General features: G+C 56.4%; 117 protein-coding genes and 1 other RNA gene (2 of these 118 cut by a window edge). 43 read left to right on the forward strand and 75 right to left on the reverse strand.

Going from position 1 to position 113853, the window contains the following annotated elements:
- From argE to ACR0AL_RS03155, 7 genes are all read right to left on the reverse strand, one after another.
- A protein-coding gene (argE, locus tag ACR0AL_RS03125) for an acetylornithine deacetylase (protein ID WP_170348686.1) crosses the window boundary here: on the reverse strand, nt 1-884 show its 5' portion. The gene continues 265 nt to the left of window position 1, outside the view; 884 of the gene's 1149 nt are visible here — the first part of the coding sequence; the start codon lies at nt 882-884; its stop codon lies off the left edge, out of view.
- A gap of 141 nt (nt 885-1025) precedes the next feature.
- On the reverse strand, nt 1026-1964 hold the full coding sequence (locus ACR0AL_RS03130; RefSeq protein ID WP_170348685.1) for a LysR substrate-binding domain-containing protein: 939 nt from the start codon (nt 1962-1964) through the stop codon (nt 1026-1028).
- Nucleotides 1965-1989: 25 nt separating this feature from the next.
- Nucleotides 1990-3486: an aldehyde dehydrogenase gene (locus tag ACR0AL_RS03135; RefSeq protein ID WP_480661932.1), complete on the reverse strand. Its 1497-nt coding sequence runs from the start codon at nt 3484-3486 to the stop codon at nt 1990-1992.
- Between the two features lie 15 nt (nt 3487-3501).
- Nucleotides 3502-4176 (reverse strand): DUF1028 domain-containing protein, encoded by a 675-nt coding sequence (locus tag ACR0AL_RS03140; protein ID WP_480661934.1) that lies wholly within the window; start codon nt 4174-4176, stop codon nt 3502-3504.
- An 89-nt stretch (nt 4177-4265) separates the two neighbouring features.
- Entirely contained in the window at nt 4266-4682 is a 417-nt protein-coding gene (locus ACR0AL_RS03145; RefSeq protein WP_170330089.1) for a RidA family protein, read from the reverse strand.
- A gap of 17 nt (nt 4683-4699) precedes the next feature.
- Nucleotides 4700-5980 (reverse strand): flavin-containing monooxygenase, encoded by a 1281-nt coding sequence (locus tag ACR0AL_RS03150; protein ID WP_480661935.1) that lies wholly within the window; start codon nt 5978-5980, stop codon nt 4700-4702.
- 287 nt (nt 5981-6267) lie between these two features.
- Nucleotides 6268-7095: a helix-turn-helix transcriptional regulator gene (locus tag ACR0AL_RS03155; RefSeq protein WP_480661936.1), complete on the reverse strand. Its 828-nt coding sequence runs from the start codon at nt 7093-7095 to the stop codon at nt 6268-6270.
- A gap of 153 nt (nt 7096-7248) precedes the next feature.
- On the opposite strand from ACR0AL_RS03155, the gene ACR0AL_RS03160 reads away from it, so the two are divergent.
- Entirely contained in the window at nt 7249-8601 is a 1353-nt protein-coding gene (locus ACR0AL_RS03160) for an aminotransferase class III-fold pyridoxal phosphate-dependent enzyme (protein WP_480646633.1), read from the forward strand.
- 59 nt (nt 8602-8660) lie between these two features.
- Nucleotides 8661-10730, forward strand: a complete 2070-nt coding sequence (locus tag ACR0AL_RS03165) for an oxidoreductase (RefSeq protein ID WP_170348679.1) — start codon at nt 8661-8663, stop codon at nt 10728-10730.
- A gap of 31 nt (nt 10731-10761) precedes the next feature.
- Here ACR0AL_RS03165 and ACR0AL_RS03170 read toward each other — a convergent pair whose 3' ends face one another.
- From ACR0AL_RS03170 to ACR0AL_RS03185, 4 genes are all read right to left on the reverse strand, one after another.
- Nucleotides 10762-11019 (reverse strand): hypothetical protein, encoded by a 258-nt coding sequence (locus tag ACR0AL_RS03170; RefSeq protein ID WP_170348678.1) that lies wholly within the window; start codon nt 11017-11019, stop codon nt 10762-10764.
- Nucleotides 11020-11178: 159 nt separating this feature from the next.
- Nucleotides 11179-12258 (reverse strand): tricarballylate utilization 4Fe-4S protein TcuB, encoded by a 1080-nt coding sequence (gene tcuB, locus ACR0AL_RS03175; protein WP_480662539.1) that lies wholly within the window; start codon nt 12256-12258, stop codon nt 11179-11181.
- Nucleotides 12248-13642, reverse strand: a complete 1395-nt coding sequence (tcuA, locus tag ACR0AL_RS03180) for an FAD-dependent tricarballylate dehydrogenase TcuA (RefSeq protein ID WP_480661937.1) — start codon at nt 13640-13642, stop codon at nt 12248-12250. Before tcuA ends, tcuB begins: the two co-directional genes overlap by 11 nt.
- A gap of 11 nt (nt 13643-13653) precedes the next feature.
- On the reverse strand, nt 13654-14334 hold the full coding sequence (locus tag ACR0AL_RS03185) for a GntR family transcriptional regulator (protein ID WP_170394017.1): 681 nt from the start codon (nt 14332-14334) through the stop codon (nt 13654-13656).
- Nucleotides 14335-14502: 168 nt separating this feature from the next.
- Here ACR0AL_RS03185 and ACR0AL_RS03190 point away from each other — a divergent pair, with 168 nt between their 5' ends.
- Nucleotides 14503-15477 (forward strand): AbrB family transcriptional regulator, encoded by a 975-nt coding sequence (locus tag ACR0AL_RS03190; RefSeq protein WP_254428440.1) that lies wholly within the window; start codon nt 14503-14505, stop codon nt 15475-15477.
- Here the strand turns inward: ACR0AL_RS03190 and ACR0AL_RS03195 are convergent.
- The 5 genes from ACR0AL_RS03195 to ACR0AL_RS03215 form a co-directional block, all read right to left on the reverse strand.
- Nucleotides 15446-16426 (reverse strand): D-2-hydroxyacid dehydrogenase family protein, encoded by a 981-nt coding sequence (locus ACR0AL_RS03195; protein WP_480661938.1) that lies wholly within the window; start codon nt 16424-16426, stop codon nt 15446-15448. The genes ACR0AL_RS03190 and ACR0AL_RS03195 overlap by 32 nt on opposite strands.
- Complete coding sequence (locus ACR0AL_RS03200) at nt 16423-16659, reverse strand: hypothetical protein (RefSeq protein WP_480661939.1); 237 nt, start codon at nt 16657-16659, stop codon at nt 16423-16425. The genes ACR0AL_RS03195 and ACR0AL_RS03200 overlap by 4 nt, the downstream gene beginning before the upstream one ends.
- Before the next feature lie 51 nt (nt 16660-16710).
- Complete coding sequence (locus ACR0AL_RS03205; RefSeq protein ID WP_170375284.1) at nt 16711-17799, reverse strand: 4-oxalomesaconate tautomerase; 1089 nt, start codon at nt 17797-17799, stop codon at nt 16711-16713.
- Between the two features lie 91 nt (nt 17800-17890).
- Complete coding sequence (locus ACR0AL_RS03210; protein WP_480646618.1) at nt 17891-19921, reverse strand: tripartite tricarboxylate transporter permease; 2031 nt, start codon at nt 19919-19921, stop codon at nt 17891-17893.
- 80 nt (nt 19922-20001) lie between these two features.
- Complete coding sequence (locus ACR0AL_RS03215) at nt 20002-21090, reverse strand: type 2 periplasmic-binding domain-containing protein (protein WP_170409817.1); 1089 nt, start codon at nt 21088-21090, stop codon at nt 20002-20004.
- A 138-nt stretch (nt 21091-21228) separates the two neighbouring features.
- Between ACR0AL_RS03215 and ACR0AL_RS03220 the strand changes: the two genes are divergently transcribed.
- The 5 genes from ACR0AL_RS03220 (at nt 21229) to ACR0AL_RS03240 (ending at nt 26101) form a co-directional block, all read left to right on the forward strand.
- Nucleotides 21229-21897, forward strand: coding sequence for a response regulator transcription factor (locus tag ACR0AL_RS03220; protein WP_170409815.1), 669 nt, complete (start codon nt 21229-21231; stop codon nt 21895-21897).
- Complete coding sequence (locus ACR0AL_RS03225) at nt 21894-23261, forward strand: sensor histidine kinase (protein ID WP_368040130.1); 1368 nt, start codon at nt 21894-21896, stop codon at nt 23259-23261. The genes ACR0AL_RS03220 and ACR0AL_RS03225 overlap by 4 nt, the downstream gene beginning before the upstream one ends.
- Before the next feature lie 193 nt (nt 23262-23454).
- Nucleotides 23455-23946, forward strand: a complete 492-nt coding sequence (locus tag ACR0AL_RS03230) for a hypothetical protein (RefSeq protein WP_170348668.1) — start codon at nt 23455-23457, stop codon at nt 23944-23946.
- Nucleotides 23947-24118: 172 nt separating this feature from the next.
- Nucleotides 24119-25147, forward strand: coding sequence for an alcohol dehydrogenase catalytic domain-containing protein (locus ACR0AL_RS03235; protein WP_480661941.1), 1029 nt, complete (start codon nt 24119-24121; stop codon nt 25145-25147).
- 285 nt (nt 25148-25432) lie between these two features.
- Entirely contained in the window at nt 25433-26101 is a 669-nt protein-coding gene (locus ACR0AL_RS03240; RefSeq protein ID WP_302477180.1) for a YrbL family protein, read from the forward strand.
- 118 nt (nt 26102-26219) lie between these two features.
- On the opposite strand, the gene rpsI is transcribed toward ACR0AL_RS03240, so the two are convergent.
- Entirely contained in the window at nt 26220-26705 is a 486-nt protein-coding gene (rpsI, locus tag ACR0AL_RS03245) for a 30S ribosomal protein S9 (protein WP_039535473.1), read from the reverse strand.
- Nucleotides 26706-26711: 6 nt separating this feature from the next.
- Entirely contained in the window at nt 26712-27170 is a 459-nt protein-coding gene (rplM, locus tag ACR0AL_RS03250) for a 50S ribosomal protein L13 (protein WP_170348665.1), read from the reverse strand.
- 237 nt (nt 27171-27407) lie between these two features.
- Between rplM and ACR0AL_RS03255 the strand changes: the two genes are divergently transcribed.
- Nucleotides 27408-27770 (forward strand): nuclear transport factor 2 family protein, encoded by a 363-nt coding sequence (locus ACR0AL_RS03255; protein WP_480646609.1) that lies wholly within the window; start codon nt 27408-27410, stop codon nt 27768-27770.
- Nucleotides 27771-27774: 4 nt separating this feature from the next.
- On the opposite strand, the gene ACR0AL_RS03260 is transcribed toward ACR0AL_RS03255, so the two are convergent.
- Nucleotides 27775-29178, reverse strand: a complete 1404-nt coding sequence (locus ACR0AL_RS03260; protein ID WP_480661943.1) for an aminotransferase-like domain-containing protein — start codon at nt 29176-29178, stop codon at nt 27775-27777.
- Between the two features lie 98 nt (nt 29179-29276).
- Here ACR0AL_RS03260 and ACR0AL_RS03265 point away from each other — a divergent pair, with 98 nt between their 5' ends.
- Entirely contained in the window at nt 29277-29504 is a 228-nt protein-coding gene (locus ACR0AL_RS03265; protein ID WP_480661945.1) for a DUF1127 domain-containing protein, read from the forward strand.
- Between the two features lie 56 nt (nt 29505-29560).
- Here the strand turns inward: ACR0AL_RS03265 and ACR0AL_RS03270 are convergent, their stop codons facing one another.
- Nucleotides 29561-30004, reverse strand: coding sequence for a PaaI family thioesterase (locus ACR0AL_RS03270; protein ID WP_170358407.1), 444 nt, complete (start codon nt 30002-30004; stop codon nt 29561-29563).
- A gap of 58 nt (nt 30005-30062) precedes the next feature.
- Between ACR0AL_RS03270 and ACR0AL_RS03275 the strand changes: the two genes are divergently transcribed.
- From ACR0AL_RS03275 to gluQRS, 4 genes are all read left to right on the forward strand, one after another.
- Nucleotides 30063-30848 carry an enoyl-CoA hydratase gene (locus tag ACR0AL_RS03275; protein ID WP_480661947.1) on the forward strand — a complete coding sequence of 262 codons (786 nt, stop codon included), beginning with the start codon at nt 30063-30065 and terminating at the stop codon, nt 30846-30848.
- Between the two features lie 253 nt (nt 30849-31101).
- Nucleotides 31102-32442, forward strand: a complete 1341-nt coding sequence (trmFO, locus tag ACR0AL_RS03280; protein ID WP_170348659.1) for a methylenetetrahydrofolate--tRNA-(uracil(54)-C(5))-methyltransferase (FADH(2)-oxidizing) TrmFO — start codon at nt 31102-31104, stop codon at nt 32440-32442.
- 37 nt (nt 32443-32479) lie between these two features.
- Nucleotides 32480-33094 carry a class I SAM-dependent DNA methyltransferase gene (locus ACR0AL_RS03285; RefSeq protein ID WP_170348658.1) on the forward strand — a complete coding sequence of 205 codons (615 nt, stop codon included), beginning with the start codon at nt 32480-32482 and terminating at the stop codon, nt 33092-33094.
- Nucleotides 33091-33972 (forward strand): tRNA glutamyl-Q(34) synthetase GluQRS, encoded by an 882-nt coding sequence (gene gluQRS / locus ACR0AL_RS03290; RefSeq protein ID WP_170348657.1) that lies wholly within the window; start codon nt 33091-33093, stop codon nt 33970-33972. The genes ACR0AL_RS03285 and gluQRS overlap by 4 nt, the downstream gene beginning before the upstream one ends.
- A 5-nt stretch (nt 33973-33977) precedes the next feature.
- Here the strand turns inward: gluQRS and hisI are convergent, their stop codons facing one another.
- Nucleotides 33978-34367, reverse strand: a complete 390-nt coding sequence (gene hisI / locus ACR0AL_RS03295) for a phosphoribosyl-AMP cyclohydrolase (RefSeq protein ID WP_170348656.1) — start codon at nt 34365-34367, stop codon at nt 33978-33980.
- Nucleotides 34368-34415: 48 nt separating this feature from the next.
- On the opposite strand from hisI, the gene ACR0AL_RS03300 reads away from it, so the two are divergent.
- Nucleotides 34416-34868: an iron-sulfur cluster assembly scaffold protein gene (locus tag ACR0AL_RS03300; RefSeq protein ID WP_170393997.1), complete on the forward strand. Its 453-nt coding sequence runs from the start codon at nt 34416-34418 to the stop codon at nt 34866-34868.
- 59 nt (nt 34869-34927) lie between these two features.
- On the forward strand, nt 34928-35566 hold the full coding sequence (locus ACR0AL_RS03305) for a MarC family protein (RefSeq protein WP_170348654.1): 639 nt from the start codon (nt 34928-34930) through the stop codon (nt 35564-35566).
- A 185-nt stretch (nt 35567-35751) separates the two neighbouring features.
- Here the strand turns inward: ACR0AL_RS03305 and ACR0AL_RS03310 are convergent, their stop codons facing one another.
- From ACR0AL_RS03310 to sciP, 5 genes are all read right to left on the reverse strand, one after another.
- Nucleotides 35752-35874, reverse strand: coding sequence for a hypothetical protein (locus tag ACR0AL_RS03310; RefSeq protein ID WP_264187059.1), 123 nt, complete (start codon nt 35872-35874; stop codon nt 35752-35754).
- Between the two features lie 111 nt (nt 35875-35985).
- On the reverse strand, nt 35986-38076 hold the full coding sequence (recG, locus tag ACR0AL_RS03315) for an ATP-dependent DNA helicase RecG (protein ID WP_480661949.1): 2091 nt from the start codon (nt 38074-38076) through the stop codon (nt 35986-35988).
- Complete coding sequence (gene ligA / locus ACR0AL_RS03320) at nt 38073-40199, reverse strand: NAD-dependent DNA ligase LigA (protein WP_480661951.1); 2127 nt, start codon at nt 40197-40199, stop codon at nt 38073-38075. The genes recG and ligA overlap by 4 nt, the downstream gene beginning before the upstream one ends.
- 119 nt (nt 40200-40318) lie before the next feature.
- Nucleotides 40319-41035 (reverse strand): response regulator transcription factor CtrA, encoded by a 717-nt coding sequence (ctrA, locus tag ACR0AL_RS03325; protein WP_170348651.1) that lies wholly within the window; start codon nt 41033-41035, stop codon nt 40319-40321.
- An 82-nt stretch (nt 41036-41117) separates the two neighbouring features.
- On the reverse strand, nt 41118-41411 hold the full coding sequence (sciP, locus tag ACR0AL_RS03330; protein WP_170358393.1) for a CtrA inhibitor SciP: 294 nt from the start codon (nt 41409-41411) through the stop codon (nt 41118-41120).
- 129 nt (nt 41412-41540) lie between these two features.
- Here sciP and mnmA point away from each other — a divergent pair, with 129 nt between their 5' ends.
- Nucleotides 41541-42686, forward strand: a complete 1146-nt coding sequence (gene mnmA / locus ACR0AL_RS03335; protein WP_480661953.1) for a tRNA 2-thiouridine(34) synthase MnmA — start codon at nt 41541-41543, stop codon at nt 42684-42686.
- On the opposite strand, the gene ACR0AL_RS03340 is transcribed toward mnmA, so the two are convergent.
- From ACR0AL_RS03340 to ACR0AL_RS03425, 18 genes are all read right to left on the reverse strand, one after another.
- Entirely contained in the window at nt 42683-43264 is a 582-nt protein-coding gene (locus ACR0AL_RS03340; RefSeq protein WP_170358391.1) for a cadmium resistance transporter, read from the reverse strand. The genes mnmA and ACR0AL_RS03340 overlap by 4 nt on opposite strands.
- Complete coding sequence (gene lpxB / locus ACR0AL_RS03345; protein WP_480661955.1) at nt 43264-44421, reverse strand: lipid-A-disaccharide synthase; 1158 nt, start codon at nt 44419-44421, stop codon at nt 43264-43266. The genes ACR0AL_RS03340 and lpxB overlap by 1 nt, the downstream gene beginning before the upstream one ends.
- Nucleotides 44421-45215, reverse strand: coding sequence for an LpxI family protein (locus tag ACR0AL_RS03350; protein ID WP_170548775.1), 795 nt, complete (start codon nt 45213-45215; stop codon nt 44421-44423). The genes lpxB and ACR0AL_RS03350 overlap by 1 nt, the downstream gene beginning before the upstream one ends.
- A gap of 4 nt (nt 45216-45219) precedes the next feature.
- Nucleotides 45220-46005: an acyl-ACP--UDP-N-acetylglucosamine O-acyltransferase gene (gene lpxA, locus ACR0AL_RS03355; protein ID WP_480646590.1), complete on the reverse strand. Its 786-nt coding sequence runs from the start codon at nt 46003-46005 to the stop codon at nt 45220-45222.
- Nucleotides 46002-46475, reverse strand: coding sequence for a 3-hydroxyacyl-ACP dehydratase FabZ (gene fabZ, locus ACR0AL_RS03360; protein ID WP_170358383.1), 474 nt, complete (start codon nt 46473-46475; stop codon nt 46002-46004). Before fabZ ends, lpxA begins: the two co-directional genes overlap by 4 nt.
- A 72-nt stretch (nt 46476-46547) precedes the next feature.
- On the reverse strand, nt 46548-47114 hold the full coding sequence (locus tag ACR0AL_RS03365; protein ID WP_170349401.1) for an OmpH/Skp family outer membrane protein: 567 nt from the start codon (nt 47112-47114) through the stop codon (nt 46548-46550).
- Nucleotides 47115-47138: 24 nt separating this feature from the next.
- Nucleotides 47139-49499, reverse strand: a complete 2361-nt coding sequence (bamA, locus tag ACR0AL_RS03370; RefSeq protein ID WP_170348643.1) for an outer membrane protein assembly factor BamA — start codon at nt 49497-49499, stop codon at nt 47139-47141.
- Between the two features lie 127 nt (nt 49500-49626).
- The gene (locus tag ACR0AL_RS03375; protein ID WP_264187062.1) at nt 49627-49755 is read right to left on the reverse strand and encodes a hypothetical protein; all 129 of its coding nucleotides are present in this window, start codon (nt 49753-49755) and stop codon (nt 49627-49629) included.
- A 90-nt stretch (nt 49756-49845) separates the two neighbouring features.
- Nucleotides 49846-51198 carry an RIP metalloprotease RseP gene (gene rseP / locus ACR0AL_RS03380; protein ID WP_170358376.1) on the reverse strand — a complete coding sequence of 451 codons (1353 nt, stop codon included), beginning with the start codon at nt 51196-51198 and terminating at the stop codon, nt 49846-49848.
- 4 nt (nt 51199-51202) lie between these two features.
- Entirely contained in the window at nt 51203-52375 is a 1173-nt protein-coding gene (gene dxr / locus ACR0AL_RS03385; protein WP_170548772.1) for a 1-deoxy-D-xylulose-5-phosphate reductoisomerase, read from the reverse strand.
- The gene (locus ACR0AL_RS03390; protein ID WP_480661957.1) at nt 52375-53157 is read right to left on the reverse strand and encodes a phosphatidate cytidylyltransferase; all 783 of its coding nucleotides are present in this window, start codon (nt 53155-53157) and stop codon (nt 52375-52377) included. Before ACR0AL_RS03390 ends, dxr begins: the two co-directional genes overlap by 1 nt.
- On the reverse strand, nt 53154-53885 hold the full coding sequence (locus ACR0AL_RS03395; RefSeq protein WP_170348639.1) for an isoprenyl transferase: 732 nt from the start codon (nt 53883-53885) through the stop codon (nt 53154-53156). The genes ACR0AL_RS03390 and ACR0AL_RS03395 overlap by 4 nt, the downstream gene beginning before the upstream one ends.
- Before the next feature lie 8 nt (nt 53886-53893).
- Complete coding sequence (gene frr, locus ACR0AL_RS03400; protein WP_170348638.1) at nt 53894-54457, reverse strand: ribosome recycling factor; 564 nt, start codon at nt 54455-54457, stop codon at nt 53894-53896.
- 186 nt (nt 54458-54643) lie between these two features.
- Nucleotides 54644-55639: an acryloyl-CoA reductase gene (gene acuI, locus ACR0AL_RS03405; protein ID WP_170348637.1), complete on the reverse strand. Its 996-nt coding sequence runs from the start codon at nt 55637-55639 to the stop codon at nt 54644-54646.
- A gap of 99 nt (nt 55640-55738) precedes the next feature.
- Nucleotides 55739-56842, reverse strand: a complete 1104-nt coding sequence (locus ACR0AL_RS03410) for a dimethylsulfoniopropionate demethylase (protein ID WP_170348636.1) — start codon at nt 56840-56842, stop codon at nt 55739-55741.
- Entirely contained in the window at nt 56843-57349 is a 507-nt protein-coding gene (locus tag ACR0AL_RS03415; protein ID WP_480661959.1) for a DinB family protein, read from the reverse strand.
- Nucleotides 57349-58053 carry a DUF1326 domain-containing protein gene (locus tag ACR0AL_RS03420; RefSeq protein WP_170348634.1) on the reverse strand — a complete coding sequence of 235 codons (705 nt, stop codon included), beginning with the start codon at nt 58051-58053 and terminating at the stop codon, nt 57349-57351. Before ACR0AL_RS03420 ends, ACR0AL_RS03415 begins: the two co-directional genes overlap by 1 nt.
- A gap of 4 nt (nt 58054-58057) precedes the next feature.
- Nucleotides 58058-58849, reverse strand: a complete 792-nt coding sequence (locus ACR0AL_RS03425; RefSeq protein ID WP_480661961.1) for a DUF2182 domain-containing protein — start codon at nt 58847-58849, stop codon at nt 58058-58060.
- Nucleotides 58850-58935: 86 nt separating this feature from the next.
- Here ACR0AL_RS03425 and ACR0AL_RS03430 point away from each other — a divergent pair, with 86 nt between their 5' ends.
- The 7 genes from ACR0AL_RS03430 (at nt 58936) to ACR0AL_RS03460 (ending at nt 63685) form a co-directional block, all read left to right on the forward strand.
- Nucleotides 58936-59667, forward strand: coding sequence for a FadR/GntR family transcriptional regulator (locus ACR0AL_RS03430; protein ID WP_170348632.1), 732 nt, complete (start codon nt 58936-58938; stop codon nt 59665-59667).
- Between the two features lie 10 nt (nt 59668-59677).
- Entirely contained in the window at nt 59678-60040 is a 363-nt protein-coding gene (locus tag ACR0AL_RS03435) for a DUF4345 family protein (protein WP_480661963.1), read from the forward strand.
- Between the two features lie 36 nt (nt 60041-60076).
- Nucleotides 60077-60424, forward strand: a transfer-messenger RNA (tmRNA) gene (ssrA, locus tag ACR0AL_RS03440).
- Nucleotides 60425-60524: 100 nt separating this feature from the next.
- The gene (locus tag ACR0AL_RS03445) at nt 60525-60956 is read left to right on the forward strand and encodes an ester cyclase (RefSeq protein WP_170348630.1); all 432 of its coding nucleotides are present in this window, start codon (nt 60525-60527) and stop codon (nt 60954-60956) included.
- A gap of 128 nt (nt 60957-61084) precedes the next feature.
- Nucleotides 61085-61900, forward strand: a complete 816-nt coding sequence (locus tag ACR0AL_RS03450) for a chromate resistance protein ChrB domain-containing protein (RefSeq protein ID WP_480661965.1) — start codon at nt 61085-61087, stop codon at nt 61898-61900.
- Nucleotides 61897-63150: a chromate efflux transporter gene (gene chrA, locus ACR0AL_RS03455; RefSeq protein ID WP_480661967.1), complete on the forward strand. Its 1254-nt coding sequence runs from the start codon at nt 61897-61899 to the stop codon at nt 63148-63150. The genes ACR0AL_RS03450 and chrA overlap by 4 nt, the downstream gene beginning before the upstream one ends.
- A 76-nt stretch (nt 63151-63226) precedes the next feature.
- Nucleotides 63227-63685, forward strand: a complete 459-nt coding sequence (locus ACR0AL_RS03460) for an SspB family protein (RefSeq protein WP_170348627.1) — start codon at nt 63227-63229, stop codon at nt 63683-63685.
- A gap of 12 nt (nt 63686-63697) precedes the next feature.
- Here the strand turns inward: ACR0AL_RS03460 and ACR0AL_RS03465 are convergent, their stop codons facing one another.
- Nucleotides 63698-64225, reverse strand: a complete 528-nt coding sequence (locus ACR0AL_RS03465) for a PH domain-containing protein (RefSeq protein ID WP_226688805.1) — start codon at nt 64223-64225, stop codon at nt 63698-63700.
- 231 nt (nt 64226-64456) lie between these two features.
- Here ACR0AL_RS03465 and fumC point away from each other — a divergent pair, with 231 nt between their 5' ends.
- Genes fumC through ACR0AL_RS03485 form a run of 4 tightly spaced genes read left to right on the forward strand, consistent with a single transcriptional unit; the run spans nt 64457 to nt 66907 of the window.
- Nucleotides 64457-65851 carry a class II fumarate hydratase gene (gene fumC / locus ACR0AL_RS03470; protein WP_170348625.1) on the forward strand — a complete coding sequence of 465 codons (1395 nt, stop codon included), beginning with the start codon at nt 64457-64459 and terminating at the stop codon, nt 65849-65851.
- Nucleotides 65851-66027, forward strand: a complete 177-nt coding sequence (locus ACR0AL_RS03475; protein WP_170348624.1) for a DUF4169 family protein — start codon at nt 65851-65853, stop codon at nt 66025-66027. The genes fumC and ACR0AL_RS03475 overlap by 1 nt, the downstream gene beginning before the upstream one ends.
- Complete coding sequence (locus ACR0AL_RS03480) at nt 66024-66245, forward strand: ribbon-helix-helix domain-containing protein (protein WP_170348623.1); 222 nt, start codon at nt 66024-66026, stop codon at nt 66243-66245. Before ACR0AL_RS03475 ends, ACR0AL_RS03480 begins: the two co-directional genes overlap by 4 nt.
- Nucleotides 66246-66304: 59 nt before the next feature.
- Nucleotides 66305-66907 carry a DNA-3-methyladenine glycosylase I gene (locus tag ACR0AL_RS03485; protein WP_480661969.1) on the forward strand — a complete coding sequence of 201 codons (603 nt, stop codon included), beginning with the start codon at nt 66305-66307 and terminating at the stop codon, nt 66905-66907.
- A 6-nt stretch (nt 66908-66913) separates the two neighbouring features.
- Here the strand turns inward: ACR0AL_RS03485 and ACR0AL_RS03490 are convergent, their stop codons facing one another.
- The 4 genes from ACR0AL_RS03490 to ACR0AL_RS03505 all read right to left on the reverse strand — a co-directional run bounded on the left by ACR0AL_RS03490 (nt 66914) and on the right by ACR0AL_RS03505 (nt 71237).
- Nucleotides 66914-67795 carry a fructose bisphosphate aldolase gene (locus ACR0AL_RS03490; RefSeq protein WP_170348621.1) on the reverse strand — a complete coding sequence of 294 codons (882 nt, stop codon included), beginning with the start codon at nt 67793-67795 and terminating at the stop codon, nt 66914-66916.
- Between the two features lie 73 nt (nt 67796-67868).
- Nucleotides 67869-69218: a cytochrome P450 gene (locus ACR0AL_RS03495; RefSeq protein WP_480661971.1), complete on the reverse strand. Its 1350-nt coding sequence runs from the start codon at nt 69216-69218 to the stop codon at nt 67869-67871.
- Nucleotides 69215-70429, reverse strand: coding sequence for a hypothetical protein (locus ACR0AL_RS03500; RefSeq protein ID WP_480661973.1), 1215 nt, complete (start codon nt 70427-70429; stop codon nt 69215-69217). Before ACR0AL_RS03500 ends, ACR0AL_RS03495 begins: the two co-directional genes overlap by 4 nt.
- A gap of 55 nt (nt 70430-70484) precedes the next feature.
- On the reverse strand, nt 70485-71237 hold the full coding sequence (locus ACR0AL_RS03505) for a cytochrome c biogenesis CcdA family protein (protein WP_480661975.1): 753 nt from the start codon (nt 71235-71237) through the stop codon (nt 70485-70487).
- Nucleotides 71238-71342: 105 nt separating this feature from the next.
- On the opposite strand from ACR0AL_RS03505, the gene ACR0AL_RS03510 reads away from it, so the two are divergent.
- Nucleotides 71343-71576: a sulfurtransferase TusA family protein gene (locus ACR0AL_RS03510; protein WP_170348617.1), complete on the forward strand. Its 234-nt coding sequence runs from the start codon at nt 71343-71345 to the stop codon at nt 71574-71576.
- Between the two features lie 55 nt (nt 71577-71631).
- Here the strand turns inward: ACR0AL_RS03510 and ACR0AL_RS03515 are convergent, their stop codons facing one another.
- From ACR0AL_RS03515 to purC, 7 genes are all read right to left on the reverse strand, one after another.
- The gene (locus tag ACR0AL_RS03515) at nt 71632-74484 is read right to left on the reverse strand and encodes an Rne/Rng family ribonuclease (protein ID WP_480661977.1); all 2853 of its coding nucleotides are present in this window, start codon (nt 74482-74484) and stop codon (nt 71632-71634) included.
- A gap of 512 nt (nt 74485-74996) precedes the next feature.
- A complete protein-coding gene (locus ACR0AL_RS03520) occupies nt 74997-76331 on the reverse strand; it encodes a sigma-54-dependent transcriptional regulator (RefSeq protein ID WP_170358340.1) in 1335 nt (444 codons plus the stop codon).
- A 13-nt stretch (nt 76332-76344) separates the two neighbouring features.
- A complete protein-coding gene (locus tag ACR0AL_RS03525; protein ID WP_170348614.1) occupies nt 76345-78123 on the reverse strand; it encodes a sensor histidine kinase in 1779 nt (592 codons plus the stop codon).
- Between the two features lie 36 nt (nt 78124-78159).
- Nucleotides 78160-78828 carry a phosphoribosylformylglycinamidine synthase subunit PurQ gene (purQ, locus tag ACR0AL_RS03530; RefSeq protein WP_480646571.1) on the reverse strand — a complete coding sequence of 223 codons (669 nt, stop codon included), beginning with the start codon at nt 78826-78828 and terminating at the stop codon, nt 78160-78162.
- Nucleotides 78829-78851: 23 nt separating this feature from the next.
- Nucleotides 78852-79082: a phosphoribosylformylglycinamidine synthase subunit PurS gene (gene purS, locus ACR0AL_RS03535; protein ID WP_170348612.1), complete on the reverse strand. Its 231-nt coding sequence runs from the start codon at nt 79080-79082 to the stop codon at nt 78852-78854.
- Between the two features lie 116 nt (nt 79083-79198).
- Nucleotides 79199-79861: a MarC family protein gene (locus ACR0AL_RS03540; protein WP_170348611.1), complete on the reverse strand. Its 663-nt coding sequence runs from the start codon at nt 79859-79861 to the stop codon at nt 79199-79201.
- A 133-nt stretch (nt 79862-79994) separates the two neighbouring features.
- Nucleotides 79995-80750 (reverse strand): phosphoribosylaminoimidazolesuccinocarboxamide synthase, encoded by a 756-nt coding sequence (purC, locus tag ACR0AL_RS03545; protein WP_170358332.1) that lies wholly within the window; start codon nt 80748-80750, stop codon nt 79995-79997.
- Between the two features lie 187 nt (nt 80751-80937).
- Here purC and ACR0AL_RS03550 point away from each other — a divergent pair, with 187 nt between their 5' ends.
- Together ACR0AL_RS03550 and bmt are read left to right on the forward strand one after the other, a co-directional pair.
- Complete coding sequence (locus ACR0AL_RS03550) at nt 80938-81255, forward strand: DUF1476 domain-containing protein (protein WP_425080692.1); 318 nt, start codon at nt 80938-80940, stop codon at nt 81253-81255.
- Between the two features lie 122 nt (nt 81256-81377).
- On the forward strand, nt 81378-82394 hold the full coding sequence (gene bmt / locus ACR0AL_RS03555) for a betaine--homocysteine S-methyltransferase (protein ID WP_480661980.1): 1017 nt from the start codon (nt 81378-81380) through the stop codon (nt 82392-82394).
- Between the two features lie 5 nt (nt 82395-82399).
- Here bmt and ACR0AL_RS03560 read toward each other — a convergent pair whose 3' ends face one another.
- The 10 genes from ACR0AL_RS03560 to ACR0AL_RS03605 form a co-directional block, all read right to left on the reverse strand.
- A complete protein-coding gene (locus ACR0AL_RS03560; protein ID WP_480661982.1) occupies nt 82400-83176 on the reverse strand; it encodes an enoyl-CoA hydratase-related protein in 777 nt (258 codons plus the stop codon).
- 72 nt (nt 83177-83248) lie between these two features.
- Nucleotides 83249-83704 (reverse strand): cytochrome c-type biogenesis protein, encoded by a 456-nt coding sequence (locus tag ACR0AL_RS03565; RefSeq protein ID WP_170375196.1) that lies wholly within the window; start codon nt 83702-83704, stop codon nt 83249-83251.
- Nucleotides 83701-85665 (reverse strand): heme lyase CcmF/NrfE family subunit, encoded by a 1965-nt coding sequence (locus ACR0AL_RS03570; RefSeq protein WP_480661984.1) that lies wholly within the window; start codon nt 85663-85665, stop codon nt 83701-83703. The genes ACR0AL_RS03565 and ACR0AL_RS03570 overlap by 4 nt, the downstream gene beginning before the upstream one ends.
- A 74-nt stretch (nt 85666-85739) precedes the next feature.
- Nucleotides 85740-86318, reverse strand: coding sequence for a holin family protein (locus ACR0AL_RS03575; protein ID WP_480646566.1), 579 nt, complete (start codon nt 86316-86318; stop codon nt 85740-85742).
- Entirely contained in the window at nt 86309-86920 is a 612-nt protein-coding gene (locus ACR0AL_RS03580) for a holin-associated N-acetylmuramidase (RefSeq protein ID WP_480661986.1), read from the reverse strand. The genes ACR0AL_RS03575 and ACR0AL_RS03580 overlap by 10 nt, the downstream gene beginning before the upstream one ends.
- Before the next feature lie 115 nt (nt 86921-87035).
- Nucleotides 87036-87482 (reverse strand): cytochrome c maturation protein CcmE, encoded by a 447-nt coding sequence (gene ccmE / locus ACR0AL_RS03585; protein WP_170348602.1) that lies wholly within the window; start codon nt 87480-87482, stop codon nt 87036-87038.
- Nucleotides 87483-87489: 7 nt separating this feature from the next.
- Complete coding sequence (gene argC, locus ACR0AL_RS03590; protein WP_170348601.1) at nt 87490-88518, reverse strand: N-acetyl-gamma-glutamyl-phosphate reductase; 1029 nt, start codon at nt 88516-88518, stop codon at nt 87490-87492.
- Between the two features lie 94 nt (nt 88519-88612).
- A complete protein-coding gene (locus ACR0AL_RS03595) occupies nt 88613-89422 on the reverse strand; it encodes a glutamate racemase (RefSeq protein WP_480661988.1) in 810 nt (269 codons plus the stop codon).
- Nucleotides 89423-89430: 8 nt separating this feature from the next.
- The gene (locus ACR0AL_RS03600; RefSeq protein ID WP_170393928.1) at nt 89431-90309 is read right to left on the reverse strand and encodes a lysophospholipid acyltransferase family protein; all 879 of its coding nucleotides are present in this window, start codon (nt 90307-90309) and stop codon (nt 89431-89433) included.
- A gap of 81 nt (nt 90310-90390) precedes the next feature.
- Nucleotides 90391-93810, reverse strand: coding sequence for an indolepyruvate ferredoxin oxidoreductase family protein (locus ACR0AL_RS03605; protein ID WP_480661991.1), 3420 nt, complete (start codon nt 93808-93810; stop codon nt 90391-90393).
- 169 nt (nt 93811-93979) lie between these two features.
- On the opposite strand from ACR0AL_RS03605, the gene ACR0AL_RS03610 reads away from it, so the two are divergent.
- The 6 genes from ACR0AL_RS03610 (at nt 93980) to grxD (ending at nt 101033) form a co-directional block, all read left to right on the forward strand.
- Entirely contained in the window at nt 93980-94888 is a 909-nt protein-coding gene (locus ACR0AL_RS03610; protein WP_170348597.1) for a LysR family transcriptional regulator, read from the forward strand.
- A gap of 280 nt (nt 94889-95168) precedes the next feature.
- Nucleotides 95169-97451, forward strand: a complete 2283-nt coding sequence (locus tag ACR0AL_RS03615) for a mechanosensitive ion channel family protein (protein ID WP_170348596.1) — start codon at nt 95169-95171, stop codon at nt 97449-97451.
- Between the two features lie 160 nt (nt 97452-97611).
- Entirely contained in the window at nt 97612-99771 is a 2160-nt protein-coding gene (gene purL / locus ACR0AL_RS03620; RefSeq protein ID WP_170348595.1) for a phosphoribosylformylglycinamidine synthase subunit PurL, read from the forward strand.
- A gap of 135 nt (nt 99772-99906) precedes the next feature.
- Complete coding sequence (locus tag ACR0AL_RS03625; RefSeq protein WP_155147029.1) at nt 99907-100143, forward strand: BolA/IbaG family iron-sulfur metabolism protein; 237 nt, start codon at nt 99907-99909, stop codon at nt 100141-100143.
- Nucleotides 100144-100393: 250 nt separating this feature from the next.
- Entirely contained in the window at nt 100394-100684 is a 291-nt protein-coding gene (locus ACR0AL_RS03630) for a hypothetical protein (RefSeq protein ID WP_480661992.1), read from the forward strand.
- Complete coding sequence (grxD, locus tag ACR0AL_RS03635) at nt 100671-101033, forward strand: Grx4 family monothiol glutaredoxin (RefSeq protein WP_480661994.1); 363 nt, start codon at nt 100671-100673, stop codon at nt 101031-101033. Before ACR0AL_RS03630 ends, grxD begins: the two co-directional genes overlap by 14 nt.
- On the opposite strand, the gene ACR0AL_RS03640 is transcribed toward grxD, so the two are convergent.
- From ACR0AL_RS03640 to ACR0AL_RS03650, 3 genes are read right to left on the reverse strand one after another with little or no spacing between them, the layout of a single operon-like run.
- Nucleotides 101034-101387 carry an MliC family protein gene (locus ACR0AL_RS03640; protein ID WP_170358301.1) on the reverse strand — a complete coding sequence of 118 codons (354 nt, stop codon included), beginning with the start codon at nt 101385-101387 and terminating at the stop codon, nt 101034-101036.
- The gene (locus ACR0AL_RS03645; protein WP_170358299.1) at nt 101384-101779 is read right to left on the reverse strand and encodes a cell division protein ZapA; all 396 of its coding nucleotides are present in this window, start codon (nt 101777-101779) and stop codon (nt 101384-101386) included. Before ACR0AL_RS03645 ends, ACR0AL_RS03640 begins: the two co-directional genes overlap by 4 nt.
- A complete protein-coding gene (locus tag ACR0AL_RS03650; RefSeq protein ID WP_425080703.1) occupies nt 101779-102576 on the reverse strand; it encodes a hypothetical protein in 798 nt (265 codons plus the stop codon). The genes ACR0AL_RS03645 and ACR0AL_RS03650 overlap by 1 nt, the downstream gene beginning before the upstream one ends.
- A 234-nt stretch (nt 102577-102810) precedes the next feature.
- On the opposite strand from ACR0AL_RS03650, the gene tkt reads away from it, so the two are divergent.
- Nucleotides 102811-104835: a transketolase gene (gene tkt / locus ACR0AL_RS03655; RefSeq protein WP_480661996.1), complete on the forward strand. Its 2025-nt coding sequence runs from the start codon at nt 102811-102813 to the stop codon at nt 104833-104835.
- Nucleotides 104836-104892: 57 nt separating this feature from the next.
- Here the strand turns inward: tkt and ACR0AL_RS03660 are convergent, their stop codons facing one another.
- Nucleotides 104893-105855, reverse strand: coding sequence for a DUF808 domain-containing protein (locus ACR0AL_RS03660; protein WP_480646553.1), 963 nt, complete (start codon nt 105853-105855; stop codon nt 104893-104895).
- A gap of 181 nt (nt 105856-106036) precedes the next feature.
- On the opposite strand from ACR0AL_RS03660, the gene gap (ACR0AL_RS03665) reads away from it, so the two are divergent.
- The 3 genes from gap (ACR0AL_RS03665) (at nt 106037) to gap (ACR0AL_RS03675) (ending at nt 108340) form a co-directional block, all read left to right on the forward strand.
- Nucleotides 106037-107038, forward strand: coding sequence for a type I glyceraldehyde-3-phosphate dehydrogenase (gene gap, locus ACR0AL_RS03665; protein ID WP_480661998.1), 1002 nt, complete (start codon nt 106037-106039; stop codon nt 107036-107038).
- A gap of 71 nt (nt 107039-107109) precedes the next feature.
- Nucleotides 107110-107253 (forward strand): hypothetical protein, encoded by a 144-nt coding sequence (locus ACR0AL_RS03670; RefSeq protein WP_170348585.1) that lies wholly within the window; start codon nt 107110-107112, stop codon nt 107251-107253.
- Nucleotides 107254-107335: 82 nt separating this feature from the next.
- Nucleotides 107336-108340: a type I glyceraldehyde-3-phosphate dehydrogenase gene (gap, locus tag ACR0AL_RS03675; RefSeq protein WP_480662000.1), complete on the forward strand. Its 1005-nt coding sequence runs from the start codon at nt 107336-107338 to the stop codon at nt 108338-108340.
- Here the strand turns inward: gap (ACR0AL_RS03675) and coaD are convergent.
- The 3 genes from coaD to ACR0AL_RS03690 all read right to left on the reverse strand — a co-directional run bounded on the left by coaD (nt 108332) and on the right by ACR0AL_RS03690 (nt 110306).
- On the reverse strand, nt 108332-108823 hold the full coding sequence (gene coaD, locus ACR0AL_RS03680) for a pantetheine-phosphate adenylyltransferase (RefSeq protein WP_170348583.1): 492 nt from the start codon (nt 108821-108823) through the stop codon (nt 108332-108334). The two genes, gap (ACR0AL_RS03675) and coaD, sit on opposite strands and share 9 nt — an antisense overlap.
- 85 nt (nt 108824-108908) lie before the next feature.
- Complete coding sequence (locus ACR0AL_RS03685) at nt 108909-109346, reverse strand: CBS domain-containing protein (RefSeq protein ID WP_480662002.1); 438 nt, start codon at nt 109344-109346, stop codon at nt 108909-108911.
- A gap of 57 nt (nt 109347-109403) precedes the next feature.
- The gene (locus ACR0AL_RS03690) at nt 109404-110306 is read right to left on the reverse strand and encodes a LysR family transcriptional regulator (RefSeq protein ID WP_170348581.1); all 903 of its coding nucleotides are present in this window, start codon (nt 110304-110306) and stop codon (nt 109404-109406) included.
- 105 nt (nt 110307-110411) lie between these two features.
- On the opposite strand from ACR0AL_RS03690, the gene ACR0AL_RS03695 reads away from it, so the two are divergent.
- Together ACR0AL_RS03695 and ACR0AL_RS03700 are read left to right on the forward strand one after the other, a co-directional pair.
- Nucleotides 110412-111911: a CoA-acylating methylmalonate-semialdehyde dehydrogenase gene (locus ACR0AL_RS03695; RefSeq protein WP_226688500.1), complete on the forward strand. Its 1500-nt coding sequence runs from the start codon at nt 110412-110414 to the stop codon at nt 111909-111911.
- Nucleotides 111912-112123: 212 nt separating this feature from the next.
- Nucleotides 112124-112708 (forward strand): L,D-transpeptidase, encoded by a 585-nt coding sequence (locus tag ACR0AL_RS03700; RefSeq protein WP_170349399.1) that lies wholly within the window; start codon nt 112124-112126, stop codon nt 112706-112708.
- A gap of 50 nt (nt 112709-112758) precedes the next feature.
- Here the strand turns inward: ACR0AL_RS03700 and ACR0AL_RS03705 are convergent, their stop codons facing one another.
- Nucleotides 112759-113235 (reverse strand): fasciclin domain-containing protein, encoded by a 477-nt coding sequence (locus ACR0AL_RS03705; protein WP_170348579.1) that lies wholly within the window; start codon nt 113233-113235, stop codon nt 112759-112761.
- Nucleotides 113236-113295: 60 nt separating this feature from the next.
- Nucleotides 113296-113853: the 3' portion of a class I SAM-dependent methyltransferase gene (locus ACR0AL_RS03710; protein ID WP_170348578.1), read on the reverse strand. It continues 294 nt past the right edge of the window; 558 of the gene's 852 nt are visible here — the last part of the coding sequence; its start codon lies off the right edge, out of view — the gene reads right to left on this strand; it ends in the stop codon at nt 113296-113298.

A 113853-nucleotide genomic window follows, 5' to 3' on the forward strand; every position in this document is an offset into this window, starting at 1 on the left:
TGTTCGACCTCAATGCGCGCCTCCGAGCATAGGGCCTGATACCGGGCCCCTACCCTGACCGCTGCGTCTTGTATCTGTGACAGAATATCCTTGCCATGATCCAAAGCAAGATGACGGTATTCAAAGGTCAACTCAGCGCGGTCGGGCACAATATTCAGGGCTCTGCCGCCCGACAGTATACCCACGTGGAAGGTCGTATAGGGCACCGAGTAAGCCGGGTCGCTGTTACCACTTTTGGCGTAAACGTCTTGTAGCGCACGCAACTCGGCCACAAAATCGGTTGCAAGATGCAGTGCATTGACAAATTTAGGGGCCAGCGCGGAATGCCCGCTTTGACCGTGGCAAACAGCGCGCAGCGCAGCTTTGCCTTTGTGCCCGATAGCGACCTGCATTTCTGTCGGTTCGCCGACGAAACACGCGCGGGGCTGACCCAGCATTGGGGCGAGCCGATCCAGCATGTGTTGAATACCGACGCATCCCACCTCTTCGTCATATGACAACGCGATCTTAAGGGGTTCTCGCAGGTCAACCCCGGCAGTCCGGTCTGCCAAAGCCATAACCGACGCCACATAACCCTTCATATCTGTGGTGCCACGACCGTAGACACGGTTACCTTCTTGCGTCAGGCAAAACGGGTCTTTGGTCCAGCTTTGGCCTTCGACTGGGACAACATCCGTATGCGCAGACAGCAGAACTCCGTCACCGTCGGGGCCTTTTTCTGCATAGAGCCCAGTTTTGTCGCCGCCGGGATCGGTGATGCGATGAACCGCAAAGCCGCGCGCCTCTAGAAACTCTTCGACATAAGCGGCAAGTTCGAGGTTCGAGTTCTTGCTGACAGTATCGAAGCCAACCAGTTTATCGAGAATACCCAGTGTAGACGTCATGCGACTTGAACCTGCTTTTCGGATTGCCGACCGGTTTGATCCCCTCTGCGTTGGGGATTGTAGATTAGCCTATACGACAGGCAGAATACTTAAATCTGGGAATGACGAAGCAGAGGTTAGGAGATTTCTAAGGACCTGCGGTCACTCTTTCTCTGGAATGCACAAACCCGGGAGGGTTCCCGATTTTACGGCGTGCGCACAATGATCGACAAAGGTTTTCAAAGTGTTTGTTTCATTCTCGGCCCGGGCGCGCAGCAGACCAAGGCGCATGGGGCGCACCTCTCCAGCCAAAGGCACAAAAATCAGTTTCTTTCCGTCCGGTGACAAGCTGTTCAAGGGGCGAATATTCGCAATGGAAAAGCCGAATCCGTTGGCAACCAGTGAACGCATCACCGACATATCTGCGGTGCGTTCCGCGATATTGGGCTTAATATTGGCCTCGCGGAAAAACGACAAGAAGTACTCACCGCTGAATGGAAGGTCCAACAGAACCATCGGGCTGTCCTGCAGGTCTGGAATCGTTAATTCGACCTGCTTCGCCAAGGGATGGTCTTCTCCCAAAACCACATAGGGCGGGAGCGCGTGCAGAGGTTGGAATTCAAGATCAGTGGGAATGTCCAGATCGTATGTCAGTGCAATGTCCAGCTCGGCCCGGCGCAATTGGCTGAAGATGTCAGCCTGATTCAATTCACGTTGTTCAATTTGTACATTAGGGTAGCTGTCCTCGAATTCGCGCCGCAAGCCCGGCAAGACGATCTGAGCGAATGTCACAAGACACCCTACGGACAGAATGCCCTGAACCTTACCCGTGATTTCCCCAGCAAGCGTGGCCAGCAGTTCGGCTTCACGCAGAACGAATTCGGTTCGTTCCATGATCTTGTGTCCCGCCTTCGTCAGCGACAGACCGCGCGCATGTTCGCGCACAAACAACGTAACGCCGAATTCGACCTCAAGCTGAGTTATCGCCGCCGAAATCGACGGCGACGACACGTTCAGCTTGTCGCTGGCCGCAGCGATACTGCCCGCCTTCCCGACCGCAACAAAATACTCAAGCTGTCGCAGCGTGTATCTGAAAGGCAATGGTACATCTCCGCTTGGCCGTGGATTAAGCCTTGTACTTGATCCACGTGGTCTTCAAAGCAGTATACTTTTCAAGTGAGTGCAATGACAAATCGCGTCCAAAACCTGACTGTTTCATGCCTCCGAATGGTGTCATGGCTGACAATGCGTCCACCGTATTGACCGAGACGGTTCCCGCCATCAGCTTGTCAGACACTCGGCAAGCGCGAGGCAGGTTGTCAGTCCAGACTGACGCGGCCAACCCATAGATCGAGTCATTTGCCATCGTGACCGCCTGCTCTTCGGTGTCAAACGGGATCACCGACAAGACGGGGCCAAAAATCTCATCCCGAGCCAATGGGTTGTCATGGGTCACGTCGTCAAAGATGGTCGGTTGAACAAAACAACCTTTACCGTCCACGGTGACACGTTCACCCCCTGTCACCAGATTGGCCGTGTTCTTACCTTCGTCCACAAAGCGCATGATGCCTTGTGTTTGCTTCTCATCGACGATCGCTCCCATCTTCGATGCCGGGTCTAGCGGGTCGCCAGGCTGCATTGCTTGCGCGCGGGCAATCAGCTTTTCAACAAACGCATCCTTGATCGAGCGCTCCACATAAAGCCGAGAGTTGGCCGAACACACTTCGCCCTGATTGAAAAAGATGCCAAAGGCAGCCATGTCCGCGGCGGCGTCCAGATCCTCGCAGTCGGCGAAGACCAGATTGGGGCTTTTGCCGCCCGTTTCCGGCCAGACCTGTTTCAGGTTCGACTGGCCCGAATATTGCATGAACATTTTACCAATCGCGGTAGAACCAGTGAAGGCCAGGCAGTCGACATCCATATGCAGGCCAAGTGCCCTGCCCGCAGTCACCCCAAAACCGGGAACAACGTTGAAGACGCCATCCGGAACACCGGCTTCAGCCGCCAGCTCTGCCAGGCGAAGTGCTGACAGGGGCGATTGTTCCGCGGGTTTAAGCACAACCGAGTTTCCCGCAGCCAGCGCTGCCGCGGCTTTCCAAGTCGCCATGTCCAGCGGAAAGTTCCAAGGGGTCACGGCACCAACAACGCCCAGCGGCACGCGGCTGACCAACGCCAGATCGCCAGGGCCAGTTGGGGCCACTTCATCATAGACCTTGTCGATGGCCTCGGCGTACCACTGAAAGAAATGTGCCGAGCCCGGCGCGTCGATAGTCGCCGCATCGGTTACCAGCTTGCCCATATCAAGGCTGTCCAGCAGCGCCATCTCCTCCAGATTTTCCCGGATCAAGTCAGCCAGATTCAGCATCACCGCCTTACGGTCACCAGGAGCCATACGCGACCAGCGGCCATCCTCAAAGGCAACACGACCTGCGGAAACGGCACGATTGACGTCTTCTTCGTCACATTCGGCGACCGGTGTCAGAACCGCACCTGTGGCCGGGTTTATACTGTCAAAAGTCTTGCCTGAAACGGCATCGGTGAATTTACCGTCGATAAAGGCTTGATCCCGGAACGACAGACCGGCGGCGAGGCTTTTCCAATCCGCGTGGGTATTGTCCAACATTTTGTTTCTCCCTGATTATTCGTCGCCGGGGACGCCATAAGACGGTGCCTCGCGCGGGTCGAGCGCACGCTGGACATAGGCGTCAAGTTGCGGCTTATAGATGTCCCAGACGGTCGCGATGGCCTCAATGGGGCAATCCTCGGTCCAGTCACAGCGAAGATCGGCGACGGGCCAACTGACTTTGTCGACAATCTTCATGCCTGCGGAATGCACCGGGCCAGCCTCGCCCCCTGCGGCCAATCCGGCGCGCATGGCGGCGATCAGACGGTCGCCGATATGGCCCGAGGCCGACAGAAAGCCATCGACGATGGCCTGCGGGACCCCGTCATTGGCCAAAAGGTTGCCGCCCGAGGCGACATTTTCAGCCTGTGCTTGCGTCCAGATTCCAAGGCTGTTGGGACCGGAATGGATCGACGTGCGCCCGGCGGTATCCACCGCCAGAACCTGCCGGTATTCGATGAATTTTGCCTTTGCGGTCATGGCCTCGATTGCTTGAGGTGCTGTCTTGCCCTGCTCCATCAGGTCCAGCGTCAACGGACCGAGGCTTGGGTCTGTAACGTTCTGCGATGCAACCGCGCCAACACCTGCCCGCACAAAAGAACAGCGCGCAGCCACGGCGGGTGACGATGACGAAATCGCCAGGCCGAACATACCGGTTTCAGCGCAGCGGGCGACCAGTGAAAAAGTCATTCGGATCTCCTGAAAATAGAAAGTCCGGACCGCGCCTGTTTGGAGGAGCGCAAGTGGCGCGGTCCGGCTAAGGTGGTTGATCTGGTGGATCAATCGGGAATAACGGCGGTTCCGTCGATTTCAACCAACCAGTCGGGACGCGCCAGTGCCTGTACGACCAACCCTGTCGAAACAGGATGAACACCTTTGATGTACTCGCCCATAGTGCGGTAGACAGCCTCACGGTGGCGCACATCGGTGATGTAGACGACCACCTTGACCAGATGCTCCATCGAGCCGCCGGCTTCTTCGATCAACTGTTTGATGTTCTGCATCACTTTGTGGGTCTGTTCGACCGGATCATGACTGTCGATATTTACCGCATCATCCAAATTTTGCGGGCACTGACCGCGCAAGTAAACCGTTTTGCCGCCCTGTGTCACAACGGCCTGACACAGATCGTTGTCCAGGTTTTGCTCAGGATAGGTTTCTTTGGTGTTGAATTTGCGAATGCGTGTATGGGCCATTTCGAAGTCCTGACTACTTATTCCGCCGCGGCGGGGGCGATGATCGCAGCTTCGCCGTCGTATTCGGCATAAGCGCGTTGAATAGCGATCTGATCGGCGATGTATTTCGCGTCGTGCCAGACACCCCAAATGAAGGTTGAACCGCGTCGCGATTGCCATGGCAGGCCCAGAAAATAGATGTCGGGCTCGACAGAAACGCCTCGCTGATGGATCGGTGCGCCTTTGGCGTCAAAGGCGTCGGCCTTGATCCAACTGAAATCCTGACGGAAGCCTGTCGCCCAGATAATTGTCGTGATGCCTTCCTTAGCAAAATCGACTGAAGTCAGGGGATTGGTTAGGCTATCGGGATCAGCAAACCGCTCTCGTGCCTCTGGCTCTTCGGGCAAATCAATACCAGTACGAGCGATATAGGCGTCCGCCATGTCCAGCATTTCAAGGTAGTTGGCATCGCCCGCAGCGACGTTGCCTTGGAGATCATCGGCAAAGCTGAGAATACCGTTCTCGAAGCTTTTGGTCATCCCGGTAAGGGTCACCCCTTCATTTCCCAAGCGGCGGAAATCCATCGTGTGGCCGCCATGCGCACCGCTGACCGAGATCGTGACGTGTTCAGTACCTGGTTTCTGTGCGGCCATATCCCAGAGCCCCAGAACGCCCAGCCACCAAACATTATCGCGGCTACGATAGCGACGCGGGGGGCGGTCATGAGGACCAACAGACAGGAACACCTTGCGACCGGCGCGATTTAACTCATCCGCAATCTGAGCGCCGGACGAGCCGGCGCCCACAACCATCACCGCCCCTTCGGGCAGTTGCTCGGGGTTTTTGTAGTAAAAGGAATGAAGTTGCTCGACGCCAGCCGTTTCCGGCACAATGGGCGGAATAACCGGGTGCTGGAAAGCGCCTGTTGCGGCGACAATGCGCTTGGCATGGATTTCACCGGCGGTCGTCTTAATACGGAACCCACCTTCGCCGGGCAAACGTTCGGCGTTCAGCGCCTCAACACCCTCGCGGATTGGGGCGTTCACCATTTCTGCGTATTCTACCAAGTATTCGGCGACACGGTCCTTTGGCACAAACGCATCCGGGTCATCCCCGTTGAACTGGAGGCTGGGAAAACGGTCATGCCAGCATGGTCCATTCGCAACCAATGCATCCCAACGGCCGGTGCGCCACGCCTCGGCAGTTCGGTTCTTTTCCAGAATGATATGGGGCACATCATTGTTTCCAAGGTGCTCGCTTAGCGCGATACCCGCCTGCCCGCCGCCAACAACCAGCGTATCCGTTTTCTCAATGGACATGTGTCGGTTCCCTATTCCTGCATCTCGAATTGACCTGAAAAGGTCGTTGTGCGCGTGCATCTTGCGCTGCCTGGACGGACGAACGACCACAACCGGCCGAAGACCTTGCACATTCAAAACAGAAGACATCAGAGCGGAGCCATCGCATCGACCAACACCGAACAAGGGCCGCTTTGGCGTTCCGTTTCCTGTGCCACTCCAGCACGTTTTGCACGTTTCCAGGTAAAGGTTTCACAAGTTGGGAACAGACGAAATTACTGTCTAACTTACTCTTAATTAGGCTTTGACTAACCCGCCGGGAATTGCCCTTGTTTCCCAGCTGGTTGTCCGCTTTCCGACAGATACGGCGCGATCAGATAGTATAGTTCACCCTGCGAAGAGATATGACATTTCCGGTAGAGTTGCTTACGCAAAACCTTGACGGTCTGAGGGCTGATACCCAGTGTCAGGCCAATAGAAATCGATGAATGACCCTGCAGGATTAACAACGCCACCTGCGCCTGCCTCGGACTTAAACCGATATCTTGTTCAACAGACAAACGCTGACGCAGTTGCGCGACGATATCTTCCGGCTTTTTTTCATTCGAGGGCTTCAGATCAGGCCAATTCCTTCTCACCAGCGCATTGACGATCGGCGCGACATTTTTTGCGATGGCAAAATCCTTGCTGGAAAAACGCGATGCGGTGGTTGCGTCCCTGCCGAGACAAACGGTGATCGAACTCATGGGGTTGAGACCGGCGTAAAAGGCCAGCTCGTCCGTCAACGTCGTGTTTGTGTAATAGGATTTAAAGTACTCGTTCCGTTGAAACTGATCCGGGGCAACATCGGTCAATCTGTAAAGACCGTCCGCCGCGCGGCTTTGATGCAGGCCATAAAACGGATCCAACAGATAAGCGCCTTTGACATAGTGGCTGTCGATCCGTTCAAAAACGCGGCTGTCGCGGGCATGGGTCATTAGTACCATCGGGCTGCTGCGCCGAAAAAATGCGATGATAGCGAAGTTGTCGAAGGAACAGGTTGCATCCAGCCACCTGTAGAGCGCATCGCCGAACCCTTCTGATCCTATTGCCATTATAGCGGCTGATAGAGCGTCTGGTGCTTCAACAGTTGACATTTCGAATACCCCCCTGGGGGTATATACCCCTCAAATCAGCCTAAGTAACCTTTGATATGAATATAGGTGGTATGCTGTCGCCAACACGTTGGTGGTTCCTAACAAGCCTCACCGGATCAGCGGAATTGCATCGCGAAAACAAAGGGGTTGATCATGGCCAAAGATACACTCGAAATTCTTGCACAGGACGAACACCTGATTCAGTCCTTCGCTGATCTAAACGCACTTAAGCAACAAGGCGCGCGCACCGTGATCTCGCGCGCAAAGGGCGCATATGTTTACGACAGCGATGGCAATGAACTGATCGACGGCATCGGCGGGTTGTGGTGTGTCAATATCGGCCACGGCAATGATGAAATGATTGAGGCGATTTCCAATCAGCTGAAAACGCTGGACTATTATTCCACCTTTTACAACTTCACGCACCCGGCAGCAGCAGCACTGGCTGATAAGATTGCGCAACTTGCACCGGGTCATTTGAACGCCGTGTATTTTGGCAATTCCGGTTCCGTCGCCAATGACAGTGCCATTCGGATGCTGCATCACTACAATATCCGCAAAGGGAAGCCGGAAAAGAAACTGGTTCTGTCAAGACACGGGGCCTATCACGGCTCGACCCATCTGGCGATGGCGATGACCACGCCCGGTTATTCCGAAGGCTGGCACGCGGCCAGTGAATTGGTGCATCATCTGCGCTCGCCCCATTACTGGCGCGAAGGCGGTGATATGACCGAGGCCGAGTTCCTCGACGCCCTGATCGACGATCTGACGCAAAGCATTGAGCGTATTGGTGCCGAGAACATCTGTGCCTTCATCGCCGAACCGATCCAGGGCGCGGGTGGTGTCGTGACCGCGCCAGCTGGTTACCACAAGCGCGCGTGGCAGGTCTGTCAAGCTAACGACATCAAATACGTTGCTGATGAGGTCGTTACCGCCTTTGGTCGCCTTGGGCATTTCTTTGCATCAGAAGACGTGTTTGACATGGTGCCCGACGTCATCACCACGGCCAAAGGTCTGACCTCAGGCTATCAGCCGCTGTCTGCTACGATCGTTTCCGACGATATTCATGAGGTCATCTCAGGCCCCGACGGAATGTTCCTGCACGGCATGACCTATTCGGGCCATCCAGCAGCTGCGGCAGCGGGTCTGACCAATATCGCAATTATGGAGCGTGAAGAAATTCCTAAGCGTGTGCAGACAACCGGGAAGCAGTTTGAAAACAACCTGCGCGGCCTGACCGATATCGAAATGGTCGGCGAAGTGCGTGGCAGCCATTTCATGATGGGGGTCGAATTCGTCAAGGATCGCGACACAAAGGAAGGCCATCCGGCAGAGGTGCAAGTTGGTCTGAAAGTCGCACGCGCTTGTCAGAAACGCGGTCTGATTGCTCGTCAGCTCGGCAACGTTCTCATCTTGTCTCCGACGCTGATCATGGACGAGCCGATGATTGACCGTATCGAAGCCATCCTGCGAGACGCCATCACCGAAGTCGCCGCTGGTCTGTAATCCCGCTTTTGGGGCGACACGGCCCCTTCATCATCTTAGCCATCCATAAGGAGCCAGCTATGCGCGATCCACGCTATGACATCCTGTTTGAACCGACGAAAATCGGTCCTCTAACAGCCAAGAACCGGTTCTATCAGGTGCCTCACTGCAACGGTGGTGGATATCGCGACCCATCGGCGGCGGCTGCGATGCGAGGCATCAAGGCTGAGGGTGGCTGGGGCGTGATCTTCACCGAACAGTGCGAAATGCACCATACATCTGAAATCACCCCATTTATCGAGCTGCGCCTTTGGGAAGACAAAGACATCCCCCAATTGCGCAAGATGTCCGAGCGCATGAAAACCCATGGTGCCCTGGCTGGCATTCAGCTTGCCTATTCAGGCATCAACGGTCCCAACCTTTATACCAAAGAGGTGCCACTGGCCCCTTCTGCCATGCCGATCCGGACCTTTACCAATGATCCGGTGCAGGCACGCGCATTGGACAAGCAGGACATCAAGGATTTGCGCCGGTGGTTCGTGAATGCCGCAAAACGCTCGAAAGAAGCAGGTTTCGACGTGATCTGCCTGTATGGCGCGCATGGGTTTGGTATCTTCCAACACTTCCTCAGCAGGGCAACCAACCAGCGCAGCGACGAATATGGTGGCTCACTGGAAAACCGCGCCCGTTTCAGCCAGGAGGTTATCGCCGATATGCGCGACGCCGTGGGCGATACGATGGCGATCACGCTTCGGGTGTCGTTGGACGAGACCATTGGCGATCTGGGTTTCTCGAATGCCGAGGTGCGTGACTACATCGAAATGAACAAAGACCTGCCCGACCTCTGGGATCTTGCGCAGGGTACTTGGGAGGATTGCTCTGGCCCTTCGCGGTTCAAAGAAGAGGCTGCCCAGGAACAACTGGTGCGTGGCATTCATGAATTGACCGAAAAACCGATCGTTGGGGTCGGACGGTTCACTTCGCCCGATGTTATGGCCAAGATGATCAAGTCTGGCACACTGGATTTCATCGGCTGCGCCCGACCGTCGATCGCTGACCCGTTTCTGCCGAAAAAGATCGAAGAGGGCCGGATCGAGGACATCCGAGAGTGTATCGGGTGTAACATCTGCATCACTGGCGATATGACCATGTCAATCAGCCGCTGCACCCAAAACCCGACCTTCATGGAAGAATGGCGCAAAGGCTGGCACCCGGAGAAGATGAACGACAAGGGGGATAGCTCGAACGTGCTTGTCGTAGGTTCTGGCCCCGCCGGGCTTGAGGCTGCCTGGGCTCTTTGTCGCCGGGGGTATGACGTCGCCGTGGCCGAGGCGCGTGATGTGATCGGCGGTCGCGTGGCCCGCGAACGTCTGCTTCCGGGGCTGTCGGCTTGGGGCCGTGTCGTGGACTATCGCGACTATCAACTTAGCCAACGTCCGAACGTGGAAATCTATCGCGAAAGCGAGTTGGGTGCCGAGAGCATTCTGGAGTTCGGTTTTGAAAATGTCTGCATCGCCACGGGATCCACATGGCGCAAGGACGGGGTCTCGCGTCAGCACGTCGTGCCAATGCCGATTGCCGAAGGCGCCAAGGTTTATACACCGGACGATCTGATGGGTGGCACAATCCCATCGGGCCGCGTGGTGGTGTATGACGATGACCACTATTACATGGGCGGCGTTCTTGCCGAACTTCTAGCCAAGAACGGTGCGCAGGTGACACTGGTTACTCCGTCGGCTTATGTCAGTGACTGGACGAACAACACGCTCGAGCAAATCGCAATCCACCCGCGACTGGTGGATGCAGGTGTCGAGATCGTCCTCAACCAGGGTGTCACCGAAGTCCACCCGGATCACGTGGTCTCGAACTGCGTCTACACTGACCGAACCTGGAAGATTGAGGCGGATGCGGTTGTGGTGGTGGCGTCACGCCTTGAAAACAACGCCGTTTTCAATGACCTGAAAGCCCGCGAGGTCGAATGGGCGGATGCAGGTATCAAGTCGGTCAAGTTGATTGGGGATGCCAACGCACCGGGCCCAATCGCCTGGGCAACCTATGCCGGCCACCGCTATGCGCGTGAGCTTGACGGTAAAGACATCGGTGACGACCTGCCATTCCGCCGCGAAATCACGGAGCTTGCGGTGGACTGAGGTCGTGACCGCGTAACGGGCGGTAAAGTGCTCACTTCGCCGCCCGTAACATTTCAACACCAACTGCCATCTGCGATGCTTCAACGGTTACAACCGTATTCGGTGTGCCCCAATGGTCGCCTTCTCCGGTCGGTGACAAATTACTCGCTGTTTTTCTCAAACTCGTAATAGCCTGTTTGCCTGCTTTATCTTTAAAACTGATAGCCGTATGCAATGGCCGCGAATGACTGCCCTCCCCGCCGTGCTTGACTATTTTTGCCGTCACAAAGCCCTTGTTGTATCGATCCAAGGACTTCCGTTTGATGTCGAAATAGATCTCGCAAACCGTTGTGAGTGTAAGCCCACCCAGGGTTCGATTTCCTGTCTCTTCGCCATGACACCCTTGGCCACGGTACTCTCAGACCAATGATGCGATACGGTTTGTCCCACGCCCGGCTGCGATTGGTTTTTAACTGTTTGACATCAAAACTCTTTTCCTTTGCGCATCCCTGACAAGAGCTGCAAGCCGGTAAAAACCGTGCGCCATCTTGGTATACGGCATCAAAACAAAGAACGTCAGGACCGATCCAAGATGGACGGCAAGCAGCGCTGGCATCATGGCTGTTGAACCGAGGGCGTAAAGACCAAGTCCACTCAACCCAACAAATCCAAGCAAAAGGGTAAAGGCGATTTCCCCTCCCCACGCCATAGGGTCACCGAGATCGCGGTCGGATTTTTGTTTGAGATACACCATAGCACCACACCCCACTGTCAGCAAAACACCACCGGGAATCCCAAGCAGTTTAGGCAATGACCAGAACCCATAGGGCGCATGCATGCCAAAGCCGTAGTGCATCACAGTTGCGACAGAAGTTGACGCAAAGCACAACAGGAAGCCATACATTATAGCTTGGTGAATGTGTCGCCGCGCTTGGCTGAAGCGGTCTTCGTCCTCAAAATTGCAGCCCTCTGCGTGCCCAGCAGCAAGATCCTGCATCTTTCCTGCGCGCTTGAAAGCAGCTGTCACGTCCGCAATTTGAACAGGTTTGCCGCCGACTTCGACCCAATAGCGCCTTAGGCTTATGGCTAAACTAAAGAGCGGCAGCAGGAAGGCAGGTGCAAAGATCGCGACCATCGCATTATGCGACAGGACAGCATAGAACCCCTCGCCTCCACTCGATCCAATGGCGCGAATGGCCAAGAACAGCATTGCAAATCCAATTACAAGCGCCAGGGCTATGGTGCCACCATGGGTGTGGAACCAACGCGCCAGAGGTTGCGGCCAGGCGAAGCATTCCCAGCTGTTCCGCCGCACCTCGGCCAAAGCTTTGGGGAGGTTCAGGTCGAACTCATGCGGAGCTGTGTACTGACAAGCGTAATAGCAACCCCGGCAGTTGTGGCACAGGTTAGCCAACTGCGTGATATCCCCATCGGAAAACGCGCGTTCGGCATGCAAAGACGGAAAAACCGAGCAATAGCCTTCGCAATACCGGCAGGCGTTGCAAATTTCGGCCTGACGACGGGCCTCATGAATCAGTTCAGTTTGCATAAGCGGCGGCCTCACGTCCTGCGATGCGTCCAAAAACGGTGCCTATGGTCATGCCAAAGCCTGCCAGATAACCCTGTCCAAGGATCGACCCGGCCATGGTTTCTCCGGCGGCCCAAAGGTTTTTGATCTTTCCGTCAGGGGTCGAACACTGAGCGGTATCGTCTACTTTGAACCCCAGATAGGTGAAGGTCACGCCGGTGCGTAGCGAATAACCATAGAACGGTGGCTCGGTGATTGGGCGGGCCCAGTTGGTTTTGGGCGGTGTCAGGCCAGAGGTTGTAACACCGTCCAATTCAGTTGGGTGAAAGCCCGTTGTGTCACCACAAGCTGCGTTAAATTTGCTGACAGTCCCGGTCAGCTTGTCGGCTGGCAGGTCCATCATCCCGGCCAATTCTTCCAACGTATCCGCCTTATACGGCGGGAACACTGACGGCATAAACAAATTCAGCGATTTGGCATCGATAATCACATAGCCCACCTGATCCGGTTGGGCTGCTACAAGTCGTCCCCAGATCGCATAGCGCTTTGGCCAGACGTCCTCACCCTCGTCATAAAACCGTTCGGCATCTTTGTTCACAACGATGGAAAACGGCACGCAATCAAGACGAGTGACAATCCCGCCATCGAATTTCGGCGCGCGTCCGTCGATGGCAACGGCGTGACATTGAGTCGGATCTCCAACGCTCTCGACGCCTTGATCCAGAAGGTCTGCCAACACTACACCCCGGTTATAGGGCGTTCCCCGGATCAAAAAGTTCTTTGCTGGCTCACCCCAGGCACGCGTAAGCCAATCGGTATCGGCCTGAAACCCGCCCGAGGCGACAATCACTGCTTTGGGTGTGATGCGATGCGACTGGCCTTCAAAGGTGTAATCGACCCACTCGATTTGGTCACCGCTCAGTTCCAGATGCGTAACCGCAGCCTCATAAAGCACATCAACGCCCAGACCAGCCGCCGTGCGGTAATAGGCATTCACCAACGACTTGCCACCCCCCATGAAGAATGCGTTGGTCCGTGCCAAAGACAGCGTTCCTGACAATGATGGCTGAAAGCGAACCCCATGTTCCTGCATCCACGTTAGGCACTCTTCTGAAGAACGGATTGCCAGCCGGGCCAGATGCTCATCGGTCTTTCCGCCGGTAACTTTCATCAAATCCGAGAGATATTCGTCTTCGCTGTATTCTTCGATAAGTGGACCAAGAGGAGATCTGTGCATGCAGCGGAAATTACGCGTGTGGCGAGAGTTTCCTCCGCGATACGGTTTTGGCGCCGTTTCAAGGATCAGAACTCGGGCGCCTGCCTCGGCAGCGGTCATCGCGGCACAGAGGGCAGCATTGCCGCCGCCAATCACAGCGATATCGTAAGCTTCACTTTTGGGGACCATGTCCTGACTACCTACTGGCTTTCGTCGATTGTGCGGTCGCGTTCCTGCAACGCACGTATCCGCATCCGTTGCGCGGCCTGAATATGCGCACGCATTTCCGTCTCGGCCGCAGCACCATCACGGGCTTTCAACGCGATCATGATGCGCCGATGTTCGGCCACTGCCGCCTCAGCCCTGTCACCATCCAGCAGTTGCGATGGCCCAAGGATCAACAGCGCCTTTTGAAGCGACAGCATGGATTTCGTCAAAAACCGGTTCTTGGCCGCGTCAAGCAAAGTGGCGTGAAAAACTCTGTTAATCCGTGCCGTATCTGTACCGGTGCCCGCTTCGGCCAGCCGGTCTGTAAGCACGTCCAGCTCATCCAGCTCGACTTCTGACGCCGCGCGAGCTGCCAGCCGGGCCGCGGTACCTTCCAACACCGCGCGCATTTCATAGAGCTCCATGATCTCGGCGTAATCCAGACTTCGAACGGTCGCGCCCTGCCGGGGAACATGGGTGACAAGGCCATCGGCCTCTAGGTGCCGGATCGCCTCACGTACAGGGGTACGGCTGACGCCTAATCGTTCGGACAACTCGACCTCGCGCAGGCGTTCGCCGGGCAAAAGCGTGCCTTCGCGAATTTCTTCCAGCAAACGCTTATACGCGGAATTTCCTTGCGGACCGGGCTGGAAAGGGTCGTCCTGAATTGTCATTGCGGGCTCTCTTGTCATTGTGTGTCCTGATGTATACAAATGGATACATTGTGAGTCAACAACGCCGGAATTCTTCCCTTGTCCGACCAGTCAAAGACATCTTCTCTGTTGTTAAGACGGGCCGTAACACTCGGCCTTGCAGTATTGGGAACGGGAGTATTCTGGGCATTGAGCTTGCCGTTGCCCTTTCTATTCGGCCCAATGAGCGCTTGTCTGATTGCTGCCTTGGCTCATGCCCCCATGGCGGGTTTCGGTCAGGTCTCAGTCGCGGCTCGCACAATATTGGGTGTGGCAGTTGGGGCGTCTATTACACCGGCCCTGTTTGTTGAATTGCCAAAGATGGCAGCATCGATTGCGCTGATCCCGTTCTTCATCCTTTTGATCGCGCTGGTTGGGGTGCCATTCTTTCGAAAAGTCTGGGGCTTTGACACCACAACCGCTTTCTACGCGGCTATGCCCGGTGGATTGCAGGACATGATCATCTTCGGTTCCGAGGCCGGGGCAAACCCGCGTACCCTATCCCTGATCCATGGTACGCGTGTGCTGATCATCGTGACGCTGGCCCCTTTGTTTTTAACCGTGTTTTACGATGCACAACTCACCAACCCAATCGGAGAGCCCGCCCGCGATCTTCCCTTGCATGAACTGGCGCTTATGGTTCTGGCGGCCATTGTCGGCTGGAAAGGCGGCGAACGGATCGGCCTGTTCGGCGCGTCCATACTGGGACCAATGATACTGACTGCGGCGTTGTCACTGGGGGACTTCATTCATACCCGCCCGCCGCGCGAGGCCATCCTTGCGGCGCAGTTCTTTATCGGCTGCGGGATCGGTGTAAAATTTGTTGGCGTCACATGGGTTGAATTGCGCAGGGTTGTGGCAGCAGGCTTTGCCTATGTCGTCGTGCTAGCCATACTTGCGGCCGCCTTTACTGCTGTCGTCACTACACTGGGCTTCGGTCAGCCGGTCGAGGCATTTCTTGCTTTCGCCCCCGGCGGACAGGCTGAAATGACGGTTCTAGCCATCGTTTCCGGGGCAGATCTTGGCTTTGTGATCACCCACCACCTGACGCGGATCGTTCTGGTCATCATCGGCGCGCCCATCGCGGCCAATCTTATCTTGCGTTGGTCCAAATCTCGGGATTGATCATGTGAATCGGAGCTTTCTCGGCATAGGCGTTCACCTGATCGAAGATGTCGGCAAATTGCAGGTCGAACTCATCTTCGGTGACGAAACCGATATGCGGGGTTGCGATCAGGTTGGGATGCGACAGTAACGGATCATTCGGATCTGTAAGGGGCTCTGTATCAAAGACATCAATTGCGGCCTTGCCAGGACGACCCGCGTTTAACGCGTCAAGCAACGCACCGGGAACAATTAGCCCTGCACGGGATGTATTCACAAACAGCGCGTCTGATTGCATCTGCGCGAAATCTGACGCCGTGACTATCCCATGCGTGTCTGGTTTCAGGCGCACATGGATCGAGACGACGTCACTGTTGGCAAAGAACGCGTCGCGGTCGGGCGCGACCTGTACTCCATCTGCTTGTGCCCGTGCCCGTCCTTCGTCCGAAGACCACCAGACGACGTTCATACCGAACGCCTCGGCATAACCAGCGACGGCGCGGGCAATACGGCCATAGCCATAAAGGCCCAGCTGCCGCCCCCTCAGTGTTTTGCCTACTCCGGCCTGCCAATGCCCCGCCTTGGCCGAGGCTATCTGTGCAGGTAAGTCGCGCATCCCGGCCATGATCAGCGCCCAGGTGAGTTCGGCAGCGGCATATGAGGGCGTCCCGCCATGCATGTTCGAACACAGCAGTACGCCGTGGTCCGAGCATGCCTGCACATCGACATGGGGGTACACGCTGCGCTGGCTGATAAGTTTCAGGTTGGGCAGCTTTTCAATCAAGGCGCGACTGATTTTGGTGCGTTCGCGAAACAGAACCAGCGCCTGAGCCTGATGCAAGCGCTCGGCCAGTTCGTCGGTGTCTTCGACATGATCGGTCCAGACCTTCACGTCATGTTTGGAAAGCTTCCCAAAACAGGGCAGACCCTGCAGCGTATCAAACCAATCATCCAGAATGTGAACCTTCATCGGCTTTCTATACCCTGCCCTGTTGTCAGCTTTCTTGGTGTCGGCACAAAATGCTGCGCGTCGAGTGCGGCAAGCGCATTTCGAACGCGTTCGCTTTGATCAAGTAAATTGTTGAACTGCTCATCGCATCCGGCGATCGGTGTTGGGTATTCCGCCATGTCCCGTCTTAGGGCCGCCTGCGCCAACCTGAGTTCCTGACGCGCAATATCAAGGCATTCAGAATAGTCATCCATCGCGGCATCCCTAAATTGTATACCGAAGTATACCAACTTATGATCCCTATTTCAACTCCCGTTCCATACAGATTCCGGCACATAGACATGTCCATCCGCCAACTTCCGTGCGGTCCGCACCAGACCTGCTGAGTTGACTTTGAACTCCTGGCCATTTGAAAAGTCCACTAACACGTCGATGTTGCCTGATGCATGTTCCAGCACAACATCAGCCGGGCTTGCCTCGGGTCGATCCAACAAACTGTCGGCGACTGTTCCGGGTGTCAAAGCGCAAGACGCCATACATTGTGCGCCGGTAACGGCCATGGTCGGATGAGTCTTCCACGGCATGAAATACCGAATTGCTAGGGTTCCACCTTTCTTGGCGGGCGCGACAAGGCCGAATTTGGGTGTCACTGATTTTGACACGTCCCCCATGCCCATCAATTTTCCGGCTTCGATCCGAACCGCCTCCATCCGGTCAAAGAAACCGCGGTTGGCATCCAACTCATCAGCGCTTTCATACCCTGTCAGGCCGAAATCTGAGGCCCGAGCGATGGCCATTGGCATGGCGACATCCATACAGGTCAGCTCGATCCCCTGCACTGTATCGCGCAGGTGTCCGGTGGGCAGGAACGCACCGGTGGCTGACCCTACAACTCCCATGAAACTAAGTTGTACCGGCGCTGATTGCCCGGGTACCCCGGCGATTTCTGCATCGCCTTCATAAACCAGCTCTCCCCCCGGTGTCTGCACTTTGGCTACAACACGGGCACCCGTGTTGACTGCGCGAATGCGAACCTCCGTCACATCACCTTGTGGCTGGAACAAACCCATTTCGATCGCAGCCGGAGCGACGCCGGACAGGATGTTGCCGCAGGTGGGTTTGAAATCGACCAACTTCTCTTCAACCGAAACCTGCGCGAAGAAATAGTCGATATCGGCCCAGTCATCGTCGCTGACCGACAGCATTGCAACCTTTGTGGTCACCGCTGTACCGCCACCGATCCCGTCGATGTTGATTGATTGCCCTGCCCCAAGGGCCGCGACCAGAACGTCGGCCAACCTGTCCCGATCTTCAGGCAGATCAGAGCGGCGGAAATAAGGCCCCCGCGAAGTGCCGCCACGCATGAAAATATACGGGATTGCTGTCTGGGTCATAGCGAACCGTCCTTTACAAACCGTGTGAGATTTTTTGTGAATTCAGCCCCGTGCTGCGTGCTGTTCATCAGGTCGGGCATCATTGGACCGCTTACTTCAGTGGCCATGGCAAGCTGACCATGTCTTGCAGTAGACCCGGCGGGAAATCCCGGTTCAGAGCACCTGCCATGAAGCACATGAAGCCAATGCCGCAGGCGGTCAGGATCAGAGTTAACCGCCAGTCCGCCCCGGAACGAATGCGAAAGAAGGCGATCAGGAACCCAAGCAAGGCGAGGATGAAACCCACAACCCAAGTGGCCGCGATCAAACTGGCGAACCATGCCAAGGTAGACCAGAGGCCGTGAGGCGCGCTCGCGTCCTCGCCGGCGATCTCTTTGTCTGCAAAGATTGGATCACCCTCGGGCCGCCGTGTCATCTGGATCAGCAATACAACGCAACAGAACAAAGACACGCTGCCGATCACCAGCGGGATGATCTTGTCGGTCATGTTGTAGTCGGGGATCATATTGGCGTTCACCAAAGCGACGATCAGATAGGCCATGATCACCAGCAGGAAGATCAGTGGCGCACGTTTGGTGCCGGCTTGAACATCACCCTCGGCCATGATCATCTTGGCTTGTCGAATACCTAGAATGATCGAAACAACCGTAACCACGATCAGCACGATGACGATTGGGCTGAACACGTACTCCATCCCCTCACCAAAGCTTTTGCGGAACCGGAAAGAGGCGATCTGGAACGCCTGATTGGTGAACTTCTCAACCGGGTTTGACAGGACAAAACCGATCAGGAAAGCCGGGCGCGACCAGTCGAAACGGCGCAGGAAGATGCCAATCAGACCGATGACAAACAAGGCCAGAAGATCTTCGAAATTCTGACCAGACTGAAAGGCCGCAAAGCTGATCAGCATGAACAGGAACGGCGCCAGATAGGTGAAGCGGATGGTTGTTAGTTTGGCGATACCGCCCGAAGCGGCGATACACAGAATGGTTCCAACGACGTTGGCCAACGCCAACAGCCAGACGATGGAATAGGTAATGTTGAGATTGTCCTTGAGCATGCTCGGGCCAACCTCAATGTCGCCAGACCCCAACAATGCAACTGCACCGATGAAAATCGCCATCGATCCCGAACCTGGAATACCAAACAGCAAAGTAGGAACAAGCCCACCACCCTCTTTCGCGTTGTTCGAGCTTTCCGGGCCAATGACCCCGCGCACTTCGCCCTTGCCAAAGTTGCTCTTGTCTTTGGTGGTTTGCACCGAGTGGCCATAGGCGATCCAGTCGACGACCGAACCTCCGAGGCCGGGGATGACACCGACAACCACACCGATGATCGAACACCGGACCGACAGCCAGATATTCGCAGCCCAATCCTTTACACCATCCAGCCATCCAGCCCCCAGCGAGGCCCCCTTGGCGATAGATCGATCCTGTCGCAGCAAAGAGACGATTTCGGGGACGGCAAAAATACCCAAGCCCACGATGACCAGTTTCAGACCGTCTGTCAGATAAGGAATGTCGTAAGTCGCCATCCGCAGCGACCCGCCCGCATCGGCCTCACCGATGGTGCCGACCATCAGGCCCAAACCCGCAGCGGCGACGCCTTTCAGCGGAATGCGCCCCGCCAGAATAGCAACCATCGACAGGCCGAGAATGGTGATCATCAGCATCTCGGGCAGGCCAAAGGCCAGCACGATTGGTCGCGCGATCAGAATGAACATGGTCAGGAAGGTCGCGCCAACGAGCCCGCCAAACAACGAAGACGAAAAGGCCGCTGACAAGGCCCGCGCAGCCTCGCCCTTTTTCGCCATAGGGAACCCGTCCAGCACCGTGGCCTGCGAAGCAGAGCTGCCGGGAATACCCATTAAAACAGATGCGAACGTGTCCGAAGTGGGCACAACAGCGACCATTCCGATCATCAGCGCCAGCCCCAGGATCGGGTCCATGCCGAACATGAATGGCAGCAACAGGGAAAGACCGGCTATGCCACCGAGGCCAGGAAAAACCCCTACGGCCAGCCCCATGACAACACCCAAAATTAGGTATCCCAGAACGATGGGTTGCAGGATCAGACCCCACGCCTCTCCAAGCGCAGGAAGAGCGGTGGCGAAAACCTCCATAGCGGCCGCCTTTCATAAATTGTCTTGTGTATGGAAAAGCGCGCGCCCTTCGTTACAGGCGCGCGCTGCGGCTTATCGGCTTAGTTCAGCTCGACGCCATAGGCCTCTTTCAGCCAATTCAGGACATATTCCTTGGCATTGTCGTCGACATTGGTTGCCGTCTGCAGCGCCGACTTAGAACCGTCACCGACGAAAACCGGGTATTTCCCAACGCGCTTGGAAGAGATATCAGCAAAATCCCCGCGCTCAGTCACAGCCTGAAATGCGGCGGTATAAGCATCGACCACTTCCTGCGGTGTGTCGCCCGGCAGAAAGGCCAGTTTCTGTACCGGGAAACCAGCAACGAAGAAGGCTTTCCATGCGTCCCAGGCCTCGCCGCTGGTTTCACAACCATCAGTGGCCTCGCAAACCTCTTTAAAGGTCGGAATGTCCGGGAAGGTCGGGTCGCGGACGATGTTACCGTCAGCGTCCAGTGCGCCCCACGTCATCATTGGCACGGCCTGACCGGCCTCGACCAGCGGTGCCGAACCGCCCAGATACCCGGACGACGTCTGGTAGTCGATGTTGGCTTCACCGCGCTCAAACATCAGTCGGCCGTCGCCACGACCCTTGATGCCAAATACCGGCTCAACATTCATACCCAACATTTGCCATGCCAAAAGCGGCACGAGGTCCAGCCGGGTCGCGCCCTGCGAACCGTAAATGAAGTTGGTATCTTTCAGTGCATTTGCGGAACCATCAAACTTGGCGCCGTCCTCGGCGTTCAGATAAGCGACACCGCCGGTGCCGGACGCCATCACCGGAATCCAATCATTGTATTCATAGCGGACGCGCGGATCGCTCAGCAGATACGGGAACTGTGTCGAACCCGAGGTGCCGAACAGCAAAGTTCCATCATCGTGCGCCTGTTCCTGGAACCAGTTGGCACCTTTGGTCGAACCTGCGCCGGGCATGAACTTAACAACCACGGTTGGCTGTCCTGGCAGAGCCTCGGACAGAAGTGGTGCAAAGAAATTGGCCCATTTGGCCGAACCGCCCGTTTCCGAAAACGGGATGACCCATTCGATAGTCTTGCCTGAGAAGTCGACCTCGGCTGCGGCGGGTGCCGTGAGACCGGCGGCGGCAATCAGCCCCACGACGGCGCGACGGGTGAATTTGGAAATGGCCATTGGTTCCTCCCTGTTGACCAGACAACCATGCCAGCGACTGTCGCGCCACCATGATCGTAAATGAACTGTGGGGTTGATTCCCCCTCCCATCTGGCAATCATGGAGTGCCAACCTTGCGCGAAACTTGCAGGAGACCCGATGCGGATCGTCATCGTCGAGGATAATGAACCCCTTGCCAACGCAATTGCCTATCGTCTGCGAGACCGAGGACATGCAGCAGATGTACTGACCGACGGCGACGCAGCGAACCTGTATCTTGAACAGGAAAGCGCGGACTTGATCGTTCTGGACATCAACTTACCGGGCCGGTCCGGGCTGGAAATTCTGAAATCGCTGCGCAACCGTGGAGACAGTGCGCCCGTAATTCTGCTGACTGCACGCACTGAGACAAGCGACCGGGTGTCTGGCTTGGACATGGGGGCCGATGATTATCTGGTCAAACCCTTCGAAATGGACGAGTTGGAGGCACGCATCCGGGCGCTTTCACGCCGCAAACAGCTTGATTACGGAGCGCGGGAAAGCATCGGCAGCCTAGAGTTCGACCGCACTGCTCGTCAGGTCAGCGTTAAGGGTGAGGTGATGGATATTCCGCGACGGGAAATAGCGGTGCTGGAATGCCTGTTGGAGCGTCGGGGCAGGATCGTTCCCAAAAGCCAACTAACTGATTACGTCTATGGTGTAGGGGCGGATGTCGAGGTTTCGGCTGTTGAACCTCATGTGTCGCGACTGCGAAAGCGCCTTCAAAACCTAGGTATAAAGATTAAGACAGCCCGCGGTCTGGGGTATCTGCTTGAGGTGCAGAAGTGATTAACCACGGCTCGCTCAGGCTAAGGCTGTTCATTCTTATCCTGACACCTTTGGTGCTGCTTGCAGTGCTGCTTGGGTTTTGGCGTTTTATGGTTGCCCAGAAGACCGCTCAGGAGCTTTTTGACGACAGTCTACTCTCAGCTGGCCTGGCAATTTCGCGTGATGTGGCGATTTCGGGCGGTGATGCTTTGTCGCCCACCACACGCAGTCTGATCCGCGACGCATCGGGCGGTGAGATCTTCTATCATGTGACTGGCCCCGGCGGCATTTACGTGACGGGTTATGCCTACCCTCCGGCATCCGCGAACTCGTCGGTGCAAGAGGTGTACAAGCCACAGTTTTTCGAAGCGATCTACCGCGATGAACCGGTGCGCGTTTTAAAGATGACAGAACGTGTGACCTTGGAAAATCTTGTTGGTGATGCGACGGTCACGGTTTGGCAACGGATGGCGGATCGCAACGCATTTGCCAATGAACTGTCCATTCGCGCCGGAATTGTCATGGGCATCCTGCTGGCCACCTTGGCTGTTGTGGTATGGTTCGGCGTGGCGCGTGGCCTGAGACCATTGCTGGATTTGCAGGACGCAATCGACCTTCGTTCGCCAGATGACTTAAGTGAGATTAAGCGTCCTGTCCCGGACGAAGTGCAAGGTGTTGTAAAGACCTTGAACCGGCTCTTTGGGCAGGTCGAACACAGCATCAACGCCCATCAGGTTTTCATATCCGAAGCAGCTCATCAGTTGCGGAATCCGGCGGCCGCAGTCCAGTCGATGGCCGAGGCGCTTCGGGATGCGAAAACGGATGAAGACCGAGAAAAACGCATCCACGAGCTTGTGTCAGCCGCAAAGAACTCGGCAACGGTGGCCGAACAACTGTTGTCACTTGAAAGGCTCAGGCAACCGACGCACCAGGATCAAATGGATGAGATTGATTTCCGCTTGGTTGTGGAAGAAGCCTGTGCCGAGATGGGTGTTCACATCCTGGCGAAGGGTATCGAGTTTGACGTTACGATGCCCGAGGCGGCGATCATGGTGTCCGGTGATCGGGTGTTTTTAACTGAGGCCCTGAAGAACCTTTTGGACAACGCAGTAAAGCACGGCGGCACCAAGTTGAGCCGAATTTCTGTTGTGCTGCAGCGTGACGAAGGCGCGGTCAGTGTAACCGTAGCGGATGACGGAGCGGGCCTTTCGCCCGATCAAAGCGAAGCGGCCTTCAGTCGGTTTTCGCAACTGGACTATTCCGAAGGCAGCGGGTTGGGGTTGTCAATCGTTTCAGCCGTGGCTCAACGGCATGGGGGATCGGTGTCGATCAACCAAGTCGAAAAAGGAGCAAGCATCACGCTTGAGCTTCCAATCGCCCTTTAAAACGGACGAATCCGTATGCTGAGCCGTGAAACCGCGCATCTAAATGTATGGCGGCGTGTTATTGCCGCTCGCTCTTCGCGGATAGGCATAGCATGGCTCAATCCACGGATTTGAAAAGAATTTCCGGGATTTCCCCTTTGAACTCGGGTAATTTTGACCCATCTCGGCGACACATTTTCCAAAGGAGAGACACATGTCGCGTACTATCATATTGGCCGTGGTCATCATTGCCGCTGGCGCAGGAATTTATTTTTACACGACCCAACCAGACCCCACACCCGCCGAACAATTGCAATCGGCGGCAGAGGACGCTTCTGAGGCTGTTAGCGAAGCGGCAAGCTCTGTGACCGAGCAAGCCAGTGAGGCCGCGTCCTCCATCTCGGAACAGGCCTCAGATGCGGCTGAACAAGCAGGGCAAACAGCCACGGATCTGGCTGATCAGGCCAGTGATCAAGTTGCCGCCTTGGCAACTCAGGGCCAGGATCTACTAAATTCATGGATTGAAGACGGCACACTGACCCTTGATAATTTTGACTATGACACGTTGGTCGCCTCGGTTCAGGAAAGCGATCTGGCGCAGAACCTTAAAACACAAGCCATCCAAATTCTGGACGATATCAAAGCATCGCCTGAAACGATCGCGACAAAGATCCAAGAACTCAGCAATCTGCTGTCAGGACAGTGAAACTTGGCGGGCTGCCATTCGGGGCAGCCCGTCCTCTTTTGGCGTAATCATTATTCCAATCACGTCATCTTGCGTGTCGATTGGTCTTCCACATTGCATTTGATTGGTTGCGATCCAGCAGAACGCAACTCAAATTCTTTAATGCTGCGCCGCTCATTCGGAAGGAACGTCCATGACTACCTTGCCCGCGACCATGTTCGCAACCGTTCTGACACAAGACGGATATTCCGGTGAAGCCACTGGCCCTTATATCGACAGCGCCGGGGATTGGTTGGCCGAGGTGGAACTGCCCGTACCCGAGCCCGGTCCCGGACAAGTTCTGATCAAACTACGTGCGGCCTCGGTCAATCCGTCCGACATCCACTTCATCAAAGGTGAATATGGGCAGCCGCGCGTCAAAGGTGCCCCGGCTGGATTCGAAGGGTGTGGAGATGTCGTCGCAACCGGTTCTGGTGCCGAAGCATTGCGCGGTCAGCGGGTTTCCTTTGTCACTGCGGGTTCCGGCGCGTGGGCAGAATACGTACTGGCCCCGGCGATAATGTGCATTTCGCTGCGCCCCGAGATTTCCGACGAGGATGGTGCAGCTCAGATCGTGAATCCTCTTACAGCAATGGCAATGGTCGACATCGCGTGCACAACTGGAGAGGCGTTTGTCGTTTCGGCAGCGACCAGTCAGTTGGGCAAACTGATGTGTGGCCTCGGACGCGATCTCGGCTTGAAACCGATTGCCTTGGTCCGCCGGGCAGAAACCGTGGGCACCCTAATGGAACTTGGCGCATCGGACGTGTTAGTGACCACCGATCCAGATGTTGTTATAAAATTCGCTAACCTTAGCAAGGGTTTGAAACCCCGTGTTTTTCTAGATGCGGTGGCCGACCAACTGTCCGAGCAGATTTTCTGTTCTATGCCCAACCATGCCCGCTGGATCTGCTACGGAAAGCTCAGCCCCGACCTACCGACTTTAACACAGGCTGGTCAGCTCATCTTTATGGGAAAACAGATTGAAGGGTTCTGGTTGACCAATTGGATTACATCCACGCCACCCGCTGATCAGGCGCGGGTTGTGGCGGAAGTTCAGGCCCGTTTCGCTGACGGACGATGGAAAACCGACATTTCAAAACGGCTCACCTTAAAAGATGTGGTGTCAAGCTTGGCGAACGCTCTGACAAAGAGAGACGGAAAGGTAATCATCACTCCTTAGCGAAACGACGCTCTGGTTAAGGGAATCTCCTCGGTTCGTTTTGCGTGTCGTTCTTGCTGTGACAGTGGGCGTGATTGGCCAGAACGGTGCCGTTGATCGGTGTGCTAAAGTTCGTTTGCCAACTTCGGGAACAATCAATTTATCTCTAAAAAACTATTTATTACCAATAAGGTATACAACTTTTTTGAGCCAATATGATTTGGGCGGTCGCTTGTACCTTTTAGGTGGAATTTCAGAGGCACTGCCACAGCTTGCACCATCACGAAACTGTTATAATTTTACAGCATGGCCACGACTCGAATCGACAATCTGGTAAGGCTCAAAAACTCTGAGGTGATTGCTCAGGGTAATCGGCAGTTTGTCTACATGCACCCGGGTACGTCAGACGCGCTTCTAAAAATACCGCAGCCTGACACAATGGATGGTCAGGATGGTCTATTAGGGGATACTTGGTTCGATCGAACGTTTCGGCGATCTACTGTATTCAAAGGTTTCCTGCGCGAGTTTCACGAATCCTTTGACCTTATGGTGCGTTACCAGCACAGGGATGAGGCTATTCCTGTTTGCGAGGTCCGGGGTGTTGTGCAAACCGATATCGGCCTTGCCCTCGTCTATGAACGAATTTCCGAACCCGACGGGCAGTTGTCGCCCAGCCTGAAGGAATTGGCCAAAAGCGGACGCATTACGCGAGAACACTTAAATTCTCTGCACAAACACTTCGATATGTTGATCGAAGAACAGGTCCTTATCAGCAACAAGAATACCGGCAATATTGTCTATCAAACGTTTTCTGACGGGTCTGGCCGCTGGGTGTGGATAGACAGTTTTGGTAGCAAGCAGATGATCCCCGTTCGCCGCTGGTTTCGGTCTTTGAACCGGCGCAAGATCAATCAGATCAGAGAGAAATTTACGACCGTTGCCGAGAACGCTTTGCTCTCGAAGTCAGAGCGTTAGTCAACAAACCTCTCTTTGGCCAAAGAAACTACTCACTGGGTATCGGTCAAATATTGATTGCCCAAAAGAAAACGGTCGCAATTTCTTGCGACCGTTTGAAATTTGTATATTGCAGCGATTAACGCTTGGAGAACTGGAACGAACGACGCGCTTTGCGCTTACCGTATTTCTTACGTTCCACAACGCGGCTATCGCGGGTCAGGAAGCCAGCGGCTTTCAGTGCGCCACGCAGCGACGGATCGTACAGTTGCAGCGCTTTCGAGATGCCGTGCTTGACCGCACCGGCCTGACCGGTCAGGCCACCGCCTTTGACGGTTGCGACAACGTCGAACTCACCTTCTACACCAGCAACCTGGAACGGCTGGCGCAGGATCAGCTGCAGAACGGGACGAGCAAAGTACTTGTCCTGATCCTTGCCGTTTACGGTGACCTTGCCGGAACCCGGCTTGATCCAAACGCGGGCAACAGCGTCTTTACGCTTACCGGTGGCGTAGGAGCGGCCCAGCTCGTCACGCACGGGTTCACGCACGATGACTTCTTCGGCCACGGTTTCAACGCCTGCGACGGCGCTCAGCTCTTCGAGAGTATTGATCTGATCAGCCATCGGTCATTAGCTCCGGGTGTTTTTCTTGTTCATGGACTTAACGTCCAGAACTTCGGGCGCTTGCGCCTCGTGGGGATGCTCGGCACCGGCGTAAACGCGCAGGTTGGTCATAACCTGACGCGACAGGCGGTTGCCCGGCAGCATACGCTTGACCGCTTGGGTCACGACGCGCTCGGGGTGTGCACCCTCGAGGATCTGCTGCTTGGTGCGCGACTTGATGCCGCCCGGGTGGCCAGTGTGCCAGTAGAAGTTTTCTTCGCGCTTCTTACCGGTCATCTGGATTTTGTCAGCGTTGATCACGATGACGTTGTCGCCCATGTCCATATTCGGGGTGAACGACGCTTTGTGCTTGCCACGCAGGCGCATGGCGACGATCGAGGCAAGACGGCCCAGAACAACGCCCTCGGCGTCGATCAGGATCCATTTCTTGTCGATGTCTGCAGGTGTTGCAGAAAAGGTTTTCATGGCAGGATAGTCCTGTTTGATGTGAAAGACCGCCCCAAATCAGAGCGGCCCGAATTCGATGGAGCGTATTTAGAGGCCCCTGCAGCGCAGGTCAACAACACTAATCTCTTTTAAATATAGTAATATCAATGCATTATAAAATAGGTATTATTTTACCCCACGATTAAGCCCCTTTACCCCTGCCCCGCCTCGCTCGCTATACTGAATAAGCAAGTCGACTCAAGGAGCGTGAATACTATGGAGTGGCAACAAACCATCGCTGACTACGGCGCATCCTGGCAAGAGACGGACCCGGATAAGCGCCTTGTGCTTTTGACAAAGTGCTTTGCTGAAAACGGCCGCTATGTCGACCCGACTGCCGAAGTGAATGGCCGCGTGAACCTGTGCGATCACATTGGCGAAGTTCTACAGAGTTCTGGTGGACGTGTTGAACTGACAAGCGAACCGTCCAACCATCACGATGTTGTCCATTTCACTTGGCACATGGTTAGTCCAGAAGGCAGTATCGTTGTGTCTGGTCACGATTTTGTTCGTTTGGATGCCGGGGGTAAAATATCCGATTTGGCGGGTTTCTTTGGTGATCCGACCCCACTGAATTGAACGATTAAACACTGATCTGTTCCGGCGGATTGTCCAGCAGACGCCGCAACCTGTGCATCGCATCCTCAAACCGCTCCAGGGACACATGCCCGTTCATGGCTATACGAACCGCATTTGGGGCCCGTCCGTCCCGCAGAGCGAACTCATCGGCAGACCGAAGCTGTATCCCCTCTCGTTCAGCCGCACGGCTGAAGGCTGCGGCGCGCCAACCCGAAGGCAAGTTCAGCCACACAAAAGGCACATCCGGTGCCCAGTTCAAATCGAACCCGCCCAAGGCGTTGACCGCAACGCGAACATATTCACCCATTCGAACCCGCACGTCCCTTGCAATCTGCAGCGTACGAGGATCAGACAGCAGCAACCTGGTCAATTCCGCCAACGGCTGCGCCAAACCAAAGTACCCGTATTCCGCCGAACGCCGCAGGTCGACGCTCCGCTCACGCGGGGCAATGGCAAACCCAACACGCAGCGCAGGTGTCAGAGTTTTCGAGATTGAAGATACATGCCACCCCCGTTCCGGTGCCAAAGCACGAAAGCTGGGTTCACGAGCGTCTCCCATGCGATAACAATCATCCTCGATGATCTGAAGGTCAAAGCGCCGGGCCACATCGACAATTTCTTTCCGACGTTCAAGCGGTGTATGCGCGCCGGTCGGATTCTGTACCTCTGGTGAAACGCAGATGGCTTGTGCTGGTGTCTGGCGCAGGACATGTTCCATCGCGGACGGATCGACGCCCCACTTATCCATTTTCACGCCAACCACATCAGCGCGCATCAATTCCCCGGCCCGGCGGAACCCGGCATAGGAAAGGTCTTCGACCAGAACGACCGGTTTTGGCCCCCGCAGGATTGTTTGAAACACAAGGCACAGCCCATTTTGCCCCCCATGCGTCAGCACAATATCGTCATGCGACAATGCACCCAAAGGTAGGTCAGACAGCCACTCTACCACCGCCTGCCGCATGGGTTGATAGGAGTCGCGGGTCGGGTAGTTCAAAAATAGGCCCGGATCAGCCTGGGCCACTTTTTGCAGGCACTCCCGTATTAGCGAGACCTGCCCAACATCCGCCAATCGTGGGCTGAAAAGACTGACATTGGCATTGTACTTGTTGTCTTGCAAATGCAGTTGGCGGGCCCAGACATCATCCAGGATTGGCGATTTGGGCGGGGCGACAAATGTACCACGTCCGACCTCGGCGTGTAACAATCCCTCATCCGTCAAAATCGTATAAGCCCGCGCAACTGTGCCCGGCGTGATTTGTAACCGATACGCCAATTCACGCACTGGGGGCAGCTTTGTCCCGACCTCCAGCAATTTGTTATCAATCGCTTTTCTGATTGTATCAGCGACCAGAGTATATTTCGGCCCCTTGGATTTTGGTAGCGATTCCGGCCAAATTGTATCCATTACAATTCTTCCTTTGATTTTGGCACAATCCTGAATGTATCAAGCACATATACCGAACACTTTAACTTTGTGTCAATACAATTTGAAAGGATACCCTGATGACACGCTCGACGCACAACCCCGCCCTCTTGCTGCTGAACGACAGCCCCCGGCTGCCGCTGATCGCCGCGCTGGCCGTGCGGTTTGCGGCGACGGTCACGAAATGGGAACGTCAACGCCGTAGCCGGCTCAATCTGTCCAAGCTGGATGACAGGCTTCTTAAGGATGTCGGTCTGACAAGATATCAGGCTCGTCAGGAATTCACCCGCCCATTCTGGCAGGGTTGAGTTTTCCCCAGTCCCTTGATGGGACCTCTTCCTGGCCGGGCTTCGCCCGGCCTTTTTTATCCGAAGGCCGCCGCGGCCGATCCTTCGGGAGGTAATGAATAGGTCATCGTGGCGCGCGCGACGGGTTTGTCCGACCCTTCTGAAAACATCAGCACATCCCCAACAGCCAGACTGCGGCCCAGCTTTAGCAGTCGACATCGGGCAATAATATCTTTGCCGCCCTCGGGTTTTCTTAGAAAATCCAAGGAGCTGTTCGTGGTAACGGCCAAAGATTGGCGTCCCTTGCGCGCCAGGATCATCGCATAGACACTAACATCCGCCAGCCCGAACATGGATGGCCCTGAAACTGTACCGCCAGGGCGCAGATGGCGATCTTCGACAACCAAACGCATCTCGATCGAGTCCTCATCCAGCTTTTCCACGACGAAATCCCGATGTACCTGTGGGAAGATTTGCCGCAGGTATTCCATCAGGTCTTCCCGGCTCATGGCCAATGACATGCTTCCCCTCCTCGACTTGCCGACCTAGAGTTGGCCCAACATCGCTACGGAGGGCAAGATGGCAATTTTGGAACGTAACGACACAGGCGCAGTCGCCACACTGACAATGAACGCGCCCGATCGTCTGAACGCCCTGAGCGACGAAATGCTGGCTGCCCTGCAATCCGAGTTCGACAGCCTGCGCGATGACAGCGCGATTCGGGCGGTTATCCTGCGCGGTGAAGGCAAAGCGTTCTGTGCGGGTCATGATCTGAAACAGATGACAGCCGGACGTCAGGCCGAGGACGGCGGCAAAGCTTATTTCCAGGGCTTGTTCACCAGATGCACCCAGATGATGCTGTCAATCCGGTCCCTGCCCCAACCGGTCATCGCACAGGTCCACGGTATCGCCACCGCTGCGGGATGCCAGTTGGTCGCCACCTGCGATCTGGCCGTCGCGGCTGAAGGTACGCGGTTTGGCGTGAACGGTGTGAATATCGGTTTGTTCTGCTCGACACCGATGGTTGCCCTCAGCCGGAACATCTCGCGCAAGCGCGCGTTCGAGATGCTGACGACTGGCGACTTTATCTCGGCCGAAACCGCAGCCGAGCTGGGTCTGATCAATCGCGTCGTGCCCGAAATGCTGTTGGAGCATGAAACCGTGTCGCTTGCCGATCAGCTTGCGGCTAAACTGGGTTCGGCTGTGAAAATCGGCAAACAGGCCTTCTACAAGCAGCTGGAAATGCCTCTGGAGCAGGCCTATGACTATACCGGAGACGTAATGGCGCAGAATATGCTGCATCGCGATACCGAAGAAGGCATATCCGCATTTATCGAAAAAAGGCCGCCGAACTGGCACCAATAAAGCGATTATTGTCAACAATTTTTACGATTGTTCGTAATTTTGCACTTCCCAAAAGGGCGACACTGTGGCAATGCTGGGACAGGGCTATGGCTCTAGATACACTTTTTGGGTCGCCGTGGGCGGAAGGTCCCTCCAAGCTGGTTTCTCTCACCGGCGTCGACATTCCCGCAGCGGCGACCCCAAAATTCCCTTAAATTCTTAAACTAAGCGGCCTGTGTTGCGTTGCACGGTTCACTGTCCTATGTGGCAGCGCATGACACAAAAACTGCATATCGTGGGCGGCGGCATGGCCGGGTCCGAGGCCGCCTGGCAGGCGGCGGAAATGGGCGTAGATGTGGTGATCCACGAAATGCGACCCAAAGTAGGCACCTTTGCGCACCAAACTGGCAATCTGGCCGAGATGGTGTGTTCGAACTCATTCCGCTCAGACGATGATGAACAGAACGCCGTTGGCTTGCTGCATTGGGAAATGCGCGCCGCGAACGGCCTGATCATGACAACGGCGGACGCGCACCGGCTGCCCGCGGGTGGTGCGCTTGCTGTAGACCGCGATCCTTTTGCCGAGGCGGTTACCGCCAAACTGCAGGCCCATCCGCGTATCGAGGTTACAGGGGAAGAAGTCACTGCCCTGCCCGATGACGGCCACTGGATCTTTGCCACTGGTCCTTTGACATCGGCAACATTGGGTGACTCCATCCGAACCGAAACGGGTGCAGAGTCCCTGGCATTTTTCGACGCCATTGCCCCGATTGTCTATGCCGACAGCATCGATATGAGCAAAGCCTGGATGCAATCGCGCTATGACAAAGGCGAGACCGAGGAAGAACGCACCGCCTATCTGAACTGCCCAATGGACCGCGATCAGTATGAGGCATTTATCGACGCTCTGCTGGCCGCTGACAAAACTGAGTTTCACGAAGGCGAAACGGCGGGGTATTTCGACGGCTGCCTTCCGATCGAGGTGATGTCAGAGCGTGGTCGCGAAACGCTGCGCCACGGCCCGATGAAGCCGGTCGGCCTTACTAATCCTCATCAGCCTGACGTCAAACCGCATGCGGTGGTGCAACTGCGCCGCGACAATGCCCTTGGCACGCTGTTCAATATCGTCGGCTTTCAAACCAAGATGAAATATGGCGCGCAGACCGAAGTGTTCCGTATGATCCCCGGTCTGGAAAACGCCAGCTTTGCGCGGTTGGGCGGTATTCACCGCAATACGTTTATCAACTCTCCGACGCTTTTGGATGCGCAGATGCGGTTGAAATCGAAACCAAATATCCGTTTTGCGGGGCAGATCACCGGGGTCGAGGGTTATGTCGAAAGCGCGGCGATGGGCCTGTTGGCCGGTCGTCTGGCCGCGGCCGAGATTCTGGGCCGGACCCTGCCCGAGGTTCCGCAGGACAGCGCCATGGGCGCCCTGATCCACCACATCACCGGCGGGGCCGAGGCCAAGACTTTTCAGCCCATGAACGTCAATTTCGGCTTATTCCGACCAGTCGACGGGCTAAAAGGCGGTCGGCGCGGTCGCAAGGACCGCTACAAAGCTTATACGGATCGCGCCAAGGCCGAGTGGACTAACTGGCTGGAGCAGTGTTGACTGGACGCTGTTGGCTCATGCAGCGTAGTATCCGTGTATGAGCGATAAGTACCTCAAAGACGTCTATAATCTGGACACCCCGCAAGAGACGCATGCGCACTATCAAAAATGGGCGTCCTCCTATGATGCCGAGGTTGGCGCGCATGGCTATGCGACCCCCGGGCGGGTGGCCGAGGCGTTATGGTCAAGACTGCCCGAGCCGCAAACACCGATCCTGGATTATGGCTGTGGCACCGGATTGTCCGGTGTAGCCTTGCGTGCGGCGGGTTTCGAAGTGATTGACGGCGTTGATCCAACTCCGAAGATGCTAGAAGGCGCTCTGGCCAAGGGGGTCTATAGAAGTCTTTCAACCTTTGAGATCACCAATCCCGATCCGTTGGATCAAGGAGCCTACAAGGCGATCACCGCAATCGGTGTCATTGGGGTTGGCGCAGCACCGCCCGAGGTTTTCGATATGCTGATGCGCGCGCTTCCCGAAGGTGGCCTGCTTGGCTTTTCCTTTAATGATCATGCGCTTGAGGACGTCTCTTACACTTCACGCTTGAATGATTGGCTTGATATGGGGGCAGCTCGTTTGCTGTTTCGGGAATACGGTCCACACCTACCAGGAATGGACCTTAAGTCAGACGTATATATCGTTGAAAAAGCGTGATATTTAAAACCCGATTTGCGCCATCTCCCACAGGTCCGTTGCATCTGGGACATGCGTATTCAGCGATGCTCGCCCATGATCTGGCCGGGTCTGAAGACGGTCAATTCCTGCTGCGGATCGAGGATATCGACCAATCTCGATCGCGCCCCCACTGGGAAGAACAAATTTATGATGACCTGCGGTGGCTTGAGCTGTGGTGGCCTGAACCCATAATGCGTCAGTCCGACCGGTTGGCAGTATATGACAGAGCATTGGATGACTTGTGGTCGCGGGGCCTGCTTTATCCCTGCACCTGCAACCGCAAAGATATCGCCGCTGCGGCCAGTGCCCCACAAGAAGGTGCACCGTTGCACGGGCCTGATGGGATCATCTACCCTGGGACGTGCCGTGGCAAACGTCGAGACACACAACGTCCCACGGACATTCCTTTGAGATTGGATATGGCCGCTGCAGGCCGCGTGCTTACGGGTTCGGCCCAACCCGGTGCAAAAGTCGGCGCATTTCACGAATCCGGCGCGGGACCAAATGGAGAGACGGGCACCATCCCGTTTTCTTTAGGCGAGCTGACAGACACAATCGGCGACGTTGTCCTGTCGCGACGCGATATGGGAACGTCCTATCACTTGTCAGTGGTCTTGGACGACGCCGCACAGGGTATTACCCATGTTGTACGCGGCCAGGACTTGTTCGAAGCGACCCGTATTCATGTTGTGCTGCAAGCGTTGCTGGGTCTACCGACACCACAGTACTTTCATCACCGGTTGATCCGCGACGATGTTGGAAAACGTTTGGCCAAGCGTGACGACGCACGGGCGATCTCGAAATACCGGGCCGAGGGGGCGTCGCCAGCAGATATCCGGGCGATGGTTGGACTGTGAACCGGTCACTCCATGGGTGACATCAGCTCGACCTCGTCGCCGCCTCGTACCGCGGTATAGAAACAGGTCCGGCGATTTGTATGGCACGCAGCACCGGTTTGACGCACTAGAACCAGCATACAATCGCGGTCACAATCAAAGCGGAAATCCACCAATTCCTGCACATGGCCCGAGGTTTCGCCCTTGATCCAAAACGACTGACGCGACCGCGACCAATATGTGACGCGCCCGGTTTCCAACGTCTTCTCAATGGCTTGAATATTCATCCAGGCCATCATCAACACTTCACCCGAGCTTGCATCCTGAGCGATGGCAGGGATCAGCCCGGCCTCATTAAACTTCAGCGAGGACGGATCAAACGCGACGGTGGCAGACATGAGAAAAACCTTTTGCATCCCGGTAGATGCTCACTATGTATGGGGAACAGACAACGAGGGAAAGCCATGTCCGGCGAGAACGACCTGATAAAGCTCTATTCCGGCCGCATTCTGGCGCTGGCTGCGGATATTCCGCATCTGGACCGGCTCGAGAATCCTGATGCTACGGTGAAAAAACGCTCACCCCTGTGCGGATCGACGGTGACCGTTGATGTGAAGATACAGGACGGCAAGATCTCGGAGTTCGGGCAGGACGTCAAAGCCTGTGCCTTGGGCCAGGCTTCGGCCTCAGTCGTGGGCAGTGCCATCATTGGGGCGACTCGGGCGCAGGTGGAAACTGCACGCGATCAATTGGCCGCCATGTTGAAGAAAGACGGGCCCGTACCTGATGCACCATTTGATGGGCTCGAAGTTCTGATCCCTGCGCGGGACTACAAGAACCGCCACGCATCGATACTGCTGGCCCTTGAGGCCACCGCCGAAGCGATGCGGCAAGCTGAACAGGCAAATTGCGCATAACATTGGAATTTTTGCGGGCAATCCGGTTTAATCACCCCGCATGATTTCGGGGGGATTGGATGGAAAAATTGCTTGAACACTTTGTTACACTCTGGGTCGTAATTGACCCGATTGGCACAATCCCTGTTTTCATAGCCGTCACAGCGGGCCTGACTGCAGCGGCCCGTCGCAAAACCGCCCTGCTCGCCGCGCTGGTCAGCGCTGGTGTCCTTCTGTTCTTTTTGATTTTCGGCCAATTGCTGATCGAGGCGCTGGATATCGGGCTGAATTCGTTTCAGGTCGCTGGTGGTATCATCCTGTTCCTTTTCGCGCTGACAATGATCTTTGGCGAAAGCAAACAAGTCGTCGAGCAGCATGAAGCTGAAGAGGAAATGGAGATTTCCGCCAACAAACCCAATCCGGCGATTTTCCCGTTGGCAGTGCCATCCCTGGCGTCACCCGGTGCTATGCTGGCAATTGTCATTCTGACCGACAATAACCGTTACAGCGCCGCGGATCAGGGTATTACGGCGCTGGTCATGCTGTCCGTTATTCTGATTTCGTTTGTTCTGATGCTGCTGGCGGACCCGATAATCCGTGTCATCCGTTCTTCGGGTGCTGCGATTATCAGCCGGGTCATGGGAATGATCTTGGCTTCGGTCGCAGTGAATTCCGTTCTGTCCGCGCTTCTTGAGATCATGAAAACCGGGCAGTTATAAGAAAAAACCGCCGCACCTTCCGGGCGGAAAGGGCGGCGGCAGGTTGTGCGTGTCTCGCGTGGGGTCCGGATAGCCGCACGGGGCCGAGGCAGGCCCCTCAAGGGAATTGGGACAGGCAGGTCACCCTTGACTGAAATGGGGATGACAGCGCGGTATAATCGGCACGAGATCGCAGGCAGAAAGGCTTAGAACGCTCCGGGCAGGTGCAGGGCAACCATTAGCATGACCACCAAAGACACGGCCCCTACAGCATCCTGCAAAATCGTCGATTGCGAGCGGCTCAGGGCAGTCTTGATCTGGGTCAGCATGGTCTCACCTCCGGTCGAGATTTAATCCTTTGTTGACCTTTTGTTCTCATATTTTGTTGAGTCGGTAAAGAACTTTTTGAGAACATTTGTGAACTTAGTGGAACAAAATTTCTAACCTACTGAAATCAAACGGATTGCCTGATCCTGTTTCATAAACCACAGCAGAACACGTGCCGCCTGCCCCCGGTCCGATTTCAAACGGGGATCAGCAGACAGTAACGCACGGGCATCAGTCTGCGCTGTTGCCATCAACCCAGCCTGACGTTCCAGGTCCGCGATCCGAAATTTCGGCAACCCGGATTGCGCTGTCCCGATCAAATCACCTGCGCCACGCATCTGCAGATCAGTTTCTGAAATACGAAACCCGTCTTCGGTTTCGCGCAGCACTTCTAATCGTTTCCGCCCGCTTTCACTGAGCGGAGGCTGATACATCAGCAGGCAGGTTGAATCCGCCTCACCACGCCCAACGCGTCCGCGCAACTGGTGCAGTTGCGCAAGCCCAAAAATCTCAGCTCGCTCTATGACCATGATCGAGGCGTTTGGCACGTTGACCCCAACCTCGATCACGGTTGTGGCGACCAGTACCTTGGTTTGCCCGTCCTGAAAGGCCTTCATGGCAGCATCTTTATCGACCGATGGCATCTGGCCATGCACCAACCCGACCACTCCTTCGCCCAGAATGGCGCGCAATCGCTTGAATCGTTCCTCAGCTGCCGTAAGGTCCGAAACTTCGGATTCGTCGACCAACGGACAGACCCAGTAACACTGACGTCCTTCATCAATCGCTCGACGTAGGTGCGAAACGACATCGTCCATGCGATCTGTGCTGATGATGGCAGTCTTGATGGGTTTTCGTCCCGGCGGTTTTTCGTCCAGCACCGAAACGTCCATATCGCCATATTGCGCCAAGGCCAGACTGCGAGGGATCGGAGTGGCGGTCATCACCAGCACATCCGCGCCCTGCCCTTTTTCCGATAACTCCATTCGTTGCCGAACACCGAACCGGTGCTGTTCATCGACAATCGCAAGCCGGAGCGCCCTAAATTCAACATCGCTTTGAAATACCGCGTGAGTTCCGACCAGGATTTGAATATCGCCATTCTTCAGCGCCGCCAGCTTTGCACGTCGTTCCGCGCCCTTGTCCCGGCCAGTGAGGATTTCCAGCACGACCCCAGCCTCTTCGGCCAACGGGCGCAATCCCTCCAGATGTTGCCGGGCCAGAATTTCGGTAGGCGCCATCATGACGCCCTGGCCTTTGGCCTCGACCGCGATGAGCAAGGCCATAAAGGCCACCAGCGTCTTGCCCGCACCCACGTCGCCCTGCAATAACCGGTTCATACGCGCGTCCGAAGCCATATCGCCAGCGATGTCGTCAATGGCCCGCAACTGCGCTTTGGTAGGTTGATATGGCAGGCCGGCAAGAACCTTGGCCTGCAAAGCACCCGTTCCGGCACTGACCAGACCCCGCGCTTTCCGCTCTCGCTGACGGGCCAAGGCCAACGTCAATTGATGCGCAAACAACTCATCATAGGCCAGACGTTCCCGTGCCGGAGCATGAGCAGCCACATCATCTGCCCCCTGCGGGTTATGCGCAGCTGCAATTGCAGTGGCCCAGGCTGACCACCCTTGCTTAGCCACCAGGGAGGGATCGATCCATTCAGCCAATTCCGGGGCCCGCGCCAACGCGCTGCGGGCAGCCTTATAGGCCGTTTTCTGTGTGATCCCCTGTGTCAGATGATACACCGGTTCAAAATCCGGAATTTCCTGCGCCTCTTCCACAGGCACCATATGATCCGGGTGGACCATCTGCGCCATGCCATCGAACAGTTCGAGCTTGCCCGAAATCACCCGCCGTGAACCTTCCGGCAAAATACGCTTCAGGTAGTCACCGCGCGCGTGAAAGAACACCAACTGGAAATCTGCCTGGCTATCCTCGACATGCACCCGGTAAGCGCCGCCCTTATTGCGGGCGGGCCGGTGCGTACCAACAGTCACTTCAACTGTCAGTGTGGTCGGCAGGTCAACACCCTGAATCGTATCGCGCCGACGGCGGTCAATGACGGCATATGGCAGGCTGAACAGCACATCGCGCGGCGACTCCGTCCCCGCTTGGGTCAAGACCTGAGCTGTCTTCGGCCCAACCCCATCCAAAGTTTCCAACCCCGCGAACAGCGGAAACAGGCTTTCCGGGCGCCCGCTCATGCAGTTCCGATCAGCTGCAACCAGCCATCCTCATCCAATGTTTCAATACCCAGTTCGGCAGCTTTCTTTGCCTTGGAGCCAGCACCGGGGCCGGCAACCAGAATATCGGTTTTCTTGCTGACCGAACCCGAGACTTTAGCCCCTAATGCCTCGGCGCGGGCCTTGGCCTCAGCGCGAGTCATCTTTTCCAGCGTGCCCGTGAAGACGACTGTTTTGCCTGCGACCGGACTGCCGGCTGTGTCGGGGCGTTTCGCCTCTTGTATGTCCAGCTGGGCGACCAGCGCATCAATGCTGGCGCGCTCGGCCTTTTGCGCGAAGGCTGATATGAGGGCGCGGGCCATAACCTCGCCGACGCCATCCACGCCCAACAAGTCGTCCCATTCGGGGCCTTCGAACCCCGCCGCAGAGGTAATGGCGCGTTCAAAGTCACCCCAGTTTCCATAATGTGTCGCGATCAGGTTCGACGCGGCCTCACCCAAATGGCGGATGCCCAGTGCAAACAGTAGCCGACCAAAGGGAATTTTTCGTTTTTCATCGATGGCCTCCCACAGGTTACCCGCACTTTGCGCCCCCCAGCCTTTGCGATTGGCCAGTTTGTTCAGGTTTGCCGCATCGCGTGTCTGCAGGGTGAAAATATCGACCGGCGTTCTAACTGGCAGATCCGGGTCATCGTAAAACATCTCGATCTGCTTGGCGCCCAAACCTTCGATGTCGAAGGCCTTGCGAGAAACGAAGTGCTTCAGCTTTTCAACCGCCTGTGCCGGACAAATTACACCCCCGGTACAGCGGCGCACTGCGTCGCCCTCTTCGCGGACCGCGTCGCTGTTGCATTGGGGGCAGGTCTTGGGGAACTGAAACGGCTCTGCCCCTTCGGGTCGTTTCGAGATATCGACATCGGCCAGTTTCGGGATCACATCACCAGCGCGGTATACCTGCACCCAATCACCGACCCGAATATCCTTGCCGTCGCGGATAGTACCACCTTTGGCGTCACGACCCGCAATGTAATCTTCGTTGTGCAAAGTGGCATTCGACACGACCACACCACCCACCGTGACCGGGTGCAACCGGGCAACCGGGCTGAGCGCCCCAGTGCGGCCAACCTGAATGTCGATCGCTTCAAGTCGGGTCCAAGCCAGTTCTGCTGGAAACTTGTGCGCAATCGCCCAGCGGGGGGTTGTGGAGCGAAACCCCAGACGCCCCTGCAAGGACAGATCGTTCACTTTGTAGACGACGCCGTCGATATCATAACCCAAGGTGGATCGTTGGGCCTCGATTTCGCGGTAATGCGCCAGCATCTGATCTGTCGTTTCACACAGCTGGGTCAGGGAATTGGTGGCGAAACCAAGACCGCGCAACCGGTCGATCGCCTTCATTTGGGTTTCTGCCAACGGTTCGGACAGCTCACCCCAGGCATAGGCAAAGAACCGCAACGGACGGGCCCGCGTGACGGACGAATCCAATTGCCGCAAGGAGCCCGCTGCTGCGTTTCGTGGATTGGCGAAAGGCTTTTCTCCTGCCTCTTCCTGCCGCGCGTTCAGCTTTTCGAAGTCTTCATGCGACATGTAGACCTCGCCCCGAACTTCCAAAATGTCGGGCGCATTTTCCAAGGTTTGGGGAATATCTGAAATCGTCCGGGCATTTGGTGTGACATTTTCACCAACTTCGCCGTCTCCGCGGGTGGCCGCCTGAACCAATTTGCCCTTCTCATACCGCAAGGAAAGCGACAGACCGTCAATTTTAGGTTCAGCCGTGTAAGACAAAGGTTTAGATGCTTCCAACCCGAGGTACTTTCGGATTGAGCGGTCAAAATCCTGAACGTCTTCGTCATCAAACGCATTGCCCAGCGACATCATGCGAACAGCATGGGTGACTTTCGAAAAACCGTCAGACGGGCGAGCGCCGACTTGATCCGAGGGGCTGTCGGCGCGCTTTAGTTGCGGAAACCGCGTTTCAATTTCAGCATTTCGACGCTTGAGCGCATCATATTCGGCGTCAGATATCTCGGGGGCGTCTTCGCCGTGATACAGCATGTTTGCCCGCGCCAACTGTTCGGCCAATTGCGCCAACTCAGCGCGCGCGGCCTGTTCAGTCAGGTCAGATACCGGAATCAATTTGCTCATGGCCTCGCCCTGTCACTTAGTCTTGGACCTCAGTGATAGGGCGAGGTCATGGTCAGGTCCAGACGTGCTGTTCAGTGAGTGAAAGCGGTCGCCCCGGACCACGGGCGACCATGTTCAAATCAGGCCCCAACCGCCATCCGCGTTTCGTCAACACTGTTGCTTTGCGGATCACGCAGGACATAGCCCCTGCCCCAAACTGTCTCGATGTAATTTTCACCACTGGTGGCGTTGCTGAGTTTCTTACGCAGCTTGCAGATGAAAACGTCGATGATTTTCAGCTCGGGCTCGTCCATGCCGCCATAAAGATGGTTCAGGAACATCTCTTTGGTCAACGTGGTGCCCTTACGTAGGCTCAGCAGCTCAAGCATCTGATATTCCTTACCGGTCAGATGAACCGCCTTGCCTTCCACTTCGACCGTTTTGGCATCGAGGTTAACCGCAACGCGACCGGTCTGGATGATGGATTGCGAATGCCCTTTTGAGCGGCGGATGATGGCATGGATTCGGGCCACCAACTCCTCTCGATGGAAGGGCTTGGTCATATAATCGTCGGCACCGAACCCAAAACCTTTGATTTTGCTTTCCGTGTCGTCTGCGCCTGACAGGATCAGGATCGGTGTTTCCACCCGAGCGATGCGCAGTTGCCGCAGGACTTCATGCCCATTCATGTCCGGCAAATTCAAGTCCAGCAGGATCAGATCGTAGTCATAAAGCTTTGCAAGATCGATACCTTCCTCACCCAAATCCGTTGCATAGACGTTGAGGTTTGCGTGTGTCAGCATCAATTCAATGCTTTTGGACGTAGTCGGATCATCCTCGACAAGAAGTATACGCATTTACTGCTCCAATTCGGGTCAATTTACCAATTCAAATTGAGCCTGCTCAAAAATGGTTAATCTGACGTTACCGTTGAATCATTTATTCCCTTTCACCCTTAGGTTGTCGATATTTTTTTAACGCGGTCACCTTTAATGCGTCCGTGCCGTGTTCTGCGACGGCCGCAACCCAGGCGTTAAATTCCTCATCACTAAGGCCGTATCGCTTTTTGGCGTCTGACAGTGTGATCAGCCCATAAACCACTCCCCGCACGACGATTGCCTTGCGCGATGCGACCCAGCGTGTCGTATCCTTTGGCGGCAGATCGGCGCGCGATAAAACTGTTCCATCCGGTAAGGTTATGGATCTTGGCCCCTCAACTTTGTGCAAAAACATTTTATGACCCTCTTCGTGCTGCGACAAAGCTGACACCACCCTACTTAATGCTGAGTGAAACCGCCCCTTGAGAGTGTGTAGAATTTTCCTATATTCTGCCGGTCTTTCTTAACCCGCACTGGAATCACCATGGCCCTCGCTGCCGAGACCCAACTCAATTCGCTTGGCTTTGCCAAACCGCCCTCGGAAACGCGGGTGGTTGTTGCCATGTCCGGTGGCGTAGACAGTTCTGTCGTGGCGGCCCACCTGGCCGACCAGGGCTATGACGTGGTTGGTGTAACGCTACAGCTTTACGATCATGGTGCAGCGCTGGCCAAGAAAGGTGCTTGCTGTGCGGGGATCGATATCCATGACGCACGCCGTGTGGCCGAGGAACGCGGCTTTCCCCACTATGTTCTGGATTACGAGAACATCTTCAAAGACGCGGTGATCGACGAGTTTGCTGACAGCTATCTGGCAGGTGCTACTCCGGTGCCCTGCATCCGCTGCAACGAACGGGTCAAATTCAAGGACTTGCTGGAGACCGCCAAGGATCTTGAGGCCGACTGCATGGCCACCGGTCACTATATCCAACGCAAAATGGGTCCCAATGGGCCAGAGTTGCATAGCGCCGAGGACGCGAACCGCGATCAGTCCTATTTCCTGTTCTCGACCACACCCGAGCAGTTGGATTTCCTGCGTTTCCCTCTGGGCCACCTGCCCTCGAAGGACGCCACCCGCGAGATGGCAGCGCAATACGGGCTGGCCGTGGCGGACAAGCCGGACAGTCAGGACATCTGCTTCGTGCCCAACGGCAATTATGCCAGCGTCATCGAAAAACTGCGCCCCGGTGCGGCAGAACCCGGTGAGATCGTGCATGCGGACGGTCGCGTTCTGGCGCAACATAACGGCGTGATCCACTATACCATCGGACAACGCCGCGGTCTGGGCATCGGTGGCCTTAGCGAGCCATTATATGTCGTAAAACTGGACGTGGATGCGAAACAAGTCGTTGTTGGCCCCAAAGAAATGCTGGCCACCCGAACCATTCCTGTGCGTGAAATCAACTGGCTTGGGGATGAACCCTTCACCTCACGAGATGAATGGCATGTTCTGGTCAAGGTCCGCTCGACCCGCCCCCCGCGCGAGGCGATCATAAGACCTTTGTCCGATACCACGGCAGAGGTTGAGCTGTTGACGCCCGAAGAAGGTGTCTCACCCGGTCAGGCCTGTGTGTTCTACGCGTCGGAAGGCAGCCGTATCTTTGGCGGCGGCTGGATCTGGCGCGGGTACTAAATCGCGTCCGTCCACGAGTTGCTAAGGATATAGAGCCCGGCGCAAATCATCACATAGGGAACCAACCGTTCCAACCGCCGGGCCAGCGTGCCGCTCATGAACGGCGCTTTGGCCCCTAACAGCGCAACGGTTGCCAGACCAAGTGCCGCCAACACGGCCCCGATAACACCAGCCGTTCTGAACGTGGGGGCCGAGTCGGCCAGCAGAGGCGCAAGGACGGCGAACGTATCCATCGACAGGCTGATGAACAGCAGCGTGACCATGATCACCGACGCCCCGGTATCCAGATTTGCGTGCGTTTCAGTCTCGGTTCCCCGCCTTTGCCGGATCAAGGCTAAGATGCCCAAACTCAGAGGTATCAGACCCAGATACCCGGCCCAGTGCGGTACGACATCCTCAACCCCCAACGCCAGCAAAAGCGCTGCGCTGATCACGACCCCCTGCGCAAGCAGAAAGCCAAAGACCGCGCGTTTGGCCCCCGACACCAGCGATAGCGCCAGCAGCGCCGCCAGATTGTCCAGATTGGTCAGAATCTGAGCCATAAAGGCAGACAGTCCGAACAGCACGAAATCCAGCATTACGGAGTCATCCGATCAAGAACGGCTCGGGCGGCCCTCAAACCGGGGGCCTCACCTCCGCGCCCCAGACGTTCCATCGTGAGGGTCATGGCATCGCGCTGCGCATCGGGGGCAGCCGCGACCTGTTTCAACGCCTCTGCTATCTTTTCAGGCTGGCAATCATCCAGCAAACACTCGGGGACCGCTCGGGTCTCGGACACCAGATTGACTAGCGTTACAGTATCCAGCTTGACCATCCGCTTGGCAATCAGAGTGGTCAGCCAGTTCAGATTATACGCTATCACCATAGGCGTCGATTGCGCGGCCAGTTCCAACGAAACCGTCCCCGAAGCGGCCAGCGACAACTCTGCCGCCGCAAACGCGACCTGCTTTTGTGCTTGTGCCTGATCCGAAGGCATCTCGCGCGGATCGACGACAACAGGGTTTCCGGGCCAGCTTTGCATATGCTCGGTGACGGTATCCACCATATGCGCAACCGCGGGCACCACAATACGTGCGCACGGCCGTTCATTCAGATAAAGGCGCAGCGCCTCACCAAAGATCGGAGCCAGACGCTCAATCTCGCCTCCACGCGAACCAGGAAGCGCCAGTATGATCGGTGCGTCGCCCAGATCGTAGGTCGCGCGAAAATCCTGGATATCCTGATCCGAAGCTATCGGTTCGCTGGCCACCGGATGACCAACGAAATCACACTCCATCCCCGCACGTTCCATATAGGGCGGTTCAAATGGTAACAACGCCAGAACTTGGTCGATCACCTTGGCCATCTTGTCCGCGCGCCCGGGGCGCCATGCCCAGACACTGGGGGCGACGTAATGCACCGTTCTGATATCACTCTGCGCTTTTACCTGCTTGGCGACGCGCAGTGAAAAATCCGGGCTGTCGATGGTAATCAATACATCGGGCTGCGTATCCAGAACGGCCTGAGCGGTCTCAGAAATCCGGCGTTTCAGGTGGAAGAACTTGGGCAAAACCTCAACCAGCCCCATCACCGACAGTTCGGCCATTGGAAAGCGGCTGTCCAAACCCTGTGCCTGCATCAGCGGTCCGCCAACGCCATCGAACTGGATATCGGGTACGAGACTGCGCAACCCTTCCATCAAGGCGCCGCCCAAACGGTCGCCCGAAGGTTCACCGGCGACCAGGAAGACTCGCATCAGATCGCCCGCTCACGCACATACAGAAACAGGCCCAGACGGTTGCATTCGTCGATCACACGATCCTGTTGCAACACGATCACGCCACCTTTTTCGATGACAATACCCGCTAGCCCAGCTGCCACCGCACCAGAAACGGTCCCAGGGCCAATGGTCGGCAAGTCAGCACGTCGGTCCTGGTCGGGTTTCGGCGCTTTGAACAAAACGCCACCCCCTGCATCCGGTCGTTGGGTCAAGGATTGCAGCATCCAATCTGTGCCGTAGATGCTTTCGACCGCAAGCGCCTGCCCTTTGGACACCGCACAAGCCTGACCGATATCCGCAGCTCCCATGGCCCGCAGAATACCCGCTGCCCTGTCTGCATCGGACAGTTCAGCCTCGGATGGCTGCGTTTCGGTAAGGCAACCTAGTTCCGGCAGTAACGCCGGGGCAATTTCGTGAGCGGCACGAACGGTCAGTCCAGAGTTTTCGAATATGCCGATCACGGCGCGCAATGCCCCGTCATCCCCGGACATCATCGCCTGTTGCAGTACTGGAACCAGAGGCATCGTGGCCGCATCAATCCGCGATGGATCGATAGCGGGACGGCGCACCGCGCCAGCCATGCAAATCTCGGTCACGCCGCGCGCTTTCAAATCCGCAAGGAAGCTTCCCAACTGTTCCAATGGAAAGACGATATCCGCAGTCAAAGTGTCCGGTGTGAACCCTTCCATCGCACAAATCAGAGGGCGATCGGAAAGTTGGTCAACCACTTCGCCCGGCAATGCGCCTGTTCCAGCAATCAATGCCAGCATTGACCTATTTCCTCGGCGTCAGGAACGAGCGATCGGATTGCCCGGTCACGAAATCCACGATCCGCTGCACATATTCGCTTTCGTTGTCCACACCTACCCGGTGCGCGCGTTCCATGAACGTGCCATCGCCAGTCGACAATTCGCGGAATGCAGCACGCAGGGCCGAGATATCCTCGCGCGAGACACCGCGCCGTTTCAAGCCAACCAGGTTCAGTCCGTCCAACTCACCCCGAGGCGCCTGAACCAGGCCATATGGGATCACGTCATTGGGCACCATAGTCAGTGCGCCGATGATCGCGCCACGGCCCACGCGCACCCATTGATGCAGGCCGGAAATTCCGCCCACGATCACATCATCCTCGATGACACAGTGACCCGCCGCGCCGGAATGGTTCACCATGATCACACGATCCCCGATCTGAACGTCATGCGCCACGTGCACACCTGCCATCAAAAGACAATCGTCGCCGATCCGGGTCACACCGCCGCCGCCCTCGGTTCCGGTATTCACCGTCACATGTTCACGAATGCGGTTACGCTTGCCGATCTCAAGCCGCGTATCCTCACCCCCGAACTTCAGGTCCTGCGGAATTTCTCCGATCACCGAGAAATTGAAGATCACGGTCTCATCACCGATCTGGGTTTCGCCGGTCACGACAACATGGGACTTCAATTCGACCCGGTCGCCCAGCTTAACCTGACTGCCGACAAAACAGAACGGCCCGATGATGCAGTCTTCACCGATCTGCGCACCGTCTTCGATGATTGCGCTTGGGTGAATGCCGCTCATGTTGTCTTTTCCATGTCCCAGTCGACATAGGCCGAAAATTCGGCTTCGGCTGCTACTTCGCCATCAACCGTCGCCCGGCCGCTGAATTTGAAGATCTTGCCACCCTTCTTACCCCGCACGGTTTCCACGTGCATTTCAAGCACATCGCCAGGGATCACTTTGCGGCGGAATTTGCACTTGTCGATGTTCATGAAATAAATCAGCAATTCGCTGTCGATCACGTCCATACCGACGCCCAGCATCACACCTGCAGTTTGCGCCATCGCTTCAACAATGGTCACGCCGGGCATGATCGGCGTTCCGGGAAAATGGCCCTGAAAATGTGGTTCGTTCATTGTGACATTCTTGATGCCAACGGCCGATTGATAACCCGAGATATCAACCACCTTGTCGACCAGCAGAAACGGATAGCGATGCGGCAAGATCCGTTGGATCAACTGGATGTCGGCGCTTTTGGTTTCCGTGCTCATGGTGTTGTAGTCCCATTCTGGATTTCTGTTTGCGGCGTGGTTAGCAATACCGCGCCCTAAGGGCAAGCAAACCTATTCACTGGCCCCATTTTCAACGGCGCTGCCGTCGCCGATCGCCGCATTGATCCGCGCAATGGCGGCATCGGTAATATCGGTTCGATCCGAACTGAGGAAAACGCTGGATCGTTCAATAATGATGGAAGCGCCGGATTCGCGTAGCAAGTCAATCAAAACCGGCCGTGCAAGTTCCAGAAACATCTGCCGAGCCTCTTCACTACGTCGTGCCAACACGTCCAGTTTTGCGCGCTGCCCCTCCCGATGCGACTGAACCTTTTCGTCAAAGGCATCGGCCAGGGGGCGAAATTCTTCGGCTGTCATGGTCGCACGCTGTTCCGTCAGAACCTTTTCCTCTCGGCTCAGCTCGGCCACGATCCGTTCGTTTTCTTCCCCTAAAAGAACGCCTTCGGCCTCGATCTCTCGCAGGACACGTTGACCAAAGGCAGATTCAGCAAACAAACGCTCGCTGGACAACGTCACCACGCTGCTTTGCGGAACCCCCAATTGTTGGGCCGCTACTGGCTCCGAAAAGACAAGGGTCAGAAATACACACAGGGCCCATAAAGGGCCCTGCAGTTTCATGAACACAGTTTTCAACATTCAGGATCAGAACCGAGCCTGAACCGTCAGGTCGAAGTTCTGCTCTTTGTCAAAGTCTTCCTTTTTCAACGCTTTCGAGAAGTTGAAGCGCAGCGGACCAAACGGCGTTTCCCACAGAACCGACACACCTATTACGTGGCGGATCGAGCCGTCTTCGCCGACGATATTGGCACCGGTCGTATTGACGTCGTTAAGATTGTACAAGTTACCAAAGTCGTAGAACACGCCGCCACGCAGGCCGAATTCTTCGGGCAGACCCAGCGGGAAATCCGACTCCAAACGCGCAACCCAATAGTAATTGCCCCCGATCGCGTCATCCTGTCCGTTGGACAAGTCGCGCGGACCAAGACCCGCGGGCTCGAACCCGCGGAAGATGCTAGGTCCCAAAACAAAGCGGTCGATAGTGCGGCTGAAATCATCACCTCTCCAGTGCAGCGCACCGACTTCCATCGACGCACGCAGAACAACTTCTTCGTTCCAGACACGTGTCTGGGCGACACCACGGGCCGTCGTCTTGAAGTATTCGTTGTCGCCGCCCAGTCCTGCAGCATCGATACCGGCCTCAAACAGGACGCCTGCATTCGGGTTCAGACCTCCGATCCGGCTGTCATAAACGTACGAGAGACCCAGAGAACTGGTGGTACGCTCACCCTGATCGATTTCCGACGAAATGACTGCACCGTTAGTTTCGTCACCTTGCTGGGTCATTTCGCTGTTTTGCCAACCATAGCGCAGACGCAGGGATGACAACTCGCCAATCGCATAGCTCAACTGAGGCCGGAAGAAGAGTGTCTCGGTGTCATAGCTGGCAAAGCTTGAATTGGTCGTCGACAGGCCCAATCCCAAGTCAAACCGAAGTTTGCGCCCTAGCAGGTAAGGTTCCGAGAAGTTCAACGTGTACTGTTCGGCATCCTGGGCAGTCGACAAATTGACGCCAATTGTTTGCCCGCGTCCCAGGAAGTTAGATTCCTGAAGGCCAATCGCAACCCCGAAACCATCAGAAACCGAGTAGCTACCACCCAGGCTTAGCGAACCCGTCGGCTGTTCCTCTACATCCACATCCACAATCACCTGGCTGGGCGAAGACCCTTCGCGCGGTTCGACATCGGCCGCAGCAAAGAAACCCAAGGCCCGGATACGTTCGGCGGCCTGACGGATCTCACGCGGGTTAAAGGGGTCGCCTTCCACCGTATCGAATTGACGACGGATCACGCGGTCAAGCGTGGTTGTGTTGCCTTCGATATCGATCCGCTCGACAAAAATCCTTGGGCCTTTGGTCAGAACAAACTGCACATCCAGAGTCAGGTCACGTGCGTTGCGCGTCACGCGCGGCTCCACACGCAGGAAATCGACGCCCTGCTTGATGCCGAGACGTTCCATCCGCGCAATCGAGTTTTCGATCAGCATCGGAGTGTAAGTCACTCCCGGTCGAATTTTCAGTGCATCCTGATACGGAGCAGGATCCACACCCGGAATTTCGCTGACAGTGCTGATCTGCCCAAATGAGAATTTTTGACCTTCGGTGATGTTCATCACCAAGAAGAAAGCGTCGCGCTCGCGAGTGAATTCCACATTTGCGCTGTTCACGCGGAAATCGACATAACCACGCGACAAGTAGAAATCCCGAATGACCTGTTTGTCGAATTCGATCCGGTCAGCAATGAAAGTATCGCTGCTGACAAACGTCCGCAGGATATTCGCCTGTTTCGATTCCAGAACCCTGCGCAGGCGCCGGTCAGAATAAGCTCGGTTGCCGACAAAACTCACACGCTCGACTTCGATCGTGGTCCCTTCTGCGACCTCGAATACCAGATCGACACGGTTGTCACTGCGGCGAATGATGCGGGGAATGACCGTTGCAGACACCCGTCCCTGAGACGAGTAGATCTCGGCGATCAGGTCGGCGTCAGCCTCCGCGACTTGCGGTGTAAAGACGCGGCGTGGCTCTGATGAGATCGCTTCAAGCAGCACGTCATCTTTTACGCGGCTGTTACCTTCAACGCTGATCTGATTGATTGTCGGATATTCTTCAACTTCGATCACCAGCGTGCTGCCACGCGGCGTCAATTCGACTGTCTCAAAAACACCACTGTCAAGCAAACGCTGATAGGCATCGTTCAATTCGCCCGCTGTGACCGACTGGCCCGGCTCGATTCCTGTACGTTCAATAATGGTGGAGGTTTCGATACGTCGGTTGCCTTCGACATCGAACGAATTAAAGACGAAATTTTGCGCCCACGCGGCCTGCGGAAACGGTACAAAACCTACCAATGTAAGAAGGAATATTAACGTTAGTGACCGCCACAAAATCTTGTTTTTCGGCTTCTGCCCACCGCAGGATGTGCCCGCGCCTCGCCTATCAGTCATATTTTTCACTACCCAATATTTTTGGACTTTAAAGCTGATTAGCGAGAATATTTAGCCTTGTCAAAAGACCAAAACAGAAAGCGGCCCGTCGGCCGCCGTGTGTAGTTTCAATAACAGGTCTTAAGAATCACATAGTGATCAAATAGGCCCAACCGCCCATTGCCACGGCAGTCACACCGAAGAACAGCAATGTATCCCAGTTCAACACGAACAAGCACCCAAAGCTTTTGGCGGATTTACGCAGGGCCTTTGTCATAACTACCTCTGACACGGTTTAATTACCGGCTATTAACCTAAGCTGGAATTGAGGCGGAATTGGGGCGTTTTCTTGTGATCGATGCCACAATCAGCAGAACAGATCGTTCGTAACCGAAAAGACCATAAGTCCAAGGATCAACGATACGCCAACCCCCATAAGCACGCGCAGTACACCGTCGCTGGGTGGTTTGCCTGCAATAGCCTCATACGCATAGAATACCAGATGGCCCCCATCCAATGCCGGAATGGGAAACAGGTTCAGCAAGCCTACGGCGGTCGACAGAACGGCAATAAAGAAAATGAAATTCTGAGCACCCTGACTGGCCATAGCGCCCGAAGTTTCCGCAATGCCGATGGGACCGGAAATGTTGCAGGTGCTGATCGCCCCCGTCACCATATGCCAGACGCCCGACAAAGAGCCGTCAACGATGCGAATGGTCTGCTGCACACCGCCGGAAAGAGATGCCAGAAGGCCCGCGGGTTCCGTCGCTGGTTCCAAAGCCATTCCACCCACAATCCCGATGCGCCAATGGGTCACAAAGCCACCTTCCGGCTGCGGCTCATCCGTGCGACGCGGGGCCAGGGCAAATTCAAGCTCGGCCCCGTCGCGCCAAACGTTCAGCAACAGAACCTTGCCGTCCGATCCCTCTACATGTTCTTTGAGCTGCTCAAAGGCAAAGATAGGATCACCGTTGACGGCCGTAATAACGTCGCCCGACTTCAGATCGATATCCATGGCTGCACTGCGTGGAACGACCTGTTGGATCAGCGCCGGGAACAACCAGGGGCCGGATACATCCAGTGTCTGCCCATCGCGGATCACCGTGTAATCCAACTCCGGTTCAACAGGCAGTGCATCCGTAAAATCAGACCAGGCCCCCTGCTGATCAAAATCAGGAACGGGAAGACCCGCAATTGCGACGATTTCATCCCCGTCCTGCAATTCCTGCACCGAACCAGGCAACGAGCGCAATTCGCCGACTGTAAAAGGGTCGCGCGTAACGCCCTGAGACATAAAAATCAGGCCAAACACCACAATGGACATAGCAAAGTTGAACACCGGCCCTGCGGCAACGGTAGCTGCCCGCGCCCACAACGGCGCGCCGTGCATGGTGCGGCGCAGCTCTTCGGGGGTTTGCTCGGTGATTTCCTGCATCGCGCCTTCGTCCTTGCCGGATGCGGCGTTGGCATCCCCAAGGAATTTTACATACCCGCCGAAAGGCAAGGCTGCGATCTGCCAACGTGTTCCGCGTTTGTCGATACGGCTCCACAATACAGGGCCAAACCCGACCGAGAACACCTCGGCATGGATGCCGGACCAACGCCCGACGATATAATGGCCGTATTCATGTACCGCGACGATGACGGACAGGGCGATCACAAAGGCAACGATGGTATAAAGCAAGTTGCCGAATTGAGGGATCAGAGAGATTACGTCCAAGTTTCTATCCTGCTTTCTGCATCACGGCTTCTTCTGCCCACTTACGTGCCAGATGGTCCGTTTGCAGTACGTTATCAAGGGTTAAAGAGGCATCAAGAAGGCCGTCTGACGTCTCAAATCTGTCCAATACACTTTCAACGATCTGGGCCATCTCTGGAAAACTGACCCGGCGTGCGATGAACAGGTCCAGCGCCCGCTCTTTCGCGGCGTTGAACACCGCACCTGACAGACCGCCGCGCTGCATCACGTTACGGGCGAGGCGCAGCGCTGGATAGCGGGTCTCGTCCGGGTCCTGAAAGCGCAACTGACCCAGTTTCGCCAGGTTCAGACGTTCGACCGGTAGCTTGCGCCGATCCGGCCAGTGCAGCGCATAGCCAATTGCATGGCGCATATCCGGTGCGCCCATATGAGCCATGACCGCGCCGTCATTGAACCCAACCAGCGAATGCACGATGGATTCAGGATGCACCAACACTTCGATCTGATCAGGGGAAACACCAAAGAATTCCCGCGTTTCAATCACTTCGAGCGCTTTATTGAACATCGAAGCGCTATCTATGGTGATCCGCTGACCCATATCCCAGTTCGGATGGCTCGAGGCTTGCTCGACCGTGGCATTGACCAGATCGCTCAACGGCCAATCGCGGAACGCGCCGCCGCTGGCGGTGATAATGATCCGCTCAACGGCATCCATATCCTCGCCCACCAGCGCCTGGAACACGGCAGAGTGTTCGCTGTCCACCGGCAAAAGTCGGGCATTGTGTTTTCGCGCCGTTTCCAACACCAACGGTCCGGCACAAACGAGCGTTTCCTTGTTTGCCAGGGCTAGGGTCGCGCCTTGTTTCAATGCCTCAAGGCCCGGTGGCAATCCGGCCGCACCAACGATGGCCGACATGACCCAATCCGCTGGCCTCGCTGCCGCTTCGGTCAGCGCAACCTGTCCGGCCGCTGCCTCGACACCGCTGCCGGATAGTGCAGCACGCAGGTCCTCGAGCTGATCCTCATGCGCGGTCACGGCCAAATCAGCCTGCAGTCGGCGTGCATCGTCGGCCAGCTTTTCGATATTTGCACCGCCGGTCAATGCCACCACGTCATAGGCCGACGGATTCCGGTCAATCAGGTCGATTGTGTTCTGTCCGACCGATCCGGTCGCGCCGAAAATGGAAACTCTGCGCATTACATGCCCCCGGGGGAGTAAATCAAACCCGCGATCAGAACGAACAAGGCCGCCCCCATCATCCCGTCAAACCGGTCGAGAAATCCGCCATGTCCCGGGATCAGGTTCGAACTGTCCTTGACCCCGAATTTCCGTTTGGTCGCACTTTCGACGATATCTCCGGCTTGACTGGCCATCGAGGCCAAAACCGAAATCACAACAAACATGAACCCAAATCCGGCATAGTTCGCAAAAACAGCCCCCACGATGGCTGCTGCGGCCCAGCCTCCGGCAGTGCCCGACCATGTTTTCTTGGGGCTGACCTTGGGCCAGAACTTAGGGCCCCCAAAGGTTTTGCCAACAAAATACCCGGCGACATCCGTCGCTACGACCACCGAAATCAGCCAAACCATCCAGCCAAAACCCATCGTCTCGCGGATAGAGATGAAGCCCAGACCAGATGCCGCAATCCAGACGGCAAATAGCGCATAAATCGTTTTCGAACGACCGACCTGCCCCGCCCCAACCAAAGCCGGAGCCACCAGAACCGGAAGCTTAAAAAGCGGCGGCACGTGGTAGCTGATCAATACGGCCACTCCGGTCAGAATGCCAAGCTGAACGCGCACGCCGACCTTGTCCGGGTCGATCATCCGCACCAGCTCCCAGGTCATCAAACCGCAGGCAATTGCGATGAATGCTTCGAACCAAAGGCCGCCCAGCCAAACCTCGACCGAACCGATGGCAATTAAAACGGCTGCGGACAGAATCCGGGCGCTTAGGTCAGACCATCGGCCGTCGCTCATACCCGCACTGCCCCAAACCGGCGCTCGCGAGAGCCAAAGTTGCGGCACAGCCGTTCCAGCTCGGCCGCTGTGAAATCCGGCCAGAGCGTGTCGATGAATTCATATTCGGAATAGGCCGATTGCCACAGCAGGAAATTCGATATCCGCGCCTCACCACTGGTCCGGATAACCAGATCGGGATCAGGAAGAACATGCGTGTCCAGATACTTGGGCAGAGTTTCTTCATCAACTTCTTCGGGGCGCAACCGTCCTTCGGCTACGTCCAGCGCAAGACGTTTGGTGGCCCGCGCAACCTCATCCCGACCGCCGTAATTCAGGGCGACCGTCAGGTGTACCAGATCGTTGTTCTTGGTTTCTTCTTCCAGCGCGTCCATCAAGGCAATCAGCTTGGCGTCCAATCGAACGCGATCCCCAATGAACCGAACCCGGATACCATTTTCCTTCAGAGTCCGGGTTTCTTTGATGATGTAGCGCCGAAATAGGCTCATCAGCCCGGCAACCTCAGCCTGCGTGCGTTTCCAATTCTCAGTCGAAAAGGCAAAAACCGTCAGGTATTTGATTCCAAGTTCCGGGCAGGCCTCAACCACCTCTCGCACGCGCCGCGCCCCGGCGTGGTGTCCGAACAGTCTTGGCCGACCACGCGCCTGCGCCCAGCGACCATTTCCGTCCATGATAATAGCGACATGGCGCGGCCCAAGCGCGGGCGAAGTATCAGGGGTGTTGAGCATTCCCTGTCTCAGACCTGCATGATCTCGGCCTGCTTGGTCTCAAGCGCGGCGTCTACAGATTTGATCATCTCATCGGTCAGGTCCTGAACCTCGGATTCCCAGAATTTCTGATCATCCTCGGACATACCGTCCGCTTTGGCTTTTTTGACTTGATCCATCCCGTCGCGGCGCACATTCCGGATCGAGACACGGGCGTGTTCAGCATATTGCCCGGCAACTTTGCCCAATTCGCGGCGGCGTTCTTCGTTCAGTTCCGGGATCGGCAGCATGATGATCGTACCGTTCAGCTGTGGATTGATCCCCAGCCCGCTTTCGCGGATCGCCTTTTCAACCTTGCCCACCAGACCCTTGTCCCAGACGTTGACGGTCACCATGCGCGGTTCGGGTACATTCACCGTCCCAACCTGATTGATCGGAGTCATCGAGCCATAGGCATCCACCATCACCGGCTCAAGCATCGAGGCCGACGCCCGCCCGGTCCGAAGCGAGGCGAATTCGGTTCTGAGGTTGGCCATGGCGCCTTCCATGCGCCGTTTCAGATCATCGGTATCCAGTTCGAAATCGTCAGACATGCTGCTCACTCCCCGTATTCAGGTGCTGTTTGCATGGCTTCTAAGCCATCGCAATTGGGATGTATAGCAATGATGCTGTGGAAATGCGCCATTGACCAGAGGTGTCTTAAGCATTTTTTCGGTTGACTAAATAGCAAACAGACCAGCCGACATCCTAGTCGGCGGGTCTGAAGGAAGCTTTTCCGATCAGGCGTTTACGTCAACGACGACGCGGCCTTTGACCTGACCTTTCAGAATATCGGCTCCCAGTTGCGGCAGATCGTTAAGGGTTGCTGGCTGAACCATTGCCTCAAGCTTATCCATCGGCAGATCGGTGGCGATACGTTGCCAGGCCCGGACGCGATTTTCATAAGGCTGCATTACGCTGTCGATGCCCAGCAGATTTACGCCGCGCAGAAGGAATGGAATGACCGTCGCAGGCAAAGCAGCACCACCCGCCAACCCCACAGCCGCGACCGAGGCGCCGTATTTCATCTGCCCCAGGACGCGCGCCAGCATCTCTCCACCGACCGCATCAACGCAGCCAGCCCAGCTTTCGCTTTCCAGAGGCCGCTTGGTGGTTTCGTTCAGCTCTTCCCGCGGGACGATTGTGCTTGCCCCCAGAGATTTCAAGTAATCCCCCGCCTCGGGTCGACCGGTAACAGCCGCCACTTCGTAGCCAAGATTGGACAGAATGGCCGTGGCCACAGATCCGACCCCACCTGCGGCCCCGGTTACCAAAACCGGCCCGTGATCGGGTGTCATTCCGTGATCCTCAAGCGCCATCACAGCCAGCATCGCAGTAAATCCGGCCGTGCCTACAGCCATTGCCTGGCGCGCATCCAAGCCATCGGGCAAGGGCACCAACCAATCGGCCAGCGCATTGGCTTTCTGGGAATACCCGCCCCAATGCGCCTCACCCACGCGCCAGCCGGTTAAAACTACCTTGTCACCGGGCTTATAGCGGTCATCTGATGACGCTTCGACGGTCCCGGCATAGTCAATGCCCGGTACATGTGGGTAGTTGCGCACCAGCCCGCCACCCTTTGGCGACGTACACAAACCATCCTTGTAATTCACCGTCGAATACTCGACCGCCACGGTCACGTCACCATTTGGCAAATCATCCAGAGACAACTGCTTGACCGAGGGGCTGGCCAAGCCGCTCTCTTCATCCTTTTCCATCACCAATGCGTTGAACATCCGATTTCCTTTCGTTTTCCTAGCGCCAGGCCGTTCTACGCCTGGCTGAATGAGTTCGGGTGCGCCGTGTAGCGACGAGGGCGACGCCCAAACCCTCCCTTAGATCCAGAAACGCTCCTGCACTGTGGCGCGGCGCATGCCGTCTGGTGTTTCAACCTCGACAATCGTTCCTGCTTCCCAGTGGCTTAATCGCAGCATGCCGATTGAGACATTCGTCCCGAAATCCGGGGACCACGCGGCTGAGGTCACCTGCCCCACACGCCTTCCACCTGCGAACACAGACCACGGTCGGTCGCAGGGCGGTACTGCGTCGCCCTCAATCGCAATTGGACGAATCTGCTGTACCGGGCCTTCCTTAGCCACACGCAACAATGCATCCCGACCGATACACCCAATCGCGGTGTGAGTATTACAGAACTTGCCCAAACCACATTCGTGCGGCGTGTTGTCGTCGGTCATGTCATTGCCATAAGACAGCAAACCACCTTCGATCCGCTCGATCAGGTTGGGACAGCCTGCCCGTACCTGTAGGTCCTCACCCGCCGCAAAAAGGGCGTTCCACAATGGCATGCCTATCTCAGTGCCTTCGAGATAGATCTCGAACCCACCCTGTTTCGAATAACCCGACCGAGCCACGGCCAGGTCACGCCCTTCGAATTCGAACATATCGAATTTGAAAAACCGGATATCCCGCACGCGATCCCCGAATACGCGCACCATCAGGTCATCCGCCTTGGGCCCTTGAACCGCCAAGGGCGACACGTCGGGTTCATCCACCAGAACATCCAGCCGATAACCGTTGGCGACCCCTTTGACCCAAAAAAGCAGGTCACTGTCAGCAATGGAAATCCACCAACGATCATCGGACAACTTCACCGCCACAGGATCGTTCAGCATCCCACCGGTTTCATCGACGATGGGCACGTAAAAGCACTGCCCCGGCAGCATCCCCCGAAGATCACGCGGCGTCAGCATTTGCATCAATTTGCCCGCATCCGGGCCGCGCAGCTCAACCTGCCGTTCACAGGAAACATCCCAGACCTGAACGTGGGATTTCAAATGCCTGTAATCTGCCTCGACGCTTTCGAAAACTGTGGGCAATAACATGCGGTTATAGACCGTGTATGCTTTAACTCCCGCAGCCTCGACACCGTCTGAGAAGGGCGTGCGCCGCAACCGGCGGGATAAGGAAATTTGCGGCATTCAAACCTCCTTTGGCATAAACACCAAATCGCTAACAGGAGCGGCTGATCCGGTCTCGGTCAGCATTTGGTGCAATTGCCCGCGATGATGGGTCTGATGGTTGAACATATGTATGACGCATTGCGCGTAAGGCAATGTAAAGTCATCTTTTTTTGCCGCCGAGAGCCACGTGAATTCACCAGTCAGAAGGTCCTCTTCAAGCGATCCAGCCCAATTGGAGATGCGGGCGTCGACTGTTTTGCACTGCGGCAACCACTCGGCCAGATCAGCGCACAAAGACACACTTTCCGGGATGCCGCCACCTGGACCATCGCCCTGATCAAAACGCGAAATCCAAATCCAGTTACCCCACAAAAGATGGTTAGCAGTCCCCATGATCGAGCCAAAAAAAGCGCCGCGATCTTTCGCTAACTCCTCGGGCGTCAGGTCTTGAAGAAAAGCGGACAACTGGCTGTTCTGCCATTGATTATACCGCGCCATTTCCTGTGCATAGGCCCCGGTGATCATTATTTTGGTCCATGCCAGTCAATCGGGCAAATCTCGGCCGATTTACCACCGAAATCCCAGACGCGGCCGTAATCACGCACCTTGGATTTGGTTCCACGCGCTACGATGATATCCGGTCCCATCCAGTATTTCGAGTTCGAAACCATCACCGGATGCTCGGGGTCTTTACCCGCCAACATCTCAATCTCGCCCTGAATCTTGCGACCGATTACGATACGGCGCTTGTTGCCATCGCGTTCGATCTGGACAGGGGCCCGCTCGGCCCCGATGATCTCGCTGACCAGCATGGTGAACAGACCAGTTGTACCGCCCGCCTGCCCGCTGAAGATTTGCAGCAGACCGTTATAGGCCTTGCCGCTAGCGCGTTCATCGACATAGGCCGCGACTTTCCACTGGCCCTCGCCCATGCGACCGGGAATATCGACCAGTAGACCAACGTTCAAACCCGACAGGTCCTCGCCCTCGTAATGGCCTTCATCGATGATGACCCCCATCCACGCGTGGCAATGCCCTTCGGTCGGAGGATGCGCCCCCAGTGATACAACGCAAGGGCAAAACACATCGCACGAGCAGTTGAGGATCAACTCTCCCTTGATGACCCAATCAGTCGGACTCATCTCACGCCGCTTGGGATTTGGCATACGACTGTCGATACGTTGGCTGATAGGCAACCTGTCGGCTTCAGGTTTTCTGTTCTTAGCCATATACTTATCCTCCGAAAATAAAGGGATAGATCAACAGGAGAATTCCCCCTGCAACTAGAGCAAACCCCATTGGTCGCGTCACTGCTTGACCGATCTGAGGCAATTTTTCCAAAACCATGAACAGAGTCGCCAACCCCATCCAAAGCAAGCTCATGACGCCTCCAACGAAACCCAGCGCCATAAAGCCCCAACAACATCCGACGCAAAAAGCACCCAGCCCCAGGCCCATGCGCAACCCGCCTGTGAAACCGGTTTTCCAATGAACTAGAAAATAGGTCACGGGCGCGTGGCAAACTCCGTGGCAGACCTCTTTCGCGCGGGTGAACTGAAAAGCGCCAACTGCGATCATCAAACCACCGGCCACAAAGCTGGATTTGGCGATGCCCAGCATGTCGACAACGCCACCGAACAGTAAAACCAGCTGAACCCCCGTGATCAGCGCCGCGAACCCGACCCAGACGATGAAATACCCCGCCAGAACGCCCAGCCAACCAGCTCGTGTGCCATTTGCGCTGTGGATCAGGTCATCATAGCTGCGCAAGGTCGGCACAAGGGTCGGCAACATCATTGCGGCCATCATGATGGCCCACATCCAGAACAGCGGGCTAAATTCGGACATCGGCATGTACATATCCATGCGCGGATCCATGGCGGCCATCGCTTGCCCCATTGGGCCGGGGCGCCCGATCCAATCCAGATCCATTCCGCGGCTCATGGTGAACATCATCCACCAGGCCCACAGAATCAGGCTGTAAAACCCAAGCCACAAACCGCTGCGTAGAACTGCGCGACTCATGCGTCCCTCCCGACTCAGTCCTTGCAATTCAAATGTCAGACTTTTAAATGTCAGACAAATAAAATCTTACCAACGGTCCCCGGAATATGAAAATCGACCCACGAAAACCCGCCGATTTGTCTGCGCAAATCGCGCAGGCCATCCGTGATGCCATCATCTCGGGTGAATTGATCGTGGATGAGCGTTTGCCGTCCGAGGCAGAACTGTCCGATCAGTTTCAGGTCTCACGCCCCACGGTGCGCGAGGCATTGAAACGTCTAGCCGCGCAATCCTTGATCCGAACGCAGCGGGGCGCCAGCGGGGGGGCTTTTGTTAATCGGATCAGCTTTGAGGACGCGTATTCGCAGCAAATCACGACCTCAACACTGTTGTTGTCGATGAATGCGGTCAGCTTTGATACTGCCTGCGAGGCCCGATTTTCGTTGGAACGCGCCTGCGCGCCCTTGTCTGCGCAACGCCGTACTTCGGATCAACTGGCCACCATGCGGGCCGAGATTTTCCGTCAGGCACAGCCTGGGCTTTCGGATGAGGCCTTTTGCGCTTCAGACGTCACATTCCATCGGGCCTTGGTAGATGGTGCCGACAACCCGGTGCTCTCTTACCAGTTGGCCGGCGCTGTCGAGGCCATGCAGCCCTTGATGAACATGATCACCTTCACCGCCCGATCGCGTGAACAAATCATCTCCTTGCACAATCAGATTGCCGATGCGCTGGAAGAAAGGGATGCGGCAAAGGTAGATGCAAAACTAGTTGAGCTAGAAGAATACACCCGTAAGCTGGCCCAGGATGTCGCCCAGCAACATCGTAAACCTGCTTGATGAGGGACAGATGACAACAGCTCTGAACGTAATTGCCGCCCTCTTGACCATAGGTTTTGGCCTCTTCGGTTTTCTGGCGCCCGCGTTCACTGCGGCCTCATTGGATTTGACAACAACCGACAGCAACATGGGTCTTAGCGAGATGCGTGCATCAGTCGGTGGTCTATTTGTCGTAACCGGCGCGGTGGTGCTGTGGCTGAACAATCCCATGGCCTATGCCATGTTGGGCGTTGTTTATGCGGGCGCGGCGCTTGGGAGGTTTGTCTCGGTCATTCTTGACAATCCGCCACTCATCAAAGCCATGACATTCGGAGGAATCGAATTGGCCCTGGCGCTGTGGTTGGTCTTGGCGAACATCAACAGGGCCGCGTAAGCGTTTGTTTTTAAAACAAGCGTAGATTTGAATTCCTGGTTTGCATCCACGCGCGCGCTCACCTATATAGGATATGTCTTTCGGGACTATGGACATAAACGCGCTCGTAATAAGCGGATCGGACCCGGGGGCGGTACCCGGCGGCTCCACCAACCATCCTTCGTTTGAGGATTTTGGGGCCGAAATAGGATCGACGAACGTCTAAAGGGGTTAGCTTTGTCTCGGCTGTCTGCCACCGTTACCGGCGAAAATAGTACAATTGCAAACGACAATCGTGCTCCGGTTGCAGTTGCTGCGTAAGCAGTAACAAGACCGAAACTTAAGTCCTTGCGCCTAGCCGCGTAAGGCGGGGTTCGCAGGTACCTGGCAACAGAAACCTGCATTTTCTCCCTAATGTCTGCTGTTTAACCCTGATCTTGTTCACGTTCAGAGTTTATTCACCCTTTGGTCTCATGCTGACCCCGACAAAAAAAGGAGAGTCGGGATGTCCCATACAGATGTCGTCAAAGGATGGTATTCCGAGGTTTGGGAAAACGGGAACCTTGATGCGATAGATCAGTACTTTAGCGCTGATACGATGGCCGAAGGGTTGATCCCCGAAATGCAGGTCGGCGCGGATGATTTTCGCGATCTGGTCATGGCATTTCGTCATGTTCTTGGGGACATCAAGGTCGAAATTCCAAAGATCGTCGAAGATGGGGACTGGGTTTCTGCCATATTGCATGTCAGCACGACGCGGGCCGACAATGGCGCCCCGCTAAAGGCCACGGGCAGTGTGTTCGCGCGGGTCAAGGACGGTCGCATGGTCGAGGCTTATAACCAATTCGACTTCATCTCTTTGTTCGAACAACTCGGGCAGTTTCCGCAAGACACTTTGCCTGTCTGCATGACAGGTCAAAGGCTCGATTGGGCGTAACACGGTTCAGGCAATCTTGACCCTTTTGGCGCTTAGCCGTAAGCAAAGATCATGGGGTAAGATTGCGAACGCCCCGTGAGGCGCCAGCCCAAGTTTCGCATGTATCCGCCCAAAACAGGAGACATGCTATGCCTGCGCCCAATTCAATTACACCTAAACAGCTGATGCGCCTAATCGGAACGCCACAGGCTCCGGTTTTGGTCGACATATGTCTGGATGAGGATTTCGCAGCTGACCCCTATCTAATCCCCGGCTCATTGCGTCATCCCGCCAAAGATATCGACGGGATCGCCGAAAAGATTGGCGACCGTGCGGCTGTCATCATTTGCCAAAAGGGCAAAAAACTCAGCCAAGGGGTTGTCTCTTGGCTGCGCAGCAAAGGTTGTGTGGCGGAATACCTAGAAGGTGGTATGTTTGGCTGGCGGGAAATGCCCGACGCGCCGCGGGTTCCAGCCTCGGCCGTACCATGGCACGAGGGTGGTCGGTCCGTCTGGGTCACGCGTCACCGGCCCAAAATCGATCGGATCGCATGCCCCTGGCTGATCCGCCGCTTTGTCGACCCGGACGCGCAGTTTCTATTTGTGGCACCGTCCGAGGTGCAAGCCACCGCCGAGGCCTTTGACGCAACGCCGTTCGATATAGAGAATACGTTTTGGTCCCACAGACAGGATCGCTGCACCTTTGACACCATGCTGGACGAGTTTCAGCTGCACATGCCCGCGCTTGACCGATTAGCCACGGTCGTTCGGGCCGCCGACACCAATCGCCATGATCTCGCCCCCGAAGCTGCTGGACTATTGGCAATCTCGGTCGGCCTGTCACGTCAATACCGCGATGATCACCAGAACCTCGAGGCTGGGCTGCATCTGTATGACGCGCTGTACCGCTGGGCACGGGACGCGTTTGACGAGGGTCACGACTGGCCAACGGATCGCAAATCATGACGCCATCCCTTTCAGAACTTGTCCGGGTGTTTGGCCGCATCGGGTTGTTGTCGTTCGGAGGGCCGGCCGCGCAAATCTCACTGATGCACCAGGAACTGGTCGAGAAACGCCCGTGGCTGGACGAACAGGCTTATCTGCGCGCCTTGTCCCTGTGCATGCTTCTGCCCGGCCCCGAGGCCATGCAACTGGCCACTTATGCCGGTTGGCGTTTGCGTGGTGTGACTGGCGGGTTGATCGCAGGTGCCCTTTTCGTACTACCGGGTGCGTTTGTCATCGCCATTCTCGTGGGGCTTTATGCTGCGTTTGGCGACCTGCCAGTGGTGCAGGCTGGTTTTTTGGGTGTGAAAGCGACTGTGATTGTCATCGTTCTTCAGGCCCTTAGGAGCCTGTCGCGCAAAGCGCTGACCGATACGCAACACCGTGCGATCGCTGGGTTGGGTTTTCTTGCGATTTTCGCGCTGAACCTTCCCTTTCCGCTGATCATTCTGGCGGCAGCTATCTGGGGCTATGTCACGTTTAACGGCGAGGTCACCACCGCAGATGCACCCCCTGCCCCAAAGGTCAAAGGAATGCTCGGCACCGCCGCAATTTGGCTGGTTCTGTGGCTGGGGCCACTGTTGGCATTGACCTTGGCGGGACAAAAACTGTTGAGCGATCTGGGCTGGTTTTTTGCTCGCCTTGCCGTTGTCACGTTTGGCGGGGCCTATGCCGTTCTGGCCTATATGACCCAGACCGTGGTTGAAAAATATCAATGGGTCAGCACAGATCAGATGATCGACGCGCTGGGTCTGGCCGAAACGACTCCGGGGCCGTTGATTCTGGTGACACAGTTTGTCGCCATGTTGACCGGTCAAATCAACGGCGGGGCGCCGTTTGCGATTGCGGCTGGAGTGGTTGCCCTTTGGGCCACATTTGTACCGTGTTTTCTGTGGATTTTTTTGGCCGCCCCCTATCTGGACCAATTGGCGACCCGTCCAAGGTTGTCCGCCGCGCTGCATGGGATTACTGCCGCTGTGGTAGGTGTGATTCTTAACCTGTCAGTATGGTTCAGCCTGAACGTTCTGTTTCAGACTATTCCCCAACAGTCATGGGGTCCGGTGACCATCCCCAGGCCCGATCCAGCCAGCCTGGATCCTGCCGCTCTGATCCTGACACTATTGGCTGGGCTATTGATTTTTAAGTTTAAATTTGGGATGGCAACAACTCTGGCCATCATGGCCATGATTGGAACGGGAATTCACTTCCTTTGAACAATCCTCGCATACCCGGTCTTTCGTTTCCGTCGAAATCCCCTATGCTGAGAGTAACCACTTTTGAGGATGACACATGTCGCAAGACATCGATTATGGAAACTTGATGCACACCGCGATGCGCGGGCTCATCAAATCCGTTCTGAACAGCGTTGCCGATAATGGCCTGCCCGGGGCGCATCATTTCTTTATCACCTTCGATACGCGTCAGGATGGCGTGGAACTGGCGGATTGGCTGCGCGAGCGGTACCCCGAAGAAATGACAATTGTCATGCAGCACTGGTTCGAAAATCTAGAGGTCGGCGACGAAGGCTTTGCCATCACGCTGAACTTTGGAGACGCACCGGAACCGCTATACATCCCTTATGCGGCGATCAAAACCTTCGTCGACCCATCCGTCGAATTCGGCTTGCGGTTTGAAAGCCCCGATGATGAGGAAGAAGCCGACCCCATCGTCGAAGAATCAATCGAGGTTGAGGAAGGGGCAGATCAACAAGACGCCGAGGTCGTCTCGCTGGACAGTTTCCGCAAATAATTGCTCAATAGACTATTGTTTTTTAAGAAAAGTCTCGACCGAACGGGACTTTTCCCCATTGCGGAACCGCGAAAACGACAGATCCAGACCGCCCTCAGCCAATGTACGGTCGTATTGCTGCAATTCGTAGTCGCCGGTTTCGCCGATAAACAGGGAAAATACGGTTAGAGTATCACCTTGGATCCGGCCCCAGACAAAGGGTTCGCCCTGCATCGGGTCAAGCGGTACTTCGTGTCCGAACACATTGCGTTTCATCGCAGCCGAAAAAACATCTGCCCGGTCGGACTGTTTGAAATCAATCGAGAATTTCTGTTCCTTGATGCGGCCATCCGCCTTGTAGGTCGTTGTCGTCCAACTGATGTTAAAACCGTTCTTCATCTCGTGAATCGACACGCTCATGTCGCGTGGCGTTTCGGTACCGTCATCATCGACAACACTTGCAGATCCAACATAGTCGCCGACAAAAGGCGAAATATCCGCCGCTTGGACAGGAACGCCAGATAATGCGATCAAAAACAGGAAGCCCAGCGAAAAGACTATATATTTCAAGAAATAAGTCTGAACCAATTTGCCCACCGGAGCCTCCAATTTGGTGATCCTATTATTGTAGCGGACACGTATGCACGCACAATGCGTTTCACAAGAAATTTCACCGTCCCTTCCACCTATACCTCTGGCACCCTTAAGTTTATGGTGCGCGCAACTGGCCGATTGCTCTGCAACTATGTTGCGGGTAAATGGCATACGAACGTATACACTACGGAGTGACAGATGTCTCAGACCCGCACCGAATCCGACAGCTTTGGCCCGTTGGAGGTTCCTTCTGACAAGTATTGGGGTGCCCAAACGCAGCGATCGATCATGAACTTCCCGATCGGTTGGGAAAAGCAACCCGTTGCCATCGTGCGCGCGCTGGGCGTGATCAAAAAAGCCTGTGCGATGGAAAACAAAGCCATAGGTAAGCTGGATGCAAAGATCGCGGATGCCATCATTCAGGCCGCTGGCGAAGTGATCGAAGGCAAGTTTGACGACAATTTTCCTCTGGTCGTCTGGCAGACCGGTTCGGGTACGCAGTCGAACATGAACTCGAACGAGGTGATCGCCAACCGCGCGATCGAAATCCTCGGCGGCGTTATTGGTTCGAAAGAGCCTGTTCACCCCAACGACCACTGCAACATGGGCCAATCGTCGAACGACACCTTCCCCACAGCCATGCATATCGCCACCGCGATGAGCGTGCGCGATGTGCTGTTGCCGGGTCTTGAAAAATTCGCTTCGGCGCTGGAAGCCAAAGCAAAAGAGTTTGCAGGCATCATCAAAATCGGCCGGACCCATACTCAGGACGCGACGCCACTGACGCTGGAACAGGAATTTGGCGGTTATGCGCACCAGATCCGTCAGGGTATCGCCCGTGTCCAAGCGTCGATGCCTGGAATTTATGAACTGGCGCAAGGTGGTACGGCTGTTGGTACTGGCCTGAACACCCATAACGGCTGGGATGAGGCCGTGGCCAAGAACATGGCAGACATCACCGGCCTGCCCTTCATCACCGCACCGAACAAGTTCGAGGCACTGGCCGCCCATGACGCCATGGTGTTCCTGTCGGGCGCTTTGGCGACCATCGCGGGCTCTTGCTACAAAATCGCCAACGACATCCGTCTGCTGGGTTCCGGCCCACGTTCTGGTCTGGGTGAGTTGATCTTGCCGGAAAACGAACCTGGCTCGTCAATCATGCCGGGTAAGGTGAACCCAACACAGGCCGAGGCGCTGACCCAAGTGGCCGCGCATGTCATGGGCAATGACGCAGCGATGAAGTTTGCCGGTTCGCAAGGTCACTTCCAGCTGAACGTCTATAACCCGATGATGTCCTACAACCTGCTGCAATCGATTCAACTGCTGGGCGACGCAACCGACAGCTTTACCGAGCGGATGCTGCTGGGCATCAAGGCTAACGAGCCGCGCATCGACAAGCTGATGAAGGAATCGCTGATGCTGGTGACCGCTCTAGCCCCGACGATTGGCTATGACAACGCCACAAAGGTTGCCAAAACCGCACACAAAAACGGCACCACCCTCAAGGAAGAGGCCATCGCGCTGGGCTTTGTGGATGAAGAGACCTTTGACGCCGTTGTCCGCCCCGAACATATGATCGGCCCGAAAGACTGATGGGTAAGCCGGTCAATCTGAACCGGTACAGAAAAGCAAAGGCTCGGGCCGAGAAAAAGGCCCGCGCCGACCAGAACGCTGTCAAATTCGGGCGCAGCAAGGTCGAAAAGGTCGAGGCCAAGTTCGAACAGGACAAACAGCGCCGCGACATGGACAATCACGAGTTGGATGAATGAGCGGTCGCCCGGTCAAACGCTCACTGACTTTAAAAGGTCATCGTACTTCGGTGTCCCTTGAGGATGAGTTCTGGCAAGCCTTTCGCGACATTTCGAAAGAAAAAGAAATGGCAATAAATGCGTTGGCGGCTGAGATTGACGTCGAACGTGACCCCGATATCGGTCTAGCTTCAGCCATTCGAGTTTATGTTCTGAATTGGTATCGCACCCGCGATTGATGCTTGTCAGCTTGTTTCCTTTGCATGTACCCTGATCCGGAACAAAAGGGGTACATCATATGAGCAAGACTGTAACCGGACCCGATGGACAACCGCGCTGCGCTTGGTGCCAAGCCGCCCCTGAGTTCTTTGAGTATCACGATCAAGAATGGGGCTATCCGGTCGCGGACGATCAGCGATTGTTCGAAAAGCTGTGCCTTGAAAGCTTTCAGTCCGGACTTAGTTGGCGAACAATACTGAACAAGCGCGAGAATTTTCGCAAAGCGTTTAATCAATTCGATTTTAACGCTGTAGCTGCATTTACTAATGCAGACATCGAGCGTCTCTTACAGAACGAAGGCATCATACGTCATCGCGGCAAGATCGAGGCCGTGATCAACAACGCCCGCTGCGCGCAGGACCTTATCGTGGCCGAGGGGTCTCTGGCCGCTTATGTGTGGCGATACGAGGCCGACAACCCGCCTGCGCCGCAAACTGCGTCAACCTCGGCCGAGTCCATTGCAATGTCGAAGGATTTGAAAAAACGCGGTTGGAAGTTTGTTGGTCCAACCACGGTATTTGCTTTCATGCAGGCCATGGGGTTGATCAACGACCACGCAATCGGCTGTACCATGCGTGAAAAAGCGGCGCAGATGCGCCGCGAATTCATCAAGCCGGAATAGCGCCTCTTAGACCGAGGCGCGGAAGATCTTGTCGATATTGCCGCCCAGAGCCGTATTGAACTCGGCGTCTGATTGCTGTTTGGACAGCCCTTCGGTCAACGCGCGCGAAAACGACGCAATCATCTTGCCGTTCTGGTTCAGCAGATCACAGGCTTGCTCGGTCGAATAACCACCAGACAAGGCCACTACGCGGACAACACGAGGGTGGTCGGCCAGTTCGTCGAACAGGTTGGCATTGGTGGGGATGGTCAGTTTAAGCATGATGTCCTGCCCCTCGTCCAGTTGATCGAGGTTCTTCAGGATTTCGGCCTTCAGAATATCCTCGGCCTCGGCCTTGGTGGCGGAATTGATGTTCACTTCGGGCTCGACAATCGGAACCATGCCTGCGGCAACAACCACGCGCGCGACGTCAAATTGCTGGGCAACTACGGCGGCAATTCCTTCGGCGTTGGCTTCATGGATCACCGAGCGTTCCTTGGTGCCGAACACGCCATCCACCTTGGCCAGTGTTTCCGCCAGGCCAGGAATCGGTTTCATCATCTGTACACCGTTGGCCTGATCTTCCAGACCCTTGTCGATCTTCAGGAACGGCACGATACCTTTCTGCGACCACAGGTAATCGGCGACTTTGCGGCCATCGATTTCCTCGCCCAGCGTGCGTTCGAACAGGATCGCGCCGATCACTTTGTCCTTGGTAAAGTCGTCAGCCAGAATAATGCGGGCGCGCATCTTCTGGATTTCACCGAACATTTCCTCGTCCGAGCTATAGTCCGAGGCCTCAACCCCATAAAGAGCCAGCGCCTTGGGCGTCGACCCGCCGCTTTGATCCAGGGCCGCAATGAAACCCGCGCCGTTGGACATCTGCTCGCGCTGTTCTGCTTTGGACATAAGACTTTCCCGTTTAACAATGATTCCGCATTTTGCACTCGCATACAGCAAGGCGGCGGGCGATGGTAGCGTGTTAGCGCTCAACCACGCGCAGCCAGATGCCATCTTTGGACCGCACCGTCAGATGCGCCACTGGCACTGGTGTGCGATCTTCAACCAGTTCGAACCGGAAATTTCGCAACAACATCGACAACAGCAATGGCCCTTCGACCATGGCGAACCCGGCCCCGGTACACACGCGGGGACCGGCGGAAAACGGGATATATGCGTGGCGCTGGCAGGTTTTCCCATTTTCGGTAGACCATCGAGTAGGATCGAAATCATCGGGTCGATCCCACAAACGCTCTTGCCGATGCAGGTGCCAGGGGCTGATGACGATCTGCGCGCCTTTGGGAATGTCCCGCCCCCGGAATTGTTCGGGGCACGTCGCCTCGCGCACCATCATCGGTACCGGAGGGTACAGGCGCAGCGCCTCGCGAAATACATCGCGGCTGAGCTTCACTCTGGACACTGCGCTAAAGCTGGGATCATTCAGAATATCCGCCTCAGCGCTTAGTTTTTCCTGCCATTTGGGGTAAAGCGCCATCAAATACAGCGTCCAGGCCAGAGCTGATGCACTGGTTTCATGCCCAGCCAGGAAAAAGATGGCGACCTGATCCACCATCTCCTGCATGTCGAAACAATGACCGGTTTTCGGATCAGGTGTGGTCATGATCTTGGTTGCCAAGTCGTCCGGCGCCTGACCCGTGGCGATCAGATCGGCACGCTCTGCTATTAGACGCGAAATCAAAGCCCGGATATCCTGCGCGTTTCTGCGTGTATTGCGCGCATGCAACCGGGGCACCCACTTCGGTACCGGAATAAAGGCCGCCAGGTTCAACAAAGGCTGTTGCCGCTGATAGGCTCGGAACTTTTCGAACACCTGCGCGGCTACTTCATGTTCAATCGGAACTGAGAACAGCGTTCGGAAAATCACGTCCGCCGCGGCGTGGCTGGTAACCTCCTCGCATTCAATCACCTGCCCCGCTTGCGCTTTCAACCGCGTGACACAGGCTTGCGCGGCTTCAAGCATGGCTGGGAACGTGTCTTTCAACCGCCCGCCTTCAAAGGCCGGGTCGATGATGCGGCGCTGCCGTTTCCAGGTCTCACCATTGGTCAGAAAGACCGAGTCACCCAATAACGGGCGCAACCCCTCGCTTATGCGACCAGATTTCGGGAAATCGTCGGGGCGCTGCTTAAGGACGGTTTCCACAAGCTCGGGCTGGTTGATCATGTAGGACCGAAAGAACGGGGTTCGAAACTCGGCCATCCAGGCCCGGTACAGGCGCTGTGGCTGGGCCGATAACAGGTCCTTGCGAAACAGTTTCAGATAGCGCCACAGAGAGACCTTATCCGGGCGGGATGTTGGTTTGGGCGGCTTCACGGAAGAACCGACCTGTATTTCGAAACCGGCTGGTCGATACGCGATTTTGACGGATCACGGCCTTGAAACCTTTGCGCCAATGAAAGCGGCCCTGCGGTAACGCGGAAATAGTCATAATCGCTGGGGCGATCAAACGCGCAGAGATACTGAAAATGCAGCCGGAAAAACCGCCAGCGCAGCTCGTGCCAGCGTTCTGGCGACAGAGTCTGTGTAAAGGCCGCGGACAGCACCAGCGGCCAACGTTTTTGATCGGGGGCAACGCCACTGACGCCCACTGGGTCACATAGAGCAAAGGCACACCCATCCCCCGGGGCGGACACGTCAACCCAGGTGAGTTCACTTCGGGTCGACAGAAATTGCAGATCGGTGCGCAAATCCCTGGCGTCCGGCAGGAATGAGACCATAGGCACCACCTGCCCAAGGCTTAGAAAGGACAGGATCGGGCCGTCACCGGGAAGGTTTTGCGAACGGATCAGATCAGCCAGTACTATCACACCCAGATGCGCCCCCGATGAATGGCCAACGACCAGAACCTCATCCACATCCGTCTCAAGTGCGCGTTGAATATGTTTGGTAAATTCGGCCAGACGTGACCGTAACTCGGCTGGGGTGGAGCCGTTCGAAGCAGCCGAATAGGCATAATCATGCATCAGGTAGTACGCAAACAAGCGATTATCGATCTTGCGAAACCAATGCAGCAAGCCATAAGCGGCCGCTATTGCCGGCACCAACGCTACCCACCCAGCAACAGGCCATAGCAACGCCGCAAATATCCACAGCACGCCTAGCGACAAGGCCAATTGCGCAATCAGCATGCCGACAGGATACAACGCTGCAATCACTGGCCCTTTGCGCAAGCGCATAAGGCGCCACAATGCCCCTGACCCAATGTAAATCCAGGCCGTGCGCACAAGCTGCAAGTAGGCCGCGGGGATCGAATTCGACATGCTGTCGCGCACGATGTCCGACCAGACCAAGACCTCGATATCTGCCTCGACGTCGACGCCATCCTGGAGGGAGCGGACATGCCAGCCGTACGGACCGTCACCTGACTTGGGCGACAGTGAGATCTCGTAGCCTGAGATTTCCGCCTGCGCCCGACCTTCTTTTCGGTACAGCTCTCGGTATCGCCGAGGGTGAATCGGATCGTAGCCGGGTATGTAGAAAACCCGACGCCGTCTTACCTGAGGCTGATTTGTGTGACTGCTCATGGCCTTACCTTCTGCGGCGCAGGTTAACGCAGCCTTGCCGCCAAGGTAAGTCAGATCATCCGAAATTGGCGAGTGCGGGGAAGGTTTCCAGCAGCCACCAGCTGAACTCGGTGAACAGGCCAGTGATCAGCATGATGCCGACGAACAGCAGCAGACCCCCCATGACCATTTCAATCGTACCCATGTAAGGCTTGATCCGGTTCATCACTGACATCGACCGGTTCAGGAACATCGCGGCCAGTAGGAACGGAATACCCAGACCTGCCGCATAAACACCCAGCAACAACGTACCCCGCGCCACCGAGGACTCGGACGCCGCCAGCGACAGGATCGCACCCAGTTGCGGTCCGATGCACGGAGTCCAGCCGAACGCAAAGGCCAGACCCAGGATATAGGCACCAAAGACTGAGCCGCCGGAATCTCCGGTTTCGATCCGCGCCTCACGATCCAGGAAAGGAATGCGGAAAACATTCAGGAAATGCAGACCAAAGACAATCACCACTGCACCGGAGAGTTTGGCGAAAAGCACCTGGTTCTGCAGCACGAATACCCCAAAGGCCGATGCTGTGAACCCCAATAACAAGAACACCGTGGACAGACCCAGCACAAAGAACAGCGCCGACATCGTCGCCTTACGCCGCGCACGCGCCTCATCCTGCATCTCGTTGATGGTCACACCGCTCATATACGCCAGATAAGGTGGCACGATGGGCAGAACGCAAGGCGACAAGAAGCTGATCAGCCCGCCCAGCATCGCGATGAACATGGCGGGCAGCAGGCCCGCGTCTATGATATCAATTCCGAACATAAATCAGCACATATGGTATCAACCCCGCCACGTCACGGGGCCATTCGGTCACATCCCCGTGCTTGGACGCTGGACACTGCGTCAACTTGGAAATATCTGCACATTATGTCTAGCCCCACTGAAACATTGGATGCGCTGGGTCTTTTGTGCCCTTTGCCCGTCCTGAAAGCCAGAAAACGCCTTAAATCTATGCCCTCGGGGGCAATTTTGCGCGTGTTGGCCGATGATCCTGCCGCCATCATCGATGTTCCGCATTTCTGCACCGAAAGTGGGCACCAGCTGGTGTCACAAGAGGATGCGGACGGACATCAGATCTACCTGATACAAAAATCAGGCTGAGGTGGAAACACGTCTGGTTCAAGAAAAAGGCGGGCTCAAAGCCCGCCTTTCTTTTTTATTGTCCCAAGGACCACCACCCGCGCCGTTTCGGCTTGGGCGGTTCGCTGGGTTGCTCAGACTCTTCCGCCACAACTTCCAGAACAGGCTCAGGCGTTTCTGCAACCGGCTCTTCCAGCGCTACTTCGACTTCAGCGGTCTGGACAGTCTCGGCAACCTCTTCCACAGCTTCTTCAGCTTCGACGGCAACTTCGGTAATCACTTCTGTCTCGGTTACCGCATCCGCTGTCGGCGCATCGGCTTCCGCTGAAACTGGTTCGGTCACCACCTCAGCAGCTTCGGGCTGTTCAACGGCTTGTTCCGGCGCAGGTTCTTCTGCAGCGGTTTCCTCTGCCTGCTTAGCGACTGCTTCCTCAGCTTTATCAGCGGGTGTTTCGTCAGTTGCTTCAACCGTTTCCGCGTCCTTCTTACGACGGCGCGGCGCACGGCGGCGTTTCGGTTTTTCAGCCTTTTCTTCCGCAGCGGGTTCTTCGGATTGAGCCTCAGCCGATGCTTCATCCGTAGCTTCGGCTGCGGTCTCACCGTCCTCTGCACCAGTTTCAGGCGTATCCCCCGAGCCGTTGCTTTTCTTACGACGACGGCGACGACGTTTGCGCTTGGGCTTAGCCTCTTCTTCGGCCTGAACCGCCGTTTCTTCTTCGGCGGCTTCGTCCTCGTCCGCATCCACTAGATCCATCAGCGTTGCGTCCACGGATACAACCGGTGCTGTCGCCTCGGGCACGATACGGCTGGCGGTCTTAAACTTCTCCATCGAGAAATCGGGACTGACCAGATGCACGTCGCCTTCGATGCGAACTGACAAGCCATAACGTGCTTCGATCTGCGCAATATGTTCCCGCTTTTGGTTCATCAGGAAGTTAGAGATACTGACCGGGCAGCGCACCAGAACCTCGCGCGAGCGGCGGCGAGTGCCCTCCTCTTCGATCTGACGCAGGATGGTCAGTGCCATGTTGTCATCCGACCGGATCAATCCGGTGCCATGACAGGACGGGCACGGCTGTGTTGTCGCCTCCAGCATGCCAGGGCGCAGACGCTGTCGGCTCATCTCCATCAGGCCAAAGCCGGATATCCGACCCACCTGAATACGCGCGCGGTCTGTCTTGAGCTTGTCTTTCAAACGCTTTTCAACGGCCGAGTTGTTCTTACGCTCGTCCATGTCGATAAAGTCGATGACAATCAGACCAGCAAGATCGCGCAACCGAAGTTGCCGCGCCACTTCTTCAGCGGCCTCAAGATTGGTCTTAAGCGCGGTTTCCTCGATCGAGCCTTCCTTGGTTGCCCGGCCCGAGTTCACGTCGATCGCCACCAACGCTTCGGTCACGCCGATCACGATATACCCGCCGGACTTCAGCTGCACCGTCGGGTTGAACATGCCGGTCAGATAGCTTTCGACCTGATAGCGTGCGAACAGCGGCAGTGCGTCTTCATACCGTTTCACGTTCTTCGCGTGGGACGGCATGATCATTTTCATGAAGTCCTTGGCGATGCGGTAACCGCCTTCACCCTCGACCAGAACCTCATCAATCTCACGATTATAGAGATCGCGGATCGACCGTTTGATCAGGTCGCCCTCTTCATAAATCTTGGCGGGCGCGATGGACTTCAGCGTCAGCTCGCGGATCTGCTCCCACATGCGCTGCAGATACTCATAGTCGCGTTTGATTTCGGACTTGGTGCGCTTGGCCCCCGCAGTCCGAATGATCAGGCCCGCACCAGTCGGCACGTCAATTTCAGCCGCGATTTCCTTTAGTTTCTTACGATCCGGGGCATTGGTGATCTTGCGGCTGATGCCACCGCCACGCGCGGTGTTGGGCATCAGAACGCAATAGCGACCCGCTAGCGACAGGTATGTGGTCAACGCGGCGCCCTTGTTGCCACGCTCTTCCTTGACGACTTGAACCAGCAGAACCTGGCGTACCTTGATCACTTCTTGAATCTTGTACCGGCGCGGACGCGGCTTGCGAGGCGGACGGATGTCCTCGCTGTCGTCCTCATCAGCAACTGACTCAATGCTATCATCCTTAGCCGATGCGTCTGAACGAGGTTTTTCTTCGGCCTCGTCTTCGTCTTCGGCGTCGGTTTTGGTGGCTTCCGCAGCAGGCGCGTCGTCTGCGTTGTCGTCCGCAGCGCTTTCGGCTTCAGCCTCCCCTTCAGGAGAGGCATCTTTTGCCTCAACGTCAGCAGTTTCTTCTACAGGCTCCGCAGATACTTCTTCCGTGGCGGCTTCCTCAGCCTCAGCAGCAGGCTCCTCCGCGGTCGCAGGCTCTTCTGCCTCAGCGGCAGGTGCCTCAACTTCATCCGAGGCTTCTGCGTCATCGCTGGGTTCCTCAACCGGCGTCTCAGCGACATGATCCATCGGAGAGGTGCCTTCTGGAACAGACAGATCAGCCCCTTCTTCGCCCTCATCCAGATCAATCGTTTCCATGCCTGTTGGCTCAGACGAAACCTCGATGGATTCGACTGCGTCGTCGGATTTCACATCCGCCGCCTTGGTCCGCGACCGGGACCGGCGCTTTTTAGGCTTGGCTTCTTCCGCCTCGTCCCGCGCCTTCATAGCCTCGGCGTAGGCGCGCTCTTCTTCCATCAGCGCTTCGCGGTCGGCGACCGGAATCTGATAGTAATCCGGGTGGATTTCCGAGAACGCGAGGAACCCATGCCGGTTCCCGCCGTAATCCACAAAGGCCGCCTGAAGGGACGGTTCTACTCGCGTAACTTTTGCTAGATAGATATTGCCAGCAAGCTGACGTTTGTTTTCGGACTCAAAATCGAACTCCTCGACCTTGTTTCCGTCGACCACCACAACGCGGGTTTCCTCCGCGTGGGTGGCATCGATAAGCATTTTCTTAGCCATTTGTCCTTGGTGCACCGCGCCAAACGCGTTTTCCTTACCCGTCCGGGTGGACAGGCGCTTTTGGGGTGGTGTCTTGTCAGGGCGATATTGGACGGCGCGCGGCAGGGTCTGGCGCTTTGGCCCCCTGCCCGTACACTCGATCGTTGCGCGCGCGTCATCGCGGTTCTTCTCCGACAGGCGCGGAATGCCGCGTCCTGCCCATTTTTTCCTTTCGCCCGCTCAGGCGGGCTCAGGCGTTCAACTGCCCGGTTAAGGGCATAATCGGTCTGCTTTGCCTCGTGGGGATCATCACCATCCGCGGCAGAGCAGCGAAACTCAAAGCTTGGGGCTTAAGGGCGTAAATAGGCCCGGCCCGTCCCGCCACCATAAAGGCAGTCCTGTGGAAAAGACAATGGGCAAACTGCACGGTTCACTCCGAACACCGGACAGGATCGCTTCATCTGGCCAAAAATACTTGGGGGAGTGAATTGGCCCAAAGGGCCAAGAGAGGGGGCTGACCCCCTCTCTGGTGTTTACAGGTAATCCGAACGCTGCAGGCTGTATTTGGCCATTTTCTCGTTCAACGTCCGTCGCGGCAGGCATAGCTCTTCCATCACGGACGCAATCGAGCCCTTGTGACGGCGCATCGTGTTGTCGATCAGCATCCGTTCGAACGCCTCGACATATTCCTTCAGCGGCTTGCCCTCAGTCGTCATAACCGGCTGCATTTCTTCGTGATCCGACATCAGCAACGAGGCAATCGTCCCGGAACCCCGGCGAGATTGCAGCACGGCGCGTTCGGCGATGTTGATCAGCTGGCGCACATTGCCTGGCCACGGGGCCTGCAGCAACTGCGCGGCCTCCTGCGCGCTGACTTGCGGTGCGTCACAGCCATATTCTTCAGCAAATTGCTCACTCAAGCGCGTGAACAGCGTCAGGATATCTTCTCCGCGCTGGCGCAAGGGCGGCATGGTAATCCGAAGCGCGGCCAGGCGATAAAACAGGTCCGGGCGCAGGACATCTTCGCTGGTCTTCCCCGCCTCCTGCAGGTTTGAAATCGCAACGATCCGCGTTTCTGCTGGTGTACCCTGATCATTCATGACGCTCAGCAGTCGGGCCTGAAGCGTGTCACTGAGGGCTTCGACATCTTCCAGCACCAACGTCCCACCGCGCGCCTCTTCAATCGCGGGCAGTTGCGCGTCTTCGGGCATCATCGGACCGAACAGACGTTTCGACAGCGCCTCTTCTTCCAGCGCTGCGCACGAAACCAGAACGAATTTCTTGCCCGCCCGGCTGCCAACAGCATGCAGAGCATGCGCAACCAGGGTTTTACCCGTGCCGGTCTCACCGTCGATCAGAACATGGCCGTCCGCCTGCCCCAAATCCAGGATATCCTCTCGCAAGCGCTCCATCACCGGGCTGGCCCCGATCAGCTTGTTCATGATCTGAGTGCCGCCGGACAGCTCGCGCCGCAAGGCCCGGTTGTCCAATGTCAGACGGCGTGCATTGCTGGCGCGTTTTGCCAGTTCTGACATGCGGTCCGGGTTGAAAGGCTTTTCAAGAAAGTCGAACGCGCCCACGCGCATCGCCTCAACCGCCATCGGAACATCGCCGTGACCGGTGATCATGATGACCGGTAAGGTGCTATCAGCCCCCATCAGCTTTTTCAGCAGTTGAATGCCATCCATTCCCGGCATCTTGATGTCCGAGATCACAATGCCCGGATATTCCGGTCCCAGTACCTTCAGCGCGTCCTCGGCGCTCGAGAACGTTTCAGTGTCATATCCCGACAGTGCCAGCCATTGGCTGATCGACTGGCGCATGTCCTGTTCGTCATCCACAATGGCGATTTTCATGGCCTGTGCCATAGTCATTCCTTTGTTATTCAGCGGCCTCCAGGCCGTCGCTTCCTAGTATCGGCAATTGCATCTCAAACACCGCGCCGCCGTGCTGGCCGTTGCGCGCAGTCAACCGTCCCCCATGGTCGTTCACGATACCCGACGAGATGGCAAGCCCCAACCCGACCCCATCGCCGGGCTGCTTGGTGGTGTAGAAGGGCTCGAACAGATTCTCGATATTCTCGATCCCGTGACCATTGTCGCGGACGGTCAGCACCGCCATGTCACCAGCTGCAAGGATGATTTCAACATCCGGCTCTGATACAGATTTGGTGGCGTCCAGCGCATTGCGCAAGAGGTTCACCATCACTTGTTCGATCCGCATCCGGTCCCCCATCACTATAACGGGTTCTTCGGGCAGGATCTGCGTTATTTTTACGTGCCGCTGCCGCAGCTGCGGTTCCATCATTGACAGGCTGGAAGCCAGCGCTTCGCCAAGATTTACTGGTGAAAACGCATCCGCGCCCTTGCGCGCATAGGATTTAAGCTGTCGGGTGATCGCCCCCATCCGTTCGATCAAGCCGTCGATGCGACCAAAGCTGGCCAGCGCCTCTTCGGGGCGGTTTCTGCGCAGCAACAGACGCGCGCCAGCCAGATAGGTCTTCATTGCAGCCAGCGGTTGATTCAGCTCGTGGCTGACAGCGGCCGACATCTCACCCAAGGCCGCAAGTTTCGAACTTTGCGCCAGCGTCTGCTCGGCAACTTCTAGTGTCTTTTCAACCCGTTCACGTTCAGCAATTTCCCGCTGTAGCCGCATGTTCAATGCGCGAAGCTCTGCCGACTCGCGCTGGAACAACGCCATCCGCAGCGTCGCCCGGCGGCTCAGCGCGTAAAAGGCCAGCGCCAGCAGAATCGCGAATCCCATAATCTCAAGCGCCAGAACGCTGTTCACCTTTTCCCGGATCGACGCATAGGTGGTGAATGACGTCATTTGCCAACCGCGGAATGGAATGCGCGTCTCCATGCGCATCACGGCCTCACCCTGCAGGTAGGCATCAGGCGGCAAGGCGGTCCAATCGGTCGTTGCCCGGATTGCGCGCTGGATGGCCCCTTCGGGCGGCTGACGCAGCATCGCCTCGCCTTCTTGCACGCCGCGCCACTGTGGTTCGGTCGACAAGATGATCGTGCCGGTACTATCTGCCACCATCACCGCGTCCGAAATCCCTGCCCAGGCCAGTTCGAATTTGTGCAAATCGACCTCAACCACGATGACGCCAAGGATTTCGGCGTTGGCTTCCATACGACGCGAATAGACAAAGCTATAGCCGCCGGATTCCTTCGGGATTACCGTAAAGATCGTGGCGTTCGAGCGTACAGCATCAATGAAATAAGGCAAACTCCTGTGTGCCTCACCCAAACGGTTGCGATCGGTGGAAGCGACCGAACGCCCATCCCCATCCAACAGCATCAGCGAGGCTGCTCCAATTTCTTCCACAAATGAGATCAGGCGCTGGGTCGACAGAGAATAATCGCTGGATTGAAGCGCCGAGATCAGCGTGGGATCCCGCGAAAGCAGCTGCGGCACAATCGCATTTCTGCGTAGTTCGCTTAGCAGGTTGCCGGAATACAGGGCTAGACGCAGCTCGGCGCGGTTGCGGGTGGACTCAGTAAATCTGTCCGTCAGTAGCCGGTTTGTGATCCAGATCGTCGCTACAGCGACCACCAGCAGGGTAATGACAGCCAATCGCAGGCGCCACCCAAGGGGCGCGCCGCGAAAAGGTTTTGTCAGAATGGACCAGCCAGAGCGAACATCAGAACTCATCCCGGGAAATTACGCGGGCTTGATCGCAACCTCAAGTCACGCAGGTGCGAGGACCCCCGACAATGCGCGGAACAATGCCGTTCCATCAGTGCCGCCGTGACCTTCATCCGCCGCCCGCTCGGGGTGCGGCATCATCCCCAACACCCGGCGGTTTTCCGACAGGATACCAGCAATATCGCCAACCGAGCCGTTTGGATTCTCGGTATAGGTGAACGCGATCCGATCCTGATCCCGCAACGCAGCCAGAGTGGTGTCATCCGCGAAATAATTGCCGTCGTGGTGTGCAATCGGAATACCGATCACGTCACCGGCGTTGTAACCTTGGGTAAAGGCGCTGTCGCTGGTTTCCACCTTCAGACCGACAGTTTTGCAGATGTATTTCAGACCCGCATTGCGCAGCAATGCACCCGGTAGAACGCCGGTTTCTGTCAGAATCTGGAAGCCATTACAGACACCCACGGCATAGCCACCGCGGTTGGTATGTTCGACAACCGCCTTGCAGATCGGCGATTGCGCGGCAATCGCGCCGCAACGCAGGTAATCACCATAGGAAAACCCGCCGGGAACGCCCACGATGTCGATGCCCTCGGGCAGCGCGGCATCCTTGTGCCAGACCATGTCGACCTGAAACCCCACCTGTTCAAAAGCGACGGCAAGGTCCCGGTCACAATTGGACCCAGGGAATACGATAACAGCAGCGCGCATGGCGGGGCCTCCGGGGTAAAGGGTCAGACCAGTTCGATTTCGTAGCGTTCGATGACCGTGTTGGCCAACAGCTTTTCGCACATCTCGGTGATGTCGGCCTCGGTCGCACCTGCAGCCAGCTCAAGGTCGATCACCTTGCCTTGACGCACGCCTTCGACCTGATCGAAGCCCATAGCGCCCAATGCGTGCCGCACTGCTTCACCCTGCGGGTCAAGGACCCCATTCTTGAGCATCACATGCACCCGTGCTTTCATTCCTGCAACTCCAGCTAAGGGCCATGGTTCCGGGCCCGTTCCGTTGCGCGGGGGATAACGCGACAAACCGCGTTCGACAACCCTTGTCCGCACACAGTTTGCCGCAGGTGTGACGCTCAGCCACTGCCGGTTAATCCGGGGTAATGCGCATCAATGGCGTTAAACGTACCGGTCAGCACCATTTCGACGGCCACGGCCACAAGAATGATTGCCATAACGCGGGTGATCACGTTGATCATGGTTGGCCCAAAAAACCGCGAGATCGGGTCGGCGAACAGCAACCCCAGCCCGACGATGGCGCAGGCGATCAATACGGCTGAGCCTAATGTCACAATCTCGGCCCCATCCGACAGCGTATGAGCAAACACGATGGTCGTGGCAATCGTGCCGGGTCCGATGGTCAACGGTATTGCCAACGGCACGACGGCAATGTTGCTTTTCTTCTTTTCGCCCTCTGCAACCGCCCTTTGATCACCTTTTGGCGGGTCAGACGCGTTCAGCATCGACATGCCGACCCCCAGAATGATCAACCCGCCGGCAATGCGGAAGGACGGGATGTCGATGCCGAAGACCGCCAGAATCTCTTCGCCAACCAATACCGCGATCAAGGCCACGACAACCACTGTTCCGGTTACGACCAGTGCCACGCGCTTGCGTTCGGGACCCGAGTAGCCTTCGGTCATACTCAGAAAGATCGGGATACCGTAAAGCGGATTGAAGATCGCCAGTAACGCCGCGAGGAATTTCAGAAAAACCGCCTGATCGAACAATTCGGCCATTTCGTGACTATCCTTGATTGCACCTGCCCCGACAATGCGAAGGTGCGGACCGTCTGTCAAACCACCAGAGCAAAAGAAAAAAGCGCCGTCTTAGAAACGGCGCTATTGACAGAATTTACATCCGAAAACCGGCCTAGTTGATCAGCGTGGGCTTGGTCACGTTGCTTTTTGGCAGAACGCCCAGACGTCGTGCGACCTCTGAATAGGCATCAGTCAGATTGCCCAGATCGCGGCGGAACACGTCCTTGTCCAATTTCTGTCCGGTTTCGATATCCCATAGGCGGCAGCTGTCCGGGCTGATCTCGTCCGCGATAATCAGACGCTGATAGTCGCCGTCATAAACGCGGCCAATCTCAATCTTGAAATCGACCAGGCGGATACCCACGGCCAGCATCACGCCACTCAGGAAATCATTCACGCGCAGCGCCAGGCTCAGGATATCTTCCATGTCCTGTTGGCTGGCCCAGCCAAAGGCGGCAATGTGTTCCTCGGTTACCAGAGGATCACCTAGCGCATCATCCTTATAGCAATACTCTACAATCGGGCGCGGCAACTGCGTGCCCTCGGCGATGCCCAGACGTTTCGACATCGTCCCAGCGGCATAGTTGCGCACGATCACTTCCAGCGGCACGATCTCGCAGCTGCGCACTAACTGTTCGCGCATGTTCAGGCGGCGAATAAAGTGGGTCGGCACGCCGATCTGGGTCAGGCCGTTCATGAAGAACTCGCTCAGGCGGTTGTTCAGCACGCCCTTGCCGTCGATCACGTCCTTTTTTTCGGCGTTGAACGCGGTGGCATCATCCTTGAAATATTGCACGATGGTGCCCGGCTCTGGGCCTTCATACAGAATCTTAGCTTTACCTTCGTAGATTTTCTTGCGACGCGCCATAAGCGACCCTTCCAGTCTGGTAAGAGGGAATGAGTCCCCTCACGTTGGCGTCCTCATAGTGCAAGCCCCCCTTTCCCGCAAGTTCGCACACAAGAAAGACTTTGATACAACGCAAATCCCTTGCACGCGGCGTTCTGTATGGTCATATCAACATCAACGATATGTTACTCGAAGAGGTCCCCAACCTATGACGACGTTTGACGAACGCGAAAACGCATTTGAAGCCAAGTTTGCGCATGATGAAGAGATGCAGTTCAAGGCACAGGCCCGCTGCAACAAACTGCTTGGCCTATGGGCCGCGGAAAAGCTGGGCAAAACCGGTGACGAAGCGGAAGAATACGCCAAAGCCGTCGTGAAATCCGATTTTGAAGAAGCCGGTCACGAAGATGTTGTGCGCAAGGTTTCCGGCGATCTGGGTACTTTGTCGTCTGACGATGAAATTCGCGCCAAGATGGCCGAGCTTCTGCCCGAAGCCAAGTCGCAGATTCTTAGCGAGACTGACTAAGGGCTTTTGCCCCACCTCATGATCTTCATGAGATTTATGAGTTTGCTTTGGCGTCCCGGTCATGAGACACGGGGCGCCTCTGTTATTATCAGGCCAATTGCGCCTTTTTCCGGATAACCCCAATGACAAATGCATTGACCGAACTTCTCAAGACCAAAGATGCCATTTTGGCAGACGGTGCAACTGGGACCAACCTGTTCAACATGGGTTTGCAATCGGGTGATGCGCCCGAATTGTGGAACGTGGACGCGCCGGGTAAGATCCGCGCGCTGTATCAAAGCTCGGTGGATGCGGGCAGTGATCTTTTCCTGACCAACACTTTCGGGGGCACGTCGGCCCGGCTAAAGCTGCATGATGCGCAAAACCGCGTGGCCGAGTTGAACCAGATCGGTGCCGAGTTGGGACGTGAGGTTGCTGACAAAGCCGGACGCCCGATCGTTGTGGCCGGATCGGTCGGCCCAACCGGCGAGATTCTGGTGCCCGTTGGCAGCCTGACCCATGCCGACGCCGTCGAAATGTTCCATGAACAGGCCGATGCGCTCAAGGCTGGTGGCGCCGATGTTGTGTGGCTGGAAACCATAAGCGCCCCTGAAGAATTCCGCGCCGCCGCTGAGGCGTTCGCCTTGGCCGATATGCCCTGGTGCGGCACCATGAGCTTTGACACCGCTGGGCGAACCATGATGGGTGTTACTTCCTCCGATCTGGCCCAACTGGTCGAAACCCTGCCCAACCCGCCGATTGCTTTCGGGGCCAACTGCGGCACCGGCGCGTCGGATATCCTACGCACCGTTCTGGGCTTTGCCGCGCAAGGCACCGAGCGGCCCGTGATCTCGAAGGGCAATGCCGGTATTCCGAAATACGTGGATGGCCACATCCACTATGACGGGACGCCCGAGTTGATGGGTGAATACGCCGCCATGGCGCGCGATGCTGGGGCCACAATCATCGGCGGTTGCTGCGGTACCATGCCCGACCACCTGCGCAAAATGCGCGAAGCGTTGGACACAAAACCGCGCGGGTCACGCCCGACCTTGGATCAGATTACGGATGCCCTGGGGCCGTTTTCCTCGGCTTCGGATGGTACCGGCGACGAAGCCAACGCGCCCGAGCGGCGCACGCGCCGCCGCCGCCGCGCCTGAACGGTTCAGCGCCCCTCGAATTTCGGGGGGCGTTTTTCCATGAAGGCGACGACACCTTCGGCAAAATCACGGCTGCGCCCGCATTCCCCTTGTAAATGTGCTTCGGCGGCCAATTGCTGTGGCAGCGTTTTCTCATACGTCCCGCGGATGGCCTGTTTGATCGCGCCAAAGCCGGCTGTGGGACCATTCGCCAGATAGGCTGCACGTTTGCGCCAATGGGCATCGAATGTGTCGTCGGACACGGCTTCCCAGATCAGACCCCATTCATCAGCCTGCCGCGCGCTGATCTTGTCCGCGAATAAGGCGGCGCCCATCGCTTTGGCAAACCCCATCTGACGCGGCATGAACCACGTACCGCCCGCATCCGGCAACAACCCGATCCGAGCGAACGCCTGCAGGAAGTATGCGCTTTCGGTGGCGATCACCACATCAGCGCACAGCGCAAGGTTTGCCCCTGCCCCGGCTGCCGGTCCGTTCACAGCCGCAATAGTGGGCACCGGGCAATCATAGATCGTTTCCAGCATCGGTTCATATTCATCACGCAGCGTGCGTTCTAAATCGACCTTGCCGGTGCTGGACGCATCACCCAGATCCTGTCCTGAACAAAAGGCGCTTCCCGCTCCGGTCAGAACGATCGCCCTTGCATGACGCGCCGCACGTTTCATTGCATGAGTGACTTCGGCCCGCATCTGCGCGGTCATCGCGTTCATCTTGTCGGGCCGGTTCAGGGTGACAACAGCCAAATCATCCGTGATGTCCAAAAGGATTGTTTCGTATTCCATGAACCTTCCCCCAATTCCAAACTTTTCGGAACCCTGACCGAAATGGAGGGGAAGGAAAAGATGAACGCGGGGTCAGTCTTCAAGAATCTGGCGCAAACGCTCTTTCTCAGCCTCGCTGAGCGTGTCCTTTTCACCCGTGATCTGAACCCGGGACCGTTTTCGCAGGAAACTCCAGCCCATGACGGCTGCGATCAACAACATGATCGGGCCCGCAAGCCACAGCATCAGATTCGATCCCGAAGTGGTTGGCTTCAGCAAGACATATTCACCGTAGCGATCGACAATGAAAGCGATTGCCTCGTCATCCGTGTCCCCAGCCACCAGTCGCTCACGCAACAACAGGCGCAAGTCACGGGCCAGTTCGGCGTTGCTTTCGTCGATGCTCTCGTTGCGGCAAACCAGACAGCGAAGGCCGGTGCTAAGGTCGCGCGCCCGCTGTTCCAGCGCTGGATCGTCCAGCACTTCGTCCGGCTGTACGGCAAACAGGGGCGACGCGATGAGGGACAGGATCAGGACCAGACGTTTCATTCCGCAGGTACTCCGCCCGATGGCGCCTTGCGCGCACCTGCCGCCACACGGAACCGGCGGTCCGACAGGCTGAGCAGCCCGCCCAGAGCCATCAGGATACACCCACCCCAGATCCAGTTGGCCAGCGGTTTGATATAGGTCCGCATGACCCAGCCACCATCCGCTTGCTGATCGCCGATTACCACGTAAAGATCCCCCAGGAACCGATAATCAATCGCAGCTTCGGTCGTGGGCATCCGTGCCACTGGGTAATCGCGCTTTTCAGGATGCAATGTTCCCATAGGCTGTCCATGCTTTTCGATCCGAACGTCAGCAGTGGTCGAGAAATAGTTTGGCCCTTCCACAAGCCGGACGTCTTCCAAGGTCAGAGTAAACTGCCCCACCTCGAACGGCTGACCTGGCTGTGCAACACGAATGTCTTCGACCTCCCACGCGGTCAACCCGGCGATGGCGAACATGGTCACGCCCATACCTGTATGAGCAACGGCCTTGCCCCAATCCGCACCGGGCAAACGAAACAGACGTTTCAGATTGCCTTTGCGGCCCGTACGGCTCCACAAATCAACCGCCGCGCCAAAGGTGATCCACGCGCCGAGGAACAGCCCAACCGGACCCAGTGCACTGCGCCCTGTTTGCATTGCCCAGACCAGCAATGCCAGCGCAACGGCCAGAACAAAGGCATAGCGCAGCGAATAGGCAGTTTTGCCAAGCTTGCCGCGCTTCCACGGCAACATCGCACCCACTGGCAATGCAATCCCTAACGCCACCATGAAGGGCGTAAATGCCGAATTGAAGAACGGCGCGCCGACCGAGAGTTTGCGGTCAAAGGCCATCTCAGCCACCATCGGCCACATTGTTCCGACGAATACGACGAAACAGCTGACGGCCAGCAGGATATTGTTCAACACCAGCGCGCTTTCTCGGCTAACCATACCAAAAACGCCTTTGGCCTCCATCGCCTGCGCCCGCGCGGCAAACAGGGTCAGCGCGCCGCCGATGAAGATCACGAGGATAATCAGGATGAACACGCCACGCTCGGGGTCATTGGCAAACGCATGGACCGAAGTCAGAAGGCCCGAACGCACAATGAAGGTACCAATCAGCGAAAAGCCAAAAGCAATGATTGCCAGCAGGATCGTCCAGCTTTTCAACGACTCGCGTTTTTCCACGACGATGGCCGAATGCAACAGCGCAGCGGCCAGCAGCCATGGCATGAACGAGGCATTTTCGACAGGATCCCAGAACCAGAACCCGCCCCAGCCGAGCTCGTAATAGGCCCACCAGGACCCCAGCGCGATACCGATGGTCAGAAAAACCCAGGCCGCCAGCGTCCATGGGCGTACCCACCGGCCCCACGCGGCGTCTACGCGCCCTTCGATCAGGGCGGCGACGGCAAAGCTGAACGCCATGCTCAGCCCCACATAGCCCAAATACAGAAACGGCGGGTGAAAGGCCAAACCGGGGTCTTGCAGCAACGGGTTTAGATCGCGCCCGTCAAAGGGGGCCACGATCAGCCGGTCAAACGGGTTCGAGGTGAATAGGATAAACGCGAAAAACGCGACCCCAATTGCCCCTTGCACCGCCAATACCCGCGCCTTCAAAGTCGGCGGCAAACCGCCCCCAAAAAACGCGGCCATCGCACCAAACAAGGACACGATAAGAACCCACAACAGCATAGAGCCTTCGTGGTTACCCCATGTTCCGCTGATCTTGTACAACATTGGTTTGGCCGAGTGACTGTTTTCAACCACGATCCTCAGCGAGAAATCGGACGTCACAAAGGCCCAGACCAGCGCACCGAACGAAAAGGCAACCATCGTAAATTGAATGATTGCCGCCGGTTCAGCGAAATTCATCCAGCTAGGCCAGCGTTTCGCTGCGCCTATCAGTGGAACCACCGATTGCACGATGGCAACCAGAAAAGCGAGGATCAGGGCAAAGTGGCCAAGTTCGGTAATCATGGCCCGGGTATATTCCTGTTCCGGGGCAAGCACCAATCACTTTCGCCCCTTTGGGGCGAGCATAGTGTCGCGGTTTAGGCCACGCGATTGCGTCGCCAATCCTCAAGCGCCGAATTTGCGTCCGGACGGCCTGCCTTTTCCGCCAACTCGGCGTCCGTTCCGGGATTTGCTGCGCCGACAGCGTCGCCATGCATTGCCTTCAGGGCTTGCAGGTTTTCTAAAACCTGAGGCGTGCGCTGCATCGTTGCGGTGATCTCTCGCTGCAGGTCTTGCACCTTGGCCTGATGACGCGCGCCGAAATAGAAGGACACAATCACCCCCAGCAACCACCACAGGGGTTCCGGTACCAGGGCAATCCCCTGCATTCGGGCCGCAAACCACAGCGGATCGACCATCGCCGCGACAAACAAACCCAAAGTACCAAGTGCCATAGCCGGTCGCGGCAGACGGTTGAGCCCATCCATGAACCGGTCAAACGCGCCCTTATTAGGGCCCTCAAATTCATCTCCGAACTGAACCATCGCCTGCTGTCGCAAAGCCAGACCACGCTCTGCCCCGTTTTCAGCATTTTCCCTGAATATTTCAGCAGTTTCCCGCACGACATTTCGGCTACCGCCAAACAAAAACGTCAACACGTCCGTGATCAAACCCATCCTGAAACCCTCGCTTGAAATTCCGCGTCACTCAGGTGGTAAATCGGCGAAACAAATTCCTCGGCCCGGCGAATCCAACCGCCCTTGCGGCCCGCCCGAGTGCGGGCATATTTGCGTGACGCAGGTCGATGATCTGCCAGACGGAAATAGTAGTTCCGCCGCGCCACACCGTACGCATCCCTGAGTGCATCCGGATCGGGGTCAGCCGCATCCCGGCAGGCCCGCGCGGTTTTGGGACCAATTGCCCCATCAACCACGATTTCGAACCCCATATCGCGCAATAGACGTTGCAGGATTTTGACCGCGTGACTGCCAGCGTTGACATACATGTCAAAAACCGAAGCCCGCAATTCGTGCGGCAAGAGGTCCAATCGCGGTTGTTCAAAATAATGCTGCACGAAAATATCAATGGCCTGAGATTTGCTGAGCATCCGAACATCGGTGCGGTTGATTATCCCGTCACCTGAAAGATCAAGCCCGAGACGCCGCATCGTGTGAATGGTCACCCCGTATTTCGTCGCGCCACCGGGATCGTCCGAATCGTCCACAAAGCCACCTTCTCGCGCCACGATCTCAGTTGCAATCTGTCGCACCGTCTGCATCGCACCCTCCGCCTGCCGTTGACCAAACGCTGAGGCTAACCGGTTAATTTGGCGCAATGAAAAAGGGCGCTGCATGCGCAACGCCCATCAGTTCTTGCTTGTTAGCTAAGGTAAATCAGCTTTCACCAGCCTCTTTGTAAACACCCTGTTCTTTCAGGGCGTCGACCACCTCTTTCGGCATGTACGTTTCGTCGTGTTTTGCAAGAATTTCTGTGGCTTCGAATACACCGTTCACGTAAGAACCCGTCCCTACCATGCCCTGGTTTTCCGCAAACAGATCCGGCAGAACCCCGGTAAACGCCACCGGCACACTTTCACCGCCATCGGTCACGACGAAACGCACCGTCTCGCCCTGCCCGCGAATGATCGAGCCTTCCTCGACCAGACCGCCGATACGAAACACTTCTGTCGGTTTCGGGGGTTCAGCAATCACCTGACTGGGAGAGCGGAAAAAGTTAATGCCATCGCGCATCGCAAACCCAATCAACCCCGTCGCCAAGACCAAAGCCACGACGGCCAGAAGAATGACTTGTACTCGACGACGTTTCTTGAGCGTTTTCATACCGTCCTCACGGGAATAGCGGGGCCATCATCAGCCCCCGGGTTTCATCTTCACCTAACATCAGGTTGGCGTTCTGCAAGGCTTGGCCGCTGCTACCTTTTGTCAGGTTATCCAGTGCGCCGATCACGATGGCGCGGCGTTCGATCCGGTCGCCGACAACACCGATATGGCAGAAATTTGAACCGCGCACATGGTGGGTCGAAGGTGTTTCGCCGAACGGCAACATCTGAATAAAGGGTTCATCTTCATAGGCTTTGGCAAGTGTCTCATACACACTTGCCGAGTCCCCTTTGACGTAAGTCGTCGCAAGAATTCCCCGGTTAGCCGGGATCAGGTGCGGCGTGAACTGCACATGCACCGTACGCCCCGCCAGTGCCGAGAATTCCTGATCGAACTCACCCAGATGCCGGTGCGTACCGCCAACGGCATACGCATTGTAGCCTTCGCTGAGTTCCGCATGCAGCAGATTTTCCTTCAGCGACCGGCCTGCGCCCGAAACGGCGCATTTCAGATCCAGCACGATATCATCCAAATCGATAACACCTGCAGAAATCAACGGACGCAGCACATACTGACCCGTCGCTGCATTACACCCGGTTCCCGCGACCAACCGCGCATTGCGGATGTCATCCCGGTAGAACTCGGTCAGGCCATAGACGGCCTCGTCCTGCTGTTGCAGCGCGGTGTGCGGGTTTCCGTACCATTTTTCGTATTCATTCGGGTCACGCAGACGGAAATCCGCGGACAGATCAACGATTTTGAGGTTTTGCGGCAGGTCACGAATGACCTCTTGGCTAGTTTTGTGTGGCAAGGCGCAGAAACACAGGTCGACCGTGGAAAAGTCGATCTCAGAGATTTTGCACAGGTCTGGCAAATCCATGTGACGCAGATGCGGAAAGACCTGTGCCATTGACATGCCGGCCTTCCGCTCGGCGGCCAAGGCAGTGATTTCCATATTCGGGTGCTCGGCGATCAGCCGCACCAGTTCGGCGCCGGTATAACCCGAAGCACCCAGAATTGCGATTTTATGGGTCATGTCAGACCTCTTGTTCCAGTGTGTCACAAATCACGACCGCCGATGTGACGGTCTTCGAATAAAGGAGAGTGTGCAGCAGCGTCCTTGACCTAAGTCAGGCGGCCTCGAACGAAATTTGTCGTCGGAGGAACTGCGTCGCCCGGTCGCTGACAAAATCTGGCTTTCCTGTCGTCAAGAAGCCGCCCTTGCCTTCACCCTGCATGTTGGGGTGACGTTGAAGGTAATCCCTAAGGCTTTCAGCAACCAAGGCGCCCTGACTGTAAACCTGAACATCCGGGCCCAAGGCGGCCTGAAAGGTTTCCGCCATCAACGGGTAATGCGTGCAACCCAGAATGGCTGCTTGCGGTTCTGGCATTTTCCGTTTCAGCGCATCCACATGGCTGCGTACCAGTGCCTCGGCCAAGATCATGTCGCCGTCTTCGATGGCATCAACCACGCCGCCGCACGCTTGCGCCTCGACGTCTACGCCGATGGCTCGGAACGCCAGCTCTCGCTGGAAGGCTCGGCTAGACACCGTTGCGGGCGTGGCAAACAAAGCAACGTGCTTTACGGCAACCTCACGCGGAGGGCTGTTGTCGCCCCACTGCCGCTCAGTCAATGCCTCGATCAAAGGCACAAAGACTCCCAGGACACGCTTGCCGGCAGGCACACCCTCTTCCTGCATCCGACGCAGCGCGGCGGCGCTGGCGGTGTTACAGGCCAGAATCACCAGATCGCAGCCACGGTCCCACAAGTTGTAAACAGCGTGCCGTGTCAGAGCATAAATATTCTCGGCGTCCCGCACGCCATAGGGCGCATGCGCGCTGTCCGCAAAGTACAGAAAATCCACGTCCGGCAGACGTTTCTGCGCGGCGTCAAGAACGGTTAAACCGCCCAAACCAGAATCAAAAATGCCTACTGCCATTAGCCTCTTTAGGCGCGATGCCGTTCCTCAAATTCATAGCCGTAATCATAAGATTTCAACGGCGTCGGGGACAGCTCATACGTGGCTTTGCGCAAGAAATCCATCATCTTGCGCGTATCCGTGGCCAATGGGTCCAGAACGTCGCGGCCGATGGGCTCTCCGATCACCACTTTGACAGGTGTATCCACGCGTTTTTTGAACTCTTTGATCAGCAGTCCCATGCGTAAAGTATTGTGCAAATGACTGGCAATCTGGAACAAGCGCGACGTGTGACCGTCAAAGAAGACCGGCACTACAGTAGCGTTCGATTTGGCCACCATTCTTGCCGTGAACCCACGCCAGCCTGGATCCATCGGGTGTGAAAAGGGTTTGAGCCCGGTGCTGACCGTACCACCCGGAAATATCCCGATGGCTCCGCCCTCGTCCAAATATTTCAACGCCGCTTTTCGCGTCTCAAGGTTCTGTCTCATCGCCTCTTTGGTTTCATCAAACGAAATCGGCAGGACGATCTTGTTCAGATCCTCGGCTTTGCGAAACACGTGATTGGCCAAAATTCGGAAATCGCCACGTGTCTGAGACAGGATGTGACCCATCATCAACCCGTCCAGAATACCGTAAGGATGATTGGCAATCAGAATCAGAGGCCCGGTCGTCGGAATATTCGTCAACGAACCGTCGACAATATCCAGCGACAGGCCATAGCGACCCACCATGACCGACCAAAAGTCGCGCCCTTTGGCGACCTCTTTCTCATAACCGTCTGCGCGCTTGATCAGGCGCAAACGCCCAGTGGTGTTCTCCATCAGCTTGATCACCATCCGCCCCCCTTTGGTTGCGGCGGAATAGGCATAGGATATGTCACGAGCGATATGGCGGCGCGAGGGCATACGACTCTCCGAGAGTTTGCGGCCTGCAAGATAAGTATAAGCGGCAATTTTGCCTAGGTTTCGTGACAATCCCGTTACGGTTTATTCGGCGGCAGCGCGCAGCTCTGGCCCTCCGTTCCGTATGGTGGCCAGTAATTCCTCGCGCCGTTTGGCCGCCTTGGCCTCGTTGGCCTGCAACACCGGCCCGAACCCGCGAATGTCCAGCGGCAATTGCGCCAGCGCAATCACTGCGTCGCGGGTCTGAGGTGTAACAAGAGGTTTTATCTCATTGAGATCATTTTCATATTGCTTGATCAACGCGCGTTCCATCCGCCGTTCTGCACTGTAACCAAAAATATCCAGAGGTGTTCCCCGCAGTGACTTCAACCGAGTGAGCAGTTTCATCGGCTTCAAAATCCACTCACCGAAGGAACGTTTGCGCGGACGTCCGTCAGCACCAGTTCCGCCAAGGATGGGCGGGGCCAGATGAAAGGTCATTTTGAAATCCCCGTCAAACTCGGCCACGGCTTTTTCGCGGCTGTCCAACATCAACCGGGCAACCTCGTATTCATCCTTGTAAGACAACAACTTATGATAGCCTTTTGCCACGGCTTCGCGAATTGATTCATCATCAAACATGTCCACCAGTTTGCGATATCGTTTCGCCAACCGACCGCTTTGATACGCTGTCAGGTGCTGCGCTCGATAGTCGATCTTTTGCTCTAAAGATTTTGGCATATCTGACACGTTAGGCTCTAAAATGCCTGCGACCTCCTGCGAGTGCAGAACCGCCCAACGCCCTATGTCAAAAGCACGCTTGTTGCGCTCGACCGCAGTTCCATTCAGTTCGATGGCCTGAATTACGGCATCATGGCTGATGGGCAACAAGCCCTTCTGCCAGGCCGCACCAAAAACCATCATGTTGGAATAGATCGAGTCGCCCATCACCGCGCGCGCCAGATCGGTTGCGTCAAACAGTGAGACGTCATCCTTCAACCGCGCCTGCAAGGCCAGTTCGAGCCGGTCACCCGGAATTCGGAAATCGGTATCGCGGGTGAAATCTCCGGTCACCGTCTCATGATTGTTGATCACGGCCCCGGTTTGACCCGCGCGCGTCAGACCCAGCGTCTTGGCCCCGGCAGAGACAACCAGATCGCCACCGATCAGTGCATGTGCCTCACCTGTGGCAACACGAATAGCGCTGATATCCTCGGGCCGGTTTGCCAAGCGACAATGGATATGAACGGCACCACCTTTTTGAGCAAGACCTGCCATCTCCATCATTCCGGCGCCTTTACCGTCGATCTGTGCCGCCTGTGCCAGGATCGCACCCAGCGTCACCACACCTGTGCCGCCAACACCAGTGATCACCACGTTATGTGTCCCTTTGATTTCAGGCAGCACTGGTTCAGGTAGATCCGGTAGATCGATATCGGTGGTTGCTTCCTTGCGGATTTTTGCACCTTCCAAGGTTACGAACGACGGGCAAAACCCGTTGAGGCAAGAAAAATCCTTGTTGCAGCTTGATTGATCAATAGCCCGTTTGCGACCCAACTCTGTCTCTTTCGGCACAATCGAGACGCAGTTCGATTGCACGCCGCAATCGCCGCATCCCTCGCAAATGTCAGTATTGATGAATACGCGCTTATCGGGGTCAGGAAACTCACCTCGTTTGCGCCGACGCCGTTTTTCGGCCGCGCAGGTTTGGATGTAGACGATGACCGAAACACCCTCGGTCTCGCGGAACCGTTCTTGTACCCGCATCAAATCCGCGCGCTCAAAGGTTTCCACACCAGCAGGCATCGCCTTGAAATTCACATCTTCCTTTTCGTCATAGACTACGGCCACGTTCTGCACGCCCATAGCCTTGACCTCGGCAACAATCCGTTCCGCCGACAGTCCGCCCTCGTTTTCCTGACCGCCGGTCATGGCGACAGCGTCGTTGAACAGGATTTTGAAAGTGATGTTGGTGCCCGCAGCCAACGCCGCCCGGATCGCCTGCACGCCGGAATGGTTATACGTCCCGTCACCAAGGTTCTGGAACACGTGCTTGGTGGTCGAAAATGGCGCTTCGCCAATCCAGTTTGCGCCCTCACCCCCCATCTGCGTGAACCCGGTGGTCTCGCGGTCCATCCATTGCACCATATAATGACAGCCAATACCCGCATAGGCGCGACTGCCGTCGGGCAACCGGGTAGAACTGTTATGCGGACAGCCCGAACAGAAATACGGCAGACGAGTCGCGATTTCTTCGGCGTTGTCGGCTCGGCGGGCCTCGGACAGTTTGGCCAAACCGGCGCGGACGCCTTCTGTGTCGTGGCCCTCTTCGATCAGAATCTCACCCAGCTTCTCGGCGATCATATTCGGATCAAGCGCACCACGGGTCGGAAACAGTTCCTCGCGATGCAGAGTCCCGGCCCCACCCTTGTACCAGCCATAAACCCGGCGACCGCGACGGTCGTCAAAGATGGCTTCTTTGACCTGAACCTCGATCAATTTTCGCTTTTCTTCAACGATAACAATCAGGTCCAGTCCCTCAGCCCAGTCGTGAAATCCAGTCATATCCAATGGGAAAGTCTGGCCGATCTTGTAGGTTGTGATCCCCAACCGTTCAGCCTCATCCGCGTCGATGTTCAGCAACGACATGGCATGGGACAGATCCAGCCAGTTCTTGCCGGCCGCGACAAACCCGATCTTGGCGCCGGGTTTGCCCCACACACGCTTGTCCATCTTGTTGGCGTGCGAGAACATCTCGGCCGCGAAACGTTTGTGGTCGATGATCCGCCCTTCTTGCAGGTGCGGCGTGTCGCCCAAACGTATGTTCAATCCGCCCTCGGGCATGTCGAACTCGGGCACGACAAGCTTCATCCGGTCAGCACTGCCATCAACGACCGACGTGACCTCAATCGTGTCCTTCATCGTCTTCAGGCCAACCCAAAGCCCCGAAAACCGGCTGAGCGCGAAACCGTAAACGCCATAGTCTAAAATCTCTTGCACACCCGCAGGGCTGACAATTGGCATGTACATATCAACCAAAGACCATTCCGACTGATGCAGAACGGTCGAGCTTTCGCCAGTATGGTCATCACCCATCGCCACCAGCACGCCGCCATGTTTGGCCGTACCCGCCATATTTGCGTGGCGCATCACGTCACCGGACCGGTCTACACCCGGCCCCTTGCCGTACCAGAGACCGAAAACACCATCGAACCGCCCATCCCCGCGCAGCCCAGCCTGCTGGCTGCCCCAAAGCGCTGTGGCGGCTAGGTCCTCGTTCAAACCGTACTGGAATGTGATGTCGCTTTCAGTCAGCTGTTTCTGTGCCCGCGTCATCTGTAGGTCCACCGCGCCCAGCGGTGAGCCGCGGTACCCGGTCACCAATCCAGCTGTATTCAGTCCTGCCTGCGTATCCCGGGACTTTTGCATCAGCATCAGGCGAACCAGCGCCTGCGTGCCGTTCAAAAGAATTGGATTCTTATCCAGATCGTAACGATCATTTAGCGATATTTGCGGCTGACTCATCAAACGCCTCCCCACGTCAGATCAGTGTGCTATATATTTCTACATTTTAGGTCATAAATTCTGACCTGCATAGGGTTTATCCCCTGAAACCTAAGGATTTCACCGTTTGAATGTAGAAGTTGCTACCTATTTCATATAGGCAGTTCGAAAGATAACGAAAGTTGCGGCGATGGATTGGGACAAGCTTAGAATATTTCACGCAGTTGCGGATGCAGGCAGCCTGACTCATGCGGGTGACAAGCTAAACTTGTCGCAATCGGCCGTCAGCCGACAGATCAGAGCGTTGGAAGAGTCGCTTGATTCGACGCTGTTCCACCGCCACGCGCGCGGGTTGATCCTGACAGAACAGGGCGAGTTGTTGTTTGACGCAACCTCGGCCATGACAAAACGTCTGGACGCTGCTGCTGCGCGCATTCGCGACAGCGAAGAAGAAGTGTTTGGCGTTCTGCGCGTCACAACTACGTACGGCTTTGGCACGCTTTGGCTGGCACCGCGCCTGCCGAAACTGTACGACCAGTTCCCCGATCTCAATATCGACCTGATGCTGGAAGAGCGCGTGCTAGACCTGCCCATGCGCGAGGCTGATGTCGCCATCCGCATGAAAGAGCCCAGCCAGGCCGATCTGGTCCGCAAACGCCTGATGACCGTGCAGATGCAGCTGTATGCGACGCAGGAATACATCGATACCCATGGCGGTATGCTGAAATCTTTGGACGAAATCAAAAATCACCGGCTGATCTGTCAGACACCTTCAGCACCGCAAGTTGGTGCGGGAGCTGCGATGGTGCGCCATCTGATGACGTACAATCCAGGATCCCTGCTGACCGTGAACAATTATTTTGGTGTGCTTCAGGGTGTGCTGCATAACTTGGGTATTGGCGTCCTGCCGGACTACGTTACCCAAGGGCTTCCCAATGTCGCGCCGATCCTGTCGGATATCGAAAGTGCGGATGTTCCCGTATACCTCGCCTATCCCGAGGAACTGCGCCATTCCAAGCGCGTCGCGGCCTTCCGTGACTTTGTTCAGGATGAGATCATAACGCAGCGCAAACAATTGAAGCAGATGGGAAAACTCTAGCTATGCACCACTGGCATAGCGGGGTTGATCAGCAATCATTCTGAAATCTCTTGATCGTTCACAAAGTGATCCCTAAATGAACTCTCGAAGGCGGTGATGCTGAAACGCTCATCATCTTCATACCTCCCTGTTGGACTACGGCCGAGCTTAGTGCTCGGCCTTTTTTTTGGCCATTCGGCAACGCGCGCTGTGTTCGGCTGGCAAAACATCTGGGAAACTCGGGCACTTAGACCTATGATCACGAAAAATTCACGAAGACTTGTGTTCGAGGACAGATTCGATGTTTCAGCCCCTTCGCCTTTTGTTGGCGATACTTTCCGTCATTTGCCTTTCAGGGCCGGTTCTTGCGCAGGATAGCGGATCGACCGGTTCCTCAACCACTATCAGCATTCCCGATGATCTGACGCCTGAACAGGTGGACGATCTGGTCGCGCGTATGTCTGACGATCAGGTCCGCGCTATTTTGCTTGAGCGTTTGGACGCGGTCGCTGAACAAAAGGCTGCCGAAGCAGAGGATCGCGAAGATCCCATCAAGGAAATCGGCGCAATTTGGGCGGCAATGGTGACGTCCTGGACGCAGGTCGTGGTCACGGTGCCGAATATATTCAGCGCTCAGGCCCATGCGGCCGAGAACTTTATAAGCACATTCGGATCAAGCGGCGCTCTTACGCTGATGGGTTTGATTCTGAGCGTTTTGATTGCAGGCTACATTGCGGAAAAGCTTTTCTACCTGCTCACCAACAGATGGCACAGTCAAGCAAGTGCGACCGAGGAAAGTGACCTTTGGGGTGCGGTAAGCTTCCTGTTTCGCCGCTTTTGCCGCGAGATTGCTGGGCTAGTTGTTTTTTATGTCGTGATCCGCGCCTTGGGACGCGGATTGTTGACGCCTGAACAACTGACCTACGCCGCACCTTTCGTCCTTTACCTGATCTGGGTTCCACGCCTTGGCGCGGCTGCCTCGCGGTTCATACTGGCCCCGAACCAACCCCAATATCGGCTGGTCAACATTGACGACCACTGGGCAAAATACCTGCACCGTAATCTGATCGGGCTGTTGATCCTGATCGGGTTGACGTTGTTCATTATCCATTTCAACGAATTGAACGGCATCACCGGGCGTGAAACCCGGATCGGGTTCTGGCTGAACGGTGCAATCCACATCTATATCGGAGTGATTGCCTGGAAAGCCCGTGAAGGCCTGTCCCAGATGATGCTGGGGACAGACCCGGACCACACCAAGTTCGACGAGGAAGTCGCTCATTATTACCCATATTTCGCCATCGGCGTATCTGCGGTGATCTGGCTACTTGTCGAGTTCCTGGCTGCCCAGCGCGACCCGATGTTGCGCGCCTTGTTGCTGCAGGGTGCACATTTCACCACCATGTTCTGGCTGCTGATTGCACCCGCGCTTGATACGCTGATACGTGGTTTGGTGCGCCATCTGCAGCCACCCATGCAGGGCGAAGGCCCGGTTGCCGAAAAGGCGTATAAATCGACCAAGCGCAGCTATATTCGCATTGGACGGGTATTGGCTGGCATTCTGGTCATCTTGATGATCGCCAACGCGTGGGACCTTGATCTTCGGGAAATCGCGGGCGGAGGTGATGAATCCGGCAGCAAGGTGATCCAGTTCTTTATCATTATCGCCGTTGGGTACATCCTTAATGAGCTTGTGTCGCTTTGGGTCAATCGCCGTCTGGCCAAAGAACAAGCAGCCGATCAAAGCCCGGATGAAGAGGCTGGCGAAGGTGGTGGCTCGGGCGGGTCACGATTGGCCACCGTCCTGCCCCTGCTGCGTGTGACCGCTCAGGTCGCTATCGCGGTCATCTTTGTGCTGCTGGCGCTTGGGGCGTTGGGGATCAACATCACCCCCCTGCTGGCCGGTGCTGGTGTCCTGGGTCTGGCCATTGGTTTTGGCGCACAAAAGCTGGTGGCCGATATCGTGGGCGGTATCTTCTTCCTGGTCGATGACGCCTTCCGTGTTGGAGAATACGTGGATGTCGGCGGCACCACCGGTACGGTCGAAAAAATCTCGATCCGTTCAATGCAACTGCGCCATCACCGCGGGCCGGTTCACACTATTCCCTACGGTGAGATTCAAAAGCTGACCAACTACAGCCGCGACTGGGTCATCATGAAGCTGAAATTCACCGTGCCCTTCGACACCGACCCCAACAAGGTCAAGAAGATCTTTAAGAAGATCGGTGCCGAGATGATGGAGGACGAAACCCATAAGGACGGCTTCCTGCAACCCTTCAAGTCGCAGGGCGTGTTTGATTTTGACGACGTTGGCATGATCATCCGCGGCAAATTCATGGCCAAGCCAGGCAAGCAGTTCACCCTGCGCAAGGAAATCTTCAACCGGGTGAAGGCCGCGTTCAAAGAAAATGGCATCGACTTTGCCCGCCGCGAGGTACGCGTTGCGATCCCCGGTCTGGATGACGCGGACAATCTGAGCGAAGAACAAAAGGCCGCTATTGGCGCAGCTGCCGGAGAGGCCGCCAACCAACAAGCGGAACAGCAAGGTCAGAAGCCGGGTTCCGAACACGGTGCTCCGAAATAGCACTTTGACACTGCAAACAGCACAAAGGCCGCCCTCGAGGCGGCCTTTTTTGATTGGATCGCCAAGCGAAACCCGCCAACCCCGGTCTTAACCCTTTCCACCGACGCGCCCTTGCCCTAAAAGGCGCGCAATCTCGGCCACCTTGAAAACAGGACAGACGATGCAAGAGCCCGCCATCACACCGGATCTGATTGCCGCCCACGGACTGAAGCCCGACGAATACGACATGATCCTTGAGATCATCGGTCGCGAGCCGACCTTTACCGAACTGGGCATCTTTTCCGCCATGTGGAATGAGCATTGCTCGTACAAATCCTCGAAAAAGTGGCTGCGCACCCTGCCTACTTCGGGCCCTCAGGTGATCTGTGGTCCGGGTGAAAATGCTGGGGTCGTTGATATCGGAGACGGGCAAGCTGTTGTTTTCAAAATGGAAAGCCACAATCACCCGTCATACATCGAACCCTATCAGGGTGCTGCGACCGGTGTTGGCGGCATCCTGCGCGATGTTTTCACCATGGGCGCGCGGCCCATTGCGTCAATGAATGCCCTGTCCTTTGGCGAACCCGGCCATCACAAGACCCGTCAGCTGGTCAATGGCGTCGTCGAAGGCATTGGCGGTTACGGTAACTGCTTTGGTGTGCCCTGCGTCGGCGGCGAAGTGCGATTCCATCCCGCCTATAACGGCAACTGCCTTGTGAACGCCTTTGCCGCAGGTCTGGCCGACAGTGACAAGATTTTCTACTCGGCAGCGTCCGGTGTTGGCATGCCCGTCGTCTATCTGGGTGCCAAAACCGGTCGTGACGGCGTTGGCGGCGCAACCATGGCCTCGGCCGAGTTTGACGACACGATCGAAGAAAAACGCCCCACCGTTCAGGTTGGCGACCCCTTCACCGAAAAGCGCCTGATGGAGGCGACGCTGGAACTGATGCAGACCGGTGCCGTGATCTCAATCCAGGACATGGGTGCGGCGGGTCTGACCTGTTCCGCCGTTGAAATGGGCGACAAAGGTGGTCTGGGCGTGCGCCTCGATCTGGAGAACGTCCCTCAGCGCGAAGAGGATATGACAGCGTACGAGATGATGCTGTCTGAGTCTCAGGAACGCATGCTGATGGTCCTGAAGCCTGAGCTTGAGGCAGAAGCCCGCGCCGTGTTCGAGAAATGGGATCTGGATTTTGCCATTGTCGGCGAGACCATCGCCGAAGATCGCTTCCTGATTGTCCATAACGGCGAGGTTAAAGCCGATCTTGTGCTGTCGAAGCTGTCTTCCACCGCACCGGAATACGACCGCCCGTGGGAGCTTACGCCCGAAGCCGAAGAACTGGCCGAGGTCCCGCAGATCGACCCGATCGACGGCCTGCGCGCCCTCCTCGCTTCGCCGAACTATGCGGGCAAGCAATGGGTGTACGAACAATACGACACCATGGTCATGGCCGACACCGCGCGCACGCCGGGTCTGGGTGCGGGCATGGTTCGCGTGCATGGCACAGACAAGGCATTGGCCTTCACCAGCGATGTCACCCCCCGCTATGTGCGCGCCAACCCGGTTGAGGGTGGCAAGCAGGCCGTCGCCGAAGCGTACCGCAACCTGACTGCCGTTGGGGCAAAACCACTGGCCACCACCGACAACCTGAATTTCGGAAACCCCGAAAAGCCCGAGATCATGGGCCAGTTTGTTGGCGCAATTCAGGGTATCGGCGCTGCGGTCGCCGCGCTGGACATGCCCATCGTGTCGGGCAACGTGTCGCTGTATAATGAGACCGACGGTCAAGCGATCCTGCCTACTCCGACCATTGGCGCGGTTGGCCTGTTGGACCACACCGACGAAATCATCGGTAACGAGGTCCGCGAAGGCCACGTCGCGCTGGTCATCGGCGAAACAAATGGGCATCTGGGTCAGTCGGCTCTTCTGGCCGAAGTGTTCAACCGCGAAGACGGCGACGCGCCGCATGTCGATCTCGACGCCGAAAAGCGCAATGGTGAGTTTATCCGCGCCAATCGCGAGATGATCAAGGCCTGCACCGATCTGGGTGATGGCGGCCTGGCCCTGGCGGCTTTTGAACTGGCCGAAGCCGCAGGTGTCGGCGTTCACCTCGACGAAGCCTCGACCGAGTTTTTGTTTGGCGAAGATCAGGCCCGTTATCTGGTCGCCTGCAACTTTGACCAGGCCGAGGCGCTGATGATCGCAGCAGGTCAGGCCGGTGTTCCACTGGTCTCGGTCGGTCGCTTTACTGGTGACGCCGTCAAGGTCGGCAATTCCGAGGCCCCTCTGGCCGAGTTGACGGACACGTTCCGCGACAGCTTTGCCGCTGCCGTGGCTTGATCATATCTTGAAACTTATTCGCAAAACCTGTGCCCACACCGGCGCAGGTTTTGTCGTTTCAAGCCAACCATCACACCCTTGCGCGCCCCGCCCCGGCGCTCTACATCTTGGGAAAGATCTTCAGGAGTTACCTACATGCCGATGAGCGCCCACGAAATCGAACACTTGCTGCGCGAAGCCTTTCCGGATGCGGAAATACAGGTTGGCGGGCATGACGGCGTGCATATGTCCGCCATGGTCGTGGACGAGAGCTTTCGCGGGAAAAACAGGGTTCAGCAGCAGCGCGCGGTCTATGCTGCGTTGAAAGGCAAAATGGACGGCCCGGATGGAGAGTTACACGCGCTGGCGTTGACGACGAAAGTGCCTGAATGAGCACAGGTTTTTGGGCATACTCGATTTGGGGCATTGTGCTGTTAGCCATCATCGGTGTGTACGTGGTGGCAATTTTCAGACGTAGCAGATCAGAACGAAAACGAGTTACCCGGACCCCCAGAGGTGCGACCCCTAGTCAGGACTCAAGTTTAGTTGCATCAACCACCGACACTGGTAAAGGCGGTGGGGTAAGCGCCATGGCGATCCCTCGCGATCCGCAACAATATGCCAAAGCCATGGCTCCGAAAAAATGAACAGCTGGCTCTTTTGGATAGGTGTACTCGCAACATTGATAGTTGCCGCCGCGCTGATCGAAGCCTATGTGAAACGCAACCGGAAACGTAACCTCGCCGATATGCGTCCCGACCCGGACAAAATCAGTAAGGTCGGCGGCATTGAAAGATACGGGCTGGATCCGCTGGCCCTGGCGCAAGCCGAACACCGACGGTTGGAGGAAGAAGGATGGACCTCTGACCCGTCACAGAATGAAACGACCGCCCCGAATGCGGGTGAAAAGGACAAGCAAGATGAGCGACGTTAAGACCCATATCGACGAAACCGTCAAAGCCAATGATGTTGTGCTGTACATGAAAGGCACCAAGGACATGCCGCAGTGCGGGTTTTCGTCCCGTGTGGCCGGTGTACTGAACTACATGGGTGTGGATTTCACTGACGTGAACGTTCTGGCCGATGAAGACGTGCGTCAGGGCATCAAGGATTATTCCGACTGGCCGACCGTGCCTCAGCTGTACGTCAAAGGCGAGTTCGTTGGTGGCTGCGATATCATCACCGAGATGACCCTTTCTGGCGAGTTGGACACGCTGTTTGACGACAACGGTGTCGGCTACAACAAAGAAGCAGCCGACAAGATCCGCGAAGCAAACGCTTGATCAGCGGCTAACGCAATTATCCAGAATGACCTGCTCACTGGCGGCATCCGATCCTGTCGCCAGAAAGCTCACCGTTGCGTCCCATCCTTTTGAGCGCAGGATGTACGTCCCTGTCTCTCCGTCGGATTCATAGCGTATGCCGGAACCGCTTTGGACCTGACGCAGAGTGACCAATTGGTTGTCTACCATCATTGCTGCTGCACTCGACCCGTCCGGCGCGTTGAAATAGGCCACTTCCAATGGCACGCCGTTCTGGCACGTGAATGTCACTGGCAGAATGTCGATCTCAGCCCAAGCCAAGCCACCGGGCAAAGCAAATGCCACGGCGCAGGCGACCGTCTTTACAGAGTTCATCCCGCTGACTTCTCCTCGATCACGGATGCCAAGGCTTCGGCCCGCGCGGCTATTTCCGCCAGCGTGTCCGTCACTGACGGAGGTACCACGGCCACCTCGATACGCTCAGGCTCGGGCTGTGGCATGTTTCTGAGGGTTCGAAGCTCGGTTTCAACCTCGGCCAGTTTTGCCTCGAGCGCCTTGATCTTGTCATCGGTTCCGGCGGCCTTGTCGGCCAGCATCAGCCCGGCCATCAGCAGCATCCGTGATTCTGGCATGCGCCCGATCTGATCGGACAAAACTTGCGCCTCGTCATCCAGCAATTTGGCAGCCGAATGCAGGAATGCCTCTTCGCCCTCCTGGCACGAGACATCAAAGCCGCGGCCACCGATTTGAATAGTCAATTCGGGCATTATTCAACCTCTCCTTCTGCCAGTTTCGCCTTCGACAGCAACGGCTCTAACCGCGCCAGAACTGCGTGCGCTTCGGCAGCGTCGGTTGCTTGTGCGGCGCGCGTCGCCTCAAGTTCTGCCACTGTTGCGCGGTTAAGCAGATCAGCATCCGGCACGCCGTCTTCGGCGGCGGCGCGCAGTTCATCCACCGATTGCCGCAACTGTTCATTCGCCTTGCGCATGCGTTGCAGATCGTCATCCAGACGGGACATCGCCGCCCCGTGACTGGATCGCTCAGCGCGCAACATATCCAGCTCGGCGCTCAACTCGGCGACGCGTTCGCTGTCCGCCAGTTCAGACCGCAGGCGCGCGTTTTCGGCTTCGACACCCCGTGTCGCAGCCGCGGCGGCCTTGAGCTGTGCATTTTCGGCCTTTAGCGCCTCAACCTCATCCTGATTTTCCAGCGCGGCCTTAGCCGCGGCCAACTCGGCGCGGGCGGCCTCAACCGAGGCCAGTTTTGCCTGCGCCTCTGCCAATTGCTCGCGCAATGCCCCGTTTTCCGGGCTTTCAACGGGCGTGGTCCGCAGCCGTTCCATGTCCGAACGCATGGCGTCGACTTCTAGTTCGTGGCGCTCTTTCAGCGATTTCAGACGTTCTTCCAACTGCGCATTGGCGACACGTTCATCATCCAATGCCGTCCGCAGAGCGTCATCTGCACCACCGCTGACCGGAGACGTATCCCGCAGCGTATCGACGCCGGTCCCTATCCGATCCATTGCAGCAACAATACGGCGATGTAATTCTTCGATCTGGCTCATGCCCCTGCCACCTCTTAACCAAGGTTCCTTGTATCGCGGATAGTCCGAATCAATATCATCCACGTCTTGCCCTAGTCTAACCTAACGAGGCGGAAAATACCCACTGTTTGCTTTCAACAACTTGGGCAGCTTTCTTGAACCACTACCTCATCAGAAATCCCGGTTCTACTTGCACTTTGGAGGCTGGATGGTATTGAGCGCCACATCTGCCTGTAATCCAAAGGAACAACGCCCGTGGACCTGACTGCGCTGCGCAATGCAAACCCCGAACACTGGGACAAAGCTGCGGCCATCCGCACCCTGACCCTTGACGCCGTCGCCGCCGCCAATTCCGGCCATTCCGGTATGCCGATGGGCATGGCCGACGTTGCGACCGTGCTGTTCGAAAAGCACCTGAAATTCGACGCCTCGGCCCCGAATTGGCCTGACCGCGACCGGTTTATCCTGTCGGCGGGTCACGGTTCGATGCTGATCTATTCGCTGCTGTATTTGACCGGCCACGGCGACGTGACCCTTGAGGAAATCAAGAACTTCCGCCAGTTGGGTGCAAAGACAGCTGGTCACCCGGAGAACTTCCTGGTTGATGGCATCGAAACCACGACCGGCCCGCTGGGCCAAGGCATCTCGAACGCTGTGGGCTTTGCCATGGCCGAAGAAATCCAGCGCGCGCATTATGGCAAGAAGGTTGTGGATCACTATACCTATGTGATCGCCGGCGACGGCTGCCTGATGGAAGGCGTCAGCCAAGAGGCAATAACCTTGGCCGGTCGTCATGAACTGAGCAAGCTGATCGTCTTCTGGGACAACAACAACATCACAATCGACGGCACCGTCGATATGGCTGATCGCACCGATCAGGTGCGCCGTTTCGCAGCCTCGGGCTGGCACGTAATCGAGATTGACGGGCATGATCCGCAAGCCATCGACACAGCCATCGTACAGGCGAAAAAGTCGAATAAACCGACCATGATTGCCTGCGAAAGCCACATCGCATTGGGTCACGCGGCTCAGGATACCTCGAAAGGTCACGGCGCGCTGACCGATCAGGACCAACTGAAGGCTGCGAAAGAAGGCTATGGCTGGCCGCATGACGCGTTCCATGTGCCCGCCGAAGTGAAATCCGCATGGGAGGCCATCGGTTCCCGCGGCGTCGCCGAGCGTACGGCTTGGGAAGAACGTTTCGCGCAGTTGTCCGAACGCAAGCAAGCCGAATTCAACCGCGCCTATGCGTTTGAAGCGCCCAAAAAACTGGCCGGTGCGATCCGCGCGTTCAAAAAGCAGATCTCGGAAGATCAGCCGAAACTGGCAACTCGAGCGTCGTCCGAGAAGGTTCTGAACGTTGTGAACCCGATCATGACCGAAACAGTTGGCGGTTCGGCGGACCTGACCGGTTCAAACAATACCAAATCGGCTGACATGGGTGTCTTCCTACCGGAAAATCGTAAGGGCCGTTACATTCATTACGGAATCCGCGAACACGGCATGGCTGCAGCAATGAACGGTATGGCCCTGCACGGCGGCATTCGCCCTTATGGCGGTACGTTCATGGCGTTCACCGACTATGCCCGTCCGTCCATGCGTCTGGCAGCGCTTATGAAGGTTCCTTCGGTCTTCGTGATGACTCACGACTCGATCGGTCTGGGCGAAGACGGTCCGACCCACCAGCCGGTCGAGCATCTGGCAATTTCGCGCGCGACCCCGAACACCTATGTGTTCCGCCCCGCAGATTCTGTGGAAACCGCCGAAGCGTGGGAACTAGCACTGACGTTCAAGGACAGCCCCTCCGTTCTGTCGCTGACCCGTCAGGGCGTTCCGACCGTACGCACGGAACACAAAGCCAAGAACCTGACCGCGCAAGGTGCATATGTGCTGGCTGATGCCGAAGGCAAACGTCAGGCCATCCTGATCGCAACGGGTTCCGAGGTTTCTTTGGCTATGGAAGCCAAAGCGATGCTTGAGGCTGAAGGCATTGGTACTCGCGTCGTGTCCATGCCCTGTATGGAGTTGTTCGCACAGCAGGACGAAGCCTATCGCAAGCGCGTTCTACCCGGTGGTCCGGTCCGCGTCGGTATCGAAGCCGCCGTTCGCGCCGGTGGCTGGGATCGCTGGCTATTGGGTGAGCGTGGCCGCGAAGCCAAGGCCGGCTTCATCGGTATGTCCAGCTTCGGCGCGTCCGCTCCAGCGAATGAGCTGTACAAGCATTTTGGCATCACTGCCGAGGCGACCGTTGCTAAGGTCAAGAAATTGCTGGGACTGTAATCCAGCACACGAAGAATAAGGCAAAGGGCGGCATCAACCGCCCTTTTTATTTTTATTTCAATGTGTTGCGGCCTTCTTTGATAGCAATGGCCCGATCACCTTGGTGGCTACAGGGATCAGAACAAAGCCCCACGCCAGACCAAACACACCATCCATTGCTGCTTTGGAAATCCATTCGACAGCCCCTACCCAGCCGTCTGACACGGAATGCCCAATCGCATATGCCCAGTCGTGGATGTGATGGCCCAGCCAGCCGAAGCCCAGAACTTCCATCCCATGAATGATGATCGATCCGCCGACCCACAGCATCGCCGCGGTCCCAACAATAGACAGGGTCTTCATCACACCGGGCATTGCCTTGACCAATCCACGCCCCAGCCCGCGCCCGACAGGTGTCGGGGCATTGTTTGCCAGAAACAATCCGACATCATCCATCTTCACGATCAACGCGACCGAGCCATAGACGGCCACCGTCACCCCGATGCCCACAACCGCCAGAGTCGCCGCCTGCATCCACAGATTCGGCGCCTCGATCGCGGCCAGTGCGATGGTCATGATTTCGGCGGACAGGATGAAATCCGTTTTGATCGCACCTTTGACTTTCTGCTCCTCTAGATGTCCAGGGTCGCGCACGTTCATGTCTTCATCAATGGCATGGCTGCCATGTGGAAACAGAACATGAAATATCTTTTCAGCCCCCTCGAAGCATAAGTAAGACCCACCGATCATAAGCAGCGGCGTAATAAGCCAGGGCGCAAAATTGGCCAGCAAAAGGGCCACAGGCAGCAACAGCACGATCTTGTTGAATACCGATCCACGCGCAATCCGCCAGATGATTGGCAACTCGCGCGCAGGCGCAAAACCCTGAACGTATTTCGGAGTGACGGCTGCATCGTCAATAATCACCCCTGCCGTCTTGGCCCCGGCCTTTCCCGCCGCCGCCACCACGTCGTCCACCGACGCCGCCGCAACCTTGGCGATCCCCGCCACGTCATCCAAAAGAGCCAAAAGACCGCTCATCGCGCTACCTTTCCTGTCACCTGCCGCCTCAGGAACCTACCCAATCTTACAGCCAGTGCAAGCGTTAGCGCAATCGTACGAAGTTTGCGCTAACACATTAAAAATATGCCGCTTTTGCTCTTTTGAGATTCACCAATCGCGGCTATATGGCCTGCAAGGCAAGCGCATTTGGAGACGTCACATGACCATCAAGGTCGGCATCAATGGTTTTGGCCGTATCGGCCGCTGTACCCTGTCGCATATCGCAGCGTCAGGCCGGAACGATATCGAAGTTATCAAGGTCAACGCGACCGGGCCGCTGGAAACTTCGGCTCATCTGCTGAAATACGACAGCGTTCATGGACGGTTTCCGCGCGACATCGCCATCAATGGCAACACCATGGATCTGGGCCGCGGCCCGATGGAGATGTTCTCGACCTACGACATGAACGAGCTGGATTGGGAAGGCTGCGACGTCGTTCTGGAATGCACCGGCAAATTCAATGACGGCACCAAGGCGAAAACGCACCTCGAGCGTGGCGCCGGCAAGGTTCTGTTGTCCGCACCGGGCAAGAACATCGACAAAACCATCGTGTTTGGTGTGAACCACAACACGCTGACCGCCAACGACAACATGGTCTCGAATGGGTCTTGCACCACGAACTGCCTTGCTCCGCTTGCCAAGGTTCTGGACGAAGGTGTCGGCATCGAAAACGGCATCATGACCACGATCCACGCCTATACTGGCGACCAGCCGACCCTGGATCGCCGTCACAGCGATCTGTATCGCGCCCGTGCCGCTGCCATGTCGATGATCCCGACATCGACCGGAGCTGCGAAAGCACTGGGTGAGGTTCTGCCGAACCTGAAAGGCCGTCTGGACGGTTCCGCCATCCGCGTACCTACCCCGAACGTGTCGGCGGTGGACCTGACTTTCCGCTCATCGCGCGAAGTGTCTGTCGAAGAGGTCAATGAAATCGTTCGCGAAGCCGCGCTTGGCCCGATGCAGCGCGTTCTGGGTTATGAACCCGCGCCGCTGGTTTCGACCGATTTCAACCACACCGAAGAAAGCTCGATCTTTGCGCCGGAACAAACCCGCGTTGTAGACGGCCGCCTTGTCCGGGTTCTGGCCTGGTACGACAACGAATGGGGCTTCTCGGTTCGCATGGCCGATGTCGCTGTTGCCATGGGTCGGCTTAACTAAGATCGGTTTGAAATCTTGAACATTTTTGCCCGCTCAGGTTATCTGGGCGGGCATTTTCGTTCGGGGCCGCTATGACCAACCAAATCGCTATCTGGCTTGGCCTCTTGATCCTTGGCGGGTTGATTCTGGACTACGCTATCTTTGGACCCGAACATTTGGTTTTCCTCGGGAAAAAGCTTTACGCCTTTCTGGATTGGCTGGCTTTCTGGCGCTGACAGAGGTTTTGCTTGACTTTTCCGCTCATCTGGCTTTGTTAGCGCTAACTTTACTAAAGTCGAAATTCGGACGGAGCGGAACATGACACTCAAGCTGGCAATCAACGGATTTGGTCGGATCGGACGCGGAGTTCTGCGTGCAGTGATGGAATCGGGACGCACAGATGTAGAAATTGTTGCCATCAACGATTTGGCAAAACCCGAGATGAACGCGCATCTGTTCGAGTTCGACAGCGTACATGGCCGTTATTCCAACAAGGTGACATTGACCGACGAAGGCCTGGACGTTGGCGCAGGACCCATTCGTCTGTCCAGCGAGCGCGACCCCGAAGCGCTAGATTGGTCGGATATCGACGTAGTTCTGGAATGCACAGGCGTTTTCCGCACCCGCGAAGCGGCTGAACGTCACCTGAAAAACGGTGCCACGAAAGTCCTGATCTCTGCGCCTGCGCGGGGCGAAGGTGCCGTCAAAACAATCGTCTATGGTGTGAATGAGCATGAGCTGACAGCCGGGGATACCGTTGTTTCAAATGCTTCATGTACCACCAACTGCTTGTCGCCAGTTGCCGCCGCGCTGGATGCCGGGCTTGGCATCGTCCATGGCAACATGACCACGGTCCATGCATATACCGCCAGCCAGCCAGTTCACGATGCCGCGGGTAAAGACCCCTATCTGTCGCGCGCTGCGGCTTTGTCGATGATCCCGACCACCACGGGTGCCGCAGCGGCTGTCGGTCTTGTCCTGCCGCAATTGGCAGGCAAGCTGACCGGTCAGGCCATCCGTGTTCCGACGCCCAACGTGTCTGTTGTCGATCTGGTGGCCGAAGTATCGCGCCCCACCAGCGAAGAAGAGGTCAACGCGCTGTTCGTCGAAGCCGCCGCCAAAATACCGGGCGTTCTGGCCGCCGAAAGCCGCCCACTGGTGTCGATGGATTTCAACCACGATTCCCATAGCTCGACTGTGTCATTGGCCGAGACCAAAGTCACCGACGGCACATTGGTGCGCGTTCTGGCCTGGTATGACAATGAGTGGGGCTTTTCGAACCGGATGCTGGACACAGCCGCCGCGATGGGCGCGTTAGCCTAACCTTTCGCGCAATGCAGTATGAACGCGGGGCGTCACGAATTTCGACACGTCCCCGTTCAGGCGCGCGATTTCCTTAACCAGTTTCGATGCGATAGCCTGATGCCGTGCTTCGGCCATTAGAAAGACGGTTTCGATTGAATCGTCCAAAGCACGGTTCATTCCGACCATCTGGAATTCATACTCGAAATCCGCCACGGCCCGCAGCCCGCGAACAATGATTTGTGCACCCACATCGCGGGCGCAATCGATCAGAAGGTTTTCGAACGGATGAGCGACAATTTCGGTTCCGGTTTGTTCAGACAACAGCGCACATTCCGCCTCGATCATGGCCACGCGCTCTTCCAGAGAAAACAACGGTCCCTTATCGCGGTTGATCGCTACTCCGATCACCAGCTTGTCGACCAAAGCCGAGGCGCGCCGGATAATGTCAATATGGCCCAGAGTTATCGGGTCAAAGGTTCCGGGGTATAGACCAACCCGCATCACGCTCTCCTGCGTTCTGGAAATTCTGCGTCAGCAAACATAACTTTGCTGTCGGCGCAAGAGGTTGCTATCGCAACCAGCCCCGTCAGTGACCCATAATCATACCTTGAAGGGCATCCTTTTCCATCGCCAGCTCGGCCAATTGCGCCTTGACCACATCGCCCAGGGTCACAATGCCTACCAGCTTACCTTCTTCGACCACGGGCATGTGGCGAAAGCGGCCTTCGGTCATGCGGGCCATGATATCTTGTACCGTGGCCTGTCGTGTGGTGGTGATCAGATCCTTTGTCATGTAAGAGCTGACCGGCTGCGTCAAACATCCGCTGCCACTGGCAGCCAATTCACGAACGATATCGCGTTCAGACAGAATGCCGGCTGCCGTCTGACCACCATCTTCGGAAACGATGACGGTACCAATGCGCTTTTCCGCAAGGATTTTCGCAGCCTCCGACACAGTCATCGAAGGCTCGACCGTCACGACGCTGTCTGTCGCCTTGGATTTTAGAATGCCCTGAACGAGCATGAAAGCACCTCCGGAATAATGAATTTATCCAAAGCGTTGCGCGATTGTGTCGACCTGTCAAGCGTTGGCATCGGCTTCAAGCCGCGCAACTTCGTCACGGATGCCTTGCGTTAAAGCCTCGGCAAAGCGGTTTAACCGTTCGTTGCGCTGATCGCCCTGATGCCGGACAAGATAGAAGCTTCGCGTCAAACCCACTTGATCCGTCAAGATTTTCCGCAGGTTTGGATGGAACGGCAAAGTAAAGTCATGGGCAACACAAACACCGGTACCCAACGAAACCTGTCGCAATTGAACCGAGACCGAATTCGATGCAAGTGCGACACGGTCAACGCCGATATCGTTGAGATAGTCCAGCTCTCGGTCAAAGATCATATCCGGGATGTAACCAATCAGGCGGTGCCCCTTAAGATCGTTGACTGAACCAATAGGCGCATGGCGATCCAGATAATCCTGCGTGGCCACCATATGCAGCTTATAATCGCTGATCTTCTTGACCAGCAACCTTCCTGCTGTGGGCGCGCTGACAGTTACGGCCATGTCGGCCTCGCGCCGGGATAGGTTTATGATCCTTGGCAGCGCCAGGATTTGGATGTCCAGATCAGGGTTGGCATCACTGATTTTCGCACAAACCTGAGGCAACAGGTAATTGGCGCTGCCATCGGGCGCACCAATCCGTATCTGCCCACTGAGGGATTTGGTTGACCCAGTGACCACACCAGCCGCCGCGCGCATCGCCTCTTCGGCCTGCAAACCGTGGTCCAACAGGCGTTCACCTGCGGCGGTCAGGATGTATCCCTGTTGCGACTTCGTAAACAACAGCGCATCCAATGTTGTCTCAAGCCGCGCAATGCGCCGCCCTACAGTTGCAGGATCAATCTTGAGGATACGGCCCGCCGATGACAGGCTTTCCTCGCGCGCGACGGCCAGGAAAACCCGCATATCATCCCAGTTCGGATTCATATTTTCCCTTTTGCATTTTTGCAAAGCAATTTTGAAACATTGCCTCTGTTCACCAAATTTTTGCAAGTCTATTTTGCCGGCAGGTCTACCCGGAAGGAATTTGTCATGCAGAACCTGACCCACTATATCAACGGCGAGAATGTAGAAGGTACATCTGGCCGTTTCGCCGACGTGTTCAACCCCGCCACCGGCGAGGTTCAGGCCCATTGCCCGATGGCCAGTGTTGCCGAAACCGAAGCTGCGATTGCCGATGCCGCTGCTGCTCAGCCTAAATGGGGAGCAACGAACCCCCAGAAACGTGCCCGCGTGATGATGGCAATGGTTGGCTTGATGAACCGCGACATGGACAAACTGGCCGAAGCGCTGAGCCGCGAGCACGGCAAAACCATCCCCGATGCCAAGGGTGACCTTCAGCGCGGTCTGGAAGTTATCGAATACTGCATCGGCGCACCGCAGATGCTGAAGGGTGAGTTTACCGACAGCGCAGGTCCCGGCATTGACATGTATTCGATGCGCCAGCCTTTGGGTGTTGTCGCCTCGATCATGCCGTTCAACTTCCCGGCCATGATGCCTCTGTGGCATGTCGGCCCGGCTTTGGCCTGCGGCAACGCGGTGGTACTGAAACCGTCCGAGCGCGATCCTTCCGTGCCGCTGATGCTGGCAGAACTGTTCGTCGAAGCTGGCCTTCCCAAGGGCGTATTCCAGGTCGTGAACGGCGATAAGGAAGCGGTCGACACTCTGCTTGACAGCGAAATCATTCAAGGCGTCAGCTTTGTCGGTTCAACACCGATCGCGCAATATATCTATTCCCGCGCAACCGCAAACGGGAAGCGTGCACAATGCTTTGGCGGTGCGAAGAACCATATGATCATCATGCCGGATGCCGATCTGGATCAAGCCGCCGACGCGCTGGTCGGAGCTGGTTTCGGAGCAGCTGGCGAACGCTGCATGGCAATTTCGGTTGCTGTACCGGTAGGCGAAGAAACCGCCGACGCGTTGATCGAGAAACTGATCCCGCGTGTCGAGAAACTGAAGGTTGGCCCCTACACCGCCGGGGACGATGTTGATATGGGACCGGTTGTAACCGGTGCTGCTAAAGAGCGTATTCTTGGCCTGATTAACTCGGGTGTTGAACAAGGTGCAAAGCTGGTCGTCGACAACCGCGATTTCAGCTTGCAGGGATATGAAGACGGCTTCTTTGTCGGCCCGCACCTCTTCGACCATGTCACACCCGACATGGACATATACACCCAAGAAATCTTTGGCCCAGTTCTGTCTACCGTTCGCGCAGGTTCGTATGAAGAAGCGCTGAAGTTGGCGATGGACCATGAATATGGCAATGGTACCGCAATCTACACCCGCGATGGCGATACCGCGCGTGACTTTGCGAGCCGTGTCAACATCGGCATGGTCGGCGTCAACGTTCCGATCCCGGTTCCGCTGGCCTATCACACCTTTGGTGGTTGGAAAAAGTCTATGTTTGGTGACCTGAACCAGCACGGCCCAGACAGCTTCAAGTTCTACACCCGCACCAAAACCGTGACCTCGCGCTGGCCGTCGGGCATCAAAGAAGGTGGTGAGTTCAACTTCAAAGCGATGGACTGATCTGCATCCGCAAAACTGCCTACCACCAATACCGGCCCCCAACGGGCCGGTATTTTTTGGCGAAGTATTGCCACATTGGATAAGAAAATCCCGGCTTCACGATAAATTCACAGCTCTGGCACTGGAAAAGCAACTAAAGCGACAATAGTTTGTTGCCAATTTCCTAGTTTTGAGCAGTACGAATACCGGAGGCCGCTTTGTCAAATCCGTACATGACCCGCCGCTCTGCCCTGTTGGGCGCAGCTTCTCTTTTGGCGACGCCCGCCTTGGTGCGCGCTCAAAGCTCTGATGCCTTCCCGGTGGATGAAGAGGCCATCAGCACGCAATTGCCAGTACGCCGCAATGTATCATCGTTCTCACAGCAGAACTGGCAGGATCACTTCGATGAGCTGGGTGTCGGCTGCCTGCTGGCCGATATCACCAGCCGAGCAGTGCATTACTGGGGACCGGACGGAACGTATAAGCTGTACCCCAGCTCAGTTCCGATGAGCGAAGAGCTTACCAAGCGCGGCTATACCGAGGTCAAGCGCAAGACTGAAAATCCAAGCTGGACTCCAACCGCGTCTATGCGTGAACGTGATCCATCCCTGCCCGTACGCATGGAAGGTGGCGATCCCGGCAACCCGTTGGGGACTCGCGCCATGTATCTGGGCTGGCCCGCTTATCTGGTGCATGGCACCCATGACACGCGCAAGATTGGCCGCCAAAGCTCGTCAGGGTGTATCGGCCTTTACAACCAGCACGTTGAGGAACTGTATCCTCTGGTCCAGGTTGGAACTCAGGTCAGACTGGTTTGACAAAAAAGCCCCGGCCACCAGGACCGGGGCTTTCTACTTAGCGGGGGTCGTTATTCCGGCAGGATCACCGCATCGATTACATGGATCACGCCATTGCTGGCTTCAATGTCGGCCTGCACAACTTTGGCATCATTGACCTTGACGCCTTTTTTGGCGTTCACGCTCAGCTGGTCGCCCTGCACCGTGCGAACCTTGGCGCGTTTGCCGGCAATATCACCTGACATCACCTTGGCCGGGACCACGTGATAGGTCAAGATCTCGACCAGTTGATCCTTATTTTCCGGCAATAGCAGCGTTTCAACCGTGCCTTCAGGCAACGCGGCAAAAGCTTCGTCTGTGGGTGCAAAAACGGTGAACGGTCCATCACCTTTTAACGTGTCAACCAGACCTGCGGCCTGCACAGCGGCGACCAGAGTGTTGAACGATCCGGCCGAAACGGCGGTGTCCACGATGTCGGCAGCTTGTGCCTTGACGGGCAGTGCAAGTGCAAGTGCGGCGGCGGCGCCCATGAATGTGCGGCGAAACATGGCTGTTATCTCCTCTCCAGCTTGTTATGAAAAGGGTTACGGAGGTTCAGCCAGCCCGGATCACTTTTCTTTGATTTGAACCCAGATACTCTGCGCGCGCCCGTCTTTGAGAAACGGCAATGCTTCAACCGCATCAGGACGATCCTGTTGCAGGAAGTACCCCGGCCAAAGCAATGAATACGCGCCAGATTGCAACAAAGCATGTAGGATGTACTGCTCTCCCCATCCGGGGCAATCATAGAAGAACCGCTTGGGGTACTCGAAGGGCAGAAAAACATCATGTACGTGAATCACCACACCCGGCTTTAGCGCGGGAATGATGCGGCAGAACAGATGTGCCACGTCGTTGCTCATCCGTACGACGTGGCTGGAATCGATGAACAGAACGTCACCTGCTTCAAGCTGATCGAACAGCGCCGGATCGACCTCTTCCAGCCGCTTCTGTTCAAAGTGATCGACGACATGCGCGATATCCGCCCGTGGATACGGATCAATCGCAATGATCTGCGTATCAAAACCGCCGTCGATGACGGCCTGCCGGGTGACGCGGGTTGAATTGCCGCAGCCGACCTCAATCACGCGTTTGGGTGCGAACCGCCGGACCATCAGGTACAAGGC

It is taken from the genome of Ruegeria sp. BB1 (assembly GCF_056539465.1).

Coding starts and splice junctions, on each gene's coding strand:
- ACR0AL_RS03565 (WP_170375196.1), bottom strand. CDS start 83,704: ATGAAACGTCTGGTCCTGATCCTGTCCCTCATCGCGTCGCCCCTGTTT.
- ACR0AL_RS03570 (WP_480661984.1), bottom strand. CDS start 85,665: ATGATTACCGAACTTGGCCACTTTGCCCTGATCCTCGCTTTTCTGGTT.
- ACR0AL_RS03410 (WP_170348636.1), bottom strand. CDS start 56,842: ATGCCGCAAATTTCCTTATCCCGCCGGTTGCGGCGCACGCCCTTCTCA.
- ACR0AL_RS03605 (WP_480661991.1), bottom strand. CDS start 93,810: ATGAGTCAGCCGCAAATATCGCTAAATGATCGTTACGATCTGGATAAG.
- ACR0AL_RS03610 (WP_170348597.1), top strand. CDS start 93,980: ATGGATTGGGACAAGCTTAGAATATTTCACGCAGTTGCGGATGCAGGC.
- ACR0AL_RS03395 (WP_170348639.1), bottom strand. CDS start 53,885: ATGCTCAACACCCCTGATACTTCGCCCGCGCTTGGGCCGCGCCATGTC.
- ACR0AL_RS03515 (WP_480661977.1), bottom strand. CDS start 74,484: ATGGCTAAGAAAATGCTTATCGATGCCACCCACGCGGAGGAAACCCGC.
- ACR0AL_RS03185 (WP_170394017.1), bottom strand. CDS start 14,334: ATGACAATTCAGGACGACCCTTTCCAGCCCGGTCCGCAAGGAAATTCC.
- ACR0AL_RS03135 (WP_480661932.1), bottom strand. CDS start 3,486: ATGTTGGACAATACCCACGCGGATTGGAAAAGCCTCGCCGCCGGTCTG.
- fumC (WP_170348625.1), top strand. CDS start 64,457: ATGTCTCAGACCCGCACCGAATCCGACAGCTTTGGCCCGTTGGAGGTT.
- ACR0AL_RS03270 (WP_170358407.1), bottom strand. CDS start 30,004: ATGTCATTGGCCATGAGCCGGGAAGACCTGATGGAATACCTGCGGCAA.
- ACR0AL_RS03155 (WP_480661936.1), bottom strand. CDS start 7,095: ATGTCAACTGTTGAAGCACCAGACGCTCTATCAGCCGCTATAATGGCA.
- ACR0AL_RS03235 (WP_480661941.1), top strand. CDS start 24,119: ATGACTACCTTGCCCGCGACCATGTTCGCAACCGTTCTGACACAAGAC.
- purL (WP_170348595.1), top strand. CDS start 97,612: ATGCAAGAGCCCGCCATCACACCGGATCTGATTGCCGCCCACGGACTG.
- purS (WP_170348612.1), bottom strand. CDS start 79,082: ATGAAAGCACGGGTGCATGTGATGCTCAAGAATGGGGTCCTTGACCCG.
- ACR0AL_RS03500 (WP_480661973.1), bottom strand. CDS start 70,429: ATGAGCAGTCACACAAATCAGCCTCAGGTAAGACGGCGTCGGGTTTTC.
- ctrA (WP_170348651.1), bottom strand. CDS start 41,035: ATGCGTATACTTCTTGTCGAGGATGATCCGACTACGTCCAAAAGCATT.
- ACR0AL_RS03540 (WP_170348611.1), bottom strand. CDS start 79,861: ATGGCCGAATTGTTCGATCAGGCGGTTTTTCTGAAATTCCTCGCGGCG.
- purQ (WP_480646571.1), bottom strand. CDS start 78,828: ATGCGCGCTGCTGTTATCGTATTCCCTGGGTCCAATTGTGACCGGGAC.
- ACR0AL_RS03140 (WP_480661934.1), bottom strand. CDS start 4,176: ATGACTTTTTCACTGGTCGCCCGCTGCGCTGAAACCGGTATGTTCGGC.
- ACR0AL_RS03265 (WP_480661945.1), top strand. CDS start 29,277: ATGACACGCTCGACGCACAACCCCGCCCTCTTGCTGCTGAACGACAGC.
- ACR0AL_RS03685 (WP_480662002.1), bottom strand. CDS start 109,346: ATGCTCGTTCAGGGCATTCTAAAATCCAAGGCGACAGACAGCGTCGTG.
- ACR0AL_RS03305 (WP_170348654.1), top strand. CDS start 34,928: ATGGAAAAATTGCTTGAACACTTTGTTACACTCTGGGTCGTAATTGAC.
- ACR0AL_RS03705 (WP_170348579.1), bottom strand. CDS start 113,235: ATGTTTCGCCGCACATTCATGGGCGCCGCCGCCGCACTTGCACTTGCA.
- ACR0AL_RS03480 (WP_170348623.1), top strand. CDS start 66,024: ATGAGCGGTCGCCCGGTCAAACGCTCACTGACTTTAAAAGGTCATCGT.
- ccmE (WP_170348602.1), bottom strand. CDS start 87,482: ATGAAAACGCTCAAGAAACGTCGTCGAGTACAAGTCATTCTTCTGGCC.
- ACR0AL_RS03300 (WP_170393997.1), top strand. CDS start 34,416: ATGTCCGGCGAGAACGACCTGATAAAGCTCTATTCCGGCCGCATTCTG.
- ACR0AL_RS03375 (WP_264187062.1), bottom strand. CDS start 49,755: ATGACAAAGGCCCTGCGTAAATCCGCCAAAAGCTTTGGGTGCTTGTTC.
- ACR0AL_RS03230 (WP_170348668.1), top strand. CDS start 23,455: ATGTCGCGTACTATCATATTGGCCGTGGTCATCATTGCCGCTGGCGCA.
- ACR0AL_RS03600 (WP_170393928.1), bottom strand. CDS start 90,309: ATGCCCTCGCGCCGCCATATCGCTCGTGACATATCCTATGCCTATTCC.
- ACR0AL_RS03595 (WP_480661988.1), bottom strand. CDS start 89,422: ATGGCAGTAGGCATTTTTGATTCTGGTTTGGGCGGTTTAACCGTTCTT.
- ACR0AL_RS03160 (WP_480646633.1), top strand. CDS start 7,249: ATGGCCAAAGATACACTCGAAATTCTTGCACAGGACGAACACCTGATT.
- acuI (WP_170348637.1), bottom strand. CDS start 55,639: ATGTTCAACGCATTGGTGATGGAAAAGGATGAAGAGAGCGGCTTGGCC.
- trmFO (WP_170348659.1), top strand. CDS start 31,102: ATGACACAAAAACTGCATATCGTGGGCGGCGGCATGGCCGGGTCCGAG.
- ACR0AL_RS03435 (WP_480661963.1), top strand. CDS start 59,678: ATGACAACAGCTCTGAACGTAATTGCCGCCCTCTTGACCATAGGTTTT.
- rplM (WP_170348665.1), bottom strand. CDS start 27,170: ATGAAAACCTTTTCTGCAACACCTGCAGACATCGACAAGAAATGGATC.
- coaD (WP_170348583.1), bottom strand. CDS start 108,823: ATGCGGGTTGGTCTATACCCCGGAACCTTTGACCCGATAACTCTGGGC.
- bmt (WP_480661980.1), top strand. CDS start 81,378: ATGACAAATGCATTGACCGAACTTCTCAAGACCAAAGATGCCATTTTG.
- argC (WP_170348601.1), bottom strand. CDS start 88,518: ATGACCCATAAAATCGCAATTCTGGGTGCTTCGGGTTATACCGGCGCC.
- frr (WP_170348638.1), bottom strand. CDS start 54,457: ATGTCTGACGATTTCGAACTGGATACCGATGATCTGAAACGGCGCATG.
- ACR0AL_RS03165 (WP_170348679.1), top strand. CDS start 8,661: ATGCGCGATCCACGCTATGACATCCTGTTTGAACCGACGAAAATCGGT.
- gap (WP_480661998.1), top strand. CDS start 106,037: ATGACCATCAAGGTCGGCATCAATGGTTTTGGCCGTATCGGCCGCTGT.
- ACR0AL_RS03205 (WP_170375284.1), bottom strand. CDS start 17,799: ATGACCCAGACAGCAATCCCGTATATTTTCATGCGTGGCGGCACTTCG.
- recG (WP_480661949.1), bottom strand. CDS start 38,076: ATGAGCGGGCGCCCGGAAAGCCTGTTTCCGCTGTTCGCGGGGTTGGAA.
- ACR0AL_RS03490 (WP_170348621.1), bottom strand. CDS start 67,795: ATGTCCAAAGCAGAACAGCGCGAGCAGATGTCCAACGGCGCGGGTTTC.
- ACR0AL_RS03460 (WP_170348627.1), top strand. CDS start 63,227: ATGTCGCAAGACATCGATTATGGAAACTTGATGCACACCGCGATGCGC.
- ACR0AL_RS03700 (WP_170349399.1), top strand. CDS start 112,124: ATGACCCGCCGCTCTGCCCTGTTGGGCGCAGCTTCTCTTTTGGCGACG.
- ACR0AL_RS03640 (WP_170358301.1), bottom strand. CDS start 101,387: ATGAACTCTGTAAAGACGGTCGCCTGCGCCGTGGCATTTGCTTTGCCC.
- ACR0AL_RS03240 (WP_302477180.1), top strand. CDS start 25,433: ATGGCCACGACTCGAATCGACAATCTGGTAAGGCTCAAAAACTCTGAG.
- ACR0AL_RS03195 (WP_480661938.1), bottom strand. CDS start 16,426: ATGAAGGTTCACATTCTGGATGATTGGTTTGATACGCTGCAGGGTCTG.
- ACR0AL_RS03275 (WP_480661947.1), top strand. CDS start 30,063: ATGGCAATTTTGGAACGTAACGACACAGGCGCAGTCGCCACACTGACA.
- ACR0AL_RS03420 (WP_170348634.1), bottom strand. CDS start 58,053: ATGGCTAAGAACAGAAAACCTGAAGCCGACAGGTTGCCTATCAGCCAA.
- ACR0AL_RS03525 (WP_170348614.1), bottom strand. CDS start 78,123: ATGAGTTCTGATGTTCGCTCTGGCTGGTCCATTCTGACAAAACCTTTT.
- ACR0AL_RS03430 (WP_170348632.1), top strand. CDS start 58,936: ATGAAAATCGACCCACGAAAACCCGCCGATTTGTCTGCGCAAATCGCG.
- ACR0AL_RS03445 (WP_170348630.1), top strand. CDS start 60,525: ATGTCCCATACAGATGTCGTCAAAGGATGGTATTCCGAGGTTTGGGAA.
- lpxA (WP_480646590.1), bottom strand. CDS start 46,005: ATGAGCGGCATTCACCCAAGCGCAATCATCGAAGACGGTGCGCAGATC.
- ACR0AL_RS03215 (WP_170409817.1), bottom strand. CDS start 21,090: ATGGCCATTTCCAAATTCACCCGTCGCGCCGTCGTGGGGCTGATTGCC.
- bamA (WP_170348643.1), bottom strand. CDS start 49,499: ATGACTGATAGGCGAGGCGCGGGCACATCCTGCGGTGGGCAGAAGCCG.
- ACR0AL_RS03210 (WP_480646618.1), bottom strand. CDS start 19,921: ATGGAGGTTTTCGCCACCGCTCTTCCTGCGCTTGGAGAGGCGTGGGGT.
- hisI (WP_170348656.1), bottom strand. CDS start 34,367: ATGCAAAAGGTTTTTCTCATGTCTGCCACCGTCGCGTTTGATCCGTCC.
- ACR0AL_RS03365 (WP_170349401.1), bottom strand. CDS start 47,114: ATGAAACTGCAGGGCCCTTTATGGGCCCTGTGTGTATTTCTGACCCTT.
- lpxB (WP_480661955.1), bottom strand. CDS start 44,421: ATGCGAGTCTTCCTGGTCGCCGGTGAACCTTCGGGCGACCGTTTGGGC.
- tcuB (WP_480662539.1), bottom strand. CDS start 12,258: ATGCAAACTGAACTGATTCATGAGGCCCGTCGTCAGGCCGAAATTTGC.
- ACR0AL_RS03260 (WP_480661943.1), bottom strand. CDS start 29,178: ATGGATACAATTTGGCCGGAATCGCTACCAAAATCCAAGGGGCCGAAA.
- ACR0AL_RS03220 (WP_170409815.1), top strand. CDS start 21,229: ATGCGGATCGTCATCGTCGAGGATAATGAACCCCTTGCCAACGCAATT.
- ACR0AL_RS03340 (WP_170358391.1), bottom strand. CDS start 43,264: ATGCTGGATTTCGTGCTGTTCGGACTGTCTGCCTTTATGGCTCAGATT.
- ACR0AL_RS03690 (WP_170348581.1), bottom strand. CDS start 110,306: ATGAATCCGAACTGGGATGATATGCGGGTTTTCCTGGCCGTCGCGCGC.
- ACR0AL_RS03475 (WP_170348624.1), top strand. CDS start 65,851: ATGGGTAAGCCGGTCAATCTGAACCGGTACAGAAAAGCAAAGGCTCGG.
- ACR0AL_RS03520 (WP_170358340.1), bottom strand. CDS start 76,331: ATGGCACAGGCCATGAAAATCGCCATTGTGGATGACGAACAGGACATG.
- ACR0AL_RS03575 (WP_480646566.1), bottom strand. CDS start 86,318: ATGGGTTTGATCACGGACGTGTTGACGTTTTTGTTTGGCGGTAGCCGA.
- chrA (WP_480661967.1), top strand. CDS start 61,897: ATGACGCCATCCCTTTCAGAACTTGTCCGGGTGTTTGGCCGCATCGGG.
- ACR0AL_RS03450 (WP_480661965.1), top strand. CDS start 61,085: ATGCCTGCGCCCAATTCAATTACACCTAAACAGCTGATGCGCCTAATC.
- ACR0AL_RS03630 (WP_480661992.1), top strand. CDS start 100,394: ATGAACAGCTGGCTCTTTTGGATAGGTGTACTCGCAACATTGATAGTT.
- rpsI (WP_039535473.1), bottom strand. CDS start 26,705: ATGGCTGATCAGATCAATACTCTCGAAGAGCTGAGCGCCGTCGCAGGC.
- ligA (WP_480661951.1), bottom strand. CDS start 40,199: ATGAGCAAATTGATTCCGGTATCTGACCTGACTGAACAGGCCGCGCGC.
- ACR0AL_RS03415 (WP_480661959.1), bottom strand. CDS start 57,349: ATGATCACCGGGGCCTATGCACAGGAAATGGCGCGGTATAATCAATGG.
- ACR0AL_RS03200 (WP_480661939.1), bottom strand. CDS start 16,659: ATGGATGACTATTCTGAATGCCTTGATATTGCGCGTCAGGAACTCAGG.
- ACR0AL_RS03485 (WP_480661969.1), top strand. CDS start 66,305: ATGAGCAAGACTGTAACCGGACCCGATGGACAACCGCGCTGCGCTTGG.
- fabZ (WP_170358383.1), bottom strand. CDS start 46,475: ATGAGCACGGAAACCAAAAGCGCCGACATCCAGTTGATCCAACGGATC.
- sciP (WP_170358393.1), bottom strand. CDS start 41,411: ATGTTTTTGCACAAAGTTGAGGGGCCAAGATCCATAACCTTACCGGAT.
- grxD (WP_480661994.1), top strand. CDS start 100,671: ATGAGCGACGTTAAGACCCATATCGACGAAACCGTCAAAGCCAATGAT.
- ACR0AL_RS03150 (WP_480661935.1), bottom strand. CDS start 5,980: ATGTCCATTGAGAAAACGGATACGCTGGTTGTTGGCGGCGGGCAGGCG.
- ACR0AL_RS03660 (WP_480646553.1), bottom strand. CDS start 105,855: ATGAGCGGTCTTTTGGCTCTTTTGGATGACGTGGCGGGGATCGCCAAG.
- ACR0AL_RS03255 (WP_480646609.1), top strand. CDS start 27,408: ATGGAGTGGCAACAAACCATCGCTGACTACGGCGCATCCTGGCAAGAG.
- ACR0AL_RS03310 (WP_264187059.1), bottom strand. CDS start 35,874: ATGCTGACCCAGATCAAGACTGCCCTGAGCCGCTCGCAATCGACGATT.
- gap (WP_480662000.1), top strand. CDS start 107,336: ATGACACTCAAGCTGGCAATCAACGGATTTGGTCGGATCGGACGCGGA.
- ACR0AL_RS03505 (WP_480661975.1), bottom strand. CDS start 71,237: ATGTTCGGAATTGATATCATAGACGCGGGCCTGCTGCCCGCCATGTTC.
- purC (WP_170358332.1), bottom strand. CDS start 80,750: ATGGCGCGTCGCAAGAAAATCTACGAAGGTAAAGCTAAGATTCTGTAT.
- ACR0AL_RS03625 (WP_155147029.1), top strand. CDS start 99,907: ATGCCGATGAGCGCCCACGAAATCGAACACTTGCTGCGCGAAGCCTTT.
- ACR0AL_RS03580 (WP_480661986.1), bottom strand. CDS start 86,920: ATGCAGACGGTGCGACAGATTGCAACTGAGATCGTGGCGCGAGAAGGT.
- ACR0AL_RS03670 (WP_170348585.1), top strand. CDS start 107,110: ATGACCAACCAAATCGCTATCTGGCTTGGCCTCTTGATCCTTGGCGGG.
- ACR0AL_RS03550 (WP_425080692.1), top strand. CDS start 80,938: ATGACGACGTTTGACGAACGCGAAAACGCATTTGAAGCCAAGTTTGCG.
- tcuA (WP_480661937.1), bottom strand. CDS start 13,642: ATGGTCCCCAAAAGTGAAGCTTACGATATCGCTGTGATTGGCGGCGGC.
- ACR0AL_RS03285 (WP_170348658.1), top strand. CDS start 32,480: ATGAGCGATAAGTACCTCAAAGACGTCTATAATCTGGACACCCCGCAA.
- ACR0AL_RS03510 (WP_170348617.1), top strand. CDS start 71,343: ATGTCTAGCCCCACTGAAACATTGGATGCGCTGGGTCTTTTGTGCCCT.
- dxr (WP_170548772.1), bottom strand. CDS start 52,375: ATGCGCAGAGTTTCCATTTTCGGCGCGACCGGATCGGTCGGACAGAAC.
- ACR0AL_RS03145 (WP_170330089.1), bottom strand. CDS start 4,682: ATGGCCCATACACGCATTCGCAAATTCAACACCAAAGAAACCTATCCT.
- ACR0AL_RS03650 (WP_425080703.1), bottom strand. CDS start 102,576: ATGAGCCAGATCGAAGAATTACATCGCCGTATTGTTGCTGCAATGGAT.
- ACR0AL_RS03350 (WP_170548775.1), bottom strand. CDS start 45,215: ATGCTGGCATTGATTGCTGGAACAGGCGCATTGCCGGGCGAAGTGGTT.
- ACR0AL_RS03560 (WP_480661982.1), bottom strand. CDS start 83,176: ATGGAATACGAAACAATCCTTTTGGACATCACGGATGATTTGGCTGTT.
- ACR0AL_RS03695 (WP_226688500.1), top strand. CDS start 110,412: ATGCAGAACCTGACCCACTATATCAACGGCGAGAATGTAGAAGGTACA.
- ACR0AL_RS03390 (WP_480661957.1), bottom strand. CDS start 53,157: ATGAGCGACGGCCGATGGTCTGACCTAAGCGCCCGGATTCTGTCCGCA.
- ACR0AL_RS03645 (WP_170358299.1), bottom strand. CDS start 101,779: ATGCCCGAATTGACTATTCAAATCGGTGGCCGCGGCTTTGATGTCTCG.
- ACR0AL_RS03615 (WP_170348596.1), top strand. CDS start 95,169: ATGTTTCAGCCCCTTCGCCTTTTGTTGGCGATACTTTCCGTCATTTGC.
- ACR0AL_RS03425 (WP_480661961.1), bottom strand. CDS start 58,849: ATGAGTCGCGCAGTTCTACGCAGCGGTTTGTGGCTTGGGTTTTACAGC.
- mnmA (WP_480661953.1), top strand. CDS start 41,541: ATGGCCCTCGCTGCCGAGACCCAACTCAATTCGCTTGGCTTTGCCAAA.